95 protein-coding genes and 1 tRNA gene (2 of these 96 running past the window's edge) are annotated in these 115,343 nt (G+C 63.7%); 49 read left to right on the top strand and 47 right to left on the bottom strand.

Going from position 1 to position 115,343, the window contains the following annotated elements; translation table 11 throughout:
- The 3 genes in view from BM408_RS13230 to BM408_RS13220 are tightly spaced (at most 45 nt apart) and all read left to right on the top strand, a layout consistent with a single transcriptional unit that may run on beyond the window.
- Positions 1-30, top strand: partial view of a YybH family protein gene (locus tag BM408_RS13230; RefSeq protein ID WP_092130328.1) — the end only. It extends 417 nt beyond the left edge of the window; 30 of the gene's 447 nt are visible here — the last part of the coding sequence; its start codon lies off the left edge, out of view; the stop codon is at positions 28-30.
- Between the two features lie 23 nt (positions 31-53).
- The gene (locus tag BM408_RS13225) at positions 54-1,040 is read left to right on the top strand and encodes a YheT family hydrolase (RefSeq protein ID WP_092130406.1); all 987 of its coding nucleotides are present in this window, start codon (positions 54-56) and stop codon (positions 1,038-1,040) included.
- 45 nt (positions 1,041-1,085) lie between these two features.
- Positions 1,086-1,652, top strand: coding sequence for a DUF2946 family protein (locus tag BM408_RS13220; protein WP_092130327.1), 567 nt, complete (start codon positions 1,086-1,088; stop codon positions 1,650-1,652).
- A 97-nt stretch (positions 1,653-1,749) separates the two neighbouring features.
- Here the strand turns inward: BM408_RS13220 and BM408_RS13215 are convergent, their stop codons facing one another.
- Positions 1,750-2,283, bottom strand: a complete 534-nt coding sequence (locus BM408_RS13215) for a c-type cytochrome (RefSeq protein ID WP_092130326.1) — start codon at positions 2,281-2,283, stop codon at positions 1,750-1,752.
- A 237-nt stretch (positions 2,284-2,520) separates the two neighbouring features.
- Here BM408_RS13215 and BM408_RS13210 point away from each other — a divergent pair.
- The 6 genes from BM408_RS13210 to BM408_RS13185 all read left to right on the top strand — a co-directional run bounded on the left by BM408_RS13210 (position 2,521) and on the right by BM408_RS13185 (position 14,630).
- A tRNA-Arg gene (locus BM408_RS13210) sits at positions 2,521-2,596 on the top strand.
- A gap of 415 nt (positions 2,597-3,011) precedes the next feature.
- Entirely contained in the window at positions 3,012-4,052 is a 1,041-nt protein-coding gene (locus BM408_RS13205) for an alpha/beta fold hydrolase (RefSeq protein ID WP_092130325.1), read from the top strand.
- Positions 4,053-4,147: 95 nt separating this feature from the next.
- Positions 4,148-7,174, top strand: a complete 3,027-nt coding sequence (locus tag BM408_RS13200) for a porin (protein WP_092130324.1) — start codon at positions 4,148-4,150, stop codon at positions 7,172-7,174.
- A 9-nt stretch (positions 7,175-7,183) separates the two neighbouring features.
- A complete protein-coding gene (locus tag BM408_RS13195) occupies positions 7,184-11,140 on the top strand; it encodes a beta strand repeat-containing protein (RefSeq protein ID WP_092130323.1) in 3,957 nt (1,318 codons plus the stop codon).
- Positions 11,124-12,698 carry an argininosuccinate lyase gene (locus tag BM408_RS13190; protein WP_254774803.1) on the top strand — a complete coding sequence of 525 codons (1,575 nt, stop codon included), beginning with the start codon at positions 11,124-11,126 and terminating at the stop codon, positions 12,696-12,698. Before BM408_RS13195 ends, BM408_RS13190 begins: the two co-directional genes overlap by 17 nt.
- A 66-nt stretch (positions 12,699-12,764) precedes the next feature.
- Positions 12,765-14,630 (top strand): peptide transporter, encoded by a 1,866-nt coding sequence (locus tag BM408_RS13185; RefSeq protein ID WP_092130321.1) that lies wholly within the window; start codon positions 12,765-12,767, stop codon positions 14,628-14,630.
- Here the strand turns inward: BM408_RS13185 and BM408_RS13180 are convergent.
- On the bottom strand, positions 14,573-15,862 hold the full coding sequence (locus tag BM408_RS13180; protein ID WP_254774802.1) for a cation:dicarboxylate symporter family transporter: 1,290 nt from the start codon (positions 15,860-15,862) through the stop codon (positions 14,573-14,575). The two genes, BM408_RS13185 and BM408_RS13180, sit on opposite strands and share 58 nt — an antisense overlap.
- 189 nt (positions 15,863-16,051) lie before the next feature.
- Here BM408_RS13180 and BM408_RS13175 point away from each other — a divergent pair, with 189 nt between their 5' ends.
- On the top strand, positions 16,052-16,975 hold the full coding sequence (locus BM408_RS13175; RefSeq protein ID WP_092130320.1) for a LysR substrate-binding domain-containing protein: 924 nt from the start codon (positions 16,052-16,054) through the stop codon (positions 16,973-16,975).
- Positions 16,976-17,123: 148 nt separating this feature from the next.
- Entirely contained in the window at positions 17,124-18,035 is a 912-nt protein-coding gene (locus BM408_RS13170; protein ID WP_092130319.1) for a LysR family transcriptional regulator, read from the top strand.
- A gap of 21 nt (positions 18,036-18,056) precedes the next feature.
- On the opposite strand, the gene BM408_RS13165 is transcribed toward BM408_RS13170, so the two are convergent.
- Positions 18,057-19,007 carry an ornithine cyclodeaminase family protein gene (locus BM408_RS13165; protein ID WP_092130318.1) on the bottom strand — a complete coding sequence of 317 codons (951 nt, stop codon included), beginning with the start codon at positions 19,005-19,007 and terminating at the stop codon, positions 18,057-18,059.
- Positions 19,008-19,270: 263 nt separating this feature from the next.
- Between BM408_RS13165 and BM408_RS13160 the strand changes: the two genes are divergently transcribed.
- The 7 genes from BM408_RS13160 (at position 19,271) to BM408_RS13130 (ending at position 32,013) form a co-directional block, all read left to right on the top strand.
- Entirely contained in the window at positions 19,271-20,167 is an 897-nt protein-coding gene (locus tag BM408_RS13160; RefSeq protein ID WP_175541780.1) for a dienelactone hydrolase family protein, read from the top strand.
- A 447-nt stretch (positions 20,168-20,614) separates the two neighbouring features.
- Entirely contained in the window at positions 20,615-23,644 is a 3,030-nt protein-coding gene (locus BM408_RS13155; protein ID WP_175541779.1) for a ShlB/FhaC/HecB family hemolysin secretion/activation protein, read from the top strand.
- 28 nt (positions 23,645-23,672) lie between these two features.
- Positions 23,673-27,569, top strand: coding sequence for a beta strand repeat-containing protein (locus BM408_RS13150; RefSeq protein ID WP_092130315.1), 3,897 nt, complete (start codon positions 23,673-23,675; stop codon positions 27,567-27,569).
- On the top strand, positions 27,556-28,443 hold the full coding sequence (locus BM408_RS13145; protein ID WP_254774800.1) for a dienelactone hydrolase family protein: 888 nt from the start codon (positions 27,556-27,558) through the stop codon (positions 28,441-28,443). The genes BM408_RS13150 and BM408_RS13145 overlap by 14 nt, the downstream gene beginning before the upstream one ends.
- A 30-nt stretch (positions 28,444-28,473) precedes the next feature.
- Positions 28,474-30,231, top strand: coding sequence for a gamma-glutamyltransferase (gene ggt / locus BM408_RS13140; RefSeq protein WP_092130314.1), 1,758 nt, complete (start codon positions 28,474-28,476; stop codon positions 30,229-30,231).
- A 186-nt stretch (positions 30,232-30,417) separates the two neighbouring features.
- Positions 30,418-31,455, top strand: coding sequence for a 3'-5' exonuclease (locus tag BM408_RS13135; protein WP_092130313.1), 1,038 nt, complete (start codon positions 30,418-30,420; stop codon positions 31,453-31,455).
- Positions 31,456-31,533: 78 nt separating this feature from the next.
- Complete coding sequence (locus BM408_RS13130) at positions 31,534-32,013, top strand: hypothetical protein (protein WP_092130312.1); 480 nt, start codon at positions 31,534-31,536, stop codon at positions 32,011-32,013.
- 148 nt (positions 32,014-32,161) lie between these two features.
- Here the strand turns inward: BM408_RS13130 and BM408_RS13125 are convergent, their stop codons facing one another.
- Together BM408_RS13125 and rsmI are read right to left on the bottom strand one after the other, a co-directional pair.
- Entirely contained in the window at positions 32,162-33,394 is a 1,233-nt protein-coding gene (locus BM408_RS13125) for a multidrug effflux MFS transporter (RefSeq protein ID WP_092130311.1), read from the bottom strand.
- Positions 33,391-34,242, bottom strand: coding sequence for a 16S rRNA (cytidine(1402)-2'-O)-methyltransferase (rsmI, locus tag BM408_RS13120; protein WP_175541786.1), 852 nt, complete (start codon positions 34,240-34,242; stop codon positions 33,391-33,393). The genes BM408_RS13125 and rsmI overlap by 4 nt, the downstream gene beginning before the upstream one ends.
- A gap of 50 nt (positions 34,243-34,292) precedes the next feature.
- Between rsmI and BM408_RS13115 the strand changes: the two genes are divergently transcribed.
- The 9 genes from BM408_RS13115 (at position 34,293) to BM408_RS13080 (ending at position 49,822) form a co-directional block, all read left to right on the top strand.
- Positions 34,293-34,727: a YraN family protein gene (locus BM408_RS13115; protein WP_092130309.1), complete on the top strand. Its 435-nt coding sequence runs from the start codon at positions 34,293-34,295 to the stop codon at positions 34,725-34,727.
- Between the two features lie 526 nt (positions 34,728-35,253).
- Positions 35,254-36,951 carry a ShlB/FhaC/HecB family hemolysin secretion/activation protein gene (locus BM408_RS13110; protein ID WP_092130403.1) on the top strand — a complete coding sequence of 566 codons (1,698 nt, stop codon included), beginning with the start codon at positions 35,254-35,256 and terminating at the stop codon, positions 36,949-36,951.
- 34 nt (positions 36,952-36,985) lie between these two features.
- On the top strand, positions 36,986-37,909 hold the full coding sequence (locus tag BM408_RS13105; protein ID WP_092130308.1) for a hypothetical protein: 924 nt from the start codon (positions 36,986-36,988) through the stop codon (positions 37,907-37,909).
- A 68-nt stretch (positions 37,910-37,977) separates the two neighbouring features.
- Positions 37,978-47,217 (top strand): two-partner secretion domain-containing protein, encoded by a 9,240-nt coding sequence (locus tag BM408_RS13100; protein WP_175541778.1) that lies wholly within the window; start codon positions 37,978-37,980, stop codon positions 47,215-47,217.
- A gap of 1 nt (position 47,218) precedes the next feature.
- On the top strand, positions 47,219-47,632 hold the full coding sequence (locus BM408_RS13095; protein WP_092130306.1) for a hypothetical protein: 414 nt from the start codon (positions 47,219-47,221) through the stop codon (positions 47,630-47,632).
- Positions 47,633-47,641: 9 nt separating this feature from the next.
- Positions 47,642-47,926, top strand: a complete 285-nt coding sequence (locus tag BM408_RS22925) for a hypothetical protein (protein ID WP_175541777.1) — start codon at positions 47,642-47,644, stop codon at positions 47,924-47,926.
- Complete coding sequence (locus BM408_RS13090) at positions 47,923-48,282, top strand: hypothetical protein (RefSeq protein WP_092130305.1); 360 nt, start codon at positions 47,923-47,925, stop codon at positions 48,280-48,282. Before BM408_RS22925 ends, BM408_RS13090 begins: the two co-directional genes overlap by 4 nt.
- Positions 48,283-48,563: 281 nt before the next feature.
- A complete protein-coding gene (locus BM408_RS13085; protein ID WP_092130304.1) occupies positions 48,564-49,163 on the top strand; it encodes a phosphoheptose isomerase in 600 nt (199 codons plus the stop codon).
- On the top strand, positions 49,160-49,822 hold the full coding sequence (locus BM408_RS13080) for a BON domain-containing protein (protein ID WP_092130303.1): 663 nt from the start codon (positions 49,160-49,162) through the stop codon (positions 49,820-49,822). The genes BM408_RS13085 and BM408_RS13080 overlap by 4 nt, the downstream gene beginning before the upstream one ends.
- 82 nt (positions 49,823-49,904) lie before the next feature.
- On the opposite strand, the gene BM408_RS13075 is transcribed toward BM408_RS13080, so the two are convergent.
- From BM408_RS13075 to BM408_RS13065, 3 genes are all read right to left on the bottom strand, one after another.
- Positions 49,905-50,819 (bottom strand): NAD(P)-dependent oxidoreductase, encoded by a 915-nt coding sequence (locus tag BM408_RS13075; protein ID WP_092130302.1) that lies wholly within the window; start codon positions 50,817-50,819, stop codon positions 49,905-49,907.
- A gap of 125 nt (positions 50,820-50,944) precedes the next feature.
- Positions 50,945-52,081, bottom strand: a complete 1,137-nt coding sequence (locus BM408_RS13070; RefSeq protein ID WP_092130301.1) for a PilT/PilU family type 4a pilus ATPase — start codon at positions 52,079-52,081, stop codon at positions 50,945-50,947.
- A gap of 53 nt (positions 52,082-52,134) precedes the next feature.
- The gene (locus BM408_RS13065) at positions 52,135-53,178 is read right to left on the bottom strand and encodes a type IV pilus twitching motility protein PilT (RefSeq protein ID WP_092130300.1); all 1,044 of its coding nucleotides are present in this window, start codon (positions 53,176-53,178) and stop codon (positions 52,135-52,137) included.
- Between the two features lie 48 nt (positions 53,179-53,226).
- On the opposite strand from BM408_RS13065, the gene BM408_RS13060 reads away from it, so the two are divergent.
- Positions 53,227-53,928 (top strand): YggS family pyridoxal phosphate-dependent enzyme, encoded by a 702-nt coding sequence (locus BM408_RS13060; RefSeq protein WP_092130299.1) that lies wholly within the window; start codon positions 53,227-53,229, stop codon positions 53,926-53,928.
- A 121-nt stretch (positions 53,929-54,049) separates the two neighbouring features.
- Here BM408_RS13060 and BM408_RS13055 read toward each other — a convergent pair whose 3' ends face one another.
- On the bottom strand, positions 54,050-54,607 hold the full coding sequence (locus tag BM408_RS13055; RefSeq protein WP_092130298.1) for a DUF3617 domain-containing protein: 558 nt from the start codon (positions 54,605-54,607) through the stop codon (positions 54,050-54,052).
- A gap of 88 nt (positions 54,608-54,695) precedes the next feature.
- Positions 54,696-55,175, bottom strand: coding sequence for an Lrp/AsnC ligand binding domain-containing protein (locus tag BM408_RS13050; RefSeq protein WP_092130297.1), 480 nt, complete (start codon positions 55,173-55,175; stop codon positions 54,696-54,698).
- Between the two features lie 122 nt (positions 55,176-55,297).
- Here BM408_RS13050 and BM408_RS13045 point away from each other — a divergent pair, with 122 nt between their 5' ends.
- Entirely contained in the window at positions 55,298-58,285 is a 2,988-nt protein-coding gene (locus BM408_RS13045; protein WP_092130296.1) for an L-glutamate gamma-semialdehyde dehydrogenase, read from the top strand.
- Between the two features lie 105 nt (positions 58,286-58,390).
- Here the strand turns inward: BM408_RS13045 and BM408_RS13040 are convergent, their stop codons facing one another.
- The 9 genes from BM408_RS13040 to BM408_RS13000 all read right to left on the bottom strand — a co-directional run bounded on the left by BM408_RS13040 (position 58,391) and on the right by BM408_RS13000 (position 66,281).
- Positions 58,391-58,750: a hypothetical protein gene (locus BM408_RS13040; RefSeq protein WP_092130295.1), complete on the bottom strand. Its 360-nt coding sequence runs from the start codon at positions 58,748-58,750 to the stop codon at positions 58,391-58,393.
- A 77-nt stretch (positions 58,751-58,827) separates the two neighbouring features.
- Positions 58,828-59,202: a hypothetical protein gene (locus BM408_RS13035; protein ID WP_139237343.1), complete on the bottom strand. Its 375-nt coding sequence runs from the start codon at positions 59,200-59,202 to the stop codon at positions 58,828-58,830.
- On the bottom strand, positions 59,199-59,588 hold the full coding sequence (locus tag BM408_RS13030; protein WP_092130293.1) for a roadblock/LC7 domain-containing protein: 390 nt from the start codon (positions 59,586-59,588) through the stop codon (positions 59,199-59,201). Before BM408_RS13030 ends, BM408_RS13035 begins: the two co-directional genes overlap by 4 nt.
- Before the next feature lie 10 nt (positions 59,589-59,598).
- Complete coding sequence (locus tag BM408_RS13025; RefSeq protein WP_092130292.1) at positions 59,599-60,189, bottom strand: GTP-binding protein; 591 nt, start codon at positions 60,187-60,189, stop codon at positions 59,599-59,601.
- Positions 60,186-60,923, bottom strand: a complete 738-nt coding sequence (locus tag BM408_RS13020) for a hypothetical protein (RefSeq protein ID WP_092130291.1) — start codon at positions 60,921-60,923, stop codon at positions 60,186-60,188. Before BM408_RS13020 ends, BM408_RS13025 begins: the two co-directional genes overlap by 4 nt.
- A 765-nt stretch (positions 60,924-61,688) precedes the next feature.
- Entirely contained in the window at positions 61,689-62,699 is a 1,011-nt protein-coding gene (locus BM408_RS13015; RefSeq protein WP_092130402.1) for an asparaginase, read from the bottom strand.
- A gap of 41 nt (positions 62,700-62,740) precedes the next feature.
- Positions 62,741-64,849 (bottom strand): elongation factor G, encoded by a 2,109-nt coding sequence (gene fusA, locus BM408_RS13010; protein ID WP_092130290.1) that lies wholly within the window; start codon positions 64,847-64,849, stop codon positions 62,741-62,743.
- A gap of 131 nt (positions 64,850-64,980) precedes the next feature.
- On the bottom strand, positions 64,981-65,661 hold the full coding sequence (locus BM408_RS13005) for a glutathione S-transferase family protein (protein WP_092130289.1): 681 nt from the start codon (positions 65,659-65,661) through the stop codon (positions 64,981-64,983).
- A gap of 41 nt (positions 65,662-65,702) precedes the next feature.
- Positions 65,703-66,281, bottom strand: a complete 579-nt coding sequence (locus BM408_RS13000) for a methylated-DNA--[protein]-cysteine S-methyltransferase (RefSeq protein WP_092130288.1) — start codon at positions 66,279-66,281, stop codon at positions 65,703-65,705.
- Positions 66,282-66,620: 339 nt separating this feature from the next.
- Here BM408_RS13000 and BM408_RS12995 point away from each other — a divergent pair, with 339 nt between their 5' ends.
- Complete coding sequence (locus BM408_RS12995) at positions 66,621-67,178, top strand: bactofilin family protein (RefSeq protein ID WP_092130287.1); 558 nt, start codon at positions 66,621-66,623, stop codon at positions 67,176-67,178.
- 121 nt (positions 67,179-67,299) lie between these two features.
- Here the strand turns inward: BM408_RS12995 and BM408_RS12990 are convergent, their stop codons facing one another.
- The 8 genes from BM408_RS12990 to purU form a co-directional block, all read right to left on the bottom strand.
- Positions 67,300-68,025: an LrgB family protein gene (locus BM408_RS12990; protein WP_092130286.1), complete on the bottom strand. Its 726-nt coding sequence runs from the start codon at positions 68,023-68,025 to the stop codon at positions 67,300-67,302.
- Positions 68,018-68,389, bottom strand: a complete 372-nt coding sequence (locus BM408_RS12985; RefSeq protein WP_092130285.1) for a CidA/LrgA family protein — start codon at positions 68,387-68,389, stop codon at positions 68,018-68,020. Before BM408_RS12985 ends, BM408_RS12990 begins: the two co-directional genes overlap by 8 nt.
- A 48-nt stretch (positions 68,390-68,437) precedes the next feature.
- A complete protein-coding gene (locus BM408_RS12980; protein ID WP_092130284.1) occupies positions 68,438-69,940 on the bottom strand; it encodes an FAD-linked oxidase C-terminal domain-containing protein in 1,503 nt (500 codons plus the stop codon).
- Between the two features lie 138 nt (positions 69,941-70,078).
- On the bottom strand, positions 70,079-71,293 hold the full coding sequence (locus tag BM408_RS12975; RefSeq protein ID WP_092130283.1) for a S1C family serine protease: 1,215 nt from the start codon (positions 71,291-71,293) through the stop codon (positions 70,079-70,081).
- A 39-nt stretch (positions 71,294-71,332) separates the two neighbouring features.
- Positions 71,333-71,893: a DUF2846 domain-containing protein gene (locus tag BM408_RS12970; protein WP_092130282.1), complete on the bottom strand. Its 561-nt coding sequence runs from the start codon at positions 71,891-71,893 to the stop codon at positions 71,333-71,335.
- 204 nt (positions 71,894-72,097) lie between these two features.
- Entirely contained in the window at positions 72,098-72,880 is a 783-nt protein-coding gene (locus BM408_RS12965) for a carbonic anhydrase family protein (RefSeq protein ID WP_175541776.1), read from the bottom strand.
- A gap of 303 nt (positions 72,881-73,183) precedes the next feature.
- Positions 73,184-74,083 (bottom strand): LysR substrate-binding domain-containing protein, encoded by a 900-nt coding sequence (locus tag BM408_RS12960; RefSeq protein WP_092130281.1) that lies wholly within the window; start codon positions 74,081-74,083, stop codon positions 73,184-73,186.
- Between the two features lie 6 nt (positions 74,084-74,089).
- The gene (purU, locus tag BM408_RS12955) at positions 74,090-74,938 is read right to left on the bottom strand and encodes a formyltetrahydrofolate deformylase (protein ID WP_092130280.1); all 849 of its coding nucleotides are present in this window, start codon (positions 74,936-74,938) and stop codon (positions 74,090-74,092) included.
- Between the two features lie 87 nt (positions 74,939-75,025).
- On the opposite strand from purU, the gene BM408_RS12950 reads away from it, so the two are divergent.
- A complete protein-coding gene (locus BM408_RS12950) occupies positions 75,026-76,366 on the top strand; it encodes an omega-aminotransferase AptA (protein ID WP_092130279.1) in 1,341 nt (446 codons plus the stop codon).
- 8 nt (positions 76,367-76,374) lie between these two features.
- On the opposite strand, the gene BM408_RS12945 is transcribed toward BM408_RS12950, so the two are convergent.
- Positions 76,375-77,181 (bottom strand): ChaN family lipoprotein, encoded by an 807-nt coding sequence (locus BM408_RS12945; protein WP_092130278.1) that lies wholly within the window; start codon positions 77,179-77,181, stop codon positions 76,375-76,377.
- A 105-nt stretch (positions 77,182-77,286) separates the two neighbouring features.
- Here BM408_RS12945 and BM408_RS12940 point away from each other — a divergent pair, with 105 nt between their 5' ends.
- Positions 77,287-78,402, top strand: a complete 1,116-nt coding sequence (locus tag BM408_RS12940; protein WP_092130277.1) for an AbrB family transcriptional regulator — start codon at positions 77,287-77,289, stop codon at positions 78,400-78,402.
- Between the two features lie 3 nt (positions 78,403-78,405).
- On the opposite strand, the gene BM408_RS12935 is transcribed toward BM408_RS12940, so the two are convergent.
- From BM408_RS12935 to BM408_RS12925, 3 genes are all read right to left on the bottom strand, one after another.
- Positions 78,406-78,687: a BTH_I0359 family protein gene (locus BM408_RS12935; protein WP_092130276.1), complete on the bottom strand. Its 282-nt coding sequence runs from the start codon at positions 78,685-78,687 to the stop codon at positions 78,406-78,408.
- 155 nt (positions 78,688-78,842) lie between these two features.
- On the bottom strand, positions 78,843-79,973 hold the full coding sequence (locus BM408_RS12930) for a DUF3108 domain-containing protein (RefSeq protein ID WP_092130275.1): 1,131 nt from the start codon (positions 79,971-79,973) through the stop codon (positions 78,843-78,845).
- Positions 79,970-80,779 (bottom strand): IclR family transcriptional regulator, encoded by an 810-nt coding sequence (locus BM408_RS12925; RefSeq protein WP_092130400.1) that lies wholly within the window; start codon positions 80,777-80,779, stop codon positions 79,970-79,972. Before BM408_RS12925 ends, BM408_RS12930 begins: the two co-directional genes overlap by 4 nt.
- Before the next feature lie 198 nt (positions 80,780-80,977).
- Between BM408_RS12925 and BM408_RS12920 the strand changes: the two genes are divergently transcribed.
- Positions 80,978-81,961, top strand: coding sequence for a fumarylacetoacetate hydrolase family protein (locus tag BM408_RS12920; protein WP_092130274.1), 984 nt, complete (start codon positions 80,978-80,980; stop codon positions 81,959-81,961).
- Between the two features lie 15 nt (positions 81,962-81,976).
- Here the strand turns inward: BM408_RS12920 and BM408_RS12915 are convergent, their stop codons facing one another.
- Positions 81,977-83,155: a toxin-antitoxin system YwqK family antitoxin gene (locus BM408_RS12915; RefSeq protein ID WP_092130273.1), complete on the bottom strand. Its 1,179-nt coding sequence runs from the start codon at positions 83,153-83,155 to the stop codon at positions 81,977-81,979.
- Positions 83,152-83,757: a MarC family protein gene (locus BM408_RS12910; RefSeq protein ID WP_092130272.1), complete on the bottom strand. Its 606-nt coding sequence runs from the start codon at positions 83,755-83,757 to the stop codon at positions 83,152-83,154. The genes BM408_RS12915 and BM408_RS12910 overlap by 4 nt, the downstream gene beginning before the upstream one ends.
- A 149-nt stretch (positions 83,758-83,906) precedes the next feature.
- Between BM408_RS12910 and BM408_RS12905 the strand changes: the two genes are divergently transcribed.
- Together BM408_RS12905 and BM408_RS12900 are read left to right on the top strand one after the other, a co-directional pair.
- A complete protein-coding gene (locus BM408_RS12905; RefSeq protein ID WP_092130271.1) occupies positions 83,907-84,770 on the top strand; it encodes a PhaM family polyhydroxyalkanoate granule multifunctional regulatory protein in 864 nt (287 codons plus the stop codon).
- A gap of 84 nt (positions 84,771-84,854) precedes the next feature.
- A complete protein-coding gene (locus tag BM408_RS12900; protein ID WP_092130270.1) occupies positions 84,855-86,147 on the top strand; it encodes an FIST signal transduction protein in 1,293 nt (430 codons plus the stop codon).
- Here the strand turns inward: BM408_RS12900 and BM408_RS12895 are convergent.
- Positions 86,144-87,301, bottom strand: a complete 1,158-nt coding sequence (locus tag BM408_RS12895; RefSeq protein ID WP_092130269.1) for a hypothetical protein — start codon at positions 87,299-87,301, stop codon at positions 86,144-86,146. The two genes, BM408_RS12900 and BM408_RS12895, sit on opposite strands and share 4 nt — an antisense overlap.
- Before the next feature lie 137 nt (positions 87,302-87,438).
- Positions 87,439-88,170 carry a helix-turn-helix domain-containing protein gene (locus BM408_RS12890; RefSeq protein ID WP_092130268.1) on the bottom strand — a complete coding sequence of 244 codons (732 nt, stop codon included), beginning with the start codon at positions 88,168-88,170 and terminating at the stop codon, positions 87,439-87,441.
- 113 nt (positions 88,171-88,283) lie between these two features.
- Here BM408_RS12890 and BM408_RS12885 point away from each other — a divergent pair, with 113 nt between their 5' ends.
- From BM408_RS12885 to BM408_RS12860, 6 genes are all read left to right on the top strand, one after another.
- Positions 88,284-89,192, top strand: coding sequence for a hypothetical protein (locus BM408_RS12885; protein WP_092130267.1), 909 nt, complete (start codon positions 88,284-88,286; stop codon positions 89,190-89,192).
- Positions 89,189-91,138, top strand: coding sequence for an MFS transporter (locus BM408_RS12880; protein WP_092130266.1), 1,950 nt, complete (start codon positions 89,189-89,191; stop codon positions 91,136-91,138). The genes BM408_RS12885 and BM408_RS12880 overlap by 4 nt, the downstream gene beginning before the upstream one ends.
- A 113-nt stretch (positions 91,139-91,251) precedes the next feature.
- Entirely contained in the window at positions 91,252-91,719 is a 468-nt protein-coding gene (locus BM408_RS12875; protein WP_092130265.1) for a YiaA/YiaB family inner membrane protein, read from the top strand.
- A gap of 27 nt (positions 91,720-91,746) precedes the next feature.
- The gene (locus tag BM408_RS12870) at positions 91,747-92,205 is read left to right on the top strand and encodes a hypothetical protein (RefSeq protein ID WP_092130264.1); all 459 of its coding nucleotides are present in this window, start codon (positions 91,747-91,749) and stop codon (positions 92,203-92,205) included.
- Positions 92,206-92,239: 34 nt separating this feature from the next.
- Positions 92,240-93,052, top strand: a complete 813-nt coding sequence (locus tag BM408_RS12865) for a DUF2145 domain-containing protein (protein ID WP_092130263.1) — start codon at positions 92,240-92,242, stop codon at positions 93,050-93,052.
- Between the two features lie 31 nt (positions 93,053-93,083).
- Positions 93,084-94,166, top strand: a complete 1,083-nt coding sequence (locus tag BM408_RS12860; RefSeq protein WP_092130262.1) for a zinc ribbon domain-containing protein — start codon at positions 93,084-93,086, stop codon at positions 94,164-94,166.
- 10 nt (positions 94,167-94,176) lie between these two features.
- Here the strand turns inward: BM408_RS12860 and BM408_RS12855 are convergent, their stop codons facing one another.
- Positions 94,177-95,178 (bottom strand): aldo/keto reductase, encoded by a 1,002-nt coding sequence (locus BM408_RS12855; protein WP_092130399.1) that lies wholly within the window; start codon positions 95,176-95,178, stop codon positions 94,177-94,179.
- A 255-nt stretch (positions 95,179-95,433) separates the two neighbouring features.
- Between BM408_RS12855 and BM408_RS12850 the strand changes: the two genes are divergently transcribed.
- Positions 95,434-95,919 carry a hypothetical protein gene (locus BM408_RS12850; RefSeq protein ID WP_175541775.1) on the top strand — a complete coding sequence of 162 codons (486 nt, stop codon included), beginning with the start codon at positions 95,434-95,436 and terminating at the stop codon, positions 95,917-95,919.
- Between the two features lie 26 nt (positions 95,920-95,945).
- Here BM408_RS12850 and BM408_RS12845 read toward each other — a convergent pair whose 3' ends face one another.
- From BM408_RS12845 to queA, 6 genes are read right to left on the bottom strand one after another with little or no spacing between them, the layout of a single operon-like run.
- Entirely contained in the window at positions 95,946-96,734 is a 789-nt protein-coding gene (locus BM408_RS12845; RefSeq protein ID WP_092130261.1) for a C40 family peptidase, read from the bottom strand.
- Between the two features lie 53 nt (positions 96,735-96,787).
- On the bottom strand, positions 96,788-98,563 hold the full coding sequence (locus tag BM408_RS12840) for an ArnT family glycosyltransferase (protein ID WP_092130260.1): 1,776 nt from the start codon (positions 98,561-98,563) through the stop codon (positions 96,788-96,790).
- Positions 98,550-99,077: a GtrA family protein gene (locus tag BM408_RS12835; RefSeq protein ID WP_092130259.1), complete on the bottom strand. Its 528-nt coding sequence runs from the start codon at positions 99,075-99,077 to the stop codon at positions 98,550-98,552. Before BM408_RS12835 ends, BM408_RS12840 begins: the two co-directional genes overlap by 14 nt.
- Before the next feature lie 17 nt (positions 99,078-99,094).
- Positions 99,095-100,333, bottom strand: a complete 1,239-nt coding sequence (locus tag BM408_RS12830; protein ID WP_092130258.1) for a glycosyltransferase family 9 protein — start codon at positions 100,331-100,333, stop codon at positions 99,095-99,097.
- 3 nt (positions 100,334-100,336) lie between these two features.
- Positions 100,337-101,500 carry a tRNA guanosine(34) transglycosylase Tgt gene (gene tgt / locus BM408_RS12825; protein WP_092130257.1) on the bottom strand — a complete coding sequence of 388 codons (1,164 nt, stop codon included), beginning with the start codon at positions 101,498-101,500 and terminating at the stop codon, positions 100,337-100,339.
- Positions 101,501-101,552: 52 nt separating this feature from the next.
- On the bottom strand, positions 101,553-102,614 hold the full coding sequence (gene queA / locus BM408_RS12820) for a tRNA preQ1(34) S-adenosylmethionine ribosyltransferase-isomerase QueA (RefSeq protein ID WP_092130256.1): 1,062 nt from the start codon (positions 102,612-102,614) through the stop codon (positions 101,553-101,555).
- 17 nt (positions 102,615-102,631) lie between these two features.
- Between queA and recG the strand changes: the two genes are divergently transcribed.
- The 5 genes from recG (at position 102,632) to ubiA (ending at position 107,959) form a co-directional block, all read left to right on the top strand.
- Positions 102,632-104,782 (top strand): ATP-dependent DNA helicase RecG, encoded by a 2,151-nt coding sequence (gene recG, locus BM408_RS12815; RefSeq protein ID WP_092130255.1) that lies wholly within the window; start codon positions 102,632-102,634, stop codon positions 104,780-104,782.
- Between the two features lie 85 nt (positions 104,783-104,867).
- A complete protein-coding gene (locus tag BM408_RS12810; protein WP_092130254.1) occupies positions 104,868-105,449 on the top strand; it encodes a hypothetical protein in 582 nt (193 codons plus the stop codon).
- Positions 105,450-105,475: 26 nt separating this feature from the next.
- The gene (locus BM408_RS12805) at positions 105,476-106,471 is read left to right on the top strand and encodes a hydrogen peroxide-inducible genes activator (protein ID WP_092130253.1); all 996 of its coding nucleotides are present in this window, start codon (positions 105,476-105,478) and stop codon (positions 106,469-106,471) included.
- 89 nt (positions 106,472-106,560) lie between these two features.
- Positions 106,561-107,085, top strand: a complete 525-nt coding sequence (locus BM408_RS12800) for a Dps family protein (RefSeq protein WP_092130252.1) — start codon at positions 106,561-106,563, stop codon at positions 107,083-107,085.
- Between the two features lie 13 nt (positions 107,086-107,098).
- On the top strand, positions 107,099-107,959 hold the full coding sequence (gene ubiA / locus BM408_RS12795) for a 4-hydroxybenzoate octaprenyltransferase (RefSeq protein ID WP_254774798.1): 861 nt from the start codon (positions 107,099-107,101) through the stop codon (positions 107,957-107,959).
- 64 nt (positions 107,960-108,023) lie between these two features.
- Here ubiA and BM408_RS12790 read toward each other — a convergent pair whose 3' ends face one another.
- From BM408_RS12790 to BM408_RS12770, 5 genes are all read right to left on the bottom strand, one after another.
- Positions 108,024-108,245, bottom strand: coding sequence for a hypothetical protein (locus BM408_RS12790; RefSeq protein ID WP_092130250.1), 222 nt, complete (start codon positions 108,243-108,245; stop codon positions 108,024-108,026).
- 232 nt (positions 108,246-108,477) lie between these two features.
- Complete coding sequence (gene proC / locus BM408_RS12785; RefSeq protein WP_092130249.1) at positions 108,478-109,314, bottom strand: pyrroline-5-carboxylate reductase; 837 nt, start codon at positions 109,312-109,314, stop codon at positions 108,478-108,480.
- A gap of 6 nt (positions 109,315-109,320) precedes the next feature.
- Positions 109,321-110,505 carry an esterase-like activity of phytase family protein gene (locus BM408_RS12780; RefSeq protein WP_092130248.1) on the bottom strand — a complete coding sequence of 395 codons (1,185 nt, stop codon included), beginning with the start codon at positions 110,503-110,505 and terminating at the stop codon, positions 109,321-109,323.
- A gap of 65 nt (positions 110,506-110,570) precedes the next feature.
- The gene (glpK, locus tag BM408_RS12775; RefSeq protein ID WP_092130247.1) at positions 110,571-112,064 is read right to left on the bottom strand and encodes a glycerol kinase GlpK; all 1,494 of its coding nucleotides are present in this window, start codon (positions 112,062-112,064) and stop codon (positions 110,571-110,573) included.
- Between the two features lie 39 nt (positions 112,065-112,103).
- Entirely contained in the window at positions 112,104-112,871 is a 768-nt protein-coding gene (locus BM408_RS12770; RefSeq protein ID WP_092130246.1) for a DeoR/GlpR family DNA-binding transcription regulator, read from the bottom strand.
- Positions 112,872-113,168: 297 nt separating this feature from the next.
- Between BM408_RS12770 and BM408_RS12765 the strand changes: the two genes are divergently transcribed.
- Positions 113,169-114,254 carry an ABC transporter ATP-binding protein gene (locus tag BM408_RS12765; RefSeq protein WP_092130245.1) on the top strand — a complete coding sequence of 362 codons (1,086 nt, stop codon included), beginning with the start codon at positions 113,169-113,171 and terminating at the stop codon, positions 114,252-114,254.
- Between the two features lie 33 nt (positions 114,255-114,287).
- A protein-coding gene (locus BM408_RS12760; protein ID WP_092130244.1) for an ABC transporter ATP-binding protein crosses the window boundary here: on the top strand, positions 114,288-115,343 show its 5' portion. Its footprint extends 24 nt past the window's final position; 1,056 of the gene's 1,080 nt are visible here — the first part of the coding sequence; the start codon lies at positions 114,288-114,290; the stop codon falls past the right edge of the window.

Here is a 115,343-nt window from a genome sequence, read left to right as displayed (position 1 = left end):
GTGTCGGAAACACCCACCGTCCTCCATTGATGCCCGCCCCCGTGCCGCCGGCCATGAACTACGCCGCGCCCTGGTGGCTGCCGGGCGGCAACCTGCAAACCATCTGGGCCGCCTTGCGCTCGCGCAGGTACCTGGGGCCACAACCGCTGTTTCGCCGTGAACGCTGGACGACACCCGACGAGGATTTTGTCGATGTCGATTGGCTGATCACAGGTGATGCGGCCGGCGAAGCCGGCACTGCGAAAACGCCATTGCTGGTCGTGTTCCACGGGCTTGAGGGCTCATCGGCCAGCCATTACGCCGAAGCACTCGCCGATGCGGCTCGGGAGCGTGGCTGGGCCTGCGCGATTCCGCATTTCCGCGGATGCTCGGGTGAACTCAACCTGGCGCCGCGCGCTTATCACTCAGGCGATTTTGCGGAGATTGACTGGATACTGCGGCGCTTTGCCGAGCAGCATGGCGGGCCTGTCGTCGCTGTCGGCATCTCGCTGGGCGGCAATGCGCTGATGCGCTGGGCCGGCGAGATCGGCGCCGAGGCACGCCACGTGGTCGCCGGCGTTGCCTCGGTGTGTTCACCGCTGGATCTCACCGCCAGCGGTTGGGCCATAGGCCGGGGATTCAATCGGCAGGTCTACACGCGCATGTTCCTCAAGACCATGGTGCCCAAGGCGCTCCAAAAGCTCGAGCAGCATCCGGGGCTGTTTGACCGCGAGCGCCTGCTGGCCGCGCGCGACCTCTACACCTTTGACGACGTGTTCACCGCACCTGTCCACGGCTTTAAAAATGCCGACGATTACTGGTCGCGCGCTTCCGCCAAGCCCCATCTGCACCGGATTGCCGTGCCCGCGCTGGCCCTGAATGCATTGAACGACCCCTTTGTGCCGGCCGCCAGCCTGCCGCAGGCGGCGGACGCCGGCAGCCATGTCACGCTCTGGCAACCCGCGCAGGGCGGGCATGTCGGGTTTCCGTCGCCGCCGTTCCCGGGGCATGTGCGCGCCATGCCGGACGCGGTGACCAGCTTTCTGGCGGCGCACCTTTGAACGCCTTGATACTGGCGTGCCTGCGGCGCGGCGCAAAATAGCCCCATGGATGACATCGTTCGCCAGGCCATCGCGAAATGGCCCAACGTACCCGACTGCTACGGCTGGCTCGGGTTGGACGCGCGCGGCAACTGGTATATGCGCGACGACAGAGCGCAGGCGGCCGGGCCCTTTGGCGGTGTTCCCGGCGCCGAGGCCGCGCGCAATGCCGCAGCCAAAGGCTCGCTGCTCAAGCACGATAAGCTGATCGACTTTATCCAGCGCAATTACGAGAGCGACGCCGGCGGCCAATGGTTCTTTCAAAATGGCCCGCAGCGTGTGTATGTGGAGCTGGAAGCCACGCCGTGGATCTGGCGTGTCGGCCTGGCCCCTTCTTTTTCCATCACCTCGCACACCGGGCAGGCCGCGCGCACCCAGCGCTGCATCGTGGACGAAGCCGGGCGGGTGTACCTGGAGACCGACCTGGGCTTTGGCCTGGTTCATACCCAGGACATGACCTATGCCGCCGACGCGGTGGAGCAGGGCCTGTGGGTGCCTGAAGAGTCGCCCGTGCGTGATTTGCCGGCGCGCTTCGGTTATGTGCGCAGCCCGCAGGCGCTACAAAAAAAGTAGCCACATACGCTTGCCTTGCTTGGATTGCAGGCCTATTTGGTTCTGGAGGCGTAAAAAAAGCCGGTCAAAACCGGCTTTTTAGGGAGTGCAGTGCGGCTTACTTGGCGGCGCTTGCTGCTGCGGCGGGAGCCGCTGGTTCAGCGAACTTGCCGCCGGCGGCTGCCGTCATGTAAACCACGGCCTTGCCGATTTCGACGTCTTCAAAGTCGCCGCCGCCTTGTGCGCCCATCGCGCCTTTACCCTTCAGGGCCGAGTGCCAGAGCGTGTCGAAACCCGTCTTGATGCGAGGGGCCCAGGCGCCGGCATCGCCGAACTTGGGCGCACCAGCCGCACCAGAGCCGTGGCAGGTGACGCACTGCTGTTTGTAGACTTCTTCGCCGGACTTGAGCGGGCGGTTTGCATCACGGATTTCAACAGTACCGATTTTCTGGATCCGCTGGGCCACGACTTTGGCGCCGTCGTCTGCGCCCGGCGCGGTCTTGTTGGCCGAAGCCACGTAATAAACCAGGCCGATGATGGCGAAAACGGGGACAACAAAAGAGAAAAAAACCGCCGCCAGCAGCTGCTGGGGCGTCTTGATCGGGCCAGTGTGGGCTTCTTCGTGGGCCGTGGTGTGGTCGTTTGCGCTCATGGCGTCCTCAAAAACTTTAAATCGGGGGCTATCGCGGGGCTGATCGTGGCATCTGCTCAGCAACCTCAGATTATAGCCGGGGGCCTTTCGCCGCCGGGTATGCGCCGCACCGGCTGGTAGAATCGATTTCTTTCCTGTGCGATGCAGACCACACGCACAGTGCAAAGACAATGCCGGCACCCCGTTTCACCCTGATTACAAACAGGTGAAGAAGGGCCCCAAGTCATTTCCAGCGTTGCGGCTGTAGCTCAGTGGATAGAGTATTGGCCTCCGAAGCCAAGGGTCGTGGGTTCGATCCCCGCCAGCCGCACCAATCACATAAGCCTCGTTGTCGACTTGCATGCCGACAATTTCCAGGCATCCCATTTGACGGATTCAAACTCGCTTGCCTGCATTACCGCCAGGCGGGCAGTGTTGCGCCCCATAGCGCCCTATAACGATCCATCTGCGTTTGGTGAATCGCCATATTCATACTTTGAAAGTATGAATCCATGTAAATCAAGATATTTTACAAGCAGTAAACGTCTCCCTAGAATCCGCCGAAAGAACAAGCAAGCACCGGGTTTTCAGGCGGATTTTCAGCCTCCCCATCCGGTGACTGACAAAGAAGGTCGTTAAGGAGACGCTGGATTCGTGATCCATTTGCGCGCGTATGCCGAAGCCGGCATCGAGCGTGATACGTCGTCCTTTTCGATGCCCCGCATTTTTGACAAAGCGAGACAAGAGGCATGACGCGTATCCGCAAGCAATGGTTCCAGATGATCGTGGCAATGGGCCTGGTCCTTTCCGGGGCGCCTCTTTTTGCGGCGGACGACAAAGCGGCTGCTCAGCCCGCGCAACAGCTTATTCAGCTGGAAGCCGCCGGCGCCGCTTATCCCTTTGCCGCCTATTCCAACATCGACCTGCGCCAGCCCGGCGCCGGCATCCGCCGCGCGGTCATTGTTTTGCATGGCGTGCAGCGCGATGCCGACCGCTACTTTGACGTGGGCCTGCGGCTGCTCGAAGCCGCGCGGCTCGACGGATCCAACACTTTGCTGCTGGTGCCCCATTTCCTGACGCAATCAGACCCGTCGCCTGACAGCAAGATTCCGCTTTGGCGCGGTGGCAACTGGATGCAGTGCCAGGCCTCCCGCGGCCCGGAGGCCATCAACTCCTGCGGCGTGCTGGACGATATTGCCCGCTACCTGAGCACGGGCAAGCGCTTTCCTGCACTCACGGAGATTGTCTTCATCGGCCACTCGGCCGGGGCGCAGTTGATGCAACGGTATGCCGTGCTGAACAACAGCGAGGAGGCACTGCGCAAGGCGGGCATCCGAGTGCGCTATGTGATTTCCAGTCCGTCTTCCTATCTGTACCTGGACGCCAACCGTCCAGAAGGTGGGAGCTTCAAAACGATGAGCGACATTCTTTGCCCCGGCTACAACAATTTTCGCTACGGCCCGGACAACATGGTCGACTACGGGCGTGGCCTGGACGGCGAACAGCTGTTCAAGCGCTATGCGTCGCGTGATGTCCTCTACCTGGTGGGCGCGAAGGACAACGACCCCGCCTACAAGTCGCTCGACAAATCCTGCGGCGCCGGCATGCAGGGGACCGACCGGCTGGACCGCCACCGGAACTATCTGCGTTACGAACAATTTTTGGCCGTGAAGTGGCGCACACCTGTGACGCGCGAGGCCATCGTGGTGCCGGGAGCCGGGCACGAGGCGGCGGGCATCTTTGAGTCAAAGGCCGTCGTCGAGAAGATTTTCCCGGTGACCGGCAAATAGCAGCAAAACGGCGGAACCAAAAAAAAATAAATCAGCACCCAGGCAGGCAGATCAAAAGACAAAAAACAGAAGACAAAAAGAGACAAGAGACATTCATGGAAAAAACACGCTTTGCCGTGCATCGGCGAAAGATCCTGGCGTCCCAGATCTGCACGATGCTTGCCGCCGCTCCGTTCGCGGTCAATGCCCAGACGCCACCGAGCGCCGGCACTTTGTTTGATGCCAACCGGCAGCAACTCTCGCCGGCTGAAAACGTCAACCCTCCGGCGGCAACGCAGCCGCCCACACGCATAGAAAAAGAGACGGAAGCCACTGAAGAGGGAGCGTCTTTGCCGGCCGGTGGGCCGGGCGTCAAGGTTTCGGGTTTTGTGTTGAGCGGCAACCAGTCATTGCAAGCACCTGTGCTTCAGGCCGAGCTGCAGGAGTTTGTGGGGCGCGAGCTTGATTTCGCCGGGCTCGGAAAAGCCGCCGCCAAGCTCACCGCCTACTACCGTGCCCAGGGTTACCTGGTCGCACGCGCTTATCTGCCTGCACAGGAAATACGCGATGGCATGGTCACCATCGGTATCCGGGAGGGCATCATCGGTCAGGTGATCGCCGAGCCCGACAGCAACGTGCGGCTGAGCCGTGATCTCATTGACCGCCACCTGGCCAGGCTGCACCCGGGCGATGTCATCCAGGAAAGTGATCTGGAAAACACGCTGCTGCGAATCTCCGACATTGCGGGTGTGTCGATCAAGGCTGTCCTGCGCCCCTCGGCGCAGGTGGGCGCTACCGACATCATCGTCAAGATCAGCGAGATGACCGCAATCACCTCGCGCGTCAGCATCGACAACGGCGGCAGTTACTACACCGGCTCCAATCGCTTGTCCGTCAGCCTCAGCCTCAACGATGCCCTTGGCATGGGCGAGAGTTTGAGCCTGAACACACAACAATCGTTTGAAGGCCTGCGCATCGCCGGTCTCAGCTACGTGCAGCCTATCGGCGCCACGGGCCTGTCGGTCGGGGCCAGTTTTGCGGGCCTGCAATACAACATCGGCAAGAACCTCAAAGAGGTGCAGGCCAACGGCGAAGCCCGCATCAGCACGCTGTTCCTGAATGCCGCACTGCTTCGCAGCCGGCGCGCCAATGTCAACCTGTCGCTGGCGGCGGAATACCGCCATTTCCAGGACACGACAGCGGGCACGACAGTAGACAAGTCCGCCAATGTGATCAGCGCCGGCCTTTATGGCGATTGGCGCGACGGCTGGCTGGGCGCGCAGGCCATCAACAGCTGGAATGTGCGGTGGGGCCTGGGCCACCTGAACAAGGAAACCCTCAACGATGCCGCGCTGGACCGTTTCACGGCGAACGCGGCAGGCGACTACAAAAAGCTCAATCTGGCCTTCAGCCGCCTGCAACAGCTGGGCGGTGGTTACTCCCTGCTGGGTTCGGTGAACGCGCAATACGCCGACAAGAACCTGGATGCATCGGAAAAAATGAGCCTGGGCGGCTCCAACGGCGTGCGCGCCTACCCGTCCGGCGAGGCCGCCGGTGACCAGGGCATCCTGGCCCGGGTGGAGCTGCGCAAAACCCTGGGCACCTTCGGCAACTCCATCGTGGAAGGCGCCCTGTTTGCCGATGCGGGCCGCGTGACGGTCAACAAAAAACCCTGGGACAGCAGCGAAAACCGCGCAAGCCGCTACGGCTACGGCGTGGGGCTGAATGTCTATAACAAGGACCTGGTGTTCAACGCCACCTTCGCCTTCTCGCCCGGTGTCAATCCGACCAGCGAACCGAAAAGCGCTCGCCGCCTGTGGCTGTCCGTGTCGGGCTCGCCACAGGCTTTCACCGGCCTGGCTTCCAGCAGTGGCAGTCGGGGCGAGGATTTCGAGGAGGCGGAAGACGGCACGCTGTTTTACGGCTCGCTGGGCATCATTCCCGAATACGTGAGCCGCACAGCCTCAACACCCGCATCCCCGGCCGACCAGAGCAAGCTGGCCACGCCCAACGGCCGCAACATGTCCGGCTTCTGGCGCGCGCGCGACAACGTTTCTTATATAGGCGCACGCGGCGGCATCCCCATTTACGAACAGTGGAAGCTGCTATGGCAACTGGAGCTGGGCCTGTCGCTCAGCGCCGGCGCTGCGGGCGTGGATTCCACGCCGGACTGGACGCACCGGCAGGACCTGCGCAACACCGGTGTGGCTGTGGCCCACCCCAAAGCCGGCACCGCGATGTACGGAAACTGGGACATGCCGCTGAAAGAAAGCGCCAACTCCTTCGACCCCTTCGGCGCGACCACCAGTGCTGCCCACTACAACATCATCGGCTCGCCGGGCTTTGCCACCAGCATCACCAGAAACTCAGGACCCGTCGGCACCGCCGCGGTGAACAACAACGACGATGCAGCCTTCAACCGCCGCCAGGCCGGCATGTTCGGCTACTGGACGCCAAAGTTCGGCGGCTTCCAGCTCAAGCTGGCGTATTCGAACAACGGCATGAAGGCCGCACCCGACGTCGACACCGGCTACCTCTATGGCGGCAGCCTGTCTTATGAGCGCGGTGGTTTCTCCGCCGTGGTAGCCGCAGAGCAGCACATCAACTATTTCGGCATCGCCAGCCTGGGCCGCAACGCGCGCGGCGTTGGCACCAACACCCACGTTACGCAGGGTACCTCGTCAAACGATTACAGCGTGCGCTTCGGTGTGGCCTACGATTTCGGCGCCACCAAGGTGTCTTTCATTGCCGACGAGCTCTCTTATGCAGAATCCGGCGTTATCAACACCAGCGTCACCTCGACGGATATGTCTGACTACCGCCGCCGCGCCTACCTGGTCGGCATCTCGCACAAGATAGGCGCCTGGCAGCTGCGCGCCAGTCATGCGCGGGCGTTTGCCGGCGACTGCACCATGATCTCCGGCAATGGCGTGACCTGCTCGACGGCGGGTATGGGCGCAACCTCACAGGCGGTCGGCTTTTCCTATGCCTGGAGCAAGCAGCTCAGGCTTTTCGGCCAATACGTACTGCTGCGCAACCAGCCGCTGGCCAACTACAACTACGCCGTCGCCGGCGTGTTTGGTTCCGCCGGCGCCGGCACGACGATACGCGCGCTCGGTGTCGGCATCAATTACACATTCTGAGAGGCTCGCATGGCACACCATCTTTCATCGGCTTCTTCCACCCCTTCCACGCTCTCCAGCCGAAAATCCAGCCGCAAGGACAGGCCGGCGCTGACACCGCTGACAGCGGCCCTCCTGTCGGCGCTGTGCAGCATCTACCCGGTGCGGGTGTATGCGCTGGACGCCAACGCCTTGCCGACCAACGGCCAGGTCACCGCCGGCAGCGGCAGCATCAGCCAGAACGGCAATGTCATGAATGTGGTGCAGGGCAGCGATCGCATGATCGCCACCTGGAACACCTTCAACATCGGCAGCGCAGCCAGGGTCAATTTCGCACAGCCCTCCGCCTCATCGGTGGCGCTCAACCGCGTCACCTCCAGCGACGCCTCGCAGATCATGGGCCAGCTCAATGCCAACGGGCAGGTCTACCTGATCAACCCGTCCGGCATCCTGTTCGGCCAGGGCTCGGCCGTCAACGTCGGCGGCCTGGTGGCCAGTTCGCTGAACATGTCGGACAGCAACTTCATGGCCGGCAACAACCGCTTTGAGGCCGGTGGCGCGGCAGGCGCCGTGATCAACCAGGGCAGCATCGTGGCTACCGATGGTGGTTACGTGGCGCTGCTGGGCGCGCAGGTGCGCAACGAAGGCAGCATTACCGCCCGCTTGGGCAGCGTCATGCTGGGCGCCGGTGAAAAGATCACGCTGGACTTCAACGGCGACGGCCTGATCAATATGGAGGTGAGCGACCCTTCCCTGGGCGCGAGCGTGGTGAACCAGGGGCTGCTCAAGGCCAACGGCGGTGTGGTGGTGATGTCGGCGCGGTCCAGCGATGCGCTGCTGTCCAACGTGGTCAACAACGAGGGCGTGATTGAGGCGACCAGCCTGCAGCACCGCAATGGCGCAGTGCTTCTTGACGGCGGCGATGCCGGCATCGTCGCGGTGAGCGGGACCGTCAACGTGTCGGGCCGCAACGCCGGCGAGACCGGCGGCAGTTTCAAGGCCCTGGGCCGCAACGTCGGCCTCTTCGACAGCGCCCGCATCGATGCTTCGGGCGACGCCGGCGGCGGCACCGTGCTGGTCGGCGGCAACTACCAGGGCACCGGCACAGAACGCCAGGCTGTTGCGACTTACATGGGCGAAGACGCCCGTATCCATGCCGATGCCATCAACAGCGGCAACGGCGGCAAAGTCATCCTGTGGTCTACCGACAGCACGCGCTTTCACGGCGGCATCACCGTGCTGGGCGGTGGGCAGACCGGCAGCGGCGGCCTGGTCGAGACCTCGGGCCACTACCTGGACGCGACGGGCTCGGTGGACCTGAGCGCGGCCTCCGGCAAGGGCGGCACCTGGCTGATCGACCCCTTCAACATCAACATCACCAGCACGGCAAGCGTAGGCGCGACCGGGAGCTCCCCGTTTACCTCCAGCGGTGCGGCCAGTTCCAACCTGAGTTCGGCCGTGCTCAATGCCTCGCTGTCCGAAGGCGCCAATGTGATCGTGCAGACCACCAACAACTTCGGTGGTACCTCGGGCGACATCAACGTGCTGGACAACGTGAAGGGTGTGGGCAACGCCTCCCTGACCCTTCAGGCGCATCGCAACATCGTGATGAACGGTCGCACCATTTCCAACGGCACCGGTAAGACCCTCAACGTCTCGCTGTTCTCCAACTACAACAACAGCGGAAACGGCTCGGTGAGCATTACAGGCAGCAGTATCACCACCAACGGCGGCTCCATCACCATAGGCGGCGTCGACCCGCTGGTCGGCTCTGCCAGCACCATTTTGAACAGCACCGCCGGTGTGACCATCAGCGGCTCCACGCTGAGCACGAGCGGCGGCGACATCACCATACGCGGCGCAGTGGCCGCCAGCTCGGTGAACTCCAACAGCAGCGCGGTGCAGATTGCCAGCGCCTCCACGCTCAACGCCGGCGGCGGCAATATCTCCATCGTGGCCAACGTCGCCAGCGCCAGTGCCACCGGTGACGCCTTCGTGCTCACCAGCGGAAGCAGTGTGCTGACCAGCGGCGCCGGCTCCATCACGGTGGACAGCACCAACCTGGGCAGCGGCAACGGCACGCGCGTCTTCAGCACCAACAACACCATGGCCGCCAGCGGCACCGGCAACCTGACGATACGCGGCAACGCCACCTCGGGCTTCGGCGTGCTGATCTGCTCGACAGCCGCTACCTCCACGCAAACACTCAGCGTCGGCAGCGGCAACCTGACCATCCAGGCCAATGCCAACGGTTTTGCCGGCTCGGGCCGCGGCCTCTACCTGGCGGCATCCGGCAACGGCGCCGTGGTGGTGAATGCCACCGCGGGCGGCGCCATCACCCTGGGTGGCAGCAGCACCGGCAGCTACGGTACGGTGCTCAACTCGACGGGCGCCGGCTCGTCCATCAGCATCTTCTCGGATGGCAACATCACGGTGGCCGGCAACACCTCGGGCGGCTCGACGCCGGCGCTTGGGCTGCTGAGTTCGGGCAGCGGCGCCAGCGCGGCCACTGCCTCGAAGATCAACATCAGCAGCACGGCCGGCGCGCTCAAGCTGCTGGCCAACAATACCGTGGTCAATCCCACCACAGGCTCGTTCAAGGCCGTCTCGCTGGACGCGAGCGGCGCCTTCGCCAGCATCAACCTGAGCACGCAGTCGGGTGCGTTGACGCTGGACGGCACCAGCTTTTCAGGGCGCGGCGTTGACATCGCGCCGTCCGGCGCCAACGCGGCCATCAACATCAGCACCGGCAGCGGCGCTATTGCCGTCAACGGCAACAGCACCAGCAGCTTCGGCGGTTACGGCATCTTCCTGAATTCCACCGGCAACTCGAGCGGCGTCAACGTCACCACCGTGAGCGGCGACATCACCTTCAAGGGTGACTCCATAGGCACCTCCGACGCGATTGCGATGGGCGGCAGCGCCACCAGCACCAACTCGGTCAACAACATTGCTTCGCAGGGCGGCAACATCACGCTGATCGGCAACTTCCATTCGCCGAATGTCGGCGAGCTCGACCACGGCATCGCCATCCAGAACGTCGCCAACCGCATACAGACCACCGGCGCAGGCAACGTTACGCTGGTCGGCAATGCCGCCGACCAGGGCAACGGTGTCAGCATCTACGGCGGCGGCAAGGCCCTGGTCAGCGTCGAGAACGGCGCGCTCGCTATCACCGGCAGCAGTGTCTACGGTGACGGGCTGGGCGTGCTGACCGGCAACAACATCATTCGCGCTACCGGAAGCGGCTCGGTCAGCCTCACCGGAAGTTCCACTTACGGCAGCGGCATCACGGTCTACCCTTCCACGGCAACCAGTTCCGCGGTCATCTCCACCGTCTCGGGCAAGCTTTCGCTCACGGGCAACAGCAGCGCGGCGTCTACAGCGCCTGCGATCCTGCTGCGCAGCGCGGCCTCCGGCCCGGGCAACGGCGTTAACATCAGCTCGGCCACCGGTGACATCGACATACGGGCCACCACGGCCGGTTCCGGCGAGGGCCTGTCCATCGTCGGCAGCAGCGCCAATGCCTTCAACAGTGTCAGCACCGCCGGATCTGGCAGCTTGTTTATTTCCGCATCGGGCGGCAGCTACGGCATGCGCATAGACGGCGGCACCAACAAGCTGCAGGTCGAAAACGGCCTCCTGTTCATCACGGCCAGCGCGCCCAACGGGCAGGCCTTCAGCCAGTCCTCGGACGTCACAACGATTGCCGCCACCGGCTCCGGCGCGGTGCTGCGCAATGTGGGTGGCAGGATGAGCAACAGCCTGACCAGCGCCGACACGGCAGCCGCCACCAGCGCGCTGCAATCAGACATGGCCGGCGGCGACTGGATGGCGCCTTTTGCCGATGATGCCGCCTTCGCGCCATTCGGCGACGGCACGAGCAAGCTCAGCATTTCCGTCGTCTCGCCCAACCAGCGCACCGGCACACCCGGCATTCCCAGTTCCAACCCATCCACCACAGGCAAAGATGATGAAACCAACTGAGTCCCCATTCGCCTCGGCTTTCACCCCGGCTTTCACCCTGTCCCTGCTGCCGCGCAGCCTCGGCAGGCTGGCCCTTGTTCCGCTGCTGCTGGCATCGCTGTCCGTCGCGGCTTTGGCCGCCGACAAGAAGGGCGGCAAATCCGACCACGACAACTTTTACTTTCTCGGCGAGATGAACAAGGCTTCGACCGTGATGGTGGTCGAGACCAAAATTGTTCCGCCCGATCTCGGCAAGAAGATTGCACTGGCCGTCGACCAGGTGATCAAGAACGGCAACCAGCCCGGCGCCAAACGCCCGGGTGACTATCTGCAATATGAACCGCTGATCCTCGCGCTCGCGGGACCAGACGGCTCGCGCATGCATTCCGGCCGCAGCCGGCAAGACATTTTGTCCACCACGCGCCGCCTGATGCAGCGCGAGCGCACCCTGGCGCTGATGGAGGCCATGATCCAGTCCAAGGCGCAACTGCTGGAAGTGGCAGAAAAGAACCTGGACACCATCGTGCCCGCCTACACCAACGGCGTGCAGGCCCAGCCGACCACCTATGCGCACTACCTGCTGGCTTTCGCTTCGGTGTTCGGCCGCGACAGCACACGCCTGAAGGAGGCGTATGCGCGTCTCAACATGAGCCCGTTGGGGGCCGCTGCACTCGGCACCTCGAGCTTCCCGGTCAACCGCCAGCGCCTTGCGGAGTTGCTGGGTTTTGACGGCCCGGTGGAAAACTCCTACGACGCGGCCCAGCTCGGCGCGCTCGACCAGGGGGTGGAACTGGTCGGCCTGTGCAGCAACGCGGCGCTGATGATGGGCGTGCTGGTGCAGGACATCCATACCCAGTACCACCAGACCGCCCCCTGGATCATGATCCAGGAAGGCCGCCTGACCGGCACGAGCAGCATCATGCCGCAAAAGCGCAATCCCTATGCCCTCAATGTGTTGCGCCTGCAGGCCAGTGAAGTGGTGGGCAGCGCTTTCACCTACCAGCTGGAGGCGCACAACGTCACGCCCGGCATGCCCGACTACAAACGCGACCAGGTGGAAAAAACACTGGACCTGACCACCAGCGCATTTGAGAAACTGGCCGACCTGATGAACAACCTCATCATCGACAAGAACCGTGCCTTGCAGGAAGTCGATGCCGACTATTCCACCACCACCGAGCTGGCCGACATCCTGCAGCGTGACTCCGATGTGCCCTTCCGCGTCGGCCACCATTTCGCGTCGGACCTGGTCAGCTACGGGCGTGCCAACAAGCTCAAGCCTGCCGACATTCCCTTTGATATCGTCAAGCAGCTGTATACCGACGCGGTCAAGACCTTCAACTTCGCGAAGACGGATTTCCCGCTGACGCAAGAGCGCTTCCAGAAGTCGCTGACGGCGCAAAACATGCTGGCGTCGAGCAAAGGCCTGGGCGGCCCGCAGCGCGCGGAAACCGTCAGGATGCTGGCGGCCGAGAAGGCAAAGCTGGACCAGGACTCGGCATGGCTCAAGGCGCAGCAGGACAAATTGGCACGCGCGCAGGACAACCTGAACCGCACCTTCTCGAAGCTGGGTCAATAAAGGCAGGGCCGCAGCGGCGATACTGGCGCCTGCGGCCACAAGCTTTGCGCCGCCGGCGGGTTATCTATGACAGATGATGTCTTTTCGCTCGAGAACTTCGAATACCTGTGCTACTCCAGGCAGCAGGAGCCAGCGGCCCGCGAGCTGGTCAAGCTGCTGCTGTTGATAGACCGCAACTACGGCAACCTGGACGGCAACTTTGCGCTCTCGTTGGCCGGCGCCATCGGCGCCGAAGAGCGCGACGCGCACGGCCTGACCCGCATCACCAGCGCCATCTCGGCCCTGTTTTCAGACCCGACGTTTCATGTCACGCCCGGCGGCTTCGGCCAGCTGATCAACTTCCAGCGCTGGCTGTCGGCGCTGTTTGCCGCCAGCGCTTTTGTCAATTGCGACCACATCCTGAAGTCGCTCAACTTCCTGGGCCCCGGCGCGTCGGAGTTTCATGTCACCGAACAGAACCTGGTGAAGTTCTGCATCCTGTACTCGCCCGAGTCGGAGATTCCGCTGGATGCGGAGCTGCTTTGGAGGCAGAACAAAAAACTGGCTGCCGCGCTCTTCACGGCCTTGCTGTCACCGCGCTTTCTCGGCTCGCCCGCCGCGCATTCCAAGCGCGAGGCGCTGCTGGCGTGGCTTCCTGCCCATCTTGAAGAAATCGAGACGCTGGACATCCTGCCGCTGGGCATACTGCACGACGTCTACATGCATTGCAGCTACGCCGACCTGCCCGCGCGCCACGAGATCAAGCGCCCCATCAACCGGCTGGTCCGCAAAAAACTGGAGGCACTGGGACTGAGCCGAGTGGCGCCCGCTCTGGCCGCAGCCAGCACGGACAAACCGGTGATGCTGGTGCTGCTCGAGTGGTTTTCCGGCGGGCATTCGATCTACCGCACGCACTCCAGAAGCCTGGAGGCTGCACGCCGGCACTTTCACCTGGTGGCCATCGCTTATCCCGGCAACATCGACGAGCTGGGGCGGGAGGTATTTGACGAGGTCGTCGACTTCGAAGCGCCCAACGACATGATCGCCTGCCTGCGCCAGTTGCATGCGCTGGCCGGTGCGCTTCGGCCCGCGGTGTTCTATATGCCCAGCGTCGGCATGTTTCCCATCACCATGTTCGCCGCCAACCAGCGCCTGGCGCCCGTGCAGGTGGCCGCGCTCGGCCACCCAGCCACTACGCATTCCGACCGCATTGATTACATCAGCGTGGAAGACGACTTTGTCGGCGACCCGGCCTGCTTCAGCGAAACCCTGCTGCGCCTGCCCAAAGACGGGCAGCCTTACCGCCCTTCGGCTATCGAGGTCTCGCTGGCGCGGCCGCAGCGGCTGGACCAGCCCGTCGTCAACATCGCCGTGGCCGCGACCACCATGAAGATCAACCCGAAGTTTCTGCTGGCTTGCCAGAAGATACGCGCGGGCTCACGCAAGCAGATACGCTTTCACTTCCTGATCGGGCAGGCGACTGGCCTGATCTATCCGCAGGTGCGGCGGCTGATACGCCGCTACCTGCCGGACGCCGAGATCTACGCGCACCAGCCTTACCCGGACTACCTCGCCATCTTCAGCCGCTGCGACATGTTCCTCAGCCCGTTTCCCTTCGGCAATACCAACGGCATTACCGACGCCATCACAGTCGGCTTGCCCGGCGTGTGCAAGACGGGGCCGGAAGTGTTTGAGCATATCGACGAAGGCCTGTTCCGCCGCCTGGGCCTGCCGGACTGGACCGTCGCCGGCAGTGTGGAGGGCTATATTGCCGCCGCCATTCGCATGGCTGACAGCTTTGCGGAGCGGTCTGAGCTGTACCGGCAACTGGAGCGGCCCGAATGCCTCAACGCCTTGTTTGAAGGCCGCGCGGAATGCCTGGGCGACCGGCTGTATCAGCTCTGGTCGGCGGCAGAAGGCGCGGGTGGGACCGCTTTGCCCGACAGGGCTTGATGCATGGCGCGGCGGTCGAGAGATTTCTCCCACGCGCAGACGACCACGCAAGCCACACAGTTGCCAATCACATTGGTGAGAGAGCGGCACTTCATCAGGCGCTCCACACCCAGTAACAGCACAATCCCCGCCACTGGAATGATGTTCAGGCTCGCCAGTGTCGCGGCCAGGGCGACGAAGGCCGAGCCGGCGACGCTGGTGGCGCTTTTGGAGGTCAGCAAAGAGACGCCCAGCAGCGAGAGCAGTTGCCAGACACCCAGCTCCACATGGGAGGCCTGCGCCAGAAAGAGCGCGGCCATCGCGATGTAGATGTTGGTGCCGCTCAGGTTGAAGCTGTAGCCGGTCGGCAGCACCAGGCGCACCACCGCTTTGGCGCAGCCTATTTTTTCCATCTTCTCGACCAGGCCCGGCAGCGCCGCCATCGATGAACTGGTGAAGACCACCAGCAGCAGCTCCTCTTTCACATAGGCAATCAGGCGGAAGATATTGCAGCCGGCGGCGCGCGCGACCAGGCCCATCACAATGCAGACGAACAGGATGCTGACCAGGTAGATCGCCGCGACGAACTGCAGCAGCGGCAGCACCGACGAGAGCCCGTAGCGCCCGATCACAAAGGCCACGGCGCCCAGGGCCGCCAGCGGCGCCAGCTTCAGCACCATGGCCACCATGCCGTGCAAAACCTGCTGAACCGCTTCCATAAGCGCCAGCAAATCGCGGCCGCGCTCGCCGCTGCGCCCCAGCGCGATGCCGGTCAGCAGCGCCAGCAACAAGACCTGCAGGCTGCTGTTGCCGGTGAAGGCGCCGGCAAATGTCGAGGGAATGATGTCAAGCAGAAAGTCGGCCGTGCTTTCCGCCGGCGGCACCTGCAAGGCAGGTTGCACGGCGCCGTTGGAAACACCCGAAGCAAAGCCCGGCGCAAAGCCTTTGCCGGGCTGCAGCAGCAAGGCGCCCACGATGCCGGCCATCAGGGAAACAAGCGTCATGGCCTCGAAGTAGATGATGGCCTTGACGCCGACCTGGGTGGCTTGCAGCCGGTTTTGCAGGCCGGCGATGCCCGACACCACCAGGCAAAAAATCAGCACTCCGATCAGCATGCCGATCAGGCGCAAAAAGCCATCGCTGAGCGGCTTCATCTGGGCCGCGATGGAGGGGAAAAAGTAGCCCAGCAGCATGCCGGCGGCAATGGCCAATGCCATGTGCACGATCGCGTTGTGAAGCAGCTTTTTGGTCATTGATAGGGCGGGCGGCCCGGTGTCCCGGCGCGTGGCTTCACTGTACGTGTTTGGCAGCGGCGCCACATCGCGGGTTCTACGGATGGACGCCGCATTGTGAACGGGGGAGGGCAGCGTGCTTATTTTTGATCCATATACGTAGAATCCGGTTATAAGGCTTTCGATACCTTTAAAAGATGAGAGAAAACCATGGAACTGAGACACCTGCGCTACTTCCTCATGGTGGCCGAGGAGCAGCATTTCACCCGCGCCGCCGAGCGCCTGAACATGCAGCAGCCGCCGCTGAGCCACCAGATCCGCTTGCTCGAGGAGGAGCTGGGTTTTGAGTTGTTCCGCCGGCACCCGAAAGGCGCGGCACTGACGGCCGGCGGCGCCGTGTTTGTGCAGGAGGCCCAGGCGATCCTGCGCAGTGTCGAGCAGGCTTCCGCGCGTGCCGCGCGCGCCGCGCAAGGTTTTGAAGGTGCGCTCGCCATCGGCTTCACAAGCTCGGCCGCTGCCCACCCGTTGATCCCCGGCATCATCCGCGCCTACCGCGACGCTTATCCGGACGTTCACCTGGAGCTCCGTGAGGGCAATGCGGCCGAGCTGACCGAAGGCATTGAAAACGGCAAGGTCAATATCGCGCTGCTGCGCTCACCTGTCAGCCGCCCGCGTGGCGTGCAGTTCCTGCCCCTGCTGGAAGAAGAGATGCTGCTCATCCTGCCGGTGGGCCACGCCCTGGTGGCGGGCGCCGCAAAAGGCGAGATGCCGGTTATCTCGCTGAAGTCGTTGGCTGAAGAACAATTCATCCTGGTTCGCAGGCACGGCGCGCCGGGCATGTATTCAGATTTGCTTGAGGCCTGCGAGAACGCCGGCTTCACCCCGAAGATCGCCTCCGAAGTCGAGCGCATGCTGACCAACATCAGCCTGGTCGCGGCGGGCGCCGGCATCTCGGTTGTTCCCGCTTCGATGAAAGACTTTCACCGCGACAGCGTGGTGTATTGCCGCATCCGAAACGCCAAGCCCCGGCTGGTGGCGCCCATTACCCTGGTGAGCCGCGAAGACAGCGTGTCCCCGACTGAAACCAATTTTCTGGAACTCGCCAAAACATTCGCGCGGCAGCATAAAAGCTGAGGCGATTTTCATCGCGGGCATGCACGTGAAAATGCCTTCGCCGCAGGCGGGTTTCAGTGCAAAATGACTTGAGCGCTATGGCCTTCACTTGTTTCGGGCGCTCTTGAGTTTTTCACTAACCCGGACGCTTGACTCGCAGCATCGCCCCATGAGAACCCGCCATATCGAAGTCCTGCAAGCCATCCTGCGCACGGGCACCATCAGCGGCGCTGCGCGCCTGTTGCATGTCTCTCAGCCCGCCGTCACCAAGGCCCTGCAGCATGCGGAGGCAACAGTCGGCTTTGCCCTCTTTAACCGCGAGGGCAAACGGCTGGTGGCCACCAAGGAAACACACGCGCTGGCCCCCGTGGTGGAACAAGCCACCGGCGGCCTGGACGCAGTGCGCGAACTGGCCCGCAACCTCAAGGCGGGCGCCGACAAGGCGGTGCGGGTGGCCGCGGTGGCATCACTGGCCAACAGCGTGTTGCCTTCCGCGCTGCTGGCAGCCCGCAAGCTGTTTCCCAAAATGCGCAGCGAGCTCAATACCGGGCACACCGAAGACATGATGCAAAAGCTGCTCATGCATGAGGTGGACATGGCTATTGCCTTTGATCCGCCGCTGCACCCTTCGCTGGACAGCGTCGAAATCGGGCATCTCCAATTGGTGGCGGCGTGCCTGCCGTCCAGGTTCGGAAAATACGCCCGCAACAAATCCATCTCCGCGGAAGCGCTGGCCACCATGGAGCTGATCGAGCTCTCAGGCAAGGATCCGCTCGGGCGCATTTACTCGCGCTATGCCAACCGTTTTGGCTGGCAGCAAGGCAAGACAGCGGTGCGCACTTACCAGATGGCGGTGCGGCTGGCCGAGCTGGACCAAGGTGTGGCGATCGTCGATTCGGCCAGCGCCAACTTCTTCTCCGACAAGCTCAAGGTCCTGCCGCTGGAGCCGCGTGCCGAGTTTCCCGTCTGCGCCATGTACCTCAAGGCTGCGGCCGTCACCGACATCATGCGTGCGCTCACTACCTGCGTGGGTGACGAACTCAAGAAGGTGCAGGACGCGACCTGGCAACCGCGCGCCTGAACCTCTGAAAGGCCAAGTACGTCAATACTGGCTTGAAGTGCTGGCCTGCACCACGACGCGCCCGCGCAGGCGATTGACCACCAGCCGTGCAGCCACCAGGTCGCTCAGGCCCACACCCACGGCCTTGAAGAGAATGATCTCTTCCGGCGAACGCCGCCACGGCTCGTCATTGGCCAGCAGTTCCGGCAAGTCCCTGATCTGCGACGCATCCAGGCTCTTGTCGCCCAGCCCGATCACGATTTCACCGGCCTCTACCAGGCTTTGCGGTTTCCATTCAACGATGACGCGGTCGCTGCGCGCCCGGCTGACCTGGTCGATCTCCGTGCCGGTCGGCAGGCTGGTGCCCACGGCGCAAATACTCGCGCCGCGCTTGAGCCACGCGCCGTCAAACAGCGCCTGCTTGGAGCGCGTGACGGTGACGATAAGGTCCGCACCCGTCACGGCTTCCTGGGGCGTCACTTGATGAACCTGCGTCTTGTAGCGTTTGGAAAATGCATCGCAGGCCTGTGAGACGTCAGCGGTATCTACCACCGCGATCTCGGAAAAACCCATGGTTTCCTGCAGGGCCTCAAGATGGGTGCGCCCCTGAATGCCCAGGCCGAACAGCGCCATTTTTTTTGCGCCGGGCACGGCGATCTTTGGGGCGACCCAGGCCGTCATCGCCGCGGTTCTGGCGCGCGTGATTTCCGCTGCCGGCATCACATGGTGCGACTGGTCGTTCAGGTCGAACAGGTTGACCAGAAAATTGAACTGGCCATTGAGGCTGGTATAGGTTTTGTACGCAGCCGCCGCGCGGCTTTCCCACAGCGCACCCATGCCGCTGAGTTTCCAGTTCCCGCAGTCGATGCGCTGGCGCGCCTGTATGGAGGCGTCCCCGGTGCGCAAGGATTCAAAGGCTTGCGGAAGATCACGCAAAACATCGCGCCATCCGACGGCATCGCCAACGTCGTCATCTGTGTAGGTGTGGATCATGAGGTCTTTCAAGCTAAGTGATGGTTCAGTGCCAACCGGCTGACGGCCATCCTAAGTTCCGCCGTTGCTGTGCCCCTATCAAATAAATGCGAGCCCGATAACCTGAAGTTATGGCCTCCTCTGGCGCGCCGGGGCGCCAACGGCCCACATGGCGCCGGCAAGGCTTGACGCATCCGTGTTCTGGCGGACATGATCCAGAACAAGTCCGGCGGCATTCCTGTCGCCCCTCTTTTTTTCGCCTCCAGATTCTTGAAAGCAGACGCATGCACACCGCTGTCCTTCCTGTTGTTGGCCGTACCCTGATGCCTGTGGCGGCCTTGGCCCTGTGTGTGTTGGCGCTGCTGGCGGGGCCGGCGGCATGGGCGCAGAAGGCCCAGGCCGTGAACTTCACCAGTGGGGACGGCAAGACCGAGCTGGTGGCCTATATGTACTTGCCGTCCACCCCGGGGCCGCATCCGGCAGTGGTGATGTTGCACGGCCGGGGCGGCTTGTACTCGACCCTGAAGCAGACTTTCGACGGCGACTCCCTGTCGTCACGCCATGTCATGTGGGGCAAGTTCTGGGCCGAGCGTGGTTATGTCGGCCTGCTGGTCGACTCTTTCGGGCCCCGGGGCTATGCGCGTGGCTTCGAGGCAGGCACCAACGACGGCAGCCGGCCGGCCAGCGTGAACGAAATCACCATACGTCCGCTGGACGCATATGCCGCGCTGAAATTCCTTCGCAACCGCCCCGATGTCATCAAGGACCAGGTGTTTCTGCAGGGGTGGTCCAACGGCGGCAGCACGGCTTTGTCGGCGGCCTCCATCGTGGCGCCGGGCATAGAGGCTCCTACCGAAACCACCGGCTTTCGCGCATTCCTGAGCATGTACCCGGCCTGCGCGCAGGTCATGCGCAGGTACACGCAGACCTACCGCAGCTATGCGCCCATGCTGGTGCTGATAGGCACGGACGACGAGGAGGTCAACCCGGAGCGCTGCGCGCGGCTGTCCGAAATTGCCGAGCGCAACGGCAGCGACTGGCAATTCGTGCTGTACCCCGGTGTCGAGCATTCCTACGACACGCCCACTAAAAAGCGCGAGTCGGTGGAGGCCAACAAGCTGGCCGCCGAGGATAGCAAGCAACGCGCGCAAGCCTTCTTCGGCAAGTTTCTCGCGCGCTGACACGGGCCGCGCAGTCGTCCTTCTCTTTCTTATTCCCTCTCCCCCTGGGAGAGGGTTAGGGTGAGGGCCGGCGGCCTCAAACACGCAAGGCGAAACTCAAGCGCCGCCAGCCCGCATCCCCGCTCATTTCCGCCCGTCCCCGCCTTCTCCCAGCGGGCGAAGGCGCGATACATCTTCTCTTCAATCCGCGTAAATCTGCGAAATCTGTGGATGGATCTTTTTATCCGCAGATTTCGCAGATTGCACTGTGCTGGGCGACGGCGCTTCCCCACCGTGTATCACTCCTTTTTGCACAGATAAATAACCTGAGGTTATGGATATGGGCGGGTATTTCGAACTGGTGATTTCGGATGATTGCCAGTCCAATACCTGACAGGGGAGCAGGCCTTCATGCATGGCGCGGATGTGGCCGCCAGCCGTTCAGAAAAACAGATGCAAGCAATCAAAGTGAACAGATCCAAAAGCCTTCCATTCAAACCCACCGTGATCGGCAGTTTGCTGGCCCTTTCAGGTTATGGTGCGTTCGCACAGGCGCCTGATGCCGGCCGCATGCTGGAATCGATACGCGAGCGCACACCCGGCATGAGCAATCCGGCGCCGTCGGAAACGCCTGCCGTGATCGAGCGGCCCGCCGACGAGAGAACCCCGCCGGTTGCGGACTCCGGTGTGCGGATCACGGTCAGGCAGTTTGAATTCAGCGGCAACGACTCCATCGACGCGCAGACCCTGGCCGCAGAGTTGGGCGACTTCACCGGCCGCGAGATCGGCTTTGACGCGCTGGCCGATGCCGCTGCGCGCATCACCCGCTTTTACCGCTCGCGGGGCTATCTGGTGGCGCGCGCCAACCTGCCGGCGCAAGACATTGCCGGCGGCACAGTCAAGCTCGAGATCCGCGAAGGGCGCCTGGGCACCGTCACCGTCGAGCCGGCCAAAAATGTTCGCCTGGACCCGGACCTGATCCAGCGTTTCATCAGCGACCTGACGCCCGGCGCCGTGATTCGCGAGGCCGAGATCGAGCGTTCGCTGCTGTTGCTGACCGACCTCCCCGGTATCAACGTGCGGTCCGTGCTGCGCGCCGGCGCGCAGCCGGGCACGGCAGACCTGGTGGTGCGGGTCAGCGAAAGCCCGCTGGCGCAGGCGCGCTTCGGTTTTGACAACCAGGGCAACAGCTACACCGGCCGCAACCGGCTGACGCTGGAGCTGTCGGCCAACGACTGGCTGGGGTTCGGTGAATCATGGACAGCGCGCGGCCTCACCAGCTTTGAAGGCCTCACCGCCCAGACGCTGGGCGTGTCGGCGCCTATAGGCGGCTCCGGCCTGCGTGGGGGCCTCAGCTATACCCACCTGCTGTACAAGATAGGCCGCGACTTCGCGCCGCTCGAAGCCAGCGGCGAGGGCGAGAGCGCCAGCGCCTTCCTGGCCTATCCCTTGATCCGCAGCAGGAAATCCAACCTCACCGGCCAGCTGACGCTGGAGCACAAGCACTACATCGACCGCGTGAACCAGGCCGGCCTGGACGTCAAAAAATCCAGCTCATCGGGCCGCTTCGATCTTTATGGCGATTGGCGCGACGCGCTGGCGGGCAGTTCGGCGCTCACGCAGTATTCGCTGGGCCTGACGCACGGCAACCTGAGCCGGGACACCCTCTCCGACGCCGCCTTTGACGACCGCTCGGCCCGCACGGCGGGCAGCTTTGAGAAACTGAACTGGTCACTGTCACGCCTGCAGGCCTTGCCCGGCGGCTTCACGCTCTATGCCTCGTTCTCGGGCCAGCGCGCCTCCAAGAATCTGGATTCTTCCGAAGAATTTTTCCTGGGCGGTATCAACGGCGTGCGGGCTTATCCGCAAGGCGAAGGCGCGGGCGACGAGGGCTGGCTGTCCAGGCTGGAACTGCGGCGCTCGCTGGGCCGCGTGGGCGGCTTCGGCGTGGAAGGTTTTGTGTTCTACGACGCGGGCCGTGTCCGCATCGACAAGAACCCCTGGGACCCCGCACAGGTGAGCAACCACAGAAGCCTGCAAGGCGCCGGCCTGGGCCTGATCCTTACCCGTCCCAAGGCTCTCACTGTCAGCCTGGGCGTCGCTTTCAGGCCGTCGGGCGGGGTCAGCAGCGTCGAGCCCTCGCGCAGCCCGACCTTGTGGGTGCAGGTCAGCGGGGCGCCGCAGGCGTTTGCGGGACTGTCATCTTCAGCCTCTGACGACCCGGAACTCAGCCAGGACAAGTTCGAGATCTTCGGCGGCTTTGGCCTGGAGTTCGAACGCGTCAGCCGCGACGGCGCCACCGATGCCGGCCCGCGCGGCGCCACGCAGTCGGCCACGCCGACCGGCAGGCAGTTGCCGCCCTATATGCGTTACAGCGACCCGTCTTCTTCAATAGGCGTGCGCGGCGCGCTGGGCCTGGGCGGCGGGCTGGAGGCCTTCTGGCAGGTCGAAGCCGCAGTGGCCTACAAATACGTTCCCAAAGACGGAGGGAATACCTCGCGGCCGGAATCCAACGCGGCCACCAGCCTGCAGGATGCCGGCGTCGGCCTGCGCAGCGCCGAATGGGGTGCGGTGCGCTACGGCCAGTGGACCATGCCGTTTCGCGACATGACGGCCAAGTTCGATGCGTTCAACGACTACGGCATAGGCGGCGCCGGCGGCATCATCGGCTCACCCGGCCTGGCCGTGGGTTCGTCCACCTCCGAGGGGCCCGTCACCAGCGCCGCGGATTCGAACAACGATGACGCCGCCTTCATACGCCGGCAGCCCGGCGTATGGCAGTACGCCACGCCGGAGTGGAACGGCCTGTCGGGCCGCATCGCCTATTCCGACAACGGGCGGCGGGCCGCGGCCGACCTGGGCAGCGGCTCCATCTGGGGCCTGAGCGGCACCTACGCGAACGGCCCGCTCACGCTGGGCGTGGCCTATGAGCAGCACAACCAGTACTTCGGCATCGCCAGCCTGGGCCGCAACAACCGCGGTGTCGGGTCGGCCGGTACGGCAGTCACGCAGGGCACCTCGTCGCGCGACTGGGCCGTCAGCTTCGGCGCCAGCTACCGGCTGGGCTCGACGACCTTCTCCATGCTGCTCGACAAGCTCTCTTATTCCGAGTCCGACGTGATTCCCGGCAACACGGTGCTTGACTTGCAAAGTTACCGCCGCCGGGCAAGGCTCTTCGGCGTGACGCACACCATAGGCGCGTGGGAGCTGCGCGCCAGCGCGGGCCGCGCATCGGCCGGAAGCTGCGATGTGGTCTCCAACGACCCGACCTTGCGCTCCTGCTCGACGGCCGGGCTGGGCGCAACCATGGTCGCGGTCGGCTTCAACCGCACCATCAACAAGAACCTGAGTTTTTACGGCACCTTCTCGCGCATCCGCAACGACGGCTCGGCCAGCTACAACTTCCGCACGGGCGCGGTCTTCGCTGCCGCCGGCAATTCACCCGGCGTAGGCGCCGACGTCCTCGGCTACGGGCTGGGGTTCAAGTACAGGTTTTAAGTACAGGTCCTGAGAAAGAGAGTTCACCATGCGTCTCACGAAAAGCCACCGTCCCCATCCCGTCCTGAACTCGATCATGATGGCCGTACTGGCCCTGCCCGCGGGCAGGGCGTTCGCCGACTCGCTGGCGGCCAACGCTTTGCCGACCAACGGCCAGGTGGTCGCCGGCTCGGGCACGATCTCAAGCGCCGCCAATGTGCTGACCGTCAACCAGGCCAGCGACAAGCTGACCACCAACTGGGACACTTTCAACATCGGCTCTGCGGCGAAAGTAAATTTTGTCCAGCCCTCGCGGTCGTCCGTGGCGCTGAACCGTGTGCTATCGAATGACCCTTCGCGCATCTACGGCCAGCTCAATGCCAACGGCCAGGTGTTCCTGGTCAACGCGGCCGGCGTGCTGTTCGCGCCGGGCTCCAGCGTCAACGTCGGCGGTCTGGTCGCCAGCACGCTCGATATTTCCAACGCCGACTTTGCGGCCGGCAACATGCGCTTCAACAAGGCGCCCGGCGCCACCGGCGAAGTGATCAACCAGGGCACGCTGACCGCCGCCGACGGCGGATATGTCGCGCTGATTGGCCCCCAGGTCAGCAACGAAGGCAGCATCACTGCCCGCCTGGGCACCGTGGCCATGGCGGCAGGTAATGCCGTCACGCTGGACATGCATGGCGACGGGCTGATCAATCTGCAGGTCGACGGCGCGGCCCTGGCGGCGCAGGTGTCCAACAGCGGACTCATCCAGGCCGAGGGCGGGCTGGTCGTGCTCGCGGCCCGCTCCGGCGGCGACCCGCTGGCGACTGTGCTGAACAACAGCGGCACGGTGCACGCCAGAAGCCTCAGCAACAGGAACGGCGTGATACGGCTCGAAGGCGGGGAGAGCGGTATCGTGGCCGTCAGCGGCACGCTCGACGCTTCCGGCTACGGCGCCGGCCAGACCGGCGGCACTGTCAAGGTACTGGGCGACAAGGTTGGCCTGTTTGCAGGCACCCGCATCGATGCTTCGGGCGACGCAGGCGGCGGCACTGTGCTGGTCGGCGGCAACTGGCAGGGCTCCGGCAGCGAGCAACGCGCCAGCGCCACCTTCATCGATGCGGACGCACGCATCAAGGCCGATGCCGTCACCACCGGCAACGGCGGCAAGGTCGTGGCCTGGTCTGATGAGAGCACGCGCTACTACGGCACCATCAGCGCCAAAGGCGGCAGCACCAGCGGCAACGGCGGCAATGCCGAGGTGTCGGGCGTGGGCTTTCTGGACTACTCGGGCACCGCCGACCTGACGGCAGCACAGGGCAACGCCGGCTCCCTGTTGCTGGACCCGACCAACATCACGATTTCCACCGGCGCCAATACCGCGACATGGAACGGCACCAACACCTTCACCGGTGCGGGCGCTTCCTCCATCCTCAACACCACCACGCTGGTCAACCAGCTGGGCACCGCCAACGTGACGGTGAGCACTGCCAGCGCGGGTGCGTCGCTGGGCGACATCACCGTTGCCAACGCGGTGAACTACAACGGCGCCACCGACCGCACGCTCACGCTGCTGGCCAACCGCGACATCAATGTCAATGCGAACATCACCTCGGGCACGGGCAAGCTGAACGTGGTGCTCAACTCGGCCTCCGCCGGCGGCGCGGCCGTGGGCTCGGTCTCGCTGGGAAGCGGCGCGCAAATCGTCACCAACGGCGGCAACCTCACCATAGGCGGCGGCCCAGACCCTACCACCGGCTATGCCACCGGCGGCGGCGTCACCACCATAGGCTTTCGCATGGTGGGCGGCGGCAGCCTGCTGAGCACCGGCGCCGGCAACATCATCATCAATGCCAGGGGCGCCACCGGCCAGGCCTTCTCCATGGGCACCAGCGCCAATACCATACAGACCACCAGCGGCAACATCACCATCAACGCACGCAATGCCGGCGCCACCGCTTTCGGCATGAACAGCGGCACCAACATCATCCAGTCCACCGGCACGGGCAACATCACCCTCAGCGCCGAGTCCACAGGCGCCGCGCTGGGCCTGACCATGGGCTCCAGCGGCGTCAACACCATTCGCGTGGCCGACGGTGTGCTGACAATCGACGCCAAATCGACCGGCTCCAGCAGTGCGCTGGCGCTGGGCTCCGGCACCAACACCCTGCAGGCTACCGGCACCGGCCGGCTTGCGCTCGCCGGCAGCGCCTCGGGTTCAGGCAATGCGGTATCGATGATCACCGGCACCAACCTGATACGCACGAACGGCGGCGACATCGCCATCACGGGCAATGCCACCGGCACCGGCAGCGCCATCGTGCTGGGCGACGGCGCCAACCTGGCCAAGGTGGAGGCCACCGGCGCCGGCAACATCACGCTGGTTGCCAACCGCCCGGTGGCGATGAACCTGGCCACGCTCACCTCAGGCGGCGGCAACATCAGCGTGTCGGGCATAGGCGCCGGGGCGACACAAGGTATTTCGCTCACCGGCGGCAGCAACATCCTCACCTCCGGCGCAGGCGGCATCACCCTCACCGCCAGCAACACCGGCGGCAGCGCCTTGCTGGTGGGCTCGGGCGCCAACCTGGTGCAAGCCTCGGGCACCGGCGACGTCACGCTCAATGTGCAGTCCAGCAATGCGGGCTCCGGCTCGGGCCTGTCCATGGGCAGCGGCGGTACCAACGCGATCCGCGTCGCCGATGGCGTGCTCACCATCAATGCGCAATCAGCCGGCACCAGCAGCGCGCTCGCGCTGGGCTCGGGCACCAACACACTGGAGGCGACCGGCGCAGGGCGCGTGGTTTTGGCCGGCACAGCCACCGGCGTGGGCAACGGCATTTCGCTGGCCGGCGGCACCAACCAGGTCAAGTCGAACAGCGGCGATATGTCACTCACCGGCGTCGGCACCGGCGGCGGCGACGGCATCACCTTCGGCTCGCTCAACAACTCCGTGTTGTCGCAGAGCGGAAACATCAACCTGAGCGGCAACAGCACCCGCGGTGTCGGCATTTCCATGGCCACCGGCACCAACCTCGTGCAAGCCGGCGGGCAGGGCAACCTGACTGTCACCGCGCAGTCGGCCAACACCGGCTCGGGCTCAGGCCTGGGCATGGGCACAGGCGGCACCAACACTTTGCGCACAGTCAACGGCACGCTTACCGTCAATGCGCAATCGGCCGGCACCAGCAGCGCGCTGGCCCTGGGCTCGGGCACCAACCTGATTGAGTCGACCGGCAGTGGGCAGCTGGTGCTGGCCGGCACGGCCCTGGGTTCGGCCAACGGTGTTTCACTGGCGGCCGGCGGCGTCAACACGCTTCGCACCGTGAGTGGCGATCTCTCGGCAACCGGCACCGCCATGGGCAGCGGTGACGGCATCAACATGGCCAGCGGCAAGAATTCCGTCCTCACGCAAACCGGCAACATCACGCTGACGGGCACCTCCGCAGGGTCCGGCACCGGCATCGCCATCCGGCCCAGCACCGATGTGGCAACCATTGAAGCGCGCGGCGCCGGCAACATCACCTTCAAGACCGACAGCTACGACAGCTCGCCCACATCCACCGGCACCGGCTCAGTGCGCATTGCCAGCGCGGGCGGTGTGCTCGGCATCGAGCAACTCACACCGGGCACCACCATCGGCATTGGTGAAGGCGCTGTGGGCAAGCTCAACTGGGACGGCTCCGAAGTCGCGCAGGTCGCAAGCGGCTTCTCCTCCGTCCGCATCGGCAACGCACTCTCCGGCACGATTGAAGTGCGGCCGCCGGCCTTCCCGGCGCCTGTGGTGCTGCCGGCCAGGTCCAACGACGGGGCGCGCCAGCAGGCGGCCATCATCGGCTCCGCCTATGCCGAAACGGTGGAGCCCGCAGGCGAGCATGATTTCAGCAGCCGCACGCTGGCCCTGCGCGACGAAGAGCCTCAATTGCTGAAGGTGGAAGGCTTTGATGAAGTTCGCTGATCTCTTCGTGACCCGGATGGCACGCCTTGCCTGCCTGGCGGCGTTGGCGGCAGGCTTGTCGCTGCCCGCACTGGCGCAGGAGAAAGTGCACTTCCCCAGCCTGGACCGCTGGCAGGGCAGTGAACGCCTGGTGATAGACGGCTACCTGTACAAACCGGCGGCCGAGGGCCGCTTTGTCGCGCTGGTCATGTTTCACGGCTGCGCGGGCGCGCTCGGAAAAAACGGCAGCATCACGCAGCGCTTTCGCGACACCGCCAAGCTGCTCAACGGCATGGGCTACGGCGTGTTGCTGGTCGACAGCTTCAACCCGCGCGGCGAGCGGCAGATCTGCACGGTCACGCCCAAATCCCGCGCCATCCAGGAAGAGCAGCGCTGGCTGGACGCCTATGGCGCCATCGAGTACCTCAACACGCGTGCCGACGTGGTGCCGGGCAAGATAGGCGCCATCGGTTTTTCACACGGTGGCACGGCGGCCGTGCAGGTGATGAATGCCGAGCTGCCCGTGAAGAAGCAGGGCGCAACCGGTTTTGCCGCCACCGTGGCGATGTACCCCGGCTGCGCCTCGACGCTCTCGGCCAGGCCCGACTACGTGGCCTATGCGCCGCTGCTCATCCTGGCCGGCGAGCTGGACGACTGGACGCCGGCGCGCTACTGCCAAAGGCTGGTGGAGCGCAGCAAGGCGCGCGGCGAGCCCATCGATATCGAGGTCTACCCAGACGCCTACCACGGCTTCGACGAACTGAGCCCCGTCAAGGTTCGCGAAGACGTGATACGCAGCGGCAAGCCCGTGCATGTGGGCGGCAACACCGCGGCGCGCATTGCAGCCCACCAGAAGATTCGCGAGTTCTTCGCCAAACACCTGCCCGCGCATTGAGCGGGCGCATTCATGTCACAAGGAAAGATGATGCGTTTACACAAAAAAGCCCCTGCGTTGGCAGGCCTGGGCCTGGCCCTTTTCATGGCGCAGCAGGCGGGCCACGCTCAGCTGCGCGCGCAAGATGCCGCGCCCGAGCCGTCGTCGGGCTACACCGAAAAGAAGGTTGTCACCGCCAGCAAGTTCATGATCGCCACGGCCAACCCGCACGCCACGCGCGCCGGCGATGAAATGCTCAAGGCCGGCGGCACCGCGGTCGATGCCGCCATCGCCGCGGCCATCATGCTCAACCTCACCGAGCCGCAATCGTCAGGCATAGGCGGTGGCGCATTCATCATGAGTTATGAGGCGGCCGGAAAATCCATCAATGCCTACGATGGCCGCGAGAAGGCGCCCGCCACAGCCAAGGGCGACCGTTTCCTCGACAGCAAAGGCAAGCCTCTGGCGCTTCGTGACGCCATCAACTCCGGCAAATCCGTCGGTGTGCCCGGCCTGCTGCGCGTGATGGAGCTCGCCCACCAAAAGCACGGCAAGCTGCCCTGGGCCAAACTTTTTGAGCCCACCATACGCCTGGCTGAAAGCGGCTTTCCGGTGTCTGAGCGCCTGCACACCGTGATCAAGCTCGACAAAACCCTGCGTGCCAACGCCAATGCCAAGGCTTACTTTTATGACGCAGCCGGCGAGCCGCTGGCCGTGGGCGCCACGCTGAAAAACCCGGCCTTCGCCGCCGTGCTCAGGCGCGTGGCCAAAGAAGGCCCAGACGCTTTTTATAAAGGCGAGATTGCCCGCGACATCTCCAACGCCGTCAACAGCCAGGCGCAGCCCGGCGGCATGACGGTGCAGGACATTGCCGATTACCAGGCCAAAGAACGCACGGTGCTGTGCGGAACCTACCGCGTCTACAAGGTCTGCGGCATGCCGCCGCCTTCGTCGGGCGGCATCGCGGTGCTGGCCATGCTGGGCGCGCTGGAGCGCTTTCCGATGTCCACCGTGCGCCCCAACTCAACCGAAGCCGTGCACCTTTTTTCTGAAGCCGGCCGCCTGGCCTATGCTGATCGCGACTATTACGTCGGAGACCCTGATTTTGTGAACGTGCCGGCTACCGCGCTGGTCTCGCCCGAATACCTCAAGACCCGCAGCGCACTGATCCGTACCGACGCCAGCATGAAGCGCGCGGCACCCGGTGTGCCTGCCGGCGTCAAGCTGGCCTGGGCGCCCGACGAGTTGTCTGAAATTCCGGCCACCAGCCACATCTCGGTCATAGACGCCGCGGGCAATGCGGTGTCGATGACGACAACGATTGAAGCCGTGTTCGGCAGCCACATCATGGTTCACGGCTTTTTGCTGAACAACCAGATGACCGACTTCGCGCTGTCGCCCGAAGAAAACGGCCTGCCGGTGGCCAACCGCATCGAAGGCGGCAAGCGCCCCCGCAGCACCATGTCGCCCACGCTGGTGTTCGACGCCGCAGGCAAGCTCAAGATGACGGTGGGCTCGCCCGGCGGCAGCGCCATCATCAACTACGTGGCCAAGACTTTGGTGGGTGTGCTGGACTGGGGCCTGGACGTACAGCAGGCGATCTCGCTGCCGAACATGGGCAGCCGCAACCGCGCCACCGAAGTCGAGCTCGGCAGCGACCTTGAAAAACTCGCCGGCCCGCTGAAGGCCATGGGTCATGAAGTGCAGGCCATTGAATTCACCAGCGGCTTGCAAGGCATTGTGGTGACGGAGGGCGGCCTGAGCGGCGGCGCCGACCCGCGGCGCGAAGGTTTTGTGATGGGCGAATAAGCCCTGGTGAAATAAGCTGCCCTGATTTGCGGCGCCGCAGGGCGATCCGGTTCACGGCTGCGGTTGAAGCGGGCACTATCTGCGAAGATAGCCTCATTCAACCGCATGCCATGACCCAGGAGCGCCCATGCCACACAGCATTTATCACGTCGAATTTTCAGCGCGGCCGCTGCCAGGGCGCTTTCAATGAGCGCCGGGCAACTCGGCTTCGGCTTTGACGATGAAGCGGTGGCCGCCGCGCAGGCCGCGGCGCCCGCCAAGGTGCGCAAGGCCAAGGCAGCCTCGGCGCCCGTTGCGGCGCCTGCCTCGCCAGCCCTCAGTGCTGAGGCCATGGCGCGTGAACTCGAACGCCACCCCGACTACCGCGTGCTCAGGCGCCTGGTGCCGGCCACACATTTTGACCACGTGCCTGTGGGCCCCGTCGCCCGCATCGTGATTCTCGACACCGAAACCACCGGCCTGGATTCCTCACGCGACCAGGTCATGGAGCTGGCGCTGGTCAGCGTCCAGGTTGATACACAGACGGGCCAGGCCACGGGGCCGGTTGAGGTCTATGACGGCTTGCGTGACCCCGGCATGCCGGTGCCCAAAATCGCCCGCGAAGTCACCGGTATCACCGACGACATGGTGGCAGGTGAACAACTGGACATGGCGCGCATCACCAGCCTGCTTGACGGCGCTGACCTCGTCATCGCGCACAACGCAGGCTTTGACCGCCCCTTTGTGGAAGGCATTCTTCCGCAAGCCAGCAAGCTCAACTGGGCCTGCTCCTTTGCCGACATCGACTGGACGGCCGCCGGGCACAGCTCGGCCAAGCTTAGCTACCTGGCCTCCGCGCTGGGCTGGTTTTACGATGCGCACCGCGCCGAGATGGACTGCCATGCGCTGCTCACCGTCTTGCTGGCAGAGGTGCCCGGCCTGGGCCGCAACGGCGTGGCCCACCTGCTGGCGTCGTCGCGCATGCCGAGCTACCGTTTACAGGCCACCGGCGCGCCTTTCGCCGCCAAGGACCTGCTGAAAAACCGGGGCTACCGCTGGAACAGCGATGACAAGGTCTGGCACACCCGGCTGGGCGGCGATGCGGAGTTGCAGGCCGAGTGCGAATGGCTGCAGAAAGCGGTTTACGGCGGGCGCGCCGCGCGGCTGGCGTGGGAGCGTTACGACGCCCAAAGCCGCTACTCCGGCCGCGCCGGCGTCCCCGGCTGGGCGCAGTTGGGCGCTTGAAGCCATGCCGCCCGGCGCGGGAACATTCCGCGGCGGGTGGTGTCTGACATCCATACGAATGAACTCCAGGAGCTACCCATGAAGACTTTTAAAACCTTGACAGGCATCGCGATTGCTGCGCTGCTTCTGGCCGGCTGCGCATCCCCGCAGCCCGGCATGTCCCGCGAGCAAGTGCTGGCAAGCTGGGGAACACCGACGCGCACGGTGCCGCTGGCATCCGGCGGCACGCGGCTGCAATATTCCACGCAACCCACGGGCCAGACGGCCACCATGGTGGACCTCGATGCCGCGGGCAAGGTCGTGAGCGTGCGGCAGGTCCTGAACATGCGGGACTTCTCCAGGATAGAGGTCGGCAAATGGACGCGTGCGGACGTGGAGACCGAATTCGGGCCACCCGCAAAAACAGACGGCGTGGCTTCCTGGTCGGGCGACATCATGACCTACCGCTGGATGGACGGCGACCAGCCCATGTTCTTCTTTGTCTACCTGGATGCCGGCAAGGTGGTGCGGCGCGTCGGCCAGGGCATGGAATTCCCGGTCCGGATGAACGACCGCTGATTTCCTATCCCTCTCCCTCTTTCTATTCCCTCTCCCCCTGGGAGAGGGTTAGGGTGAGTGCCAGCGGCCTCAAAACAAGCGCAGCGCAACACCAGCGCCGTCAGCCCTCATCCCCACCTTCTCCCAAAGGGAGAAGGCGCAAGAAAGATCAGTCGCGCGACGCCAGCCGGCCGATGTCCGGCCAGCGATGGTGCAGATACATCCAGGCCACCAGGCCTATGCACATCATGCCCAGCGACACCATCGCCAGCGCGGGTGTCGAATGCATCACCAGCGGCGCGACGATACCCGCCACGATGCCGTTGGCGGTTGAGCCGATAAAGGCTTGCAGCGATGAGGCCATGCCGCGCCGCTCGGGGTACAAGTCCAGCACGAGCAGGGTGACCACCGGCACCATCAGCGCCCAGCCAAAGGCAAATATCGCAATCGGAAACAGCGCCCACGACACATGCGGCGTGAAGAAGAAGTTGGCCGCCAGGTTCAGCACCGAGGTCACCAGCATCACCACAAAGCCGTGGCGTATCTGCTGCTTGGGCGCGATCTTGCCCGCCAGCCGCCCGCTCAGCCAGGCGCCCGACATGATGCCGGTGATGGTGAGCAGAAAAAACCAGAAGAACTCGGTGGGCTGCAGCGACAGGTGCTCGCCCAGAAAGGCGGGGGCCGACAGCACATACAAAAACATGCCGTTAAAGGGCACACCGCTGGCCAGCGCCAGCAGCAAAAAGCGCGGGCTTGAGCCCAGCTGCCAGTAGCCGCGCATCAGGTGCTTGAACTTGAAGGACTGGCGTTCCAGCGGCGGCAGCGTCTCGGGCAGGAAGCGGTAGTTGGTGGCCCAGAGGACGACACCCACGCCGGTGAGAAACCAGAAAATGCTATGCCAGCCCAGGTGCACAAACAGCCAGCCACCCACGATGGGCGCGAGCGCCGGCGCCACGCCGAAATAAATCGTCACCTGGCTCATCACCTGCTGCGCCTGCGCCGGCGGGTACATGTCGCGTATCACCGCACGCGACACCACAATGCCCGCGCCGGTCGACAAACCCTGCACCGCGCGAAAGAACACCAGTTGCCCTATGCTTTGCGACAGCGCGCAGCCGGCCGAGGCCAGCGTGAACAGCGCAATGCCCCACAGCACCACAGGCCGGCGGCCAAAGCTGTCGGCCAGCGCACCGTGAAACAGGTTCATGAAAGCAAAGCCGAAGAGGTAGGCCGACAGCGTCTGCTGCATCTCCACCGGCGACGCGCCCAGCGACTGCGCGATGCCCGAAAACGCCGGGATGTAGGTGTCGATCGAAAACGGCCCCAGCATGCCGAGCACCGCCAGCAAGGCGGCCAAGGTCCATCGGGGTGCGCGCCAGAGTTCGTCGGCCTTTGGGTTCATGCTTCCTTCTTCAGCTTGAGTGCCGTGTCATACAGTTCATTGCGGCCCACGCCGGTGATCTCGGCCGCTACCTTCACGGCGGTTTTCAGCGGCAGCTCGGCCAGCAGCAGTTGCAGCACGCGCGTGCCGTCTTCAGCGCTTTCGGCCAGCGCGGCTGGGTGCAGCACCAGCGCAAACTCGCCACGCGTGCGCTGTGGGCCGGCCGCCAGCCAGGCGGCGAAATCCTGCGCGGGCACCGTCGCGATCTCTTCAAATTGTTTGGTCAGCTCGCGGCCTATGGTGACGGGCCGCTCGCCCAGCACGGCCATCGCGCGCGCCAGTGCTTCGATGCGGTGCGGCGCCTCCAGAATCACAACCGCCCGCGCGTCGGCTTGCAACTTGGCAATGGCCTGGTCGCGCTCACCTGCCTTGCTCGGCAAAAAGCCGGCAAACACAAAACCGGTTTCGCCGCCCGGGTTGCCCAGCCCAGCCACGCTCAGCACCGTGGTCACGCTGCTGGCGCCCGGCAGCGGCATCACCGCCAGCCCGGCCGCGCGCACCGCGGCCACCAGACGCGCGCCGGGGTCGCTCACGGCCGGTGTGCCGGCGTCGCTCACGTAAGCCACGCGCTCACCGCGTTGCAGGCGTTCAATCACCAGGCCCGCGGCTTCGGCTTCGTTGTGTTCATGCACCGCCAGCAGCGGTTTGTCGATGCCGTACTGGCGCAGCAGCGGCTGCGAGTGGCGCTTGTCTTCGCAGGCGATCGCGTCGACCAGCTGCAGCACCTGCAGCGCGCGCAGGCTGATGTCGGCCAGGTTGCCGATGGGCGTGGCCACAACATACAGCGCGCTTTCCGGATAATGCTGCATGCCTGCTGCGGCGCGTGCCGCATCCAGGGCCAGGTCGAAAGAAGCGTTCAATGTGGTTTTCCAGAAAACAGGTTGCGGATGGCTCCGCCGATGGCGCCAAAGCGGTGGCCAAGGCCGTGCCAGGTCAGGTTACCACCAAGTCGCGCGGTGACGCCGCCGAAGCCGCTGCGCTCGCCTACCTGGCCAGGGCCGGCCTCAAACTCGTCGAAACCAATTATCGGACGCCCGGCCGCGGCGGCGGCGAGATCGACCTCGTCATGCGCGCGCGTGACGGCACCCTGGTGTTTGTCGAGGTGCGCCAGCGCAGCGGTGACCAGCACGGCGGCGCGGCCGCCAGCATAGGCGCCGTCAAGCAGCAGCGCATCATCCACGCCGCACGTCACTACCTGACACGCTTCGCCAGCCCACCGCCCTGCCGGTTTGACGTGGTGCTGATCGACGGCGGCACCATCGAATGGCTGCCGGCGGCGTTCGACGCCTCTTGAGCGCACGGCCTGCGGCTGCGCTTCTATCTCTTCTATATATATGAGCCGGGCCGCCCTCCCTGGGGAAAGGCAGCTGGCTGGACGGGCATCTGCGAAAAATGACAAATCTGCTTTGCATTTCGGCCCCAAAGGGCTGAAGCAGCATTTTTCGACCAAATTCAGATGCCAAATCGGCCTGTAACTCAATAGGCAAGGGCGTAAGCAGCTATAAATTGAATAGCAAGTGGGTGCGTCGGATACCGTCCTTCAGGTCAGCCGTCAGTTGTCTGATCTTTCCGTTTACCAACAGATGGGGAATTTCTTCGCCCAATCGATGTAACACTTCTTACAGTTCCCGTGCTCAAAACCTAGAATCCATGCAGCCCGGGCACACGGCCCGGCGCCAAGAAGAAAAACGGAATCAGGGAGAGCGTGATTGGCCAAGCCACACGATGACTTGGGTGTATCACTCGGGGAGGTGCCAGCGCGCACCAGCAATTCAGTCAAATCAAAGCCCGGCGCCTGGACGCTATGCGCCGGCGTGGCCATGGCCGTCCTGGCCGGTCATGTCTGGGCCCAGCCGGCTCCGCAGACCAGCGCTGAACAAGAGCAGCGCCGCGCCCAGGAGCGTGAGCGCCTGCTGCGTGAGCAGCAGGAAAAAGCCCCCGATGTGCGCGGCGCGCCCGCGCCGGCTGCCGACAACGCCAGGCTGCCGGCGGCCGAGTCGCCATGCTTTCCCATCCAGACGCTGCAACTGCGCGCCGTCACCGGTGAGCAAGCCGCGGTGGCCGCGCAATTCAACTGGGCGCTGGATGCCGCAGCCGGCCCTGACGCCAGCGACGCACCCACCGGCCGCTGCCTGGGTGCTGAAAGCATCGCCATCGTCATCAAGCGCCTGCAAAACGCCGTTATCGCGCGCGGCTACGTCACCACCCGCATCCTGGCCGAGCCGCAAGACCTCAAAACCGGCGTGCTCACGCTCACCGTCATTCCCGGCCGCATCCGCGCCATCCGGTTTGCAGAAGGCAGCAGCGCGCGCGGCAACGCCTGGACGGCCGTGCCCGCCCGCCCCGGTGACATCCTGAACCTGCGCGACATCGAGCAGGCGCTGGAGAACTTCAAGCGCGTGCCCACGGCCGAAGCCGACATCCAGATCGAAGAAGCCAAAGACGCAGGCGCCCAGCCCGGCCAGAGCGACCTCGTCATCAGCTACCAGCAGGCCCTGCCGTTTCGCGCCTCTTTCTTTGCCGACGACAGCGGCTCCAAAGCCACCGGCAAATACCAGGGCGGCGTCACGCTGTCTTATGACAACTGGTGGACGCTCAACGACCTGTTTTACGTTTCGCTCAACACCGACCTGGGTGGCGGCGATGCAGGCGGGCGCGGCACTCGCGGCAGCACCGTGCATTACTCCGTGCCCATCGGTTACTGGGCGCTGGCCGCCACCGTCAGCAACAACCGCTACTTCCAGAGCGTGGCCGGCGCCAGCCAGGACTATGTCTACCGCGGCACCAGCAGCAATGCCGAAGTCAAACTCTCGCGCCTGGTCTACCGCGACGCCAGCCGCAAGAGCACGGTCAGCTTCAAGGCCTTCCAGCGCCGCTCCAACAACTTCATCGACGACACCGAAGTCGAAGTGCAGCGCCGCATCGTCGGCGGCTGGGAGCTGGCCGCCGGCCACAAAGAGTTCATCGGCCAGGCCACGCTGGAAGGCAACCTCGCCTACAAGCGCGGCACCGGCGCCTTCGGCTCGCTGCCCGCGCCTGAAGAAGCCTTTGGCGAAGGCACCTCGCGCTTTGCCGTCGTCAACGCCGACGCCAACCTGACCGTGCCCTTCAAGATCGCCCAGCAAGGCATGCGCTACAGCGCCACCTGGCGCCTGCAGCACGACCGCACCCCGCTCACGCCGCAAGACCGCTTCGCCATCGGCGGGCGCTACACCGTGCGCGGCTTCGACGGCGAATCGTCGCTCAGCGCCGAGCGCGGCTGGCTGCTGCGCAACGAACTCAGCACCGCGCTGGGCGCCACCGGGCAAGAGCTCTACGTCGGCCTGGACCACGGTGAAGTGGGTGGCCCCAGCAGTGAATTTCTTGTTGGCAAACGCCTCACCGGCGCCGTCGTCGGCCTGCGCGGCAGCTTCAAAAAGCTGCAGTACGACATCTTTATCGGCGCGCCCGTCAAAAAGCCCGAGTTCTTTCGCACCGCCAGCAGCACGCTGGGCGTCAGCCTCAGCGCCAGTTTTTAGTCTTTAGTTTTTTATTTCAACCGGAGTCTTCTTCATGCCCGTTTCTCTCAAGCGCACTATCGGCGCGGTGATCATCGCCAACCTCACGGCCGGCGGCTCCATCGCGTTTGCGCAGGAGGCCGTGACGCCGGATACGGCCGCTGTGATGGCCACGCCGGCGCCTGTCCCTGTCGCAGCAGAAGTGCGTCTGCCCTCGCCGGACGCGCCTGTGGCGGCCGTTCCGGTGGCCCTGCCTGTGGTGGCCACGCCTGCATCAGGCGACGCCGTTGCGCCCGTCACCATCACGCTGCTGCCTGCAGTGGCGGCTACACCCCTGGCAACGGCCTCGATACAGCTGCCGGTCAGCTACTCCCGTTTCGGCCCCGACAACGTGGCGACCAAGGAAGTGATGGACGAGTTGCGTGTGGTGCGCCAGCAAGCCACCCACAATGCCGTCGGCCAGCAGGTCGTCCTCAACGTGGCGATGATGCTGCTGAGCGGTGGCCGTGCGCTTAACTTCCAGAGCGTCAGCAAGGACAACTTTGCGGGTATCTCGCCTGAAGGCGCCGTCAACACTGCGCGCCTGACCAACCCGGCACGCACCCTGCTGCCCGGAGAACTCCAGCAGCGTGTCAGCACCTGGCTTGCCGGCCAGGACAAAACCCGCGACATGAAATTCACCGGCAACCTGGTGGTCAATTCCGCCACCTGGCGGCTGGTCTACAACAGCCTCGACCCTGCCGACACGGCCTATCGGCTGCGCCTCGAAACCGAAATCTTCAAGGTGCGGGAGTCGTCTTCCTTCTTCATGCCAAAAGTCCGCGCAGGAAAGCCCTGCAAATACGAAAGCGACGCTCGCCCCATGAGCGAGTGGCAAGCCGGCGACTACCAGGCCGTGGTGGACCTGGCGCCCGTTGCCGTCAAGCAATGCGCCACAGAATTCGCGGCGCAGCTTGCGGACCTGCTCGAACTGAACTGACCGGCTATATCCGGCCTTCCAGTCTTTGCGTTTTCCCGCCCCGTTATTTTTCCCCTAGTGAGTTTGTCGTGAATAAAAACCTGCACCGCATCGTCTTTAACGCCAAACGCGGCCAACGCATGGCGGTGGCTGAAACCGCCAGCGCCCAGGGCAAAGCCGCCAGCGGCGACACGGCAGGCGGCGCAGGCCCGCAGGGTTTGAAAGCCGGCCTGCACCCGCTGCGCTTTGCCGTGCTGTCGGCGCTGGGCCTGGTGCTGTGGCTGCAGCCAGCGGCCTTCACGGCTGTGCATGCGCAAATCATCGCGGCCCCCGGCGCGCCCGCCGGCCAGCGCCCCACCGTGCTGCAAACGGCCAACGGCCTGCCGCAGGTCAACATCCAGACGCCCAGCGCCGCAGGTGTCAGCCGCAACACCTATAGCCAGTTTGACGTGCAGCAAAACGGCGCCATCCTCAACAACAGCCGTACCAATGTGCAAACCCAGCTGGGCGGTTTTGTCGGCGCCAACCCCTGGCTGGCCACAGGCCCGGCGCGCGTCATCCTCAATGAAGTGCAGTCGGCCAACCCCAGCCAGATCCGGGGCTATGTCGAAGTCGCAGGCCAGCGCGCCGAAGTCATCATCGCCAACCCGGCCGGCATTAACGTCAACGGCGGCGGCTTCCTCAACGCCAGCCGCGTCACGCTGACCACCGGCAGCCCCATCATCAACGGCGGCGCGCTGGACGGCTTTCGTGTGCAGGGCGGCAACATCACCGTGGGCGGCGCAGGCCTGGACACTTCTACGGCCGACTACACCGGCATCCTCGCCCGCGCCGTGCAGGTCAACGCCGGCATCTGGGCCAAAGAGCTGCGCGTGGCCACTGGCGCCAACGACATCAACGCAGACCACACCAGCGCCACGCCCATCGCGGGCGCTGGCGCTGCGCCGACATACGCTGTTGACGTCGCCCAGGTCGGCGGTATGTACGCCGGCAAGATTTTTCTCATCGGCTCTGAAACCGGTCTGGGTGTGCGCAATGCAGGCGTCATTGCCGCCACCGGCGGCGAGCTGGTGCTGCAGGCCAACGGCTGGCTGACCAACAGCGGCACCCTGCAGGCTGCGGGTGCTGTGCAAGCCAACACACAAGGCGCTATTGCCAACACAGGCACGGTCTACGCCAACGGCAACACCACGCTGGCCGCGCAGGGCGGCATCAGCAACAGCGGCAGCGGTGTTATCGCCGCGCAGGGCCACACCAGCTTGCAAGCCACAGGCGCGGGCGCCGCCATCACATCGGCGGTCGGCTCCGTCGTCGCGGCAGGCCTCAACCCCGACGGCACACTCACGCCCGGTGGCGCCTTAAGCGTCAGCGCCGCCGGCGCCCTGAGCCTCAACGGCCAGACCGTCGCGGGCGGCAACGCCGGCCTCTCGGGCGCGCAGGTCGATCTGGCCGACGGCAAGCTCAGCGGCCAGAGCATTTCTGTCACCGCCAGTGCGGGCAGCGTCGACGCAAGCCGCGCCACCGTCAACGCGCAAGGCACGCTAAGCGCCAGCGCGGCGCAAACACTACGCACCGATGGTGCCGTTGTTTCCGCCAACCAGCTCAGCCTGGCGGCGCAAGATATCTCCAACGCCGGCGGCGAAATCGTGCAGACCGGCACGGACAACACCACCATCGCGCTTACATCGCCCACAGGCACCCTCAACAACAGCGCGGGCCGCATTGCTACCAACAGCCAGAACCTCACGCTGTCTGCGCCCACCCTCGTCAACACCGACGGCAAGATCGAACACGCCGGCAGCGGCACGCTGGCCATCAACGCCACCACCTTCAGCGGTGACCGCGGCACTGTCGTCAGCACCGGCGCAGTCAATTTGGCGGCCACCTCCATCAACCACAGCAACGCCACGCTCTCCGCAGCCGGCGTCAACATCACAGCGGGCACGCTCAACAACCGCAGCGGTACCATCAACCAAAGCGGCCTGGGCGCGGCCAGCGTCACGGCCACGGGCGCCCTCGACAACAGCGCCGGCAAGATACTCAGCAACGGCAACACTACCGTCAGCGCACAAAGTCTTAACAACCAGGGCGGCGTGATCCAGGCCACCGGCGCGTCCAGCCTGGGCGTCACCACCACGGCCGCGCTGGACAACAGCGCCAACGGCCAGATCGCCGCCGGCGGCACGGCCACACTCAGCACCGGCTCGCTCAACAACACCCTGGGCAAAGTCACCGCGGGCGCCGACCTTAATGCCAGCGCCACCGGTGCGGCCACCAACGTTCAAGGCCTGCTCGCCTCCAACGGCGCGGCCACGCTCACGGCCGCCAGCGTTGACAACACCCGCGGCGTGATCGCCTCCGTGCAAAACAACGTCAATGCCACCACCACGGGCGCCACCGTCAACGACAGCGGCCGCATCGAAGCCGCCGATGACATCACGCTGGCCAACGCAGGCCTCAGCAACACCCAGGCCGCAGGCCAAACCGCCGCAGGCAGCATCACCGGCCGCAGCATCGCCATCAATACCGGCGGCCAAACGCTCAACAACGCCTTCGGCACCATCGCCGCCGCACAGGGTGCCACGCTGCAAACCGGCGCAGTTAACAACAACGCCGGTCTCATCCAGGCGGGCGCAGCGCTGGGCATCAATACCAACGGCCAGACGCTCACCAACGCCGATGCGGCCTCTTATGCCAGCGGCGCGGGCGGCATCACTTCGCAAGGTGTGATGACGCTCACCACCGGCGATCTCAACAACACCGCCGGCTTTATGGGCGCCAAAGCCGCGCTCAACGCCACCACCGCCGCCGTCAGCAACACCGCAGCCGGCCAGATAGTGGGTGAGTCTTCGGTCAGCTTCACCAGCACGGGTTTTGACAACCGGGGCGGGCAGGTCCAGGCGCTGGGCGACGCAGGCATCAACGCCGGCGCAGGCACTATCAACAACGCCGGTGGCCTGCTGCGCAGCGCGGCCACCACCACGCTGGCCGCAGCCAGCGTCATCAACAGCAACACCCTGGGCGCTAACCAGGGTATCGAGGGCAACAACGTCGCCATCACGGCCGGCGCCATCAGCAATAACAGCGGCGCAATCCGCACCAGCACCAACGCCATACTGACCAGCGGCGGCACCCTCAACAACACGGCGGGCCTGGTCAGCGCGGGCAACACCGCCACTGTGCAAGACACGGCTGCCAACCCGGCGGCCCGCACCCTGGCCATCACCAACACCGGCGGCACCATCGTGGCCGGCCGTTCGCTGGCCGCCAGCGCCGCCAGCCTCAGCGGCGCGGGCAGCCTGCTGTCGCAGCAGGATTTGTCGCTCTCGCTGGGTGGCGACTTCAGCAACACCGGCACCATCAGCGCCACCGGCAACAACACCGTCAACGTGACCGGCACCCTGACCAACAGCGGCAAGCTGCAAGCCGGCGCTACGCTGGATGTAACCGCCGCGACGATAGACAACACCGCCACCGGTGAGATGATCGGCACCACCACCAAGATCACCGCGACCGCCGCCAACACGCTCATCAACCGCGGCCTCATTGACGGCGTCGATACACAGATCAACACTGTCACGCTGAACAACATCGGCACCGGCCGCATCTACGGCAACACCGTCAGCATTGCGGCCACCACCGTCAACAACGACGCCGAAACCGTAGGCGGTGTCACCACCGCCGCCACCATCGCCGCGCGGCAGCGGCTCGACATTGGCGCGACCACCATCAACAACAGCAACGGTGCGCTCATCTTCAGCGCCGGCGACATGGCCATAGGCGACAGCCTGGACGGCGCCCGCCGCGCCACCGGCCAGGCCACGTTGATCAAGAACGCCTCCGCCACCATCGAGTCATTGGGTGCGATGTCGCTGGCGGCCAACAGCATCCAGAACACCAATCCATCGTTCAGCTACACCCTCAGCACCATCGGCCCCGTCAGCAAGATGGACTTCATCGCCCGTGACGGCACGGCCTATGCCAGCAGCTATTTCGCGTGGACGACCACCGGCCGGCTTGAGTTCTCTATCGGTGGCAGAGGCTCGCTGACCGACCTCACCATCATCGGCGGCCAGCTGCCCAACAGCCCTTACGCCGCGCCCATCTACAAAACCTATTACGAAGGCCCCGACGCCTTCCAGGCCGAATACACCACGCCGCCCTCAGGCGACAGCAACAACGGCGCCTACTTCCCCGACGTGTTGAACTACCAGAACACCGACCCGGTGTGGGCGCTGTTCGGCATGCCCAACCCCTCCAACGCCAACCCGGGTGCTCGCCCCACCCGCACCTGGGTCGGCAGCCAGGACCAGGGCGGCTTCGTCGACCCCACGCCCGAACAGATCGCCGCTTGGGAAGTTGCTTCCGCCCCCTGGCAGGCGCTGCAGATCAAGCTCAATGATTTCCGCGCCGCGGCCGGTGCCTACCTGATGGGATTTCCGGTCTACCGCAGCTACACCGAAACCGACCAGACGGCCGTCGTTAACGCCGGCAAGCCCGCACAGATCTTGAGCGGCGGCAACATGACGCTCAACGCCAGCGGCACGCTGCTCAACGACAACAGCCGCATCATTGCCGGCGGCGTGCTCACCGCCACCGCCCAGGCCGTCAACAACCAGGCCACGCAGATCACCGCCGTGCAAAGCCGCTCCGGCAGCATTACGCGCTTCGGCGTCACCGGCGAGAGCTGCGACTTCCTCGGCTGCGACACCCAATACGGTTTCATCGTCGACCCGTATGCACAAAACATTCCGCACACCATCGCCACCGGCATCGCCGTGTCGCAGTCCAACGCGGCCGTGCCCGGTACCGGCACCGTGCTGGCCAGCCTCACACCCGGCAGCGTCAGCACTGCGCCAGGCGCCATCGGCACCCCCAGCGCCGCCGCGCGCAGCGCCGGTATCGTGCAGGTGACTTCCAGCGTAGGCGCCCTCGGCAGCCTGGCCGCCAACGTCCCGGTGGTGCGCACCGTGGCACCCAACATTGGCATCCCCAACACCAGCCTGTTCCGCACCAACCCCGGCCCGGCCAGCGCCTTCCTGATCGAGACCGACCCGCGCTTTGCCAACTACCGCACCTGGCTGGGCAGCGACTACATGCTGGGCCAGCTCACGCTGGACCCGGCGGTCACGCAAAAGCGCCTGGGCGACGGCTTCTATGAGCAGCGCCTCATCAATGAGCAGATCGCCCAGCTCACCGGCCAGCGCTTCCTGGGCAACTACACCAGCGAAGAAGTCCAGTACAAGGCGCTGATGGACGCCGGCATTACCTATGCCACGCAAATGAACCTGCGCCCCGGCATTGCCCTGACGGCTGTGCAGATGGCAGCGCTCACCAGCGACATCGTCTGGCTCGTCGAGCAGACCGTGACCTTGCCCGACGGCAGCACCCAGCGCGTGCTGGTGCCCCAGGTGTATGTGCGCGTGCGGGCCGGCGACGTCGACGGCGCAGGCACCCTGCTGGCCGGTCGCGAGATCAACCTCAACCTCGCCGGTGACCTCACGAACACCGGCACCGTGGCCGGCCGCACCGTCATGGCCCTCACGGCCGAGAACATCCACAACCTGAGCGGGCGCATCAGCGGCAACGCCGTAGCCATCACGGCGCGCACAGACCTCAACAACATAGGCGGCCAAATCGACGCCGCCAACAGCCTCAATGTGGCGGCTGGCCGCGACCTCAACATCGTCAGCACCACCACCGCGCTCACCACCACAGGCAGCACGGTGGGGCCAACCGTCTCCAGCTTCAGTGGCATAGACCGCGTGGCCGGGCTTTACATCACCAACCCCGGCGGCACCCTGCTTGCCAGCGCCGGGCGAGACATGAATTTGGTGGCAGGCGTCATCCAGAGCCAGGGCAGCGCCCAGCTGCAGGCGGGCAACAACCTCAACCTGACTACCGTCACCCAGACCGACAGCGTGGACGCCACGCGAGACGAACGCAACTACACCCGCTGGTCCCAAACACAAGACATCGGCAGCCAGATCAGCGCCACCGGCAATGTGAGCCTGAACGCGGGCAAAGACATCAACACCACGGCAGCCAGCATTACCAGCGAGCAGGGCGCATTGGTGACCAGCGCCGGCAACAACGTCAACATCACTGCCGGCAGGTCAGACCGGTCGCTGGCAACGTCGAGCTATGTTGAGGGCGAAAGTTGGGCCAACTCATCGAGCCAGGAAGTGCGCCAAACCGCCTCTGCCAGCACCGCCACAGGCTCATCCCTGAGCGGCAACACCGTCACCGTGGTGTCGGGCAAAGACATCAACGTCAAAGGCTCCAGCGTGGTGAGCGACGCCGGCACCACCCTGGGGGCCGGCAACAACCTGACCATCGAGTCCGCCACCAACACCAGCAGCCAGACCAACTTCAAAGAGCGCAAAGAAAGCGGCATGACGCTGGAAGACGGCCTCTTCGTCGGCAGCAAAGAGCACACCAGCAGCCAGCAAGGCAATGGCACCACGGCAGCCGCCAGCACCGTGGGCAGTATCAACGGCAATGTCACCCTGCAAGCAGGCGAGGCCTACAAACAGGTCGGCAGTGATGTGATCGCCCCAGCAGGCGACATTACCATCCTCGCCAAGACGGTCGATATTGTGGAAGCCCGCGAAACCAATCGCTATGAGAGCGAAGAGAAGTTCAAACAATCGGGCCTCACCATCAGCGCCAGCAACGCCATGGTCAGCGCCTTGGAAACGGGCCAGCAAATGGCAGACGCCGCCAGCAACACCAGTGACGGCCGCATGCAGGCGCTGGCCGGCGCGGCAGCCGCCTTCAAGGGTTACAACACCTACAAGGGTTTGACCGATGCCGCAGGCAACTTCGACGCGAAGGCCGCTGCCGACATCAGCATCAACTTCAGCTACGGCAGCTCTGAGAGCCAAAGCAAAAGCAGCAGCCAAAGCAACAACGCCACCGGCAGCACCGTGGCCGCAGGCAACAACCTGACCATCGTCGCCACAGGCGCAGGCCAGGCCAGCAACCTGACGGCCCGAGGTGCAACACTGACCGCCGGTAACAACGTCACCCTGCTCGCAGACAACCAGGTCAACCTGCTAGCCAGCCAAAGCAATGCCAGCCAGGAGAGCAGCAACAGCTCAAGCTCCAGCAGCGTGACCGTGAGCTACAACGTCATCTCAAAAAGTGTCGGCTTCAGTGCCAGCGCCAGCCAAAGCGAAGGCAATAGCAACGGCGCAGACACCAGCTACACCAATACCCAGGTCACCGCCGGCAATACCGCCAGCATCATCAGCGGCGGAGACACCAACCTCATTGGCGCAGTGGTCGCCGCCAACACCGTCAAGGCCAACGTAGGCGGCAACCTCAACATCCAGAGCCTGCAAGACACCAGTACCTACACCAGCGAGCAAAGTTCCAGCGGCGCCTCCATCAGCGTTGGCAAGGGTAGTGCGGGCGGCGGCAGCGTCACAGGTGGCGGCATTAGCGCCAGTGAAAGCAATATCGACAGCAACTACGCTTCGGTCGTGCAGCAAAGCGGTATCAAGGCGGGTGACGGCGGCTTCCAGGTCGCTGTGGCCGGCAATACCGACCTCAAAGGCAGCGTGATTGCCAGCACGCAAGCAGCGGTGGAGCAAGGCAAGAACAGCTTCAGCACCGGCGGCACGCTCTCCATCAGCGATATCCAGAACACCGCCAGCTACGAAGGCAAGGCCATGGGCCTGAGCATTGACGTGGGTCAGCAGGCCGGCAAGTTTGGGGTCAACGGCGTGGGCGCGGGCATTGGCAGCGACAAGGGCGAGGCCAGCAGCACATCCAGCAGCGGCATCAGCGGAATTGCGGGCAACACGGCGGTTAGAAGCACCGATGCGGAGACCGGCATTGCGAAGATCTTTGATGCGGACCGAGTGCAGCGTGAGGTCAACGCGCAAGTCCAGATCACACAAGCGTTCAGTAAAGAGGCTCCCAAGGCGACGGCCAGCTTTGCAGCCGGCCAGGCGGCTGATTTGCGGAAAGCAGGTAAAGAGGAAGAAGCCAAGAAGTGGGATGAAGGGGGTGTTTACCGCATAGCGCTGCACACACTGACCGGTGCATTCAGTGGGGGCGTCGGCGGTGCGGCAGGAGGTGCGGCAAGTGCCAGCGCAGCGAACCTGATGAATAACTTTCAAGACGGTATTCAGAAGAGCTTGGAGGATGCCGGCATGAGCGCCGGCGCGGCCAAAGCTCTCGCGCAAAGCCTGGCGACCGTGACAGCGGCAAGCATTGGTGCGGCTGTGGGTGGGGCGCAAGGGGCGGCTACTGCTGCTACTGTGGATGCCAATAACCGGCAGCTGCACAAAGACGAAATAGCTCTCGCGAAAAAATATGCCAAACAAGTTGCGAAAGCTGGCGGAATATCAGAAGAGGAAGCGACCGCCCGAATTGAACGGCAACTCCTTCGTTGGACGAACGCCGCTACGAATGCGAGTGACGGCGGGAGGGTAGATGAACTAGTTGTGGGTCAAATAGGCATCAGCGGCAAAGACACTGCCACAGGAATGCAGTGGGACTACCGAAATTACGCGCAGACTCATCCGAATGAATACTTTGACGCCGCTATCAACCAGCAGAATGTCGGTCAATATTCTCCATTGCTCGCGACGAGCAACTATGGTCTAACCCCAGCTCAAATAGCGCAGCGAGCTCATGATGGAATCGTCACCACGCTAACAGCCGCCGCGTGCGGGTTCACCGGCGTTGGTTGTGCCGCCATGAGCGGCTTCAATATTGGCGAAGGCGGGATCAAATTAGCAAATGGGGAAACCCTCGCTGGTAGCATCCAGACAGCCGGTGGATTTTTAGGTTTGGGCGCCTCGCTTTATGGTCCGGTTTCAGCAGCTATAAAGAACGGGGCAAATGGAGGTGGAGTGGCGACAACAGTCATAACACCTGAAATGGAAACAAAAATCTTATTTGGCGAGCGAGTTATCAATGCAAGCGGTTCGCCAACAAACCGCGTAATTGGCGCACACGGAGGAGAAATTACAAATGCCAACCCAAACTACGCCGTTGAGGTGCTATCAGTGAACGCAGATGGAACAAGAAATGCGAAGTTAGTGACGCAGTTCAGCGATGGCAATCTGTCTAATATAAAAACGAGCACATTGTTTCCTGAAGGCTGGACACGCGCTGAAAGTATTGGTGCTGTTAAGCAAGTTGGAGATATGCTGCCAGTTGCTACGCGTGCGGATGGAGCGACCCTTTATCAGTCGACCATAAACGGGGTCAAGATTGAGGTCATTAAGGTGGGCAGCAATGTGACCGCTGGCTACCCTGTCGGTTCACGTGGATTTCAAACTACAACATACTTTTTAACGGGCAAAAACTGACATGTTTGCAAAATATGAAGAGTATTTGGATGGAGTTAAAGAATTCGATAACTATTGGTCAGACATTGGCGTCTCGGAAGCTGTCGCAATGTTGGAAAGTTTTTCTGCTAATGACTGGAAAACTTTTGACGAAAAAATCCCAAAAAAATCGAAACTATGGCTCGTGTCCTGTGCGGAAACCCTTGGCGATGATGTTGGGGGAGCGGATTCATTTAATCTGCTTCTTAAATTGCTTTCTTCAGACAGTGATGAAGTCAAGATCGCTGCCCTCGATTCGGTAAATAGCCGACTGTCCTTGGGCTATGTAGTCGGTGAGAGTGCTGAAAGAATCCGTTCTGTTATCGATTCAGCCAGAGGATCGGCGGGGGCCGTGGTTTCCATGATGTTAGATTCTTTAGAAAAAAAGCTGACGTAATTAACACAGATGAATCGAGGAAAAATAGAGGCCGCCACCAACATCGGCAGCCAGACCTTGTTGAATTCTGTCGAGAGCCGAACCAGTTCGGGCAGTAATTTTTATCCAATCCTCACCCACTTAGGTTCTACCTTGCTAGCTTTGAAAGCAGGAAATTTAGGAGTGACATCGCATGCTGAGTACCTTGCGCTTCCAAAGCGCGTCGGTCAAGAGTCGATGGAAAGATCAGGTCAGACTTCAGTGCAATTCAACAAGCAAGAATTTAGGGTAATAGCCTCCGAGAAAGTTTCATGACAACTTACATTCGCACTACTTACGACGAAATAAAGGGAGACGCGGCACTCCTATATCTAAGGTTATGTCGGGATTTTGGCGTGGCTCAAAACTACTGCCATCAAGACGTTATCTCTCTTGCAACAACTGAATGGGGGTACAGACTCCCAGTTGAAATTCTGATGCTCGAGACGGCGGCACTGATGCTCTTGGGTGGTTGGTATCCTGATCAGGCGCAGTATCACCTGGGCGTAGTGAATAAGCTGCTGGCAGATCCTGGTCTTGAGGTTCTGCTTAGAGATATTCCGAAGGCAGAAGTTGACGACTTGCTTCATGAGATGCGGGTAATGAAGCTTCTTTCTTTGCAGAGTAATTAGCTAAGTGAGCTGCGCAACAGCTGGCCAATGATTTGTTGTCAAATACATATGTTGAATGCCATCGAAATCTATTCCCGTGGCAGGCAACACTGATTTGAAGCGTTAGGGCCTCGAGGCCGCGCCACCTCTACCCGCGAACAAAGACTCACAAATCAGGCCTACCTATAACCGACGCTGCAAGCCCTGTAAGCCTTTGATTTATATAGCCCAACGCATTGCCCCGGCTGCCCGAGCACCGGTCTCATGCCGAAGGCCAACCATGACCCGCTATCATTGGCGCCATGCTTGAACAACGTATTGAACAGCAGTTTATTGACAGCGCCGACCTGAAATACCAGGCGGCGCAGGTGCTGTCCAAACCGATTGCGGCTGCGGTGCAGGCCATTTTGGCCAGTGTCACCAGTGGCGGCAAGGTGCTGGCTTGCGGCAATGGCGGCTCGGCGGCGGAGGCGCAGCGCTTTGCCGCAACCTTTGTGGGGCGCTATGAGCGCGAGCGGCCTGAGTTGGGCGCAATCGCGCTGACGACCGACAGCTCCATCCTTACCGCGATTGCCAACGACTACGATTTCACGGTCATCTTCGCCAAGCAGGTGCGCGCCCTGGGCGGCCCGGGCGACGTGTTGCTGGCCATGAGCACCAGCGGCAACTCGGCCAATGTGCTGGCCGCCATCGAGGCGGCGCACGAGCGCGAGATGACGGTGGTGGCATTGACAGGCCGGGGCGGCGGCAAAATGACGCATGCCCTGCGCGAAACCGACGTGCATATCTGTGTGCCGCATGAGCGAACCGCGCGCATCCAGGAAGTGCATCTTCTCGTCCTCCATTGCATCTGCGATGGTGTGGACACCCAGTTACTTGGCGACCAGGAGAACTCTGTATGAAATTTGCTTCGGTAAAACGGCTGACTTTGGCCATCGGTGTGTCGGCTTTGATTGGCGGCACCTTGACGGCCTGCTTTCCGCTGGTGGTGGGCGGTGTGGCGGGCGGCGCGTTTGTTGCGACTGACCGCCGCACGTCGGGCGCGCAGCTGGAGGACGAGGGCATTGAATTGCGCGCCACCAGCCGCATCCGCAGCAATGTGGGCGAGCGTGTGCATGTGAACCTGACGAGCTACAACCGCCAGGTGCTGCTGACGGGCGAAGTGCCCAACGCACAAGACAAGCAGCTGGTCGAGCAGATCGTGGCGCGTGTCGAAAACGTGAACTCGGTGGTGAACGAGCTGGCCGTGATGGGCAATTCGACGCTGACGCAGCGTTCGTCTGACACGCTGGTGACCGGCCGCGTGAAAGCCATGCTGGTGGATGCGCGTGACCTGTCGTCCAACGCCTTCAAGGTGGTGACGGAGCGCGGCACGACTTATTTGATGGGCCGCGTCACGCAGCGTGAGTCTGACCGTGCTACCGAGGTGGTGCGCTCAACACCCGGCGTGCAAAAAGTGATCCGGATTTTTGAAATCATCAGTGAAGAAGAGCTGGCCCGCATGCTGCCGGCAAAAGGCACTGCGCCGGCGGCCAACCAGGCCAAACCCGCAGGCGGCTGATACTTTCGCTCAAGCTTCCCCCAAAGAAAAAGGCGCCAGTCAGGCGCCTTTTTTATTGGGGGTTTGTTTTGCCCTTGAGCGCTTACTTCAGCCGCTTGATCAGGCTGGACGTATCCCAGCGCTGACCGCCCATGGCCTGCACGTCAGCGTAAAACTGGTCTACCAGCGCCGTCACCGGCAGGCGTGCGCCATTGCGTTTGGCTTCGTCCAGCACCAGGCCCAAATCCTTGCGCATCCAGTCAACAGCAAAACCGAAATCAAACTTGTCGGCCACCATGGTCTTGCCGCGGTTGTCGAGCTGCCAGCTTTGCGCCGCGCCCTTGCCGATCACCTCGAGCACCTGGTTCACGTCCAGCCCGGCTTTCTGGCCAAAGGCGATGGCTTCGCTCAGGCCTTGCACCAGCCCGGCGATGCAGATCTGGTTGACCATCTTGGTGAGCTGGCCCGCACCGCTTTCGCCCATCAGGGTAAAGGCTTTGGAGAACGCCATGCCGACGGGCTTGGCGGTGTCAAACGCCGCAGCGTCGCCGCCGCACATCACGGTGAGTGCGCCGTTTTGTGCGCCGGCCTGGCCGCCCGAGACGGGAGCATCGATGAACTGCAGGCGGAGCTTGGCGGCCGCAGCGGAGAGCTCACGCGCCACATCGGCCGAAGCGGTGGTGTGGTCGACAAAAATCGCGCCGGGCTTCATGCCGGCAAATGCGCCGTCGGCGCCCAGGGTGACAGAGCGTAGGTCGTCGTCGTTGCCGACGCAGCAAAACACGATGTCGGCATCGGCCGCCGCCAGGCGTGGCAACGGGGCGTGCGCGGGAGTGGCCGTGGCGGCAAATTCGGCGCACCAGGCTTCGGCCTTGGCGGGGCTGCGGTTGTACACCGTCACACGGTGGCCGGCCAGCGCCAGGTGCCCGGCCATGGGGTAGCCCATGACGCCCAGGCCCAGAAAGGCGACTTTGCGGGCGGTGGAAGGTTCGTAGGTTTTGGGGGCGGTGCTGGACATGGAGGTGCGTACGCTGAAATGAGGATTGCGGGGAGGACGGCGAAAAGGGGACGACGGAAAAAACGGAAACAGCTGCGCCCATCAAACCGCCGGCCAGTTCAGTTGCCCGGGCCGGCGGCGGTGTCTTACACGATGGCGAAGTTCTCGGTGCCTGCCGACAGGTCGGTCGATTTGGCGCGCTGTGAATTGAGCTTGATCTGCAGGCGCAAGTCATTCACCGAGTCGGCATTGCGCAGGGCGTCTTCGTAGGTGATGAAGTGGCTCTCGAACGCGTCATACAGCGCCTGGTCGAAGGTCTGCATGCCCAGGTTGCGGCTCTTCTTCATGATTTCCTTGATCTCGGAGACTTCACCCTTGAAGATCAGGTCGGAGATCAGCGGCGAGTTGAGCATCACCTCCACCGCGGCGAAACGGCCTTTGCCGTCCTGCTTGGGCACCAGGCGCTGCGAAATCATGGCTTTCAGATTGAGCGACAAGTCCATCAGCAGCTGGGTGCGGCGCTCTTCAGGGAAGAAGTTGATCACGCGGTCCAGGGCCTGGTTGGCGCTGTTGGCGTGCAGGGTGGCCAGGCACAAGTGGCCGGTCTCGGCGAAGGCGATGGCGTGTTCCATGGTTTCGCGGTCGCGGATTTCGCCCATCAGAATGACGTCGGGCGCCTGGCGCAGCGTGTTTTTCAGGGCGGCTTCCCAGCTGTCGGTGTCCAGGCCCACTTCACGTTGCGTCACCACGCAGTTCTTGTGCGCATGCACAAATTCCACCGGGTCTTCAATCGTGATGATGTGGCCGTAAGACTGCTCGTTGCGCCAGTCCACCATGGCGGCCAGCGTGGTGGATTTGCCTGAACCGGTGGCGCCGACCAGAATGGTCAGACCGCGTTTGCTCATCACCACTTCTTTCAGCACCTGGGGCACGCCCAGCCCGTCGATGGTGGGCAGCGTGGCCGGAATCGTCCGCATCACCATGCCGACCTTGCCTTGCTGGATGAAGGCATTCACACGGAAGCGGCCCACGCCGGGCGGCGAGATGGCGAAGTTGCACTCCTTGGTGCGTTCAAACTCGGCGGCCTGCTTGTCATTCATGATCGAACGGGCCAGCGCCAGCGTGTGGCCGGCGTTCAGCGGCTGCGGCGACACCTTGGTCACCTTGCCGTCGACCTTCATCGCCGGCGGGAAGTCGCCCGTGATGAACAAGTCACTGCCGTTGCGGCTGACCATAAGCTTCAGGAGGTCGTTAATGAATTTACTGGCCTGGTCGCGTTCCATTTGCGACTCCTTTCAAACAGATTCTGTGGTCAACGGAAAGACGGCGGACTGGATTAGCCTGGGAAGTTTTCCGGGATTTTGGCTTTGCCGCGTGCTTCTGCGGCGGAGATGACGTTGCGCTTGACCAGTTCGGTCAAGTTCTGATCCAGCGTCTGCATGCCCACGCTGTTGCCGGTCTGGATGGACGAGTACATCTGCGCGACCTTTGCTTCGCGGATCAGATTTCGGATGGCGCTGGTGCCCAGCATGATTTCGTGGGCGGCCACGCGGCCTGTGCCGTCTTTGGTCTTGCACAGGGTTTGCGAGATCACGGCCTGCAGCGACTCCGACAGCATGGAGCGGATCATTTCCTTTTCTTCGGCCGGGAAGACGTCGATGATCCGGTCGATGGTTTTGGCGGCGCTGGAGGTGTGCAGTGTGCCGAAGACCAGGTGACCGGTTTCAGCGGCCGACATGGCCAGGCGGATGGTTTCCAGGTCGCGCATTTCACCCACCAGGATGGCGTCCGGATCTTCGCGAAGGGCGGATTTCAGCGCGGCGTTGAAGCTCAGGGTGTGCGGGCCGACTTCACGCTGGTTGATCAGGCATTTTTTGGATTCGTGCACAAACTCGATAGGGTCTTCCACCGTGAGGATGTGGCCGTACTCGGTTTCGTTCAAGAAGTTGACCATGGCGGCCAGCGTGGTGGACTTGCCAGAGCCCGTTGGGCCGGTGACCAGCACCATGCCGCGCGGTTTGAGCGCCAGGTCGCCGAAAATCTTGGGCGCGTTGAGCTGCTCCAGCGTCAGGATCTTGGACGGAATGGTCCGCAGCACGGCGCCGGCGCCGCGGTTCTGGTTGAAGGCGTTGACGCGAAAGCGGGCGAGGCCGTCGATTTCAAACGAAAAGTCGACTTCCAGGAATTCTTCGTAGGTTTTGCGCTGGGTGTCGTTCATGATGTCGTACACCATGGAATGCACCTGCTTGTGGTCCAGCGGGTCGATGTTGATGCGCCGCACATCGCCGTGAACCCGGATCATGGGCGGCAAGCCTGCCGATAAGTGCAAGTCAGACGCCTTGTTCTTGACGCTAAAAGCCAGCAGCTGCGTGATATCCATCCCGGGACCCTCTGAAAATGGTTTCTAAACTAAGCTTACAGTTCGATTATGACCACGATTGTGCGCAATCTCCAGCTTGTCCGTGACCGTATAACCACGGCCTGTTTCGCTGCCAACCGCAACCCGGCCACGGTGCGGCTGCTGGCCGTGTCCAAAACCTTCGGCGCCGACGCGGTGGCCGACGCCGCCACGGACGGCCAGCGCGCCTTTGGCGAAAACTACATCGCCGAGGGCGTGGAGAAGGTCCTGGCGCTGCGGGCGCAGGCCGGCATGCCGGCGCTGGAGTGGCATTGCATAGGCCCGGTGCAAAGCAACAAGACCCGCCTGGTAGCCGAGCATTTTGACTGGGTGCAGTCGGTGGACCGCCTCAAAATCGCCCAGCGCCTGAGCGAGCAGCGGCCGGCCGGCCTGCCGCCGCTGCAAATCTGCCTGCAGGTCAATATCGATGGCGGCGCCAACAAGTCGGGCCTGGCGCCGGGTGAGGTTCTGGCGCTGGCGCAAGAGGTTTCGCAGCTGCCGAACCTGGTGTTGCGCGGTCTGATGGCAATACCCGAGCCGGGCGCCGATTTCGATGCGGACTGCGCGGTGCACGCCAAAACCAAAGCGCTTTTTGACGAGATCAATGCTGCGGGCGTGCTGTCTGTGGCCATGGATACGCTGTCGATGGGCATGACGGCGGATCTGGAAGCCGCCATTCATTCCGGCAGCACCATGGTGCGAGTAGGTACCGCGATTTTCGGCAAGCGGTGAGCCTTACCTAGAAGAGGGCTCTTCAACCCAGCATGAGCCGCGGAACCGGCTTTGCCGGGCCGCAGGGCGGGCGGCCCCCTCGGGGGGCAGGGAGCTACACGAAGTGAGCGACCGTGGGGGCCTACTTCTTCGGCGGAGAAATAGGCTTGATGTTTCCGCAATCAGCCGACAGCCACTTGCCTGAAGCATCCATCGTCATCTTCTCGGGCTTGCCTTTGACGGTGGTCGTGGTGTTCATCTTCATTGTGTAGGCGGTGTCGCCGTTGAAAGTCATCATGCCTTCGCCGCTGGAGGGCGGCTGGGTGCAGACATAAGAGAACTTCATGGTGTTGCCGCTGCGCGGCGACTGGGTGGTTTTGCAGTCACCTTGCTGCTGCTGGGGCAACTCGTTGCGCTCGGCCATTTCCTTGGTGATGCACATCTTCACGTTCATGCCGCCGCCGGTGCTGGGCCCCATGGACATGCCCTGTTTGGCCATCATGTCCTGCATCTGTTTGCGCTGCTCAGGCGGCATGCTGGCCAGCTGCTTTTCCATGTTGGCCATGGCTTTTTCCATCTCACCGGAGCTGGACTGCATTTTGTTGGTGATTTCCCACAGGCCCGGTTTGGTGGTCTGGGCAGAAGCGCCGGTGGCCAGGGCCAGCGTCAAGGTGGCGAGGGCGGGGAGGCAGTGTTTCATGGGGCATTCCTGTTGAATGTGAAATGAAGACGGGGATTCAGCTCGCATTATTGCCAGCAGCCGTAGCTTTGCAATGAAAACGCTTCCGTCACACCCCCAGCGCCAGCCGGGTGGTATTTTTCACCTCTTCCATCACCGCGTAGGTGCGGGTTTCGCGCACGCCTGGCAGCTGCCAGAGCACGGTGCCCGCAAAAGAGCGGTAGGCCGCCATGTCGGCCATGCGGGTCTTGAGCAGGTAGTCAAAACCGCCGGCCACCATGTGGCATTCGGTGATTTCGTGGTGCACCTGCACCGCGGCCTTGAAGGCCTCAAACACATTGGGCGTGGTGCGGTCCAGCAGCACCTCGACAAACACCATCATCCCCGCGCCCAGCTTGAGCGGGTTCAGCAAGGCCTCGTAGCCCAGGATGTAGCCGTCGCGGGTGAGCCGCTGCACGCGCGCCAGCACGGCCGTTGGCGACAACGCCACGCTTTCTGCCAGCTTCAGGTTCGAAATGCGGCCATCCTGCTGCAGAACATTCAGGATTTTCAGGTCAATGCGGTCAATTTCTGGGGATGCTTCAAACATGACTAGTGAATTATTCGGTTAATGGCGCAAATTTAGCGGGAAATTCGGTGCGCTTCAAGAGAATATCGCCGTACCGCGCCTGAACAGCCGCTTTCACCGTGAAACCCTCTATGGAGCCCCTGATGTCAGTTTCCCCCCGCTTGCCGTTCCCCTATCGCCCTGAATCCGAAATCGTGGCCGGCCACCTGCAAGGCCTGGCCGGCGCGCTGGACTGGGCGGCGGCGGCGCATTCCGCCCAGCCCTGGGTGCAGGCGGTGCGCGACAACCCACCACCCTTCTGGGCGATGGAAAGCCTGCTCAAGGAATACCCGATCTCCAGCGCCGAGGGCCTGGCGCTGATGCGGCTGGCTGAAGCGCTGCTGCGTGTGCCTGACGCCGAAACCGCGATTGCCCTCACCGCCGACCAGCTGGGCCGCGCTGACTTTGAAGGCGCCGGTGACGGCGTAATGGCACGGCTGTCGGCCTCGGCGATTGCTATGTCCAAGATGTTTTTGCCCGAAGGCGGCCAGCCCAACCTCATGAGCAAGCTGGGCGCGCGGACCGTGGTGGCGGCCACCTTGCGCGCGGTGCAGTTGCTGGGCCGGCAGTTTGTGCTGGGCCAGACGATTGCCGATGCCATGGCTGAAGCCGATGACTCCCGCAAAAAGATTCCCAACCTGCGCTTCAGCTACGACATGCTGGGCGAAGGCGCGCGCACCGACGCCGACGCGCTGCGCTACCTGGCCAGCTACACCCACGCGATTCAATCCATCGCCGCCGGCGCAAGCCCGACGGGGGCTACCGAGAAGAATGACGGCATCTCCATCAAGCTCAGCGCGCTGCACCCACGCTACGAAGACGCCCAGCGCGAGCGCGTGATGGCCGAGCTGGTGCCGCGCGTGTGGGGGCTGTGCGAGCTGTCGGCCCGCGCCAATATCAACCTCACGATTGATGCCGAAGAGGTTGACCGGCTGGAGTTGTCGCTGGACGTGTTTGAAGCGCTGGCCGCTTTGGTGGCGCAGCACCATCCGCAGTGGCAGGGCTTTGGCCTGGCCATGCAGGCTTACCAGACCCGCGCGCTGGAGTTGATCGGCCACATCGCCGCCATTGGCCGCAAATACAAGCTGCGCCTGATGTGCCGGCTTGTGAAGGGCGCGTACTGGGATTCGGAGATCAAGCGCGCGCAGGAGATGGGCCTGCCGCACTACCCGGTGTTCACCCACAAGCACCACACCGATGTGTCTTACCTGGCTTGCGCGCAGGCGCTGCTGGCCGCGCCCGATGCGATCTACCCGCAGTTTGCCGGCCACAACGCCGCGACCATCGCCGCGATTTTGCAGATGGCGTCGCGCAACGCGGTGCCGTTTGAGTTGCAACGCCTGCACGGCATGGGCGAGGGCGTGTTCCGCGAGGTGCTGAAGAACCCGCTGATCAGCTGCCGCGTGTATGCACCCGTCGGTGCGCACCGCGACCTGCTGGCATACCTGGTGCGCCGCCTGCTGGAGAACGGCGCCAATTCGTCCTTTGTGCACCAGCTGGCCGACGAGTCGGTGGGCATGGGCGAACTGCTGACCTCGCCGCTGCGCCTGGAGCCGGAATCGTCCTTGCCGCTGCCGCCCGCGCTCTACGGCCCTGGCCGGCCCAACAGCCTGGGGCTGGATTTGACGGTGCAAAGCATGCGCGCACCGCTGCTGGCCGCGCTGGCATCCACCCCTGTGCCTGTGGTGTCAGAGTTTGATGCTAAATTGGCCGCCAAGGCAGTCACCAAGGGCGTAAGCAGCTATCAAAAATGGAGCAAGGCGCCGGTGGCAGAGCGCGCCGCCATCCTGCGCCGCGCCGCCGATGCGATGGAGCAGCAGACGCCGAAGTTCTGCGCGCTGCTGGTGAAAGAAGCCTTCAAGACCTGGGGCGACGCGGTGTCGGAAGTGCGCGAAGCGGTGGACTTCTTGCGCTATTACGCCAACGAAGCCGAACGCATCATGCAGCCGGTGGCGCTGCCCGGCCCGACCGGTGAAACCAACGAGCTGCGCCTGACGGCACGCGGTGTGTGGGTCTGCATCAGCCCCTGGAATTTCCCGCTGGCCATCTTCACCGGCCAGGTGGCGGCTGCGCTGGCCACGGGTAATGCGGTGATCGCCAAGCCGGCCGAGCAAACACCCGGTGTGGCGTTGGAAGCCGTGAAGCTGCTGCACGAAGCCGGCGTGCCCGAAGGCGCGCTGCAACTGGCCCACGGCCCCGGCGAGACCGTGGGCGCTGCATTGGTGGCCGCGCCGCTGGTCGCCGGCGTGGTGTTCACCGGCTCCACCCAGGTCGCCAAAATCATCAACCGCGCGCTGGCCGCGAAAGACGGCCCCATCGTCCCGCTGATCGCAGAGACCGGCGGCATCAACGCCATGCTGGTCGACAGCACGGCCCTGCCCGAGCAGGTGGCCGACGCGGTGGTGCAAAGCGCCTTCCGCAGCGCCGGCCAGCGCTGCTCCGCATTGCGCCTGCTGTGCGTGCACGAAGGCATTGCCGACCACGTGATCGAGATGATCAAGGGCGCGGCCCAGGAGCTGGTGGTGGGCGAAACGGCAGACCTGGCTACTGACGTAGGCCCGGTGATAGACCGCGAGGCGTATGACAACATCCAGAAGCATTTGCAGCGCCTGGGTTCAAGCGCAAAAGTGCTTGTCAGCCGCGCAGAACGGGCGCAAGCGGCTTCTGACTTAACGGCGAACCTGATCCCGCCGGCGGCCTATGAGGTGCGCAGCCTGGCTGAAGTGAAAGACGAAATCTTCGGCCCCGTATTGCAGGTGGTGCGCTGGGGTAGTGGCGATCTGAAAGACCCGGAAGCGGTGATCGCGCAGATCAATGCGCTGGGTTACGGCCTCACGCTGGGTATACAGACCCGTATCGATTCACGTGCGCAGGGCCTGGCTGCTGCGGCGCATGTGGGCAATATTTATGTGAATCGCAACATGATTGGCGCGGTGGTGGGGGTGCAACCGTTTGGTGGAGAGGGGCTCTCCGGGACTGGCCCCAAGGCTGGGGGGCCGCATTATCTTTACCGGTTCTGTGCCGAGCAGACGGTGACGGTGAATACGACTGCTGCGGGAGGGAACGCGGCTTTGTTGGCTGGCGGGGGGTGATTTCCTCCGCTCCATCAACCCGAACGGGGTAGTTGGCAGGCCTTCCGTAGCAGCGCCTTGTCGCGCGGCAGGAGGTAGGTACACCTGCCGCTACGGCGCTTCTGATCAGATGAACAAGTCTTTCTCGACCTCCAGAACCTTACGGCGAGCAAGCGCCAGGTTGGACTTGGTTTTTTCCAGCACGGCGTAAATGAACACGCCTTCGTTGCGCGCCATCGGGCGGATCAGGTGGTATTGCTTGCCCAGGGTGATGAGAATGTCCTCGATCACGTCATTCAGACCTAGCGAACGCATGGTCTTGAGCTTGGCGCGGACCACCTCGGTATTGCCGGCGGCAGCCACTTCCAGGTCCACACCGCTGCCGATCTGCCCCATGATCATGCCGCTCGACGAGTCGACGACAGCGGCACAGAGGGCGCCGTCCAGGCTCAGAATTTCTTCCAGTGATTGTTTAATAGTAGTCATCAGTTCTTCCTTCGCGCGTTGTTAAAAGAATTGAGCAGCTGCGCAGCACTGCAGAATTTGTGGAGCCTTGTAAGGCGTCAATTCGTTGCTTCAGGCCTCTCAGGCGGGGCAGACATACGTGCCCGGCGTAACCAGCCGGGCCAGTCCACCGACTGGCTGCGTGCGACTGCCACCAGCAGCAAAGTGGGGTCGCTGGCGCACCAGGTTACGGCCAGCCAGCCCTTCTGGAAGGCCATCATGATCAGGTTGAGCTTGCCCAGCGCTTCGAAGTATTCGTGCTGGCGGGTGTAAACGCGCCAGAACTCCACAGCGGCTTCGCTCAGGTACTCAACGTCCGGGAATTCCCCGGCAGCCTGAATCACCAGGCCCGATTCGCTCACCACCAGCGAACAGCCCTGGATGCCGTCGAACGCGGCAAGCGCGTGGATATCTCCGACAGCCAATGAACTCACGCCCATGCCTCACTCAACTGGGAAGCCGTCTGCTTGGCGAAATAAATCATCTGCGCCAGTACCGCCGTCTTGTCAGCCACCAGGTTGAGGATCAGGGGGTTGGCGGGGTGGGTCACATGCACCATCACCACATAGCCCGTTTTCGACTCGATGGCGATGCTGTGGTGCTCGCCGATCTGGCTTTCCTCGCCTATCACTGTGCAGATGGCGGCAATCGAGCTGGCCATGGCCGCCAGGCGTGCACCCTGTGCGGCATCGTCGGCACGCGAGGCGACATCAAAGCCGTCAGCGGTAGAGAGCACGGCCGAGACAGCGCCCCGCACCTGTTCCATCAGGGTTTCGAGTGTCTTTTCAGCAAGCAAGGTCAAGTGCGGCGACAGATTCATGGTGAAGCATTCAAGTAGAAAGAGGTGAAGGGCCGGAGTCATGCAGCTGCACCGCGATTTCAGGCAAGGGGGCCTGCAGCTTGCTTTCAAACTGGGTCAGCAGCAGGTCCATCAGCATCAGCACCTGGGACTGATCGCGCACATCTACCGGCACCAGCGGGCAAAGCACACCTGCGCAATGCAAGGCCTCGGAATAAGCACCCAGGTCGGGCTGCGGGTGGGTATCCATGCGGCCGATGCCTACGACGCAGGCGGTCTCGTGGATAAGGCTGTTGAAACCCTTGAGGTAGACCGCGAGGTCGGCCAGCGGGTCGGGCCGGGTGTTGTCGATAAGCACGACCAGCCCCAGCGCACCCCTGGCCAGGATGCTCCACATGAAGTGAAAGCGCTCCTGTCCGGGCGTGCCGTAAAGCCGCAGCTTGTCGCCGTTGTCGAGCGTGAGCTCGCCGTAGTCCAGCCCCACGGTGGTGGTGGCCTTGGCGAAGGCGCGGTCGTTGTTGCGCACATCGGTGCGGACCGGCGCGGTCTCGCTGATAGCCGCGATCGCTGTTGTCTTCCCAGCCCCGGTCGTGCCGGTGAGCAATATTTTGTATTCGGTCATTTCGGTACCGCAGATCCGGTGAACATTCCCAGGCGGGAGCGAATGCGGGCGACCAGCCCCGGCGGGGGAGATGCCGGTTTACGGCTATCGGTAGAGGTTTGCGCGGGCATCTTCAGCTTGCGTTGGTCGTCCAGCACGCGCACCAGCTGGCAGGCTTTGAGGGCGTCGACAAAACCCCGGCAAAGCTGGATGGAAAATTGGGTGCGAGCGGCAAGCTCGGCGATGCTCGCGGGCTGGCCAGTCAGTATGGTGGCTAGCTTGAGATAGCGGGTATCGCGTTGCAGCAGGGCCGCCTCGGGCCAGCGGATGAGCGCTACTCGCGCGTTTGTCGGCGTTCGATCATGCTGGTTCGTTTTCGCCAGCGGGGTAAGAGCGGTTTGGGCGACGGGCCTGCGAGCCGCTTCGCGTTTGTCGATTTGCCTTCCGGCTTTGTCGAGATGGAGCAGTACTTTGTCAATGCGAAGCGGCAGCGACAGGCCCTCAAAACCCTCCGGCGCCGTTGCACTGATACGCAGCGTATCGCAGGCGATCAGGTCTTCCATGCGCGGCGCCCGGTCGGAAAGACAATCCCCCTGCACCACCAGATCGGCAGCCTGGCGATCATCGGTGTAAATCCACTGATGGCAGGTCTTGCCCTGCAGCAGGCGCACGGCGGATTTGAACACCAGTTCGTCACGCGGCGTTACCTGGCGCAGGGTGAAACTATAGGCAGAGTTGGCAACAGTAGCTGACATCTTTATCTGGATTCCTGGTGTGGAAAGTGCTGCTCGCTTGCCGGTAGTGAAATTTCACTACCGAGGCAAAAGTTGAATCACATCGGAAGAAAACTGGAGTGACGCTCCGTGGATTCGACCGCAGGAGTTGGAGAAGCGGCTGGCAGTCCTCATCAAATGGCACAGCGTTAGAAACAACAGCTGCTTTGACAGGCCCAGCTTCCGGCTTGCAGTCGAAAAGCGGGCCACCTCTGCGCCACTCCGCACTCTCACCCCCCTCTATGACGACAGCTACGGAGTTGCGACGCTGGTATCCCAGCGGGCCACTGCAGGTGAGATCAATCGGAAGAATGTGCTTTCTTGCTGAATTTTGGTGGACGGCGCGCTACCAATAACTTACGAATGCCTCTGTGTGTCCAGGACCTGAAGTTATTTGTGGTCGTCTTGTGGGTAAATTGACGTTCTTTGCTGAGGTACCCAATTACCCCCGGTCGGCGTGTCGTGCTGGATTGGGATAAATCCCTCCACACCTTGCCGGAGGCGCGCTTTGGCCGTGCAGGGCTTTGATGTTTATCGCCGCCTTCTCCCCTCCGTTCGGCCTGAGCCTGTCGAAGCCGTGCTTGTTTCGAGGGCGGCGGTGTTTTGGGTTCCGGGGCGGGGAGTCGCCGCGGGGTAACCCCCGGGCCAGCAACCTTCGGCAAAAAAACCTACCGCCGGAGCGCCACAACGCTTCGACAAGCTCAGCTCGAACGGGGGGCGAGAGCGGGAAGGGGTCGCGGAAGGCGGTTAACCCCCGGTTTGCAGCAGAAAAGCCGGCCGCCTCTCTCCGACTAGCAGGCCTCGCGCATTCACAATTTCCTGGGCTCGCCACGGCGCAAGTTCTGCCCGTTGGGCGTCGTCCAGCCAGCCCAGTTGATCCAGCACTTCCACTGTCGCCGCATGTGACGCCACTTTGTTGGCATCGATGATCTTCAGCGCCACTGCTTCGCCGCGCGATTTGCTGCCCACCACCTGCACGCCGTCGGCGCCTATCTTGGTGACCCAGTCGCCGCGGCCTGCACGCATGAAGGCCAGGTCGTTGCGGCCTGTGCCGGATACGAGTTCCGGGTGCGCAGTCATGGCTTCGCTGAGGGCTGAAAAGCTGGCGCCGAATTCGCCGTCGCGCGTCCCGCTGGCCAGCCGTGCGTAAGCGCGGGCCAGGTTGGCCAGCGGTAATGCGTAGTTGGGCGCTGAGCAGCCGTCTATGCCCATCTTGAAATCATTGGCGTCCATGCCTGCGGCGCGGGCAACGTCGCGGCGTATCGCCTTTTGCAGCGGGTGTTCGGGCGCGATGTAGTCGTCCAGGCTCAGGCCTTGTTGTACGCAGTAGGCCAGAAAGCCGGCGTGCTTGCCGCTGCAGTTGTTGTGGCGCTCGTCAAACTCCAGGCCGGGCGGTGGCGCCTTGTCGAGGTAGCTGAAGATGCCGGGCACATGGCAGCCGCAGCGCAGCGCTTTGTAGGTGAGCCCGGCTTTGTCGAGCATGCCCTGGGTCTCGGTCACATGCATGGCCTCACCGTTATGGCTGGCGCACATCATCGCCACCTGCCGTGTGCTGAAGCCAAACTGCGCGGGCCCGCCGGCTTCCATAAAGGGCAGGGCCTGCAAGGCCTTGAGCGTGGAGCGCGAGAAGGTCAGCCAGTGCGGGTCGCCTACATGGGCGAGCAGCCGCCCCTGCGTGTTGACTACGGCCACGGAGCCCAGGTGCTGGCACTCCAGCGTGCCGCCTCGGGTCAACTCGATCAGGGGTAGATGCTTCATGCCGGCATTGTGGCGCATGCGCCGCCCCGGCGCCTAGCCGTCTAGCTGCTTTTGCCGCGAATGATGGCCGCGGACACATCTGCCGTGGTTTCGGCGTAGCGCTTGAACTCCATGGTGTAGGTCGCGCGGCCCTGCGTGAGCGAGCGCAGCGTGGTGGAGTAGCCGAACATTTCCGACAGCGGCACCTCGGCGCGCACAAGCTTGCCGCCGCCGCCCGCGATGTCTTCCATGCCCTGCACCATGCCGCGCCGTGATGAGAGGTCGCCCATCACATTGCCCATGAAGTCTTCGGGCATTTCAACCTCGACCGCCATCACTGGCTCCAGCAGCACCGGCTTGGCGCGGCGCATGGCCTCTTTGAAGGCGAGCGAGCCGGCCATGCGAAAAGCGTTTTCGTTCGAATCGACATCATGGTAGGAGCCGAACACCAGCGTGGCCTTGACGTCGACCACCGGGTAACCCGCCAGCACGCCGGCCTTGAGTGTTTCCACAATGCCTTTGTTGACCGCCGGAATGTATTCGCGCGGGATCACGCCGCCCTTGATGGCGTCGACAAACTCATAACCCTTGCCTGAAGGCTGGGGCTCCAGGTTGAGCACGGCGTGGCCGTACTGCCCGCGCCCGCCCGACTGCTTGATGAACTTGCCTTCGACGTCGTTGACGGCCTGCCGGATCGTCTCGCGATAGGCCACCTGCGGCTTGCCCACATTGGCTTCCACGCTGAACTCGCGCTTCATGCGGTCAACCAGAATCTCCAGATGCAACTCGCCCATGCCCGAGATGATGGTTTGGCCCGACTCTTCGTCGGTGTGCACACGGAATGATGGGTCTTCCTGCGCGAGTCGGTTCAGGGCAATGCCCATCTTTTCCTGGTCGGCCTGGGTCTTGGGTTCCACGGCCTGTGAAATCACGGGCTCGGGGAACACCATCTTCTCCAGGATGATGACGTGGGCCGGGTCGCACAGGGTGTCGCCGGTGGTGGCCTCCTTCAGGCCCACGGCGGAGGCGATGTCGCCCGCGCGCACTTCCTTGACCTCATTGCGTTCATTGGCATGCATCTGCAGGATGCGGCCCAGGCGCTCGCGCTTGCCCTTGACGGGGTTGTAGACCGTGTCGCCGGCTTTGACCACGCCCGAATACACACGAAAGAAAATCAGCTGCCCGACGTAAGGGTCGGTCATGATCTTGAAGGCCAGCGCCGAGAAGGGCTCGTCGTCGCTCGGATGGCGTTCGGCCTCGCCCACGTCGTCTTCGGTGTGGCCCAGGATGGCGGGCACATCCACCGGCGAAGGCAGGTAATCGATCACCGCGTCCAGCATGGCTTGCACGCCCTTGTTCTTGAAGGCGCTGCCGCAGAGCATGGGCACGATCTCATTGGCGACCGTGCGCTGGCGCAGGCCCCGCTTGATTTCTTCTTCGCTCAGGGCTTCGCCCGACAGGTACTTGTTGAGCAGCTCGTCGTTGGCTTCGGCGGCGGCTTCAATCATCTTGGTGCGCCATTCGTTGGCGGTCTCCACCAGGTCGGCCGGGATGTCGCCATACTCGAACTTCACGCCCTGGCTGGTGTCGTCCCAGATGATGGCTTTCATCTTGACGAGGTCGACCACGCCCTGGAAGTGGTCCTCGGCGCCGACCGGAATTTGCACCGGCACGGCCACGCCCTTGAGGCGCTCGCTGATCTGGCGCTGCACGCGGAAAAAGTCGGCGCCCACGCGGTCCATCTTGTTGACGAAGGCCAGGCGCGGCACCTTGTATTTGTTGGCCTGGCGCCAGACGGTCTCCGATTGCGGCTGCACGCCGCCCACGGCGTCATAGACCATGACCGCGCCGTCCAGCACGCGCATGGAGCGCTCGACCTCGATGGTGAAGTCCACGTGGCCCGGGGTGTCGATGATGTTGATGCGGTGCTCGGGGTAGTTGCCGGCCATGCCTTTCCAGAAGGCGGTGGTCGCTGCCGAAGTGATGGTGATGCCGCGCTCCTGCTCCTGCTCCATCCAGTCCATGGTGGCCGTGCCTTCATGGACTTCACCGATCTTGTAGTTCACGCCTGTGTAGAACAGGATGCGCTCGGTCGTGGTGGTTTTGCCGGCATCAATATGCGCGCTGATGCCGATGTTGCGATAACGCTCGATAGGGGTGTGGCGGGGCATGACGGAACTCCTTTTTGTGCCGGCCGCCGCATCTTGGAGTTGTTGGCGTGGCCGGGCCCGTCAGTGTGCGCCAAAGCGCCGGTTTTTGCTCGGCTTTCCCCGAGCACCCACGTCGGCTGTGGGCCCTGCCGTCAGGCCGCTTGCAACATGGCGGCCATAAAGGCTGGCAAAGGCCGGCCGTCGGACAGCAGGTATTTCGCCATCGGGATCACCGCGCTTTGCACCGAAGGCCGGGCGCTCATGCGGTCGCGCCAGGCCAGCAGCAGTGGCGTGGCCGGTGTGATGGGCGCGCCCTGGCGTTCGCCGAACAGCATCGCCATATAAAGCGCGATGTCGGCAAACGAGAAGCTTTCCATCATGAACTCGCGACCCTGCAGAAGCTTTTCAAGCCGTGCGTAGAAATCCCGTGCGCCGGCGATCGCCGTGACGGCCTGCGGGTCACTCAGGTCGTGCTGCAGGCCCATGAGCCGGATGATGTGCGGGAAGTAAACCTCGTCCGACATGTGCTCCATCTGGCGGGCCCGCGCGCGGGCGGCAACGCCGGCCGGCCAGAGCGCGGGCTCGGGTTGAAAGTCTTCCAGGTATTCCAGAATCTGCGTCGAATCAAAGAGCTCCAGGTCGCCGTTGATCAGCACGGGCACCTGCTTTTTCGGGTTGATGCGCACGACCTCGGGGTGCTTGGGCGAATAGCCCTCGGTCTGGGTGAAGGGCACCATGACGATATCGAGCGGGATGCCTTTTTCAAATGCGGCGATCTGCACTTTGGCGCCGAACATGCTGAGGCGGGCTGAATAAAGGCGTAGAGGGGTCATTGGCGCGGCGGGTTGTGGGGGTGATGGAGAGTCTGATTGTTTCAGGAAGCGGCGGGCGGCGGCTCGCGGTCAAACAGGCCGGGCGCGCCGCCGATCTCGGCGCCTTCGATCAGCAGCATGCGCAGCTTGGTCGAGACGCCGCCCGGCGCGGAAAACCCACCCGATTGCGCGCCGGCCGCCAGCACGCGGTGGCAGGGCACGATGATGGGAAAGGGGTTGTGCCCCAGCGCCTGGCCCACCGCACGCGACGCATGGGGCTCGCCCAGCTCGTTGGCGATGTCGCCATAGGTGCGTGTCTTGCCCGGCAGGATGTCTTGCGCAATTGCATAAACCCGGCGATTGAATGGTGGTATGCGGCGCAGGTCCAGTTTGCAAAAGCGCAGGTCGCGGGCTTCGCCTTCGAGCAAGCCGACCATGGCGGTTATGGCCTGTTGCATGGCGGGCGGCGGGGCTTCCTGCGCCAGCAGTGGGAACTCCCGATACAGGCGTGAGAGCATGCGGCCTTCCGAGGCTTCGGGCAGGCGCACCGCTGCGATACCGTGGTCGTTCCACACCAGCGCGCACCAGCCGATGGCAGTGCCAAAAAGCGTGAAACCGTGGGATTCGCCGTCTGCTTGCATGGTGCGCTACATGCTACACGCGCGGGCGGTTTTCGGCTTGGTGAATCTTGGCCACTTCTCATCACCGGAATCGGGCCGTCGCCGGCTTGACTGGCTTGCGCACGGGCTGCAATCAGCAGGGGCGATGCGCGCGGCCGAAGAAGGCACACGCCGCTTTATCGACACGTGGTGACAAGTCACACACTCGCTTCATTCATGCACCGCGCTGTGTGATCGCATGAGGCACATGCATTGCCGCTGCGGGTGAATGTAAGAATTAATTTCGTTACCTATCTTGCAAGCCACTGAAGCTTTTAAATTTTCGCAGACGTACCATGCGTTCTTTTTTAAGGAACTCTCATGGCAACACCGTTCTTTGGCAAGCGAGAAAACGAGACACCAACGGGCCTGCGCAATGGCCCCGGAAGCGGCTATGCAAACACCGGCTCGGCCAGCACCTTGCATTCGGCACCGCTTTCCGGCGCCGGCCAGCAGAACACCGCCAAGCCCGTGAGTGAGGCTTCTCCATCTGCCAGCACCGCCAAAGAAGGCGGCAGCAAGCTGACGGTAGGCCCCAACATCAAACTCAAAGGCGTGGAGATCACCGACTGCGACACCCTGGTTGTCGAAGGCCTGGTCGAAGCCACCATGGACTCGCGCGTGATCCAGATCGCCGAGCAAGGCGCGTTCAAGGGCTCCGCCGAAATCGATGTGGCGGAAATCCGTGGCGAGTTCAACGGCAACCTCACGGTGCGCCAGAAGCTGGTGATTTATTCCACCGGCAAGGTCACGGGCATTATTCGCTACGGCAAGCTGGTGATTGAAGAAGGCGGCCAGCTCTCGGGCGAAATCCTGTTTGGCGCATTGGCTGCGGCCAAGCCGGCCAGCGTGCCGAAAACCGGTTTACAGGCGGTGTAGGAGACAGTTAAAAGCAATCAAGCGGCAGCATTCGCTGCCCAGCCTGGGCACCCGCACCCATTCTTTGCCGCTCGCGGCAGGAAGGGTTGCGGGATGTTTGCTTTCTCTTTCTCTTCTCTCGTTAAAGCCAGCGAAACGCCAGCGGTATCAGCGCAGAGGCCAGCACCACCTGCAGCCCCAGCGCCAACCCTGCATAGGCGCCCGCATCGGCATTGACCTGCAAGGCGCGCGCGGCGCCCAGGCCGTGTGACACCGTGCCCAGCGCAAAACCGCGTGCGGCCCACCCCGATGCGTTGGTGGGAATGCGCAGGGCGTCAAACAGGTATTTGCCGCTAAGCGCGCCGACCAGGCCGGTGACCACCGCAAACACGGCTGCCAGCGCCGGGATGCCGCCTATCTTTTCCGCAATGCCCATGGCCACCGGCGCGGTGACCGACTTGGGCGCGAGCGACAGCGTGACTTCCGAAGGCAGGCCCAAGGCCCATCCCAGCAGCAATGCGGAGCCGCTGGCTGCAATGCCGCCTGCCAGCGCCGCCAGCAGCAAACGGCCCCAGCGCCGGCGCAACTCGGCCCGCCGCAACCACAGCGGCCAGGCCAGAGCCACCACGGCAGGCCCGAGCAAAAAGTGGATGAACTGCGCACCGGCGAAGTAGGTGGGGTAGGGAACGCCGGTCGCCAGCAGGCCGCCGGCCAGGCAGACGACTGTCCACAGCACGGGATTGGCCCATGGGGCCTGCGCGAGCCGGGCGTACATGGCCTGTGCCAGCACATAGACCACCAGCGTCGCCGTCAGGCCGAAGAGCGGCGTGGCCGACAGGTAGACCCAAAGTTCGACGAATTTAGGCATCCGGTGCTCCTTCTGGGGCGGCGTCGCCGCGGTCCCGCAGCAGGTGCAGGGTCAGCACGGTGACCGCCAAACCGGCCAATGTTGACGCCACCACGACCAGCAACATGCGCACGCCGTACTGGCTCACCAGCGAAAGATGGGTCATCACGCCCACGCCGACGGGGACAAAGAGTAACGAAAGGTGCGCGAGCAGGAAGTCTGCGCACACTGACACAGGGCCTCGCACCAGCTCTGATTGCAGGCCAATCAGCAACAAAACCATGCCGATCACCGGGCCCGGAAACGGCAGGGAAAAGCCGCGCGAGAGCAGTTCACCGACGGATTGGAAGACCAGCAGCCAGGCAAGCCCGCGCAGCGCCGTCATGAGGAAATGGGGTGAAGTGAAGGGCGCATGGGCGGCTTGAAGACCGGCTTAAAAGCGCGGCAAATCCGGGTGTTTGATCTGCCCGGCCCGCACCAGCATTTTTCCGTATTCGGCGCAGCGGTTCAGCGTCGGGATCACCTTGCCTGGGTTAAGCAACCCTTTGCTGTCGAAGGCGCGCTTGACGCCGAACATCTGCTCGTTCTCTTCAGCGGAAAACTGCACGCACATGGAGTTGAGTTTTTCCACGCCCACGCCGTGCTCACCGGTCACGGTCCCGCCCATGGCGACGCTGGTCTCCAGGATGTCGGCGCCGAAGAGTTCGCAGCGGTGCAACTGGTCGGGGTCGTTGGCATCAAACAAAATCAACGGGTGCAGATTGCCGTCGCCTGCGTGGAACACATTGGCGCAACGCAACTGGTATTTTTTCTCCATCTCCGCAATGGCCAGCAGGATGTCGGCCAGGCGTTTGCGCGGAATGGTGGAGTCCATGCACATGTAGTCGGGGCTGATGCGGCCCGAGGCGGGAAAGGCGTTCTTGCGGCCGCTCCAGAAGCGCAGGCGCTCGGCTTCGTCCTGACTCACGGCGATGGCGGTGGCGCCGCAGCGGCGCAGCACATCGCTCATGCGGCCGATTTCTTCTTCGACTTCCTCGGGTGTGCCGTCGCTCTCGCACAGCAAAATTGCTTCGGCGCTGAGGTCGTAGCCGGCATGCACAAAGTCCTCTACCGCAGCGGTCATCGGCTTGTCCATCATTTCGAGGCCGGCAGGAATGATGCCGGCAGCAATCACGGCGGCCACGGCGTCGCCGGCTTTGCGCAGGTCGTCAAAGCTGGCCATGATGCAGCGGGCCAGGCGCGGCTTGGGCACCAGCTTCACGGTGACCTCGGTGGTCACGGCCAGCATGCCTTCGCTGCCGATGATGATGCTCAGCAAATCGTAGCCGGCGGCATCGAGTGCGTCGCTGCCGAACTCGACTTCTTCGCCCTCAATAGTGAAGCCCTTGACCTTGAGCACGTTGTGCACCGTCAGGCCGTATTTGAGGCAGTGCACGCCGCCCGAGTTCTCGGCCACGTTGCCGCCTATGGTGCAGGCAATCTGGCTGGACGGGTCGGGTGCGTAGTAAAGGCCCAGCGGCGCGGCCGCTTCGGAGATCGCGAGGTTGCGCACGCCGCCCTGCACGACTGCCGTGCGGCTGGCCGCATCGAGTTTGAGGATCTTGTTGAACTTGGCCAGCGACAGCGTGACGCCCAGCTTGTGCGGCATGGCGCCGCCGGAAAGCCCGGTGCCCGCACCGCGCGCCACCACCGGCACGTCCAGCGCATGGCAGGTCTTGAGCACGGCCTGCACCTGCGCATAGGTTTCGGGCAGCGCCACCACCAGCGGCCGCTGGCGATAGGCCGTCAGGCCGTCGCATTCATAAGGCGTGGTGTCTTCGTTGTTCCAGAGCAAGGCGTGGCCGGGCAGCACGGCCTGCAGTGCGCCGACCACCTGGGCCTGGCGTTCACGGCGTTCAAGCGGTTGTTGTTGCCAGGCTTCAGCGGGTGCGTTCATGGGTGGCCTTCGGGATGAAACCGGTTCTTGCCGGTGATGAAAGCACTTTAATGCAAAGCTGCGGCTGGCGGCGTGAAGAAAATGCGCGTGTTTTGTGAAAACGGATCAATGCGCCGCCCTTCGCTCTTCGCCCCTCAGTCACTCCTTGCGGATGTCGACCAGTTCCAGCGCCTCATCGACAAGAAAAAGTCTGATGCCGCTTCCGCCACGCGTTTTTGCATCAAATCGCACGACGCGGCCAAGTTCAGGCGCGTACCACGCATTGGCGGTGTACACCGCGCCGGTAGTGATGGGAATTCCCCGTTCTGTGTATCCATTGAACTCGACCCGCATGATGCGAAACTCGCGGTCGCCAATGCGCATGGTCGACTCATCCGTTGCGCGGGCCGTAATGTTCATTCTGATTCGGTAGGTTTGTGGCCCGGTGTCGTACTGAAGCTGCCATGTCTGACCGGGTTCCGGTGTCTTGGTGATCCAGCCGCGCGGCGGCATGGCCATCTCATACTCTCCGGCAATGGCGCTGGTGAGTGCGACAACCTCGCCACCGGCCCGCTCCACCCGGCTTCCCTGGTTGAAGATCAGCTGGTCGCCATCAACACGGTTCAGCCGGTACCTGATGTTCTGCGCCAATCCGGTGGTCCGGTCGCGCAGCCTGTACTCGAAGACTTGCGCATTTCCTGCCTGGGCACCCGCGGCGGGTTTGTTGCGTTCATTGCGTGCGGCCAGCGCTGCTGCTGCGCGCGCAGGGACTTCGGCAATCCAGGCGGCCGGCAAGGCGAAATTCAGGTTTTGTGAATCGCGAAGGGCAAAGGTGGTGATGCCAATCAGGCGGCCCTGCGCGTCGAAAAGGCCGCCGCCGCTGGAACCGGGCGAAATGGGTACGGTGATTTGCAGCGCGACGAACTCATCGTTGTCGGCGCGACGGATGCCGGACAGAAGGCCATCGCTGATGGTCAGCTCCAGCCCGCGCGGATTTCCAATCGCATAGACCCGGGAGCCGACTTTCGGCGTTTCCGCAGGCCCCGTGGTGACCGCCGGCGCGTTGAAATTTGCCACCTTGATCTGGCACAGGTCGCGCGCGGCGTCTGCGTGTTCCAGGCTGGCGCCGTAAGCGACGTTCTCGCGTGTCACCGACACCTTGCGAGCCTTGGCCAGCACATGGCAATTGGTGATGAGCGTGCCGGCCCGAATGACCACCGCGCTGCCTGAAGCAATTTGTCTTCCCGCATCATCAAAGGTCTTGATGACCCAGATACTGGGTGACAGGCGCTCGAAGAGCTGTTCAGGGCTCGGTGCTGAGTTTTGCGCAAGGGCATTGCAGCCCACAAGAAACAGGCCTATGCCGCGAAGCATGAATTGAAGTCTCACAGTGCACCTCGTGGGGCGTTCGGTTTATCGTGCGGGCGGCAGCAGGCCGCTCAGGTCGTCGAGCGTCACGGGGCTGGATGCGCGGGTTCGTCCATCGGTGCTGCGCCCTGCGGGGTTGTTCGCGGCAATGGCGCGCGGCGCGCCTGGCACGAGTGGAATTCCACCGGTATAAGCCATGCGGGGCAGTTGCTGTACGGCCGTGCTCTCGCTTTGAAGGGACAGACTGGGGTGGCCCACAAAGAGGCCTATCGTGATGCCGGTCTGCACGTAGGTCGTGCGGCCGTCCTCCAGTTCGGCGTCCAGGCTCGTTTCGATTTCAGTGCGGGCGCTGACGGTGTATTTGCCGGCTGTGCGGTCAACGAAGAAAAAACCTTCGGGTTGTGATTTGCCGATCACTTCACCATTGAGTTTGATGTCCGGCTGGACTGCCCCTCCGAGGCCGCCCGGGCGGTACACCACCAGACGCCCATAACCCGGGCGCAAGCTGGGGAAGCTGGCCTCGACTTCGGCATACCGGGGGCCGGTGGCCGCACAACCGGTCAGAAAAATGGCTGCAGCAATGACAAGCAGTCGAAAAACCTGCATCGATCCCCCCGTTTTATGTGTTGGAATCGCGCGAGTCTAACATTCAGTTACAGCGGCGTAGCGCCCAGCGCGAGGCCGGCCAACGCCGCGCCCAATGCCTGCGGCATCGGGTGGCGGGATGAACATTTGCTGCGTCCAATCGATCCAGGGTCAGGCCGGTGAATTGGCGCAGGGCCAGCAATCCGTCCGGCCCTCAACAGGCTCTCAGGATTTGGTGCCTGGCGCCTTGCTGGCGCCGGGCGTGTCATAAAACTTGACCTTGCCGGTTTTCACGTCATACATGGCGCCCACGATCAGGATCTCGCCTTTTTGCTCCATCTCGCGCAGGATGGGGCTCTTCTCGCGGATTGTTTCTACCGTGAGGCGCACATTGTTTTCGGCCACCATCTCGACGAAGGCGTAGTTCTTTGACGTACGGTCCTTGATGTCAGCGGAGACCAGGCTCACGGCCGGTTTGATCTTGCCGATCAGGCCGGTGAGGTTGCCCAACTGCGCATCGTCACACGCGCCCTTGATGGCGCCGCAGCTGGTGTGGCCCATCACCACCAGCAGTTTGGCGCCCACGACCTTGTGCGCAAATTCCAGGCTGCCCAGGATGTCTTCATTGACGATGTTGCCCGCCACGCGTGCATTGAAGAGATCGCCTATGCCCTGGTCGAACACGATTTCGGCGGGTGCGCGCGAGTCTATGCAGGACACCACGCTGGCCAGCGGGAACTGGCCGTCCGCCGTGGCCTTGACTTCCTTCAAGTGGTTCTGGTGGCGCGGTTTGCCGGATACGAAGCGTGCGTTGCCGGCCTTGAAATGCGACAGGATTTGCGCGGGTGTCACGGCGTCCTGGCACGCCTTGGCGTCCTGGATGGTGCAGAAGGTGCCGGGCTTGACGGACCTGGCCGCCGCTTTTCCCTCGGCGTGAGCCACGGGTGAGATGGCCAGCATGGACAGCAGGATGCCGGCCACACCAGCAGCTAGTTGATGTTTCTTCATGAGAATTTCCCTCATTAAACAAGTTGGTTTTTTGACTGTGTGCCGCTGGCCGACCGTTACCCGGTGTCACGGCCAGCCCATGATAGGTAGGAGCCGGCATGGGCGCAAAACCACTTGTCGGACGCCTGGGGCTCGCTAAAGCTATTGGCGTACGCAAAATGCGCTACAGATCAAAAGGCCTTGAGCAAGGTGCAAACTCGAGACAGGGGCCAGACGGGGCCCAGACAAGATGAAATCACGTTAAGGCGTTTGCAAGGCCGGGTGGCCGCCTAGAGGCGCTTCCATTCCAACGCCCCTGAGGCCCTAGCCCAAACTTTTTCGCAGCCAGTCGGCAAAAGCCGCGCATTCCCAGCGGTCCATGGTGCCGGTGCGCCAGCACAGGTAGTGCGCATGCGGGCTGGGCACGTTGCCGGCAAAGACGGCATTGCTGCCCAGGCGCACCAGCGAGCCATTCTCCAGCCAGGGCGCGCCCAGCTTGAGGCGTATCAGCGCAATGCCCATGCCGGCCGCGGCCGCATCGCACATCAGGCCGATGTCATTGAACTGCGAGCCGTCGGCGGGCTCGGGCCAATCAAGTTTGTGTGCCGCAAACCAGGTGCGCCAGGGCTCCAGCGGTGAGCGCAGCAGGCTCTCGCCTTCCAGGTCTTCAGCCGCTTCAAAGGGGCCGTGCTCGCGCACGAAGGCGGGCGATGCCAGCGGCGCGACTTCGTCCTTGCTCAGGCACACATGCTCCAGGTCCGCATAGCGGCCGGTGCCGAAACGCACGATGAGGTCGGCATCTTCGGCCACCACATCCAGCAACGGAATCGACACCTGCAAGGTGAGGTCGATTTCTGGGTAGGCGTCGGTGAACTGGCGCAGGCGCGGAATCAGGATGGAGCGCGCAAAGGTGGGCGTGACCGCCAGGCGCAGCTTGCGTTTGCCGGGTGTGGTGCTTTGCCCGGCCGCGCCCGGAAACTTCTGCAGCGTGGCCAGGCCTTCGCGCACATGGGCCAGGTATTCGCTGCCTTCGGTGGTCAGTGAGAAGTCGGCGCGCCCGAACAGCTTGGTGCCGATGATTTGTTCGAGCTGCTTGACGCGGTGGCTGACCGCGCTGGGCGTGACGCAGAGTTCTTCGGCCGCCTGCGTCACGCTGCGCAGGCGCGCCAGTGCTTCAAATGTCAGCAGGCATTGAATCGGTGGAATCCGCGCTGGCGTGGCCATGGAGGGCTACTTGAAGATCACGGTCTTGTGGCCGTTGAGCAGCACGCGATGCTCGCTGTGCCACTTGACGGCGCGGGCCAGCACCTGGCTTTCGGTGTCGCGGCCCATGGCGGTCAGGTCTTCCACGGTTTTGCTGTGGTCGGCGCGTGCCACGTCCTGTTCAATGATGGGGCCTTCATCCAGGTCGGCCGTCACATAGTGGGCGGTGGCGCCTATCAGCTTCACGCCGCGGTCATGCGCCTGGTAGTAGGGCTTGGCGCCCTTGAAGCTGGGCAGGAATGAATGGTGGATGTTGATGGCGCGGCCGGCGAGCTTTTTGCACAGGTCGTTGGAGAGCACCTGCATGTAGCGCGCCAGCACCACCAGCTCCGCGCCTTCGGACTCGATGATCTCCAGCTGCTTGGCTTCAGCCTGCGCCTTGGTGGCCGCCGTGACCGGGATGTGGTGAAACGGGATGTTGTAGCTGGCGGCCAGCTGGTAGAACTCGCGGTGGTTGGAGACGATGGCGCGGACCTCCACCGGCAGCAGGCCCGACTTGCAGCGAAACAGCAGGTCGTTGAGGCAGTGGCCTTCCTTGCTGACCATGATGACGGTGCGCATGGGCTGGGTGGTGGCATGCAGCTTCCAGCTCATCTGGAAAGCTTCTGCGAATGACTTCAGCTGACCGGAGAGCTCATCGTGCGTCAGCTTGTCGCAGGCGAACTGCACCCGCATGAAAAACAGGCCCGTGTCATGGTCGTTGTACTGCGCGGCTTCTTCAATATTGCCGCCGTTTTGCAGCAGGAAACCGGAGACGGCATGAACAATGCCCATACGGTCCGGGCACGACAGGGTCAGGATATAAGCGTGATTCATAGGGGATGAATTGTCGCAGGTGAGGGCGGCGCCTGCCCGGAAGTGCCAGAATGCCAGAACACCCCTCTCAGACACAGGAGACACGCCATGGCTTACCAGAACTTCAACATGGAGCACCACTGGCTCCCTTTCACGCCCAACCGCAGCTTCAAGAAAGACCCGCGCGTGTTTGTGGCCGCCGACGGCATGCACTTCACCACGCATGACGGCCGGCAGGTGATAGACGGTATCTCCAGCCTCTGGTGCGTGGGCGCCGGCCACAACCGCAAGCCGATCAACGAGGCCATCAAAAAGCAGCTAGACACGCTGGATTACGCGACCGCCTTCCAGGCCAGCAACGACCAGGCTTTCAAGGCCGCTGAAGTCATCGCGGGCATGGCCCCCGGCGACCTCAACAAGGTGCTGTTTTGCAATTCAGGCTCCGAGGCGGCCGACACCTCGCTGAAGGTGGCGCTGGCCTACCACCGCGCGCGCGGCGAGGGACATCGCAATATCTTCATAGGACGCGAAAAGGGCTACCACGGCGTGGGTTTTGGCGGCATGAGCGTGGGCGGCATTCCGGCCAACCGCAAGGTGTACGGCGCGGCCTTGCTGCCGCGTGTGGACCACATGCGTTTTATCCACGACCCGGTCAACCACGCCTACATCAACGGGGCGGAGCCGGTGTGGCAGGAAGACCTGCTGCTGGAGCTGGAAAACCGCATCCTGCCGCTGCACGACCCGAGCAATGTGGCTGCCATCATCGTAGAGCCGGTGGCAGGCAGCGCCGGCTGGTATTTGCCGCCCAAGGGCTACCTCAAGCGCCTGCGTGAGATCTGCGACAAGCACGGCATCCTGCTGATCTTTGACGAAGTCATCACCGGCTTTGGCCGCCTGGGAACGGGTTTTGGCGCCGACTACTACGGCGTGGTGCCCGACATGCTGAACTTTGCCAAGTGCGTGACCAACGGCGTGATTCCGCTGGGCGGCGTGATCTGCTCGGACCGCATCTACGACGGCATGATGAATGCCAACAGCGGCGCGCCCGAGCATGCCATTGAGTTCTTCCACGGCTACACCTATTCGGGCCACCCGGTGGCTTGCGCGGCCGCGATTGCCACGCTGAATTTGCTGAAAGAAGAAAAGCTGTACGAGCGCGCAGGCCAGATGGGCAAGGTGCTGGGCGACGCGATGCACAGCGCCTTCAAGGGCCTGCCCAATGTGATCGGCATCCGCACACTGGGCCTGGCCGGTGCGGTGGAGCTGTCGCCGATTGCCGGCACGCCGGGCAAACGCGCTTATGACATCTTCATGGAGTGCTATCACCACGGTGTGCTGGTGCGGCCCGCCGCCGACAACATCGTGATCTGCCCGCCCTATATCGTCGAAAAAGAGCACATTGACCGCATCGTCAATGTGGTGGCCGACGCGATTCGCAACAATGCCTGATCAGGTTCTCAGGGCTTGGGCGCGAGCTTTTTGTCCAGCCCTGCGCAGTAGTCCTTCTCGGCAAGCGCAGGTGTAGTCCATACGGCATCGAAGGCCTCAGGGCTTTCGGCCCCTGCGGTCCCCGCGCGCAGCCGCACGGCTTTGGTTTTCAGGTCTGAGGGCAGGTGCTGCGGCACGCCAAGCAGGCGGTCTGCGTGGCCGCTGCCGGCCAGCAACAGCACCGTCTTGCCCGGCAAGGCCGCCTGTGCCAGGGTGTTGGCCATGCTGATGTCCTTGCCAATCTGGACGCGTGTCATCGGCGTGATCTGGCTTTCCGGCAACAGGTTGCAGTGGCCTGTGCGTATGAGCTGCTGCTGCGCCTTGAGGGCCGGGCCCGGCAGGCGGGTGTCGAGCTGGCTGTCTGCCATGCTGGCCGGCATCAGCGGCCGGGGCAGGTTGGCGCCCAGCACCGGAACGCCGGCGCGCACCGCGCTCATCACGGCGGGACCGTAAGAGGCCCAGGGCCAACCCTTGTCGTTCCAGTTCAGCGCGTTGCGCACCTGCTGCTCGGTGGCGCTGGGATTGAGTGCGGAGGTGCTGACGCCCGTGTCAGCCATCTCCAGGGCCACGGCCGCCAGCGCGCCTTTGGCCGCCAGAAGGGCGACCACCTGTTGTTCGATGTGCTGGTGTTCAGCGGCGTCGTGCTGCTCGCCCAGGATCAGCACGTCTGCGGGAAGCAGTGCTTCCAGCCGGGCGGACGTCTGCGCGGCTTCGCTGCCCGGCGCCTGCAGGATGGGCGCTTCGGGCCGCCCCGCACAGCCGCCCGCCAAAGCCATCGCGGCGGTGCAGACCAGGCATGCCAAAGCACGAGGGGGAGGGAAATATGGCATCCGTGGATACTACTGCTTCCAGCGGTTTTGCTGCGACCCTGACGTTTTGCCATGCCCTCCTTTTTCCACCGCGCTGTCCAGCCGCTGCCCGCGCGCATTGCCCTGACTTTGTTGCTGGCCTGGGCGGCCGCGGCGCTGTGCATCGCGCTGCGCACCCCCTTGCCGTGGATGATCGGTCCCTTGCTGGCGACGGCGGTGGTGTCGATGCTGGGCGGGCCGACGGCCAGCTGGACGCCGCTGCGAAACAGCGGGCAATGGATCATCGGCTGCGCGCTGGGCTTGTATTTCACGCCGCAGGTCGTGGCGCTGCTGGCGGGCCTCTGGTGGGCGATTGCGCTGAACATCGTGTGGGCGCTGGCTTTGGGCCTGGCCTTTGGTGCGTGGCTTTACCGCGTGCATCACGGCCCTGGGCGCCTGCATGTTGCGGGCCTCTCACGCATCACGACCTACTTTGCCGCGCCGATTGGGGCCGCGTCGGAGATGACGCTGATGGCCGAGCGCCATGGCGCGCAAACCGACCTCGTTGCCTCGGCGCACAGCCTGCGGGTACTGCTGGTCACGCTGATCATTCCTTTCGGGTTTCAATGGGCGGGGTTGCATGGGCTGGATGCCACGCTGCCCGGCGCGCGCGTCGTCCAACTGCCGGGCCTGGCCTTGCTGGCCTTGCTGACCGGCGTCGGTTGCTGGGTCATGCTGAAGCTGGAGCGCACCAATCCCTGGTTTATCGGTGCGCTGGTGGTGTCGTTGCTGCTCACGGCCAGCGGCGTAACGCTGTCGGCGCTGCCGCAAGGCATGACCAATGCCGCGCAACTTGTCATCGGCATCAGTCTGGGCGTGCGCTTTACCAGCGGCTTTGTGCACATGGCGCCGCGCTGGCTGGGTTCGGTGGCGCTGGCCACAGTAGCCATGATCGTGCTGTGCGCCGGTTTTGCCTTGCTGCTGGCGCAATTCACCAGCCTGCACTGGGCGACCTTGCTGTTGGGAACTTCACCCGGCGGTATCGCCGAGATGGCCATCACGGCCAAAGTGCTGCAACTGGGGGTGCCGATGGTGACGGCGTTTCACGTCACGCGGCTGGCTGCCGTTTTGGTGCTGGCTGAGCCTATGTATCGCTGGTTTTACCAGGACAGCGCGGCGACGCAGGCCGAAAGCCCACCCGCCGAGTAGTTTCTAGTGCAATGAGATAGGGGTATTGGCCAGCCCGCTGTAGCCTTCCAGCGTGTCTTCGATTTCTTCCTGCGTGGGCGTGTTTTGCGCCCAGGCGCTCAGGCGTTGCTGGAACATTTCGGCCCAGGAGCCATCCAGGTACACCTCTTTGCCCGAGCGCTTGTCGACGATTTCAAAGCCATGGCGGGCCAGTTGCGGCACAGCCGGGGCGGGTGCTGCCTCTTCAGGCGCGTTGGCGTGGATCTGAAGCACGGCAAAAGAGTCCGAGTCGTAGAGCATGTGCATGGTGAGTTCCTTTACCTTCAGATAGCAACGATAGTGCCAAGTTCAAGAGAAAGGATCTCCGGCATGCAATCGTTCGGTAAAGACCCGCTACGCCGTGTAAAACCACACATAAAGGCCGCTTCACCGTGCGGCCTGGCAACACGCCCCCTCAGCCGCTACCCTTTGCTGAGGCCGCTGAGTTGCTGGTCGATAGAGTCCCCGTTGGACTGGGTGATTTTGTTGCGCACCGGCAGGTAACCCAGCGAGGGGGCATACCAGATCTCCACCTTCTGGTCGAACTCACGCCGCGGCTGGCGTGTCAGCTTGACCGTGGCGAGTTCGCCAAAGGGCAGGGAGAGCTGCTCTTCGGCCTCCACCAGAAAAGTCCAGGTGTCGGCGTCGCGCGGACCCACGGTGTACATCGAGATGGTTGCGCCCACGGGGAACGCGGCCGGGTTTCCCGCCAGCATGCCGCCCAGCTGCATGAAAACGCTGACCCGGTCTTGAGCGCCTTTGACCCACGGCACAGTGGGCGTGTTGGCGCTAAAGCTGACCTCTCCTTTGTCGGAATCAAAATGCGCCGCCACCTCTGTTCTTGACTTGTCGGAAAAGCGTATGGGCGCGAGGCCTTCCGGGCCCACGACGCCGGTGCTCCCCATGCTGCGTGAGCCGAGGAACAGCGCGCTGACGCGCATGCCCGCGTCGTAGAGGGCGCCTGCGCGCCGCCAGTTCAGCTCGGCGTTGGCGTGGTAGGTCAAGCCCCTGGCGTTGCCGGTCATCTTGTACTCGAGCTTGACGCTCTCCGGCAGGGCCACCGCCGTCACCGGCGTTTGAACCGGGCCGGCAGGTGCGACGGGCGCGCTTGCCGCGGATGCGGCGGCAAGGGCGGCTGCGTCCTCGGCGGGTGCACTGCCTGCGGCTTGCGCGTTGGGGGTGTCACCCGGCGTAGGCAAGTCGGAGGAAGGCGGCGCCACATAACTGGTGGCAGGGGATTCGGGTGTTACCTGGGTTGGTGGCGGTTTTGGCCTCGCAGGTTTGGTGGGAGGCTTCGCAGGGGCGGATTCGGGTGCTGCAGCAGGCGGCTGTGCCGGCGGCGGGGTGATGCTGCGGGTGATCAGGGGCTGAACGCGCTGTTGGGCGCCATCCAGCCCGGGGCCGAATCGCGCCGGCGAAGACGAGAGCACCAGTGCATGAATGCCCAGCACCGCCGCCGCCAGCATGGCCAATGCGCGCCAGGGCGGCGCGGACTCATGGCCGCGCGCAAGACCGGTTTGCCCGGCCGGTTGCACGGCCATGGAGGTGTTCATCCCTGTTTGAACCCCAGGTCGCTGGAAAGTTGCCGTGCCGCCGCCGCCAGGGGCCGGGCGACTGTGCCGTCCCACTCGGGGTCAAACGTTGCCAGCGAGCCGAGCGCCACCATGCCCAGCGCGAGATGGCCGTCGGCGTCAAACACCGGCGCACAAAAGCCTGCCACGCCCGGCAGCAGGGTATTGACGGCGCGGGCCATGCCCCGCAGGCGCACTTCGTCCAGTAGGGCGGTTAGCTCGGCCATGCTGGCAGGCACATCCTTGCGCGCCAGTTTCTGGTTGCGTGCCAGCTCATCCTTGACCAGCAAGGCCAGGCGGCCGGGTGATTTGGCGCCGGCTGTCAGGCGTGGATGCGAGAACGCCGTAAAACACAGGCCCGTGGCCGATGAGAGCAGCGGCATCACATCGCCCAGCCGCAGGTTGACGGTGACGGCCTGGGGCGATTCTTCCCAGTGCACCAGCGTGGGCCCCTGGTTGCCCCAGACGGCCAGCGCCAGGGTCTGGCCGGTTTGCGCCATCAGGGCAGGCATAAGCTGGCGGGCAAGCTTCACGCTGTCGAGCCGTGACAGGGCGGCCAAGCCCAGCTTGAGCGCCGCCGGGCCCAGGTCGTAACGGGTGGTGCCGCTGTCCTGGGCCACCAGGCCCAGGCGCTGAAAGCTCACCAGGTAGCGGTGGGCCTTGGCTGCGCTCATGCCGGCTGCCGCGGCCAGGTCGCGCAGCATCAGCGGGCCGGGCGAGGTGGACAGCACCTGCAGCAGGCTGAAGCCGACCTCCACCGACTGGATGCCCGCGCGCTGCGGCGGCAGGCTGCTGCGGTCGGCGCTGGAAGGGGCTGGGCTGGCTTTCATGAGGGCTTGACTAGAATTTCGGGTTACCCGCCGGTTGGCAGGTGAAGGAATCGTAACCGGGCCGAAAAATGAGCAGGACGAAGGCCACGGCACAATCAGGCTTACAGCGACTCACAGCGACTAGCCGCGACACCGACAGCACCCCTCAGGATACCGATGAAACTTGCCACTTACAAAGACTCTTCCCGCGACGGCCAGCTCGTTGTGGTTTCGCGTGATCTCTCCACGGCGCATTATGCGACCGGCATTGCAGGCCGGCTCCAGCATGTGCTGGATGACTGGAACTTCATGTCGCCGCAGCTGCAGGACCTGTATGAGACGCTGAACAGCGGCAAGGCGCGGCACGCGTTTCCGTTTGAGCCTTCGCGCTGCATGGCGCCGCTGCCGCGCGCCTACCAGTGGGCCGACGGCTCGGCCTACATCAACCATGTGGAGCTGGTGCGCAAGGCCCGCAACGCCGAAGTGCCCGAGAGTTTTTACACCGACCCGCTGATGTACCAGGGCGGCAGCGACGATTTCATCGGCGCCTGCGACGACGTGGTGGTAGCCAGCGAGGACTTCGGCATCGACTTTGAAACGGAAGTCGCCGTCATCACCGGCGACGTGCCCATGGGCGCCACGCCCGCGCAGGCGCTGGAAGGCGTGCGCCTGTTGATGCTGGCCAACGATGTCTCGCTGCGCAACCTGATCCCTGACGAACTGGCCAAAGGCTTTGGTTTTGTGCAAAGCAAGCCGGCCACGGCCTTCAGCCCGGTGGCGGTGACGCTGGACGAAGTGGGCGACGCCTGGGATAAGGGCCGCCTGCACATGACCCTGCAAAGCACCTGGAACGGCCGCAAGGTCGGCATGTGCGAGGCCGGCCCCGAGATGACTTTTCATTTCGGCCAGCTGATCGCCCATCTCTGCAAGACCCGCAATGTGCGCGCCGGCAGCATCGTGGGCTCAGGCACCGTCAGCAACAAGGACTGGAGCCACGGCTACAGCTGCATCGCCGAAAAACGCGCGATCGAAACCATCGAAGACGGCAAGCCCAAAACCGAATTCATGAAATTCGGCGACACCATCCGGATTGAAGCCAAAGGCAAGGATGGGATGTCGGTATTCGGTGCAATTGATCAGAAGGTCGTTGCCGCAGCCTGAGCACCCGCGAGGGCTTTACTTTGAATAGGCTTTTCTTGAGCCGTCTTCAAAGACCGCATCGTCACGCAGCGGCTTGCCGTCATCGTCCCAGGCCTTCTCACGGGTAAGGCGTCCGCGGTCGTCGTAACTCGACTCACCCACCAGCTTGCCGGCCTCGTTAAAGCGCTGGTGCGTGCCCAGGGGTAACTGCCGGTAGCGGTTGCCCGCGCTGAAGCGGCCGGTGCGGGCGACCTTTCCGCTGTCGAAGTAATCGGTGGTTTGCAGCCAGGCGCTCTCGCCCTCGCCGCCGAATTCGGTTTTGCTGCGGGGCTGGCCGTTGAGGTAAAAAGTCTGGTCGCTCACCGGCCTGCCGCCCGACCACTGCCTGTCGCGCGTCAGGGTGCCGCTGTCGGCAAAATCCTGCTCCCGCTCCTTGAAGGCGCTCCGCGAGGTCTGGCCGTCCAGCAGCCACCGGACTTCGCGCCGCTTCACGCCGGCGTTGTTGAAGTAACGTTCCGTGCGTGTGTTGTCCGCCACCTCGTCCTGGTAATCCGGTTTGCCGCCGTCGCCCAGCGTCTCATGGCGAACGCGCTTGCCCGCCAGATAGCTGCTGCGGGCGTTCAGCACACCTTTGCTGCTGAAGAGCTCGACCTGCGAGGCGCCGCCTGAAAAGCCGCACCAGCGGGCATCGTCGGCCGGTGCCGCCAGCACGGGTTTGTCGCCGCAGCGCAAATACTGGAGCTGACCACGCTCGTTGAATTCGGCATAAGCCTGTTCGCTGCTGGAGCCGCCGGTTTCACGCAAGGCGTAAAACGTGATGCGCTGCAGCTGCCCATTGGTGTGAAAGCTGCGCGCCAGGCCCACCTGGCTGCCGTTGTCATAGGTGCTGTCGCGCAGCACCTGGCCGCCGGGCGCAAATTCGCGCGAGCGGCCGTGCTGGTTGCCGCGCTCGTTCACGCTGTAGTCGCGCTGCAGTTTGCCTTCGCGGTAGTAACGCACCTGGCCCATGAACTTGCCATTCTGCAACTCCTGCTCGCGCATCATCTGGCCGGAGTCGCGATCCTTGCAACGCATGATGCCGGTCTTGCCGGCGGTGGTGCCGCCGTGATTGGGGTTGACGCTTTCGCCGTTGACTTCGCAGTCCTGCACGGCATGCGCCCAGGCGGGGGCCAGCAGGCAAAGGCCCAGCAGGGCCAGGCGGTGTGCGGTGATCATGCAGCGGCTCCGATCTGGGTGATGAAGAGCCGTATGCCGCGCAAGAACATCTCGACCGCAATCGCCACCAGGATCAGGCCCATGAGCCGCTCAAAGGCCATCATCACGCGGTCGCCCGCCACGCGCTGGATGCGCTCGGACAGCACCAGCACCACCGCGCACACGGCCATGGTCACGCAGAGCGCAGCAATCCATTCCATCCGCCGCTCGGGCGCCTGCGACACCAGCAGCATCACCGTGGCCAGGGCCGAGGGGCCGGCCAGCGCGGGGATGGCCAGCGGCACGATCAAAGGCTCGCCCAGCATGGGCGCGGACTCGGGCTGGTCTGAGGGAAAGATCATGCGCAGCGCGATCAAAAACATGACGACGGCGCCGGCAATCTGCAGCGACAGGTCGCTGAGGTTCATCAGGCGCAAAAAGCCGTCGCCGACGAACATGAAGGCCAGCAGCAGCAAAAAGGCGATCAGCACCTCGCGCAGGATGACGCGCATGCGCCGCTCGGGCGCCACGCCTTTGAGGGCGTTGGCAAAGATCGGGATGTTGCCGAAAGGGTCCGTGATGAGCAGCAACAGCACGGTGGCGGAGGCAAAGGTATAGGCCATGGCGGCAAGCTTATCAGGCCCCCGTTGCGGGCCGGAAGCAAAAACCGGTTGACGCGCCGCCCCGGCGTTGCACAATGAAGACGCGCGCCGGGCCTGCCCGCCGCCTTGCCCTTAGCCGCAATCGTGCACAACAAGCCAGGAGACACCCCATGAGTGACGCAGACAATCCATCTTTCCCCGGTTTCGGCAAGCTGGTGCCCGGTTTCGACTTTCTGCAAAACCTGGCCAAGCAGGCGGCCGGCAGCGCGACGCAGAGCATTCCCCAGCTGCCCAACCTGGGCAACTGGGTGGCGCCCACACTCAATGTCGAAGAACTCGACAAACGCATTGAAGAACTCAAGGCCGTGCAGTTCTGGCTCGACCAGAACGCCACGGCGCTCAAGGCCACCATCCAGGCACTGGAAGTGCAGAAGATGACGCTGGCCACCCTCAAGGGCATGAACTTCAACATGGGCGATGTGGCCAATGCCTTCAAGCTCAAGGTGGCCGACAGCGTGGCGGGCGGTGTGCAGCGCGTGGCCGACAAGGCCCGCACCTTTTCGGGGCTGGAGGTTCCGCCTACGAGTTTCGGCGCTGCCAAGCCCGCCGCCAAGTCGAAAGCCAAAGCGCCGGCAGCAGCCAAGGCCGCTGCGCCGGCGGCCGGCGTGGTCGACCCGATGCAGTGGTGGGGTGCGCTCACCCAGCAGTTCCAGACTATCGCCACCGACGCCATGAAGGACGCGGCCAAGAAAGCGGCGATGGACACCACCAAGAACCTGGCCACGGGCCTGGCCAAAGACGCCATGAAAACCGCCACCGGCATGGCGACAGGCATGGCCCGCAACATGGCCGAAACCGCCGGCAAGACCGTGGCGGGCGGTGCGCGCGCTGCGATGAACACGGCGCTGCGCAGCAGCCAGGGCTGGCCGACGCCGGCCGCCGGGAAAGCGCCTGCCAAACCCGCGACCAAAGCGGCCGCCAAACCAAAGCCCAAGGCCCCGGCACGCAAGGCGGCGCGTAAAACCGCGCGCTGATCCGAGCGTTAATCCGAGCGTTAATTGGCGCGCTGAGGTACGCTGGAGCCCTACCGAATTTCCGTTGAACGTCACCAGGACCCCATGAAGCTTTTCCCCTACGGCCACGCCACCCATCCGCAATGGCAGATGGCGGCGGGCCTTGTGCTGGCGCAGTTGCGCGCCTACTTGGCGCTGCCCGGTTATGCCAAGTCACCCACGCTGGCGCTGCTCTATATCACCGACCACTACGCACCTCATGCGCAGGACATCCTCGACCACCTGAGCGCCGAGCTGCCCGACATCACCGACTGGAGCGGCACCGTGGGCGTGGGCATCGCGTCCAACAATGTCGAGTACTTTGACGAGCCGGCCCTCACCGTGATGCTGTGCGAGCTGCCCTATGACCAGTACCGCGTGTTCTCCGGCGTATCGCCTTTGCCGCCGGCCAGCAGCGGCCGCTTCAAGGCGCACACCGCGCTGGTGCACGCCGACGCCGCCACGCCCGATGTGGCCGAACTGATCGCCGAGATGGCCGAGCGCACCGACAGCGGTTATGTCTTCGGCGGCCTGGCCTCCAGCCGCTCCAGCACGGTGCAGTTCGCGCTCAGCGGGCACGGCAATGTGAAAGGGCAGGGGGCTGCCGGCGGCGTGTTCAGCGGCGGCCTGAGCGGCGTAGCGTTTGGCCAGGGTGCGGCGCTGATGTCGCGTGTGACGCAAGGCTGCCGGCCTGTTTCGGCACACCATGAAATCACCGCCTGTGAGTCCAATGTAGTGACTGAGTTGGACGGCAAACCCGCGCTCGACGTCATGCTGGCCGACCTCGATGTCTCGCTGGATGAGCCGCGCGAGGCCCTAGCCAGGGTGCGCACCACGCTGGTGGGCCTGACACGGCCGGACGATATTCCGGATGATGGCGCGATCCACGCGGTGTCGCGGCGGGCCGGCCAGTTCGGCGCCGAGGTGCGGGTGCGCCACCTGATAGGGCTGGATCCGGCGCGCCGGGGCATTGCGATTGCCGAGGTGCCGGCCGTGGGCATGAAGCTGGCTTTTTGCGAACGCAACGTCGAGGCCGCGCGCGCCGACCTGATCCGGGTGTGCGCCGAAATCCGTGAAGAGCTGGAGCCCGAGGAGGTTACGCTTGAAGTGGCCAGCGCCTTGAGTGCGCCCGAGGCCGAATCGGCGCCGCATGCGGCGCGGCGCATTGCCGGGGCGATTTACGTCAGTTGCTCAGGCCGCGGCGGCCCGCACTTTGGCGCGCCCAGCGCTGAGATGCAGATCGTGCGGCGGGCTTTGGGGGATGTGCCGCTGGTCGGCTTCTTTGCCGGCGGTGAGATCGCTCGTCACCACCTCTACGGTTACACCGGCGTGCTGACGGTATTCACTGCACCAGCCTAGAGCACCTGCGCTTCCAGCAACTCCACCGGGTCGCCGTAACGCGCGGCCATTGCCACGACTGACGGATCACGCAGCGCGCACAAAAAGCCGTCCTTGATCAAGGTGTTGTTGCCTGCGGTCACGGTTCCGTCCAGGGTGATCAGGTCCATGTGAACCGGCGGCTCTTCCCAGTCGGGCATCACGCGGCGTATGTAGTCGCTGGGCTTTGCCAGATCAATGCCGAAGTGCAGCGCGCCGGGCGCGTTGGAGCCTGCCGGGTAGACCGTGTGGCGTGGCGCCTTGGGGTTGAAGCCGCAGCCGCCGCCTTCAATCATGCGGCCGCCGACCAGCATCTCGCGCAGGATGACAGCTTCTTCTGACACGCCGTCGACGGCAGAAATCGTGTCGCCTTCAAAACGCACGGCGATTTTTTCTTCGAACGGTTTGGCAAAGCCGACGGCCCATTGTGGGTAGAGCACACCGGCCATGGGCACCACGGCCTTGAAGTCGTTTTTGACCGAGTTGTGGTCCCACAGATTGGGCCCGTGTGTGGGCAGGTAGTGCACATAGCAGCCATCTTCCTCGGCCGTCATCTGGCCGCGCCAGCGGTTGGTGGCCAGCTGGTTGGCGCGCATCGCCTGCGTGAAGCTGATGCGGAAGTCGCTGCCGCGCGAGTCGGTAAAGCGCAGGTCGAAGTCGCCCTCGGTCGGGTAGCGGGCGGCCGTGCCGCGGATGATCTCGCCGATCACGTCGACCGGAAAACGCGCCTGCGGCGTGTGCAGCAGATCCAGGTTGCGGAAGTAGGTGATCTTGACCCAGCGCTGCCCGGCGCGGCGCAGGTTGATGCAGAGGGGGTCGAGGATGGAGCAGAACCAGGTCGACACCACAAAGGTGGCCTTCTTGAGCATGGCGTGCACTTCTTCCGGCACGGCCGTCACCTGCGTGCTGGGCTCCATATAGATACGCACTTCGGCCCCGCGCGACTTGGCGATGCCGATCACCGCGTCGATCACACGCGGGTCCAGCAGCGGGTCGGCCAGCATCAGCACCCTGTCCCCCGGGCGTATCGCCATCACCCGCGAGAAGTTGTCCAGCGCCTGGAAAAAGTACTTGGTGTCGGTCAGGTTGGCGGCTACCGGAATGGGCAGGCCGACATAGGTGGAGGTGTTGTTCATCGTGGGGTCACCGGAAATTGCATGCACAAAAACAGTCTTGCAAGCTGTAATTGGCTGAATATTACCAGTAAACGCCGAATTTACTTAGCTTGCTAATGTAATTGCATGCAATTCAGCCAGACAATCCCGACGAGTCGCTACCTCCTCAATGCAGCAAACGCCTCAAACTCCCAGCTCCGCATCGCCAGCAAGAGTGTGAAACCCTCGCGGTCCTTGTCGCCCAGCTTCTGGTCCGTCTGGTGCTGCTGGGCAAAGTCCTGCGCCACGCGCTGCATGCGCTCGAGGAAAGAGGGCGCCAGGCCACGGCTGATGGAGCCGTGCACCAGCAGCAGGCCTTCACCGTTGCCGTCAAAGCCGCCCGAGAAGTAGTCGAGCAGGGCGTTGTCGCGGAAGTAGTCCATCACCGGGCCATGCGGGCGCCAGCGGAAGGTCTTGGCGAGTTTGAGGCGGTAGCGGTTCAGGGGCTTGAGCTCGATGATGCCGATGCGGTCCAGCTGCGCCAGGTATTTGATGCATTCGGCTTCCGACACCCGGTAGCTGGTGGTGATCTGCTCCAGCGTCCATTGCGACAGCACACAAATGGCGGCCAGCAACAGCTTCTTGTCGGCCACCACGGCTTTCTCCTGCGCTTCGCTGAGCTCTGCGAGCAGGGGCTGCGTGTCGGCCACGCGCCGGGCCAGGTCGGCAAAGTCCAGTTTCAGCGCCCGGCAGATTGCGTCGATGCGTGAGAGCGGCATATCCCCCTTGGCCAGCATGCGCTTGACGCTGGACTCCGCCATGCCCAGCTTGGCGGCCAGGTCCGCATACGTCATGCGGGCGGCCTTGAGTTCTTTTTTGAGGAGGGTGACGAGGTCGGCGGTGGTGCTCATGGGTATCGATTATCAATACTTTGGGTTTGAATGGCCGCCACCGCGTTGAATTTTGATGCCTGGTGACTTTCCCGACCGGCACAGTGCGACCTACTTAACCCAAGGAGCTCCGCATGCAAACCACCCCCACCCCCGTTCACCGCCGGGTCGAACCGCTCCCCTGGCGCATCCGGCCGCGTGTGCTCACACAACGCCGTGAATGGGCGCTGGCCGGCGTGCTGCTGTTGCTGCTGGCCGCCGCGCTGCTGGGGCCTTCGGTGGCGCAGCCTGGGCACTATCACGACTTCGCCGACCAGCGCGCCTGGGGCGCGTTGCCGCACGCGATGGATGTCATCAGCAACCTGCCGTTTGCGCTGTGGGGCATGGTGGGTGTGTGGGCGCTGCTGCGTGCGGTGCGTGTGCGGGCCGTCAGCAGTGCGGCTGCGGCCATGGCGGCGCTCTTTTTTGGCGGCCTGTGGGTGACGGCGGCGGTGTCCGCGGCCTACCACCTGCAGCCTGACGATGTGGGTCTGGTCTGGGACCGTACCGGCATGGTGCTGGCTTTTGCCGGCTTGCTGGGCCTGGCGGTGATGCAGGCCGTCAGCACCCGCGCCGGCCTGGTGCTGGCTGTGACGGTGTTGGTACTGGGGCCGCTGTCGGTGCATGAATGGTCAGTGACGGGCAATGTGCTGCCGTGGGCGGTGCTGCAGTTTGGCGGCATGGCGCTGATTCTGGGCCGCGCCTTCATGCGGCCTGCCCAGGCACAGGGACTGCCGGTCCGCTGGGGGCTGCTGATTGCAATCTACGCGCTGGCCAAGCTGCTGGAGCTGGGCGACCATGCGGTCTATGAATGGACGGGCCAGCTCGTGTCGGGCCACAGCCTCAAACATGTGGTGGCGAGCTTCGCTGCCTGGCCCGTGGTGTCGGCGCTTCTGGCTACGCGGAAAATCAAGGCAGAATCCACTGCACCATCCACAAGAGAGCAGGCAGGCCGTTTAGCCAAAGCCCGCCGCACAACAACTGAAATGAGGGGTCAAGCATGAGTGTTGATAAGGCCGTACCGGTGTCGCCACCGCCTGTTCACGGGCATCCGAACCAGTTTGCGTTGCTCAAGCAGCGCCGCTTCGCACCTTTCTTCTGGACGCAGTTCTCCGGCGCGGCCAACGACAACCTCTTCAAGTTTGCCTTCACCGTGATGGTGACTTACCAGCTCAGCGTGAGCTGGCTGCCACCGGCGCTGGCCGGGCTGGCGATCGGTGCGTTGTTCATCTTGCCGTTTTTGCTGTTCTCCGCCACCAGCGGGCAGGTGACCGACAAGTTCGAAAAAACGCGCGTGATCCGCTTTGTGAAAAACCTGGAAGTGGTGATCATGCTGATCGCCGCGGCCGGCTTCATGAGCAGCAATCCGAATGTGCAGGTGCCCGTGTTGTTGGGCTGCACCTTTCTGATGGGCCTGCATTCCACCATCTTCGGCCCGGTCAAATTCGCCTACCTGCCGCAGGCGCTGAACGAGCGCGAGCTGACCGGCGGCAACGGCATGGTCGAGATGGGCACTTTTGTGGCCATCCTGCTGGGCCAGGTTGTAGGTGGGCTGATGGTGGCCGTGCCCCAGGTCGGGCCCGACTATGTGGCCATTGCCTGCGTGGCCCTGGCGCTGGTCGGCCGGCTGGTCTCGCAGTTCATTCCGCTCACGCCGGCGACCGACCCCGGGCTCAAGATCAACTGGAACCCGGTGACGGAAACCTGGCGCAACCTCAAGCTCGCCAAAGAGAACACGGTGGTGTTCCGCTCCATGCTGGGCATCAGCTGGATGTGGTTTTTCGGCGCGGTATTTTTGAGCCAGTTCCCGAGTTTTGCCAAGGAAGTGCTGCACGGCAATGAGCAGGTGGCGTCGCTGTTGCTGGTGGTGTTCTCCATCGGCATCGCCACAGGCTCGCTGCTGTGCGAAGTGCTCAGCAAGCGCCATGTGGAGATCGGCCTGGTGCCCGTGGGTGCGATCGGCATGAGCGTGTTCGCGATCGATCTCTACTTTGCGTCGCGCGGGTTGCCTGCCGTGTCCATCATGAGTGTGGGCGACTTCATGTCGCAGCATGCGCACTGGCGCGTGATGATTGACCTGGCGCTGCTCAGTCTTTTCGCCGGTTTGTACAGCGTGCCCATGTATGCGCTCATCCAGCTGCGCAGCCAGCCCACGCACCGGGCGCGCATCATCGCGGCCAACAACATTCTCAATGCGCTGTTCATGATCGTCAGCGCCATCCTGGCCGGCGCGCTGCTCAAGGCCAACTTCAGCATCCCGCAGATATTTCTGTTCGTGGGTCTGGCCAATGCGGTGGTGGCGTTCTATATCTTCATGCTGGTGCCCGAGTACCTGCTGCGCTTCATCGCGCTGATCGCCTCTCGCCTGGTCTACCGCTTCAAGATCACCGGCGACGAGAACATTCCGGCGCAAGGCGCGGCCGTGCTGACCTGCAACCATGTGAGCTTTGTCGACCCGGTGCTGCTGATGGCGGCCAGCCCGCGCCCCATCTATTTCGTGATGGACCACCGCATCTTCAAAATGCCGGTGCTGGGCTGGTTGTTCCGCCTGGCCAAGGCGATCCCGATCGCGCCGCGCACCGAAGATCCGGCGCTGTACGAAGCGGCCTTCGAGGCAGCCGCCAAGGTGCTGCGCGACGGCGACCTGCTGGCGATCTTCCCCGAAGGCGGCATCACCAAAAACGGTGAGCTGCAAGCTTTCAAGGGCGGCATCATGAAGATCCTGGAAAACGCCGAGCGCGACGGACTGCAGGTGCCGGTGATCCCGATGGCGCTGACTAATCTCTGGGGCTCCTTCTTCAGCCGCGTGGAAAAAGGCAATGCCATGGTCAAGCCCTTCCGCCGTGGTGCCTTCAGCCGGGTGGGCCTGAATGCCGGGCCTGCCCTGGCCGCGGCCGAGGTGCAGCCTGAGGCTTTGCGCGACCGCGTGGCCGCCTTGATGACGGCCTGAGGTATCGAAATTTGATACCTAGGAGGCATTTTCGGGAAACTGTATCGCTATTTGCATGATTTTGAGGGGCCTGCGCGCACATTAGGGGCTCCTCAACAACCTCAAAGGTTTTTATGCAGACGCTGATACACCGTGATTCCAAACCCTGGCAAGTCCAGGTCTGGGCTTCGTTCCTGATTGCTGTTTTTCTTTGCGCCGTGGGCTTGTCTTACCTGCCTGGCAAGGACCTGGACCGCGCCTTCATGGTCATGGGTTATTTCTTCTGCCTGTCGGCCGCCTTTGTGCTGGCCAAGTATGTGCGTGACCAGGAGCAAAGCCGCGCCGAAGGCCGGCTGGTCGACACCCCGATGTTCAAGCTGGTGGTGTGGGGCGGCTTCTTTCTGGCGATGTCGCTGACGGGCTGGGGTTTGTGGCGCATGGAGGTCAATGAAACCTACAAGGCTTTCCTGGGCGTGAGCTGGCTCTACCTGATCACCTGCAGCTTTACCCTGGCCAAGACGCTGCGTGACCGCCATGAAGCCGACCTGAGTGAAGCCCGCCTGGCCGGCCGCGCATCGCGCAGCAACATCGCCAGCGAATAAACCGACACACGAACACAGGAGTACATGATGAAGAACCGATTCGCTACCTATCTGATCGCCGCATGCGCCGCACTCACGCTGGCTGGAACCTCATTGGGCGCCAGGGCCCAGTCGGAAGCCTCTGCCTTGAGCGCTGTCTCGGCCCTGCCTGTGGCCTCTGTGGTCGTGGGCGCCAGCGCCGTCGCAGGCTCCGTGGTGGCGGCGCCGCTGATTCTGTCTACCGCCGGCACGGTGCTGGTGGTCAAGACCGTGGAAAGCACGGCCCGTGGAACGGTGTACGTGCTGGAGCGGGCTTCAGACGGCGCCCGCGTCAGCGTTGAAGTGATTGGTAAAGGCGTTGCCGGCGTGTCCATGGTGGCGGGAACGGCCGTGGTGGTCAGCGTGGTGGGCGCGGGTGTGGTGCTGTCCGCGGCCGGCGAGGCCATCGCCTTCATCCCGAACGCGCTGGGCCGCGCCTTGTTGCACAACGAGCGGCTGACCCAGTGATCACCCGAGTTCCTGAATAAAGCACAGACGCACCATGAAATTCCTTAAACCTCTTTTGCCTTTGCTGCTGGCCGCAGTGTTTGCCGCTGCGGCGCCGGCGGCCCATGCCGGCCGCTCCTGCGAAGCCCGCAAGACCACACCGCAAACGGTGGAGCGCGGCATGACGCTGGCCGAGAAGACGCTGGCTTCGCTCAATGCCAGCGGCGAAAAAGTCGTGATACTGGCGCGGGCCGGTCAGGACCTGGGCAAGTACGGCGTGCGTTATTCGCACCTGGGCCTGGCCTACCAGCTGCCCGACGGCCAGGGCGGGATGACCTGGCGTGTGGTGCACAAGCTCAACACCTGCGGCACCAGCGAGGCGGCGGTCTACCGGCAGGGGCTGGGCGAGTTCTTCCTCGACGACCTGTGGCGCTATGAAGCGGCCTGGGTCGCGCCGTCGCCGGAGATGCAGGCCAGGCTGCTGGTGTTGCTGCAGGACCGCGGCCGGGTCACGGCCCTGCATGAAAAGCACTACAGCATCGTGAGTTATGCCTGGGGCACCAAATACCAGCAATCCAATCAGTGGGCGATTGAAACCATGGCGGCCGCGATGGAGCCGGGTGTGAACGCGCGGCTGCAAGCCCAGGCCTGGTTGAAGTTCAAGGGCTATGAGCCCACTACGCTGAAGCTGGGCCCCTTGACCCGGCTGGGCGGGCGCATGACGGCGGCGAATGTGGCGTTTGATGACCATCCGAATGAAAAGCGGTTTTCGGACCGCATTGAGACCGTCACGGTAGATTCGGTGTTTGACTGGCTGCAACGCGCACGGATGACGGACGGCAAGCCCGTGACCGTCGTCAAACTGTGAGAAGCTTGTTTTTCAGGAAACGGAGATAACCATGGCCAACACTTTGCGATTGACGGAAAAATGGATGCACCGCGGCCTCTGGCTGGTGGCCCTGGTGTTTGCCGGCTTTCTGATCGGCCTGGGCGGCACTGTTGTGGGCGATTTGCCCAAGGTCGAAAAGCAGCTCTCACTCGACGACTACATGGACGCCGCCGCCAGCAATGCGGCGCGCAATGCCATCAGGACGGCGGAGCGGGCCGAGCAGGACGCCCAGACCGCGCTGGAGCAGGCACAGCTCAAGCGCCGTGCGGCCCAGGCGGACTCGGCCGCGGCGCGCGAGACTTTTGACAACTGGCTGTCCACACGGCGTGCCACGCAGCAGGCCGAGCAGGACACCGAGCTGCTGTCGCGCACGCGGGCGCTGGATGGCCTGAAAGACAGGGAGCGTGCGGCGGGCGTCGCGGTGGAGGCGCAGCAGCAGGCCGCGCTGGATGCGCGCCAGGGCGCGGCACGTGAACGCCGCAAGCTGGCCGAAATGGAAGAAGTGGCCCAGCAGCAACTCAATGCCGAATACCGGCGCGTGGAGCTGCGTGTCTTTCTGTACCGCCTTGCGCTGACCCTTCCTTTGCTGGTGGCAGCCGGCTGGCTGTTTGCCAAAAAGCGCAAGGGAACCTATTGGCCTTTTGTGTGGGGCTTTATCCTTTTTGCGGTGTTTGCATTTTTTGTCGAGCTCGTGCCCTACCTGCCCAGCTACGGCGGTTATGTGCGTTACATCGTCGGCATCATCGTCACCGCGCTGGTGGGCCGACAGGCCATCATTTCGCTGAACCGCTACCTGGAAAAGCAGAAGCTGGCCGAGCAACTGCCGGACGCGCAGCGCCGCGAAGAGCTCAGCTACGACACGGCGCTGACGCGTTTGTCAAAAGGCGTGTGCCCCGGTTGCGAGCGGGCGGTGGACCTGAAGAACACCGAGATCGATTTTTGCCCACACTGCGGCATCGGCTTGTTTGACCACTGCTTCAAATGCACGACCCGCAAGAGCGCCTTTGCCAAGTTTTGCCACGCCTGCGGCACCACGGCAGACAAAAAACTCAAGCTGCCGCAGACGGGCGCCGACGAAGCGCCCGCGCTCTAGAGGCTCGTAGTTAAAGCGGGCGGCCGAAGAAGGGATAGCCCGGGTCGTTGTAGCCATGGCTGGACGCATGGCCCGGCACTACCAGCTCGTTGATGAAGGCCTCGTCGTCCTTGTCCAGCGCCAGGCCGACCGCTCCATACACGTCTTCCAGGTGCGGCAGCGTGCGCGGGCCGACGATGACCGAACTCACGATTGGATTGGCCAGCACCCAGGCGGCGGCAAACTGCCCGGGCACCTGGCCTTTGGCTTCGCAGCGTGCCTTGATCTTTTGCGCAATCACCAATGACTCCTCGCGGAACTCGGTCTCCAGGATGCGCTTGTCGCCGCTGCCGGCGCGCGTACCTTCGGCCGGCGGCTGGCCGGGCGGGTATTTACCGGTGAGCACACCGCGCGCCAGCGGGCTGTAAGGCACCACGCCAATGCCGTAGTGGCCGCAGGCCGGCAGGATCTCGACTTCCGGGCCGCGGTTGAGCAGGTTGTAATAGGGCTGGCAAACGGCCGGCTGCGGCACGCCCAGCTCCTTGCACAGCCGCACCACCTCGGCAATGCGCCAGCCGCGGAAGTTGGAAAGGCCAAAACTGCGCAGCTTGCCCGCGCGTATCAAGTCGCCCAGCGCGCGAACGGCTTCTTCGAGGTTTTCCTCGTGGTAGTCGCGGTGCAGGTAGAGGATGTCCAGGTAGTCGGTCTGCAGCCGCGCCAGGATGGCATCGGTTTCTTGCAGGATCCAGCGGCGCGAGTAGTGGCTCTCGTTGATGTTCTCACTGACCGGGTTGCCCAGCTTGCTGGCCAGCACCCAGTGCTGCCGCTGCCCGGCCAGCAGCTTGCCCACGTCTTTCTCGGACTGCCCCTGGTTGTAGACGTCGGCCGTGTCGATGAAGTTGAGCCCGTGCTCGCGGGCCGATGCCACGATGCGGCCGGCTTCCTCGAACGGCGTCTGCTTGCCGAACATCATGGTGCCCAGGCACAAAACGGAGACTTTGAGGTTGCTGTTGCCGAGGCGGCGGTATTGCATGGTCATGTTTGCGGCAGAAAAAGTGGGTGGGAAGCGTGATGGTGCCTGAGCCTGAGGCTTTGCGCTGTGCGTCGGTTATTTCGCGGGCCTAAGCGGCGCCGTGATGCTTCTCACGAAGATCGTTGTTTTCAACGAAGTATCTAATTTAGATACTAATCGTATGAAACTAATGATCTTGTATCTTTTAAAGAAACTATTTGAACAAGTCGCCCCACACTGCCCCCACAAGCATGTGCTTGGGCCTTCGGGTAATTTATGAAGATCAATTCGTCCCTGTTCTCCCTGTCGCGCCTGGCGCCCCTTTCAGGCCGCAAGGCTTTGGCCGCCGCTGTGCTGGGCGCCACCGCCCTCACCGGTTGCTATGTGGTGCCGGTTCAGCCCGGCCAGCCGCCAGTCACTTCTTCCACGGTGTATGTCACGCCGGCAATCCCTGCCAGCACGACTTTTTCCGCACGCCTGTATCCCGCGAACGATGCCGCGAAGGTTTACGGCATGGTGGGTGCGGTGGTGACCAACGACATGAACGGGCGCGGCACCTTCACCACCAATATCAACGGTGAAAGCTTCACCGGGGAAGCCACACGGATCGCGGGCTCACCCGTGCGCGAAGGCGTGGCCAATGGTTCGGGCAACCGGGGCAGCTACATCAGCTGCCGCTACCAGATGAATTCGTCCACCATGGGCACCGGGCAGTGCAAGCTCTCCAACGGCGCGCAGTTCACCATGCATGTGGGTGGCTGATCAGCCGGCCTGACCGGCTTGACTGCTTATTGACCTAGCGGCTCCGCAGCCGCCACCAGTGGGGCCGCCTTGAGGTGCCCCACGTACTTCAGCGGCTTGTGAATCATGACGGAGGGCACATCGCCCTCCCGCATGTGCAGCAGGTCACCGGGGTTGATCAGGCGCGGGTCGGCGTCGGTGAGCGGCAGGCCCGCGCTGCGGTAGGCCTCCAGAATGAACTGCGAGCAGAAGAACTGGTCGTTGCGGCCCAGACCGAGCTGCACGGCAGCGATGCCGCGTATGCAGAAGTCGCGCACCATGGACGGCACCAGCGGCAACTCGCACATGCGCCGCTCCAGGGCAAACGGGGCCTGCAGCATCACGCCGAGGTAGTTGTACTTTTTGCCTTCGTGGCTGGCCACAAAGGTGTTGATCTGCACCGCCTGGCCGGCGGTGAGGTCGGGGTGGCGAAAGGCCACCACCGTCGCTTCGTCAGCCAGCATCGCGTCCACGCTGCGGATGCGTATGCCTGAGCCTACGGCTTCGGCGATCTGGTTGTTGCCCATGTAAATCGCGGCGTGGCTGACGGGCGACAGCGTGATCAGCCGGATGCCCACGGAGTTCAGGCCGTTTTCAGCGGTGAGGATGATGTCGCCCGCCTGCAATGCGTCGGCCTTGATCAGCTCGCCGCCGTTGCTGGGGTTGAGCGCCATGCTTTGAAAGTCGAGCGTGGGCGCGCCGGTGGTTTCATGCGGTTTGATGGCCGTGGCGCAGCCGCCCAGCGCCAACATGGCTACCAGGGCAAGGGCCCCTGCAAATCTCGGAAATCGGGACATGGAAACTTCCTTTGTGAAACTTGCAAGGGTGGCGGCGGGCTGAGAACAGGTTCTCAAGGCGCTGCCCGCTCAACCAGATACTCTTTGGCGTACCAGTAGGTTTCGGGTGATTTGAACGCGCCCAGCGTGCCTTCTTTTTCGTCCTGGCGCGAACGCAGGTCCCAGCGCTCGTCAATGACGCGGCAGGCGTCGCAGGGTTTTTGCCCCGCGCGGCGCTGCACCAGCGCGTAGCGTGTGGTCTTGAAGAGCGCGTCCACGTCCTGGTAGTCCACCGGCTGCGCGGCAAAGTAAGGAACGATCTTTGCGCCGGGGATGATGAACTCGTAGCGCTCGAAGTGGCCGTTGAAGTTGCTGGGCACCGACACCGCCTGGCCTTTGAGCAGCGCATCGGTCTCGCCGCGGAATCGCCCCATGTCGCCGTTGAAGGGCAGGGTGACCCAGGCCAGCGCGAACAGCACCGCAAAGCTGCTCAGGGCGGTGATGGGCCGGGTCCACGCGGGTTTGAACATGCCGGCGAGGCAGGCTGCGGCGAGCACGCCCAAAAAGAGCCAGTACAGCGGCGAGAACAGCCAGGCGTCTTGCGTGGCGCGCACGCCGCCGTAGCCGATCAGGCCCATGGCCAGCGCGCCTATGAGGCAGATCACCAGCGTCAGGCTGAACCAGATGCGCGCAATGCGGTCCCAGTAAATCGCGATCAGCACGGCCAGGGCCGGCATGGCGGGAATCAGGTAGCGTGTGGAACGCTGCGTGGGCACCATAAACACCAGCGCGAAGGCCAGCAGCCAGATCCACAGGGCTTTTTCGGTGTCGCTGATGGTTTGCCCTGTTCCCCGGCGCAGGCGCCAGGCTTTCCACGCGGCCCAGGTGCAGCCGATGGCGACGGGCAGCAGGAACAGCGCGTTGGAGTAATAGCCCGTCAGGATGGTCAGTATGCCGCTGCTGCCGCTGAAGGCGATGGCGAAGTAGCCTTTTGACGAATTCATCTTGCCGGCGTTTTCACCGACGACAAATTCACGCCAGACCTCGCCCGGCTGCGGGTCTATGGCAAACCACAGGCCGAAAATCGCGAGTGCCAGCACGCAGATGGCCACCACCTTCACGCCGTCGATCACGACGCCACGCCGGAAAACGTCCCACGGCGCCTTGCGTGCGCCCAGCATCTGGTAGCACAGCGCCAGCGCAAAGCCGACCGGCACCACCATGACAAACGATTTGTAGAGGCAGCCTATGCCGATGGCGATGCCGGCCAGCAGCGGAAACTTCCAGCGCGAGGCCAGCAGTTTTGCCGGCGACCAGGCCACCGCAAAGAACACGCCGAACAGCCAGAAGGTTTCAGGCGCACTGGTCAGGTAGGGCCGGCCGTAGCGGTAGGTGCTGAAGAAAGACAGGTAGACGATGGCCGCGATGGCGCCCATGGCCAGCGCGTGGCGCTGGCGGTCTTCGGCTACGGGCGTTGCGCCCGTGTCGCCGCGGACAATCTTCCAGCCCAGCAGCGCGGTCATCAGGGCGATGGCCCAGGTGTATGCAATGCTGGGCAGGCGCAGATTGAGCAGCGTCCAGTGTTCGCCCCATCCACCGGCCACCATGGCCTGCCAGAACAGCACAGGCGGCTTGGTGTTGCGCATGAAGTCGTAAGAGCTCACCAGCGGTAGCCACTTGCCGGTCTCTGCCGTCAGCCGCGCGATGTGGGCGTACACCAGTTCGTCGCCATTGCGCGGGATATGGTCGCCGCCCAGGCCGAACAGATAACCCAGCGCCACCAGAAGGGCCAGCCCTATCCAGATGCGGTGGACGGGGAGGCGGCTCTTCAGGGACTCAAGGTTTGTCATGGGTGTCGGGCGAGGGTTTTTCGTCAGCGGCTGCAATTTTGACGCGGCGGCGGCGGAAAGTCATGCGGTCGTTGGCGACGAAATTGCACACGCTGGACAGCACGATGGCCAGCACATTGGCCAGCAGGTAGTGCATGTACAGGGCCAGCCATTTGGTCAGCAGCGATTGCAGCACGATGGCCAGGCCGGCGGCCATCACATACTTGCCAAACAGGAAGAGCGCCGAATGATGGACTTCGTGTTTGCGGTCGCGCCAGGTCAGGCGGCGGTTCCAGTAAAAATTGCTGATGGTGGCGACGGTGATCGCCAGCGCGATGGAGTAGTTCAGCCGGTCGTGGAAGTCCGCAATCCGGCTGAACAAAAACTCCTGCGCGACATACAGCACCACCAGGTTGACCACCGTGCCGCTGGCGCCCACCACGCCGAACTTGATGAAACGCCAGCGCACCATGGGCTGCAGGCGCTCGGGCAGGCGCCGGATGATGGCTTCGGCAAAGGATCGGAGTGCGGACATTGAGGAAAGAGGTGGATTCAGGGCGCTGCCAGGCACTCACGCGCCTTGGCCAATACGGCCTCGGGTGCGATGACTTTCAGGCACTGGTTGTCGCCATCGCAGTAAGACGAGCGGTGGTTGTAGGCAGTGAGGCAGGGCGAGCAGGGCCACTGGCTGTAAAAGGAATAACACTGCGGCGTGAGCGGTGCGTACAGGCCCGGGGTTTCGGGGCCGAAGAGCATCAGCGTCCAGATGGGCGTCAGCGCCGCGAACTGCCCTGGCCCGCCGTCATTGGTGACCAGCAGGCGGGCGATATGAAACAACGCCAGCAGTTCGGAAATCGAGCGGGTGTAGCCGGTGAGATCGATCACGGGGCTGCCCGGGAAAGCCGTGTGCACATTGGCCACCAGCTGCCGCGCCAGTGCCTGGTCGTCCTTCAGTCCAATCACGGCCACGGCGCAGCCGTCGGCCACCAGGCCTTCGCACAGCGCGGTGTATGACGCCAGCGGCCAGGCGCGTATCGGCAGGATGCCGCCGCCCGGGTACACCAGCACCAGCGGCTTGCCGGCAATCGCCGGAAAGTCTTGCGCCAGCCGGGCCTGGATGCCCGGCACCAGCGCCGCATCCAGCTGCACATGCGGCGGCGGTTTGCCGGTGCCAGCCGCTGCCAGATTGGCCGGCAGTTTGGACTTGGGCACGGCCGTCGAATCAATCGCGCGCGCCAGCGTCAGGAACTGCGCGCTGATGTGGTGGTACGGGTTGTAGGGCACGGGCCGGTTGATGTGCGAGCCGCGGTACAGGCCTTCTTGCGTGTGGCGGTGAAAGCCCACGCGGATGCGCGCGCCGCTGGCGTATGACAACAAACTGCTGATGCGCGAGAACAGCTCGCAGTCAATCGCCACATCCACATTCGCGCGGCGCAGCTCGCCAATCGCCTTCCACAGGCTGGAGAGCAGGCCGCCCAGTGATTTGTCGTTCACCGTGTGCACATTGGCTGGGTCCACCACCTTCATCAGGTCGAGGATTTCTCGATTCTTGCCGAAGAGCAGGGCATGCAGCGGCGCATCCGGGTAGCGCTGCTTGAGGCGCGCAAACATGTCGTGCGCCAGCACCAGGCTGCCCATCTCCGACAGCAAAATCACCACGATGGCGCGCGGCGCCTTGTCGGCATCGGCGTCGTTGCGGAATCGGCGCATGACCGCATCAATGCCCGACACCGCCGCGCACAGCGGAATGCCGGCCCAGCGGTCAATCCATCGTTGCAGATTGATGTTCATCGCTCAGACGCCTCGTTGCCGGTCGGCGCGGAACTGCGCGGTGAACTCGCCGAAGCGGCCTGCGTCCAGCGCATCGCGGACTTCCTGCATCAGGTTCAGGTAGTAATGCAGGTTGTGGATGCTCGACAGCATGGGCCCCAGCATCTCGCCGCAGCGGTCCAGGTGGTGCATGTAGGCGCGTGAGAAGTTCTTGCAGGTGTAGCAGGTGCAGGTTGCGTCGACCGGCTGGTCTTCGGTCTTGTAGCGCGCGTTGCGTATCTTCAGGTCACCAAAGCGGGTGAACATGTGGCCGTTGCGCGCATTGCGCGTCGGCATCACGCAGTCGAACATGTCGACGCCAGCGGCCACGCCTTCGACCAGGTCCTCTGGCGTGCCCACGCCCATCAGGTAGCGTGGCTTGTGCGTAGGCAGGCGGTGCGGCGTGTGCGCCATGATGCGCTGCATTTCTTCCTTGGGCTCGCCCACGCTCACGCCGCCGATGGCGTAACCGGGCAGGTCCAGCTCCACCAGCGCATCGAGTGACTCCTGGCGCAGGTTTTCAAACATGCCGCCCTGCACGATGCCGAAGAGCGCGTTGGGGTTTTCAAGCTTCCTGAACTCGGCGATGCAGCGGCTGGCCCAGCGCAGGCTCAGCTCCATCGAGCTGCGCGCTTCGCTTTCGGTGGTGATGTGGCCCTTGGTGTCGTAGGGCGTGCACTCGTCGAACTGCATCACGATGTCGCTGTTGAGCACGGTCTGGATCTGCATTGAGATCTCGGGCGTCAAAAACAGCTTGTCGCCGTTGACGGGCGAAGCGAACTTCACGCCCTCTTCGGAAATCTTGCGCATCTCGCCCAGCGACCAGACCTGGAAGCCGCCGCTGTCGGTCAGGATGGGTTTGTTCCAGCTTTCAAACTTGTGCAGGCCGCCGAACTGCTGCATCACGTCCAGGCCGGGGCGCATCCAGAGGTGAAAGGTGTTGCCCAGGATGATTTGCGCACCCATGTCGTGCAGCGACTGCGGCATCACGCCCTTGACCGTGCCATAGGTGCCGACGGGCATAAAGATGGGGGTTTGCACCACACCGTGGTTGAGCGTCAGCTTGCCGCGCCGGGCATAGGAGCCGAGGTAGGCGCCTGCCCCCTCGCCGGCCGGGGCGTCGGTCTTCAGAACTTCAAATTCGAGCATCTTGGGATTGTCGCAGGTGTGTGCAGGGGGATTCAGGCGCCTTCAGGCCCCGTCAGGCGCCGGCCAGAGGGGTTTTGCGGGCCAGCAGCATGGCGTCGCCATAGCTGAAAAAGCGGTAGCGCCCTGCAATCGCATGGCGGTACAGCGCCATGATGTGTTCATAGCCCGAAAACGCGCTGACCAGCATCATCAAGGTGCTTTTGGGCAGGTGGAAATTGGTCAGTAGCAGGTCCACCACGGCAAATTCAAAGCCGGGCGTGATGAAGATGTTGGTGTCGTTGCACTCGGGGCCGAATTTCGCATGCGACTCCAGCGCCCGGACGGTGGTCGTGCCCACGGCCACCACCCGGCCGCCGCGCGCCTTGCAGGCCGCAATGGCTTCCCGCGTGGCCAGAGGCACCTCGAAACGCTCGAAATGCATGGTGTGGTCGGCGATGTTCTCGGCCTTGACGGGCTGAAAAGTGCCCGCGCCCACATGCAGCGTGACGCTGGCGCGCTGCACGCCCCGAGCTTCCAGCTCGGCCAGCACGGCCTCGTCAAAATGCAGCGCGGCGGTGGGCGCCGCCACGGCGCCCGGGTTTTTGGCAAACACGGTCTGGTAGCGCTGCTCGTCGTCGGCGGAATCGGTGTGGGTGATGTAGGGCGGCAACGGCACATGGCCGTGCCGCGCCATCAGCGCATAGGGGTCGCTGCTAAGGCGAAATCGGTAAAGCGGCCCGCTTTCTTCGGGCCAGCGACCCAGCAGCGTGGCGGTAAAACCGCCATCCATTTGCATCACCGCACCGGGCAGGGGCTTTTTACTGACCTTCATGTGGGCGGCGACTTCATGGCCTTCGTCCGCATGGGGCGACAGCACACGCTCTATCAACAGCTCCAGCTTGCCGCCGCTGGCTTTCTGGCCGAAGAGCCGGGCTTTGACGACCTTGGTGTCGTTGAAGACCAGCAGGTCGCCCGGCTGCAACAGGCCGGGGAGCTCGGTGAACCGGCGGTCTACCGTCAGGTCTTCCCGACCGTCGAGCAGGCGCGAGGCGCTTCGCTGGGCGGCGGGGTGTTGGGCGATGAGTTCTTCGGGCAGCGTGAAATCAAAATCGCTGAGGGTGAAATGCTTCGTCATGAAGGCACAATTGTCCCATGTCGCCACCTGGTGCTTCCGCCCGAAAAGCTGCCCCGCCAGAGGCTGCAGCCGGGGACAAGGCCGCGCCTCGGGCTCAGGCTGAAAAAGCCCCGGTCAAGTCGCCGGCGCAAAAAGCCCTGGAAAAGCTAGGCCTGCGCCGCGATATCGACCTGGCCCTGCACCTGCCCCTGCGTTATGAAGACGAAACCCGCATCGTGCGCCTGGCCGATGCCCGCGACGGCGACCTGGTGCAGATCGAAGGGGAGGTGACGCACAGCGACATCGCCTTTCGCCCGCGCCGCCAGCTGCGGGTGACGGTGGACGACGGCAGCGGCACCTGCGTGCTGCGCTTCATCAATTTTTACCCGGCCCACCAAAAGACCCTGAGCGTGGGCGCCCGCGTGCGGGTGCGTGGTGAGATCCGCGGTGGTTTTGTGGCCCGCGAAATGATTCACCCCGCCTTCAGGCTGGCGGGCGGCGAATTGCCGGGTGCGCTGACGCCGGTGTACCCCACGGTGGCTGCCTTGCCGCAGAACTACCTGCGCAAGGCGGTGCTGAGCGGGTTGTCGCGCGCCGATCTCAGTGAGACCATTCCGGCCGAGTTTTTGAGTAAAAACATGCCGAAGCCCTTATGGAGTCTGCGTGAGTCGCTACAGTTTTTGCATCACCCCACGCCAGACGTGGCGCTGGCTACGCTGGAAGACCGCAGCCACCCGGCCTGGCAGCGCCTGAAGGCCGAGGAACTGTTGGCCCAGCAGCTGTCGCAATTGCAGGCCAGGCGCATACGTGCCGCCATGCGCGCGCCGGCGCTGGACGGCCCCGCCATGCGCGGCCCGCAGTGCACGCTGGAGGAACAATTGCTCGAGCGCCTGCCGTTTCGCCTCACCGCCGCCCAGCAGCGCGTGTGCCAAGAAATTGAAGCGGACCTGAAGAAAAACATCCCCATGCACCGGCTGCTGCAGGGCGATGTGGGCGCAGGTAAAACCGTGGTGGCAGCGCTGGCCGCAGCCCGCTGCATTGACGCGGGCTGGCAATGCGCCCTGATGGCGCCCACCGAAATCCTGGCCGAGCAGCACTTCAGCAAATTGATCGGCTGGCTGGAGCCCCTGGGCATCAAGACCGCCTGGCTGACCGGCAGCCAGAAGACCAAGGAGCGGCGCGAGATGCTGGCGCTGATTGAAAGCGGCGCCGCAGGCCTGGTGATAGGCACGCACGCCGTGATCCAGGACAAGGTGAAGTTCAAAAACCTGGCGCTGGCCATCATCGACGAGCAGCATCGCTTCGGCGTGGCGCAGCGGCTTGCCCTGCGCAGCAAGATGACCGAGGGTGGGCAGGAGCCCCACCTGCTCATGATGACCGCCACCCCCATTCCGCGCACCCTGGCCATGAGCTACTACGCCGACCTGGATGTTTCCACCATCGACGAGCTGCCCCCCGGCCGCACGCCCATCGTGACCAAGGTGGTGAGCGACGCCCGGCGCGACGAGGTGATCACGCGCATACGCGGCCAGCTTGCCGAGGGCCGGCAGATCTACTGGGTCTGCCCGCTGATTGAAGAAAGCGAGTCCATCGACCTCGTCAATGCCACCCAGACGCACGAGGCGCTTAGTGCCGCCTTGCCTGGCGTGATGGTGGGCCTGCTGCATTCGCGCATGCCGGTCGCCGAAAAGAAAGCCGTGATGGCCTTGTTCACCAGCGGGGTGATGGGTGTGCTGGTCAGCACTACGGTGATTGAGGTGGGAGTGGACGTGCCCAACGCTTCATTGATGGTGATTGAGCATGCCGAGCGCTTTGGCCTGAGCCAGCTGCACCAGCTGCGCGGCCGGGTGGGGCGCGGCGCGGCTGCGTCGGCCTGCGTGCTGCTCTATTCGACCGGTGAAGCCTCACGCTTGGGCGAGATGGCGCGTGAGCGCCTCAAGGCCATGGCGCAAACCAATGACGGCTTTGAAATTGCCAGGCGCGACCTGGAAATCCGCGGGCCCGGCGAGTTTCTGGGCGCGCGGCAGTCGGGCGCGCCGCTGCTGCGTTTTGCCGACCTTGAAACCGACGCGGCGCTGCTGGCCTGGGCGCGCGGCCTGGCGCCCAGAATGCTGGACCAGTACCGGCAATTGGCGAATTTGCACATCGCACGCTGGTTGGGTGGAAAATCGGACTACCTTAAGGCCTGAGTTAGGGCCTGAGGGATGGGGCCTGCAGGTAAACAAGCCATGAACTCAACAACATATTCATAACAGACGAAAGAGGAGAATGCGAATGAACTGGATGACTAAATGCGCTGCCCTGGTATTGGCTTTGGCCCTGGCGGGCTGTGCCGGGACCAAATTCGTGCGCCCGGCAGAGAGCGAGTTGACGCTGGGCAAAACCACCGAGCAGGAAGTCATGGCCCGTCTGGGCAGGCCTTTCCAGGAGGCAACCGGCTTGTCCAATGGAAAGCAGATTCGCACGCTCAGCTACGCCTATGCCTCCATGGGTGGCCAGGCCAAGACCGTGGGCGTGACGCCGGTTCATGCCTTGACCGTGGTGTTTAGCGAGGGCAAACTGGTTTCCAAGTCCTATTTGTCCAACATGAAAGAAGACGCCACCGATTTCGACGGCAGCAAGGTGCCCCTGGTGGAGGTCGGCAAGACCACGGTGGCGCAGGTCAATACCCTGTTCGGACCGGCGCCAGGCGAGGCGATTTTCCCGGCGATCAAACAACCGGCGGGCCGCGCCGCGATTTACAGCTATCAGGAGATGAGGGGCTTTACGCCTAGTCACAAAACCCTGACCGTGGTGTTTGATGCCCAAGGTATCGTGGCCGACGTGGACTACAAGAACCAGGGGACGTGGAAGTAGGCGAAGGCCTAGAATCGCGAGACGCCATGACGCTGACCGAACTCAAATACATCGTTGCCGTTGCCCGGGAAAAGCATTTCGGCAAGGGAGCCGATGCGTGTCACGTCTCGCAGCCCACCCTCAGTGTGGCCATCAAGAAGCTTGAGGAAGAACTGCAGGTCAAGCTGTTTGAGCGCAACGCCAACGAAATCACCGTGACCCCGCTGGGTGAAGAAATCGTGCGCCAGGCCCAGAGCGTGCTGGAGCAGGCCGACAACATCCGCGAAATCGCCAAGCGCGGCAAGGACCCGCTGGCCGGCGCGCTGCGGCTGGGCGTGATCTACACCATTGGCCCCTATTTGCTGCCCGACCTGGTGCGCCAGGCGATTGCCCACACGCCGCAAATGCCGCTCATGCTGCAGGAGAACTTCACCGTCAAGCTGCTCGAAGAGCTGCGCACCGGCGAGATTGATTGCGCCATCCTGGCCGAGCCCTTTCCCGATGCCAACCTGGCGATCGCGCCGCTGTATGACGAGCCTTTCATGGCGGCGGTGCCCAGCTCACACCCGCTGGCTTCGCGCAAGGGCGTGACGGCCGAAGAGCTGAAAAAGGAAACCATGCTGCTCTTGGGCACGGGCCACTGCTTTCGCGACCATGTGCTGGAGGTCTGCCCCGAGTTCGCGCGCTTTTCCAGCAACACCGAAGGCATCAGCAAGAGTTTTGAGGGCTCGTCGCTGGAAACCATCAAGCACATGGTGGCGGCCGGTATGGGCATCACGCTGGTGCCGCGCCTGGGTGTGCCCAAAGAAGCGCTGGCCGAGCAGGCCGCCGCCAAAAAAGCCGCCAAAGGCAAGCCTGCGGGCCGCAGCAGCGTGGCGGCAGAGCAGCCCTCGTACATCAAATACCTGCCCTTCGAGGGCGAAGTGCCCAGCCGGCGCGTGGTGCTGGCCTGGCGGCGCAGTTTCACCCGCTATGAAGCCATTGCCGCGCTGCGCAACGCCATCTATGCCTGCGAATTGCCCGGCGTCAACCGCCTCTCGTAAATCCGTCTATGGCGGGTATTGAGTGCGGCTGTTGCAGCCTTCACCTTGATTTCGTAAAGTTAAAACCTGATTTTTAAAAGGGAAACACCATGGCCAAAGCATCGACCAAACCTGCCGGCAAATCTGCTGGTAAAGCCGCCCCCTCCATCAACATCGGCATCAGTGAAAAAGACCGCGCGGCGATCGCCAAGGGCCTGAGCCGCCTGCTGGCCGATACCTACACGCTCTACCTCACCACCCATAACTTCCACTGGAACGTGACGGGCCCGATGTTCAACACGCTGCACCTGATGTTCATGACGCAGTACACCGAACTTTGGGCTGCGGTCGACCCGGTGGCCGAACGCATCCGCTCGCTGGGCCACCCCGCGCCGGGCTCGTATGCCCAGTTCAGCAAGCTGGCCTCGATTCCTGATGTGCCGGTGGTGCCGCCCAAGGCGCTCGAGATGGTGCGCATCCTGGTGCAAGGCCATGAAGCCGTGGCACGCACCGCGCGCGAGCTGTTCCCGCTGGCCGACAAGGCCAATGACGAGCCGACCGCCGATTTGCTGACGCAACGCCTGACGGTGCATGAGCAGACCGCCTGGATGCTGCGATCGCTGCTCGAAGACTGATGAGCCTCCTGGCTTGTTAACGCAAAAACTCGATCTCTACCTTCAACTGATCCGCTGGAACCGTCCGGCGGGCTGGTTGCTGCTGCTTTGGCCAACGCTGTCGGCGCTGTGGATCGCGTCACACGGTTTTCCGGGCTGGCACCTGGTTGCGGTGTTCACGCTGGGAACCATCCTGATGCGCAGCGCGGGCTGCTGCATCAACGACGTGGCCGACCGGGAGTTTGACCGCCACGTCAAACGCACGGCCGAGCGGCCCGTGACCCGCGGGGCGGTGTCGGTGCGCGAGGCGCTGATCGTCGGCGCGGTGCTGGCGCTGCTGGCTTTTGGCCTCGTGCTCACCACCAATACCGTCACCATCGCCTGGTCGTTCGCCGCGCTGGCCGTCACGCTGGTGTATCCCTATGCCAAGCGCTATGTGTCCATGCCGCAGGCGGTGCTGGGCGTGGCTTTCAGCTTCGGCATTCCGATGGCGTTCGCCGCCGTCCAGTCGCGCGTGCCCTTGCTGGCGTGGGTCTTGTTGATTGGCAACCTGTTCTGGGTGATTGCCTACGACACCGAATACGCCATGGTGGACCGCGACGATGACCTGAAGATCGGCATGAAAACCTCGGCCATCACCCTGGGCCGGTTCGATGTGGCGGCGGTCATGCTGTGCTACGGGCTTTACCTGGCGATCTGGGCATGGGCCCTGGCGGGCATGGTGCAGTCAGCGATCTACTGGGTGGCGATTGGCGTGGCGCTGGCGCAGGCCTTGTGGCACGGCTGGCTGATCCGCAAGCGGGAGCGCGATGACTGCTTCAAGGCTTTCCGCCTGAATCACTGGCTGGGGTTCACGGTATTCGCGGGGATTGTGCTGTCGTACCTGGGCCGCTGAGCCGAAACACCCGCCCATGAAAAAAGCCCGCACTTGGCGGGCTTTTTGGTTTGCGTCTGTGTGATCAGACGGCTTTTTTGGCCTTGGCTTTTGCTTTGTGCTTGGCCTTTTTGGCCTTTGCCTTGGCGGGCGCTGCGGCCTTTTTCTCGGGTGCTGCGGCTGGGGCTGCAGCGGGTGCTGCTGCTGGAGCCGCTGCAGGGGCCTGGGCCGATGCCTGCGTGGAGATCACGGCCAGGGGCATGGCGAGGACGGCGGCGCTGATGAGGGTGGACAGAAGTTTGTTCATGGTGAAGCTCCGGATGTTAGAGAAAGTTGTAACGCGACTGCTGCCGGGGTTTGCCACACCGTGTGGTTCAAGACAGGCTGCACGTACGCCCCTGTTCAACGTTTGCCCCCCGCAGCCGGTTGACCCGGCCGCGGGCCGATTGGCCCTCATGGGCCGAAAACTGGGCCGCTATCAAAAGAGTAGCTTCTTGCGCCCGTCCTTATTGGGTAAACGGCCTTTTTGCTTGTAAACCTCAAGCGCCGCCAAACTCGTCGCCCAGCTCGGCTGCGCGCTGCCGGGCGGCGTGGATGGCTCGCATGAACTGCATCTTGACGCGGTCCTGCTCCATGGAGGTCAGCGCGGCATAGGTCGTGCCGCCTTTGGAGGTGACCCGCGCGCGCAGCTCCTGTGGCGGCTCGTCGGAGGCCTGCGCCAGCGCCGAGGCGCCCACAAAGGTGCCGATCGCCAGCTGGCGGGCTTGCTCCGCCGACAGGCCCATGTCGGTGCCGGCCTCGATCATCGCCTCGATGAAATAAAACACATATGCCGGGCCGGAGCCGGACAGGGCGGTCACCGCGTCCAGCTGGGATTCCTCGGTCAGCCACAGGTAGTCGCCGGTGGGCTTGATCACTTTTTCCACCGCCAGCCGGTCGGTGTTGGTGGCGGCCGTCCGCGCAAACAGCGCCGTCATGCCTTTGCCCACCAGCGCCGGCGTGTTGGGCATGGCACGCACCACCCGGTGGGTTCCCAGCCAGTGCGCGATGCTGCTGGAGCGCACCCCGGCCGCCACGCTCAAATGCAGCGCCGCCTGGGTATGCGGCTGCGTTTGCAGCGCCGCCTCCTTGAAGGTCTGCGGCTTGACGGCCCAGACCACCAGGCCGGAGCTTGCCAGCGACGCACCCGGCGCTTCATGCACCTGCACGCCGAAATGCTGGGTGAGTTTGGCGCGCTGCTCGGCAAAGGGTTCAACCACCTGGATCTGGCCGGCAGGCAGGCCCTGCTTGATCAGGCCGCCGATGATGGCGCTGGCCATGTTGCCGCCGCCTATGAAGGCGATGTGTTCGGTGCTTGCGCGGGAAGTGGAAGTCATGCGTAGTCAGTCCAAAAATTCAAAGGCCAGCCACTGGCTGATTTGCCGGGAGCTGAAATTGTCGTCGCTAATGAAGACCAGGCTGCGGTTTCCGTTGGGAAGCACCGGGCCCCAGGCCATGCCTTCGGTATTGTCCAGGCGCTCCAGCCGGGGGCCGGCGCCTGGGCCGATGAAGGCCGCAAAGTCGGCGATCAGTGTTTTGTCCACCGCGCGGTAGGCGCCAGGCTGCAGGGCGGGCATTGCCAGCGTGTCGGAACCCTGCCGTGTGTCGACCAGGTAGAGGCGCAGCGAATTGCCCGCCTCCGCGCCCCAGCCGGCCATGTAGGCGCGCTCCAGCACCAGCATCCGGTCGGCGTCCAGCATCAGGATTTCCGCCACGCCGTTGTCGGCGAACGCGGTGGGCGGTATGGGTGCGCGTGGAATCGCGTCGGGCACGTAGGCGATTTGGCGCAGAACCTTTCCGCTGGCCAGATCAATCTGGGTGAAGCGGCAGGGGCCGCCCGGCGCCTGCACCGTGGGCACAGGCCCGTCCTCACGCAATGCGTTTTCCATGGCGATCCAGGCGGTGGCGCCGTCGGGCGTCAGGGCCAGGCCCTCCAGCGTCAGGTTGCTGCGCGAGCCCTGGGTGAGCTGGAAGTCAAACATGGCAGGCAGCGCAAACTCGCGCACCAGCGTGCCGTCCGGCCGCGTTTCGCGCAGCGCCGGCGATGCGCCGGTGAGCGCGTGGCCTTCGCTGGTCCAGAGCACGGTCCGGCTGCCGGCCCGCCAGCGGATGGATTCAGGGTCCGGCACCTGGCGGCCTTGCAGGGCGGAAGGGTAGGCGCTGCCGTCGGCCTGCAGCAAGGTGGTGACGCCTAGCAGCTCAGGCGGGCCCAGGCTGTCCATGCCCAGCGCGATGCGCGCGGTGTAAAAGCGCGCGGGGTTGATGCTGGAGCTGTCGTCGCTGATCAGGTAATACAGGCCGCTGGCGGCGTCGTAGTCAATGCCCGAGAGCCCGCCCACCGTGGTGCCCTGGAACTGCAGGCGGTGCGCGATGCGGGATTCGCCGATCAGGCGCAGGCGTGTGCGGGGCGGTTGATTCGGTGTGGCCGCGGATTGCGGCGCCCTGCAGCCGGCCAGGCCCAGCACCGCGGCGGCACCGGCGCCCAGGACCAGCCGGCGCCTGGAGAAGGAAGAGGCAGAGAGGCTCATACGGCCAGTCTAGCCGCCGCTCTTGCGGTAAATGTGACAGGAAGCTGGAAGGAGGAGGGGGCCGTTTACTGCAGCACGGTCTGCCGCACCGCCTGCTCCCAGCGCGCCATCAGCTCGGCGGCCCGGTCCGCACCCAGCGTGGGCAAAAACTTGCGCTCGGCGCGCCACATGCCCGAGAGCTCGTCAATGCTGCCGTAGACACCGCTGGACAGCCCCGCCAGGTAAGCGGCGCCCAGCGCGGTGGTTTCGATCACGGCCGGGCGGATCACCGGAATGCCCAGCAGGTCGGCCTGGAACTGCATCAACAGGTCGTTGACGCAAGCGCCGCCGTCCACACGCAGCTCGGCCACGGGCGCCGCACCGGCGCTCACTGCGTCGCGGCTCATGGCCTGCAGCAGGGCAGCGCTTTGGTAGGCGATGCTTTCGAGCGCGGCGCGCGCGATGTGGGCCACCGTGGTGCCGCGCGTCAGGCCGGTGATGGTGCCGCGCGCGTCCGGCTTCCAGTAGGGCGCGCCCAGGCCGGTGAAGGCCGGCACCATCATCACGCCACCCGAGTCGGGCACGCTTTCTGCCAGCGCCTGCACTTCGGCGCTGCCCTTGATGGCGTGCAGGCCGTCGCGCAGCCACTGCACCACGGCGCCGCCGACGAACACGCTGCCTTCAATGGCGAACTGCGTTTTCGCAGAAGGCTGCGCTGCGCTGGTGGTCAGCAGCCCGTTGTGCGAAGTCTGGAATTGCCCGCCCGTGTGCATCAGCATGAAGCAGCCGGTGCCATAGGTGTTCTTGGCCATGCCAGCCTTGAAGCATGCCTGGCCGAAGAGCGCACTTTGCTGGTCACCGGCCACGCCGCCTATGGCAATCGCATGGCCCAGCAGTTCTGGCTGCACGTCGCCGTAATGCGCGCTCGATGGCAACACCTTGGGCATCAGCGAGGCCGGGATGCCGAGCAGCTCAAGCAGTTCACCGTCCCACTGGTTGGTATGCACATTGAATAGCATGGTGCGCGATGCATTGCTCACGTCGGTGGCATGCAGCGCGCCGCCGGTGAGCTGCCACATCAGCCAGCTGTCGATGGTGCCGAAGGCCAGCTCGCCGCGCTCGGCTTGCGCGCGTGCGCCGGGCACGTTGTCGAGCAGCCACTTGAGCTTGGTGCCGGAGAAGTAGGCGTCGATCAGCAGGCCGGTTTTGGACTGGATCAGTTTCTCCTTGCCTTGCTCGCGCAGCGCGGCGCAGGTGGCTTCGGCGCGCCTGTCTTGCCAGACGATGGCGTGTTGGATGGGCTGGCCTGTTTTGCGGTTCCACACCGCGGTGGTTTCGCGCTGGTTGGTGATGCCCAGTGCGCGTATGTCGCTGGCCTTGATGTTTGCCTTGGCCAGCACTTCGCGGGCCGTCGCCAGCTGGGTGCGCCAGATCTCCTTCAGGTCATGCTCGACCCAGCCGGGCTTGGGGTAGATCTGCGGCAACTCCTGCTGGGCCAGGGCCACGATGTGGCCGTGCTCGTCAAACACAATGCTGCGGGAGCTGGAGGTTCCCTGGTCAAGGGCAAGAAGGTAGGTCATGCGCGTGAGTGTATGAAAGCCGCCGGGCGGCCCCAAAGCTTAAATGTGCGCCACTTCACAGCTGACGCCCGCTTCCTCCAGCAGGGCCGGAAAGGGCTCAGGCGGCGCGGTGTCGGTGAACAGCCGGTTGATCTGCGAGAGCGTGGCCAGCTCGACCATGGCCGGGCGGTTGAACTTGCTGCTGTCGGCAGCCAGCCAGACTTCGCGCGCGTGTTCGATGATGGTCTGGGCGACCTTGACCTCGCGGTAGTCGAAGTCGCGCAGCGAGCCGTCAGGCTCTATGCCCGAGATGCCGATGACGGCGATGTCGACGCGGAACTGGCGGATGAAATCAACCGCCGCCTCGCCCACGATGCCGCGGTCACGCGCGCGCACCACGCCGCCGGCCACGATGACCTCGCAGTCGGTATTGCCGCACAGGATGGCCGCCACATTCAGGTTGTTGGTGATGACGCGCAGGCCCTTGTGGTTCAGCAAGGCCTTGGCAATGGCCTCGGTGGTGGTGCCGATATTGAGGATCAGCGAGCAGTCGTTGGGGATGCGCCTGGCCACCGCGCTGGCGATGCGCGCCTTGCCTTCGGCGTTCAGGCTTTCGCGCTGGCGGTGCGCGATGTTCTCGATGGTGGAGCTGGGCACCCGCACGCCGCCGTGAAAGCGCGTCAGCAGCCCGGCTTCAGACAGGCGCTGCACATCCCGCCTCACGGTCTGCAGGGTGACCTCGAGCTTGTCGGCCAGTTGCTCGACGGAGGCCGAGCCGTGGGTTCGCACCACGTCAAGGAGTTTGATTTGCCTGGGATTGGAGTTCACGCGGGTCCAAGTCTGGGGAATCGGAAATTAAAGGACTGAGAAGGACTTAAAGAAAGCCCAAATATGCCTTGGAGGAAACTTTATATCGAAACAAAAGGAAACAGATAAGGGAAAACAATTAGATAAAACAATCACAAAGGAAGAAAAATAGAAAAAAACCGAACTTCATCAAGTTCAGGCCACATCTTTCGAGGGGAGTGTTTTCTTGTCCAGCATCGTCAATTTCCTGGTGGTTACAGCCTTGGCCCGAGCCTGGGCCGGCCGCCTTGAGCCCGCACCGGGCAGGGGAGCGGCGTGATGCAGCTGGCCCTGGACCACATTAGCAAAAAAGTCGGCGCCGAGCAGTGGCTGTACGACATAAGCCTGGCGCCGCGCAGTGGCGAAGTGACGGTCTTGCTGGGCGCCACGCAGGCCGGCAAGACCAGCCTGATGCGCATCATGGCGGGGCTGGATGTGCCCACGCAGGGCAAAGTCCTGGTCAACGATGCCGACGTGACCGGCATGCCGGTGCGTGAACGCAATGTGGCCATGGTTTATCAGCAGTTCATCAACTACCCCTCGCTGCGGGTGGCTGACAACATCGCCTCGCCGCTCAAGCTGCGCGGCGAAAAAGACATAGACCAGAAGGTGCGCAGTCTGGCTGAGCGCCTGCACATCGACATGTTTCTGGACCGCTACCCCGCTGAGCTCTCGGGCGGGCAGCAGCAGCGCGTGGCGCTGGCGCGTGCGCTGGCCAAGGGCGCGCCGCTGATGCTGCTGGACGAGCCGCTGGTCAATCTTGACTACAAACTGCGCGAAGAGTTGCGCGAAGAACTGACCCAGCTCTTTGCCGCCGGCGACTCCACCGTGATCTACGCCACCACCGAGCCGGGCGAGGCCCTGCTGCTGGGCGGCTACACCGCGGTGATGGATGGCGGCGAGCTGCTGCAATACGGCCCGACGGCCGAGGTCTTTCATGCGCCGCAGTCGCTGCGCGTGGCGCGTGCCTTTAGCGACCCGCCCATGAACCTGATGGCCGCGCTGCCTGCGGCGCAAGGCCTGCAACTCACGGGCGGCCCCGCGCTGGCGTTGAAACTGCCGGATGCACCGGCCCAGCGTCTGACGTCTTTCACTGCAGGCGTTCGCGGCAGCGCCTTGCGCGTCACCGCACGCGACGGCGATGTGGCCTTGCCCGGCAAGGTCGAGCTGGCCGAGATTTCCGGCTCCGACACCTTTGTTCATGTGGCGACGGCCGTGGGCGAGCTGGTGGCCCAGCTCACCGGCGTGCACTACTTCGACCTTGGCGCGCCCGTCACCCTGTATCTTGATCCGGCTCAGGTTTATGTGTTTGATGCGAACGGTGCCTTGCTGATGGCGCCCGGGCGCAAAGGAGGCCTTGCATGAATTACCTCCTGATATCGATGCTGCGGAGGTTTTATGGCATGCATTGACCTGGACCTGGCCCATGCCTACCGGCCTAACCCGCGTGAAGACAGCGACTACGCGCTGCTGCCGCTGACTATGAGCTTTCGCGATGGCGGCGCCTATGCGCTGCTGGGCCCTTCGGGCTGCGGCAAGACCACCATGCTCAACATCATGTCGGGCCTGCTGGTGCCGTCGCAAGGCACCGTCAAGTTCGATGGCGTGGACGTGACGCATGCGACGCCGCAGCAGCGCAACATCGCGCAGGTGTTCCAGTTCCCGGTGATTTACGACACCATGACGGTGGCCGAGAACCTGGCCTTCCCGCTGCGCAACCGCAAGGTGCCGGAAGACCAGATCAAAAAGCGTGTGGGCGAAATCGCCGAGATGCTGGACATGAGCGGCCAGCTCAACCACCGCGCGGCGGGCCTCGCGGCAGATGCCAAGCAAAAAATCTCGCTGGGTCGCGGCCTGGTGCGGCCCGACGTGTCGGCCGTGCTCTTTGACGAGCCGCTCACGGTGATCGACCCGCATCTCAAGTGGCAGCTGCGGCGCAAGCTCAAGCAGATCCACCACGAACTCAAGCTCACGCTGATTTACGTCACGCACGACCAGGTGGAGGCGTTGACCTTTGCCGAAGAGGTGGTAGTGATGACGCGCGGCCGCGCGGTGCAGACCGGCTCGGCCGATGCACTGTTCGAGCGGCCCCGCCATACCTTTGTGGGCCACTTCATCGGCTCGCCTGGCATGAATTTTTTGCCGGCCACTGTCACAGGTGGCGCACTGCGCGTCGCGGGCCGGCCGCTGGCGCTGCCGCCCGAACGCGCCATGCCCGACGGTGAGCTCAAGCTGGGCGTACGTCCTGAATACGTGGTGAAGACAGCACCCGGCGACCCGGCAGCGCTGCCTTTCATCGTCACGATGGTGCAAGACATCGGCACGCACTGGATGCTGACGGCGCGGATCGGTGAGCACATGCTCAAGGCCCGGTTGAACCCGGCTTCCCGCGCGCCGCAAGTAGGCGAGGAGGTCTGGTTGCAAGTGATGGGGCCGCACACCTGCCTGTATCTC

The sequence above is a fragment of the Polaromonas sp. YR568 genome, from assembly GCF_900116715.1.
In the GTDB taxonomy this organism is placed as follows: Bacteria; Pseudomonadota; Gammaproteobacteria; order Burkholderiales; family Burkholderiaceae_C; genus Polaromonas.
Note: the sequence above shows the minus strand (reverse complement) of the source record. Positions and strands in the feature narration are given on the sequence as shown.

Excerpts from the sequence above, each read along its gene's own strand:
- BM408_RS13225 (WP_092130406.1), top strand. The coding sequence starts at position 54 with ATGAACTACGCCGCGCCCTGGTGGCTGCCGGGCGGCAACCTGCAAACC.
- BM408_RS13220 (WP_092130327.1), top strand. The coding sequence starts at position 1,086 with ATGGATGACATCGTTCGCCAGGCCATCGCGAAATGGCCCAACGTACCC.
- BM408_RS13215 (WP_092130326.1), bottom strand. The coding sequence starts at position 2,283 with ATGAGCGCAAACGACCACACCACGGCCCACGAAGAAGCCCACACTGGC.
- BM408_RS13205 (WP_092130325.1), top strand. The coding sequence starts at position 3,012 with ATGACGCGTATCCGCAAGCAATGGTTCCAGATGATCGTGGCAATGGGC.
- BM408_RS13200 (WP_092130324.1), top strand. The coding sequence starts at position 4,148 with ATGGAAAAAACACGCTTTGCCGTGCATCGGCGAAAGATCCTGGCGTCC.
- BM408_RS13195 (WP_092130323.1), top strand. The coding sequence starts at position 7,184 with ATGGCACACCATCTTTCATCGGCTTCTTCCACCCCTTCCACGCTCTCC.
- BM408_RS13190 (WP_254774803.1), top strand. The coding sequence starts at position 11,124 with ATGATGAAACCAACTGAGTCCCCATTCGCCTCGGCTTTCACCCCGGCT.
- BM408_RS13185 (WP_092130321.1), top strand. The coding sequence starts at position 12,765 with ATGACAGATGATGTCTTTTCGCTCGAGAACTTCGAATACCTGTGCTAC.
- BM408_RS13180 (WP_254774802.1), bottom strand. The coding sequence starts at position 15,862 with ATGACCAAAAAGCTGCTTCACAACGCGATCGTGCACATGGCATTGGCC.
- BM408_RS13175 (WP_092130320.1), top strand. The coding sequence starts at position 16,052 with ATGGAACTGAGACACCTGCGCTACTTCCTCATGGTGGCCGAGGAGCAG.
- BM408_RS13170 (WP_092130319.1), top strand. The coding sequence starts at position 17,124 with ATGAGAACCCGCCATATCGAAGTCCTGCAAGCCATCCTGCGCACGGGC.
- BM408_RS13165 (WP_092130318.1), bottom strand. The coding sequence starts at position 19,007 with ATGATCCACACCTACACAGATGACGACGTTGGCGATGCCGTCGGATGG.
- BM408_RS13160 (WP_175541780.1), top strand. The coding sequence starts at position 19,271 with ATGCACACCGCTGTCCTTCCTGTTGTTGGCCGTACCCTGATGCCTGTG.
- BM408_RS13150 (WP_092130315.1), top strand. The coding sequence starts at position 23,673 with ATGCGTCTCACGAAAAGCCACCGTCCCCATCCCGTCCTGAACTCGATC.
- BM408_RS13145 (WP_254774800.1), top strand. The coding sequence starts at position 27,556 with ATGAAGTTCGCTGATCTCTTCGTGACCCGGATGGCACGCCTTGCCTGC.
- ggt (WP_092130314.1), top strand. The coding sequence starts at position 28,474 with ATGCGTTTACACAAAAAAGCCCCTGCGTTGGCAGGCCTGGGCCTGGCC.
- BM408_RS13135 (WP_092130313.1), top strand. The coding sequence starts at position 30,418 with ATGAGCGCCGGGCAACTCGGCTTCGGCTTTGACGATGAAGCGGTGGCC.
- BM408_RS13130 (WP_092130312.1), top strand. The coding sequence starts at position 31,534 with ATGAAGACTTTTAAAACCTTGACAGGCATCGCGATTGCTGCGCTGCTT.
- BM408_RS13125 (WP_092130311.1), bottom strand. The coding sequence starts at position 33,394 with ATGAACCCAAAGGCCGACGAACTCTGGCGCGCACCCCGATGGACCTTG.
- rsmI (WP_175541786.1), bottom strand. The coding sequence starts at position 34,242 with ATGCAGCATTATCCGGAAAGCGCGCTGTATGTTGTGGCCACGCCCATC.
- BM408_RS13115 (WP_092130309.1), top strand. The coding sequence starts at position 34,293 with ATGTGGTTTTCCAGAAAACAGGTTGCGGATGGCTCCGCCGATGGCGCC.
- BM408_RS13110 (WP_092130403.1), top strand. The coding sequence starts at position 35,254 with ATGGCCGTCCTGGCCGGTCATGTCTGGGCCCAGCCGGCTCCGCAGACC.
- BM408_RS13105 (WP_092130308.1), top strand. The coding sequence starts at position 36,986 with ATGCCCGTTTCTCTCAAGCGCACTATCGGCGCGGTGATCATCGCCAAC.
- BM408_RS13095 (WP_092130306.1), top strand. The coding sequence starts at position 47,219 with ATGTTTGCAAAATATGAAGAGTATTTGGATGGAGTTAAAGAATTCGAT.
- BM408_RS22925 (WP_175541777.1), top strand. The coding sequence starts at position 47,642 with ATGAATCGAGGAAAAATAGAGGCCGCCACCAACATCGGCAGCCAGACC.
- BM408_RS13090 (WP_092130305.1), top strand. The coding sequence starts at position 47,923 with ATGACAACTTACATTCGCACTACTTACGACGAAATAAAGGGAGACGCG.
- BM408_RS13085 (WP_092130304.1), top strand. The coding sequence starts at position 48,564 with ATGCTTGAACAACGTATTGAACAGCAGTTTATTGACAGCGCCGACCTG.
- BM408_RS13080 (WP_092130303.1), top strand. The coding sequence starts at position 49,160 with ATGAAATTTGCTTCGGTAAAACGGCTGACTTTGGCCATCGGTGTGTCG.
- BM408_RS13075 (WP_092130302.1), bottom strand. The coding sequence starts at position 50,819 with ATGTCCAGCACCGCCCCCAAAACCTACGAACCTTCCACCGCCCGCAAA.
- BM408_RS13070 (WP_092130301.1), bottom strand. The coding sequence starts at position 52,081 with ATGGAACGCGACCAGGCCAGTAAATTCATTAACGACCTCCTGAAGCTT.
- BM408_RS13065 (WP_092130300.1), bottom strand. The coding sequence starts at position 53,178 with ATGGATATCACGCAGCTGCTGGCTTTTAGCGTCAAGAACAAGGCGTCT.
- BM408_RS13060 (WP_092130299.1), top strand. The coding sequence starts at position 53,227 with ATGACCACGATTGTGCGCAATCTCCAGCTTGTCCGTGACCGTATAACC.
- BM408_RS13055 (WP_092130298.1), bottom strand. The coding sequence starts at position 54,607 with ATGAAACACTGCCTCCCCGCCCTCGCCACCTTGACGCTGGCCCTGGCC.
- BM408_RS13050 (WP_092130297.1), bottom strand. The coding sequence starts at position 55,175 with ATGTTTGAAGCATCCCCAGAAATTGACCGCATTGACCTGAAAATCCTG.
- BM408_RS13045 (WP_092130296.1), top strand. The coding sequence starts at position 55,298 with ATGTCAGTTTCCCCCCGCTTGCCGTTCCCCTATCGCCCTGAATCCGAA.
- BM408_RS13040 (WP_092130295.1), bottom strand. The coding sequence starts at position 58,750 with ATGACTACTATTAAACAATCACTGGAAGAAATTCTGAGCCTGGACGGC.
- BM408_RS13030 (WP_092130293.1), bottom strand. The coding sequence starts at position 59,588 with ATGAATCTGTCGCCGCACTTGACCTTGCTTGCTGAAAAGACACTCGAA.
- BM408_RS13025 (WP_092130292.1), bottom strand. The coding sequence starts at position 60,189 with ATGACCGAATACAAAATATTGCTCACCGGCACGACCGGGGCTGGGAAG.
- BM408_RS13020 (WP_092130291.1), bottom strand. The coding sequence starts at position 60,923 with ATGTCAGCTACTGTTGCCAACTCTGCCTATAGTTTCACCCTGCGCCAG.
- BM408_RS13015 (WP_092130402.1), bottom strand. The coding sequence starts at position 62,699 with ATGAAGCATCTACCCCTGATCGAGTTGACCCGAGGCGGCACGCTGGAG.
- fusA (WP_092130290.1), bottom strand. The coding sequence starts at position 64,849 with ATGCCCCGCCACACCCCTATCGAGCGTTATCGCAACATCGGCATCAGC.
- BM408_RS13005 (WP_092130289.1), bottom strand. The coding sequence starts at position 65,661 with ATGACCCCTCTACGCCTTTATTCAGCCCGCCTCAGCATGTTCGGCGCC.
- BM408_RS13000 (WP_092130288.1), bottom strand. The coding sequence starts at position 66,281 with ATGCAAGCAGACGGCGAATCCCACGGTTTCACGCTTTTTGGCACTGCC.
- BM408_RS12995 (WP_092130287.1), top strand. The coding sequence starts at position 66,621 with ATGGCAACACCGTTCTTTGGCAAGCGAGAAAACGAGACACCAACGGGC.
- BM408_RS12990 (WP_092130286.1), bottom strand. The coding sequence starts at position 68,025 with ATGCCTAAATTCGTCGAACTTTGGGTCTACCTGTCGGCCACGCCGCTC.
- BM408_RS12985 (WP_092130285.1), bottom strand. The coding sequence starts at position 68,389 with ATGACGGCGCTGCGCGGGCTTGCCTGGCTGCTGGTCTTCCAATCCGTC.
- BM408_RS12980 (WP_092130284.1), bottom strand. The coding sequence starts at position 69,940 with ATGAACGCACCCGCTGAAGCCTGGCAACAACAACCGCTTGAACGCCGT.
- BM408_RS12975 (WP_092130283.1), bottom strand. The coding sequence starts at position 71,293 with ATGCTTCGCGGCATAGGCCTGTTTCTTGTGGGCTGCAATGCCCTTGCG.
- BM408_RS12970 (WP_092130282.1), bottom strand. The coding sequence starts at position 71,893 with ATGCAGGTTTTTCGACTGCTTGTCATTGCTGCAGCCATTTTTCTGACC.
- BM408_RS12965 (WP_175541776.1), bottom strand. The coding sequence starts at position 72,880 with ATGAAGAAACATCAACTAGCTGCTGGTGTGGCCGGCATCCTGCTGTCC.
- BM408_RS12960 (WP_092130281.1), bottom strand. The coding sequence starts at position 74,083 with ATGGCCACGCCAGCGCGGATTCCACCGATTCAATGCCTGCTGACATTT.
- purU (WP_092130280.1), bottom strand. The coding sequence starts at position 74,938 with ATGAATCACGCTTATATCCTGACCCTGTCGTGCCCGGACCGTATGGGC.
- BM408_RS12950 (WP_092130279.1), top strand. The coding sequence starts at position 75,026 with ATGGCTTACCAGAACTTCAACATGGAGCACCACTGGCTCCCTTTCACG.
- BM408_RS12945 (WP_092130278.1), bottom strand. The coding sequence starts at position 77,181 with ATGGCTTTGGCGGGCGGCTGTGCGGGGCGGCCCGAAGCGCCCATCCTG.
- BM408_RS12940 (WP_092130277.1), top strand. The coding sequence starts at position 77,287 with ATGCCCTCCTTTTTCCACCGCGCTGTCCAGCCGCTGCCCGCGCGCATT.
- BM408_RS12935 (WP_092130276.1), bottom strand. The coding sequence starts at position 78,687 with ATGCACATGCTCTACGACTCGGACTCTTTTGCCGTGCTTCAGATCCAC.
- BM408_RS12930 (WP_092130275.1), bottom strand. The coding sequence starts at position 79,973 with ATGAACACCTCCATGGCCGTGCAACCGGCCGGGCAAACCGGTCTTGCG.
- BM408_RS12920 (WP_092130274.1), top strand. The coding sequence starts at position 80,978 with ATGAAACTTGCCACTTACAAAGACTCTTCCCGCGACGGCCAGCTCGTT.
- BM408_RS12915 (WP_092130273.1), bottom strand. The coding sequence starts at position 83,155 with ATGATCACCGCACACCGCCTGGCCCTGCTGGGCCTTTGCCTGCTGGCC.
- BM408_RS12910 (WP_092130272.1), bottom strand. The coding sequence starts at position 83,757 with ATGGCCTATACCTTTGCCTCCGCCACCGTGCTGTTGCTGCTCATCACG.
- BM408_RS12905 (WP_092130271.1), top strand. The coding sequence starts at position 83,907 with ATGAGTGACGCAGACAATCCATCTTTCCCCGGTTTCGGCAAGCTGGTG.
- BM408_RS12900 (WP_092130270.1), top strand. The coding sequence starts at position 84,855 with ATGAAGCTTTTCCCCTACGGCCACGCCACCCATCCGCAATGGCAGATG.
- BM408_RS12895 (WP_092130269.1), bottom strand. The coding sequence starts at position 87,301 with ATGAACAACACCTCCACCTATGTCGGCCTGCCCATTCCGGTAGCCGCC.
- BM408_RS12890 (WP_092130268.1), bottom strand. The coding sequence starts at position 88,170 with ATGAGCACCACCGCCGACCTCGTCACCCTCCTCAAAAAAGAACTCAAG.
- BM408_RS12885 (WP_092130267.1), top strand. The coding sequence starts at position 88,284 with ATGCAAACCACCCCCACCCCCGTTCACCGCCGGGTCGAACCGCTCCCC.
- BM408_RS12880 (WP_092130266.1), top strand. The coding sequence starts at position 89,189 with ATGAGTGTTGATAAGGCCGTACCGGTGTCGCCACCGCCTGTTCACGGG.
- BM408_RS12875 (WP_092130265.1), top strand. The coding sequence starts at position 91,252 with ATGCAGACGCTGATACACCGTGATTCCAAACCCTGGCAAGTCCAGGTC.
- BM408_RS12870 (WP_092130264.1), top strand. The coding sequence starts at position 91,747 with ATGAAGAACCGATTCGCTACCTATCTGATCGCCGCATGCGCCGCACTC.
- BM408_RS12865 (WP_092130263.1), top strand. The coding sequence starts at position 92,240 with ATGAAATTCCTTAAACCTCTTTTGCCTTTGCTGCTGGCCGCAGTGTTT.
- BM408_RS12860 (WP_092130262.1), top strand. The coding sequence starts at position 93,084 with ATGGCCAACACTTTGCGATTGACGGAAAAATGGATGCACCGCGGCCTC.
- BM408_RS12855 (WP_092130399.1), bottom strand. The coding sequence starts at position 95,178 with ATGCAATACCGCCGCCTCGGCAACAGCAACCTCAAAGTCTCCGTTTTG.
- BM408_RS12850 (WP_175541775.1), top strand. The coding sequence starts at position 95,434 with ATGAAGATCAATTCGTCCCTGTTCTCCCTGTCGCGCCTGGCGCCCCTT.
- BM408_RS12845 (WP_092130261.1), bottom strand. The coding sequence starts at position 96,734 with ATGTCCCGATTTCCGAGATTTGCAGGGGCCCTTGCCCTGGTAGCCATG.
- BM408_RS12840 (WP_092130260.1), bottom strand. The coding sequence starts at position 98,563 with ATGACAAACCTTGAGTCCCTGAAGAGCCGCCTCCCCGTCCACCGCATC.
- BM408_RS12835 (WP_092130259.1), bottom strand. The coding sequence starts at position 99,077 with ATGTCCGCACTCCGATCCTTTGCCGAAGCCATCATCCGGCGCCTGCCC.
- BM408_RS12830 (WP_092130258.1), bottom strand. The coding sequence starts at position 100,333 with ATGAACATCAATCTGCAACGATGGATTGACCGCTGGGCCGGCATTCCG.
- tgt (WP_092130257.1), bottom strand. The coding sequence starts at position 101,500 with ATGCTCGAATTTGAAGTTCTGAAGACCGACGCCCCGGCCGGCGAGGGG.
- queA (WP_092130256.1), bottom strand. The coding sequence starts at position 102,614 with ATGACGAAGCATTTCACCCTCAGCGATTTTGATTTCACGCTGCCCGAA.
- recG (WP_092130255.1), top strand. The coding sequence starts at position 102,632 with ATGTCGCCACCTGGTGCTTCCGCCCGAAAAGCTGCCCCGCCAGAGGCT.
- BM408_RS12810 (WP_092130254.1), top strand. The coding sequence starts at position 104,868 with ATGAACTGGATGACTAAATGCGCTGCCCTGGTATTGGCTTTGGCCCTG.
- BM408_RS12805 (WP_092130253.1), top strand. The coding sequence starts at position 105,476 with ATGACGCTGACCGAACTCAAATACATCGTTGCCGTTGCCCGGGAAAAG.
- BM408_RS12800 (WP_092130252.1), top strand. The coding sequence starts at position 106,561 with ATGGCCAAAGCATCGACCAAACCTGCCGGCAAATCTGCTGGTAAAGCC.
- BM408_RS12790 (WP_092130250.1), bottom strand. The coding sequence starts at position 108,245 with ATGAACAAACTTCTGTCCACCCTCATCAGCGCCGCCGTCCTCGCCATG.
- proC (WP_092130249.1), bottom strand. The coding sequence starts at position 109,314 with ATGACTTCCACTTCCCGCGCAAGCACCGAACACATCGCCTTCATAGGC.
- BM408_RS12780 (WP_092130248.1), bottom strand. The coding sequence starts at position 110,505 with ATGAGCCTCTCTGCCTCTTCCTTCTCCAGGCGCCGGCTGGTCCTGGGC.
- glpK (WP_092130247.1), bottom strand. The coding sequence starts at position 112,064 with ATGACCTACCTTCTTGCCCTTGACCAGGGAACCTCCAGCTCCCGCAGC.
- BM408_RS12765 (WP_092130245.1), top strand. The coding sequence starts at position 113,169 with ATGCAGCTGGCCCTGGACCACATTAGCAAAAAAGTCGGCGCCGAGCAG.